The organism is Caballeronia ptereochthonis (genome assembly GCF_001545075.1).
Classification (GTDB): Bacteria; Pseudomonadota; Gammaproteobacteria; order Burkholderiales; family Burkholderiaceae; genus Caballeronia; species Caballeronia ptereochthonis.
This window is the reverse complement of the sequence record NZ_FCOB02000004.1, coordinates 1-115,343: the sequence shown is the minus strand read 5'-3', so window position 1 is coordinate 115,343 and position 115,343 is coordinate 1. Positions and strand designations below refer to the sequence as shown.

Below are 115,343 nucleotides of genomic sequence, written 5' to 3'. Positions count from 1 at the left end.
CGTTCTGGATGGCGATGGACACGCCCAACGTGTATTGCGAATCGGGGTGGTGCTTTCAGTCGCGCATCGTCGAGTTCGCCCGGCAGCTGCCACGCGACAAGATCGTCTTCGGCACCGACACGCCGCCGAACGAACCGGGCATGTGGCTTCGCGAACTGGAGATGCTCTGCGGTCCGGCGCCACAGGGCATGGACCTGGACGAGGACGGCCTCGAAGACTACATGGGCAACAACATAGCGCGTCTGGTCGGCATCGAGCCGTCACCGCCGCCGCGCAATCCGGAGGAAGCCGAACTGCGCCTGAAGGATAGCTACGCAAAGCTCAACGACGTCGTAGCGTAACGGACGTGCGGCGGGTCGGCGCATCGGCGGCCGGCCCGCGATAGCAGCCGAGCGCAATGGCCCCGGGGTACGGGCAATGCCTTCGCCCCGGCGTCCTTGCAAGGCTGATGACAAGGAATGCATCATGACATCGTCTCATTCATCTGCTCTCGCCTGCTCCCGCGCGAATCCGCAAGATTTCCGCCATTTCCTCGCAGGCTATCGCGCTGCCCATCCGGATGACGTGCTGACCATTCGCGAAAGCGTCAGCGCGGATCAGGAACCGACCGCAATGATCTGGCAACTCGCCGCCGAAGGGCGTCACCCTTTGCTGGTCTTCGAGCAGATTGCCGGACTTGGCAGCCCGCTGGTCACCAACGTCTTCGCATCGCGAAGTCGTATCGCATGGATGCTCGACGCGCCGCTCGCGGATATTCACGCGGCATTCCAGCAGCGCAGCCGCCGGATGCTGCCGCCCCGCCTGTTGCCGGATGGGCCGGTGCTGGAGCACGTTCAGACCGACCACATCGATCTGACCGACATTCCGGCCATTACCCATTTTTCGACCGATCGCGGTCCATACATCACGAACGCGATCCTGATTGCCGAGGACCCCGAGACGGGCATCGGCAATGTCAGCTATCACCGCTCGATGCTTCATTCGACCACCGAGATCGCCACCAGCCTGCATTCACGCGGGCATCTGTGGCGCATGCTCCAGCGAGCCCAGGAACGCGGTACTTCGCTTCCGGTGGCGATGGTGATCGGCGCTCATCCGTTGTTCATGCTTGCCGGCGCGGCACGGCTGCCCTACGGGGTCGACGAGCGTCATGTCGCCGGCGGCCTGTTCGGGGCGCCGCTGGACGTCGTGCGCACGCCGAGACACGGCATCGCTGTGCCGGCGTTCGCGGAAATCGTGCTCGAAGGCGTGATCGATCCGCAGGCACGGGTCGACGAGGGTCCATTCGGTGAGTTCACGGGCTACTCGTCGGATCGGTCCACCAACAATCTTTTCCGCGTGCAAGGCATGCTGCGCCGGCGCGACGCGATGCTGATCGACGTGGCCGGCGGAAATTCCGTCGAACACCTCAATCTGGGTCGCATACCGCGTGAATCGGAGATGGTGGAGAAGCTCAAGGAGCGCTTTCCGAGCGTCACCGCCGTCCATTACCCCTCGTCGGGGACGCACTTTCACGCCTACGTGGCGCTCGAACAAATGCGGCCCGGCGAGGCGCGACAGGTCATGCTCGGCCTGCTGGGCTGGGACCCGTACCTCAAAACGGTAATCGCCGTGGATGCGGACGTCGATATCACACGTGACGAAGAGGTGCTGTGGGCCGTGGCCACCCATGTGCAACCGCACCTGGATGTGGTGATCATCGACGGCTTGCCCGGCAGCGCGCTGGACCCGTCTGCATCCGGCGTGGGCACTACGTCGCGCATGGGGCTCGACGCGACGCGCGGTCCCGGCTTCGACGGAGTGCGCGTGCAGATCAGCGCGGAGGCGATGACGCGCGCCGCGCAACTGATCGCCGCGGCGAAATCGCATACGGGGCCGGAAAGCGTATGACGAAGCGCCTGATTGTCGGAATCACGGGCGCGAGCGGCGCGGTCTATGGCGTGCGTCTGCTGCAGAGCCTCGCGCAACGCCCGGAGTGGGAAACGCACCTCGTGTTATCCGCGTCTGGATTGTTGACGGCGGGGCACGAACTCGGACTGCAACGACGTGAGATCGAGGCGATGGCGAATGTCGTCCATAACGTGCGGGATATCGGCGCTGCCGTCGCCAGTGGTTCGTTCCGTTGCGACGGCATGGCCATTGCGCCATGCTCCATGCGTACGCTGGCTGCGATCGCCACGGGTCTCGCCGACAACCTGATCACACGCGCGGCTGACGTGATGCTGAAAGAGCGTCGCAAACTGGTGCTCCTCGCACGCGAGACGCCGCTCAACCTTGTGCATCTGCGAAACATGACCGCCGCGACGGAAGCCGGGGCCATCGTGCTGCCGCCGGTGCCGGCCTTCTACAACCATCCTCGGACCGTCGACGATATCGTCAACCATACGGTCGGGCGCGTGCTCGACCTGTTCGATATCGACCACGACGGCCTCGTTAGTCGCTGGCATGGGCTTCGAGATCCTGCCGCGGCGTGACGAACCCCTTCCAATACCGATACGACTGAAGGAAACACCATGAGCCAGCTCAACTCTCACTACGCGTCCTCGACGCCGCCCGTTCCGGTCACGATCCTGACCGGGTTTCTGGGATCAGGCAAGACGACGCTGCTGAACCATATCCTGACCGAACGGCATGGACACCGAATTGCGGTGATCGAGAACGAATTCGGAGAAGTCGATGTCGACTCCGATCTGGTGATGACATCCGACGAGGAAATCTTCCAGATGACGAACGGCTGCATCTGCTGTGTCGTCGATGTGCGCACCGATCTCGTCCGCATCCTGAAGAAACTTCTGGAACGTCCGGAAAAATTCGATCACATCCTCGTGGAGACCAGCGGTCTCGCCGATCCGACGCCGGTAGCGGCAACGTTCTTCATGGATCACGACGTCGCCCGCCAGGTGACGTTGGACGGCGTCGTGACGCTGGTAGACGCGGTGCATATCGAGAGCCATCTCGATGACCCGGCCCTGCGCGGGCGCGACAACCAGGCAGTCGATCAGATCGTTGCCGCCGACCGGATCATCATCAACAAGACCGACCTGGTGCCGGGCTGGCTTGTCGTTGCGCTTGAGCAAAGACTTCATCGATTGAACGAGGGCGCACAGATCCTGCGCTCCAATTACGCCCATGTCGATCTTACGCACATCCTGGGAATCGGCGGCTTCACGCCGACATCGGCAAATCTGGGCGTGGCTGAACCCGCTGTCGATGAACACGAGCATGAGCACGAACACACCCATGACCACGTGTGCGACGAGGCCTGCGAACATGCCCAAGGCCATGATGGTCACGAACACGATGCCGGGGACAGCGCACCGCGCGGTCATCGCCACGATCCTTCGGTAACGTCCGTGTCGCTCGTGTTTGACCGACCGTTCGATCGCTCGCGGCTGGATGCCGGTTTGCGCGCACTGCTGGCGGCCCAGGGAGACGATGTGTTCCGGATGAAGGGAATCTTCGAGATCGCCGACGATGATCGGCGTTACGTCGTTCAGGCAGTGCACCGCATCTTCGACCTGCATCCGGCCGATTCGTGGACGGCAGGCCCGCGCGAAAGCAAGCTGGTTTTCATTGGACGCAATCTGGATCGCCGGCGGCTTCAGGTCCTGCTCGACCTGTGTTTGGCGCGGCAGCATTCGGGCGTCTCGGCGTGACGCGAACACCACTTCCGAGTCAAGAGATCGAACCCATGAACAAGCGCATTCGGCTAGGCGTGCTGACGCCATCGTCCAATACGGCCCTCGAGCCCATGACGACAGAAATGGTCGCAGGGCTCTCGAACGTAAGTGCCCATTTTTCTCGTTTCACGGTTACCGAGATCTCCTTGGGAGATCGAGCATTGGGGCAATTCCAGGTAGGCAAGATACTGGATGCCGCGAAACTCCTGGCGGATGCGCACGTTGACGTCATCGCGTGGAGCGGTACATCCTCAGGATGGCTCGGCTTCGGGACGGATGAATCGCTATGCCGACAGATTACTGAAGCCACTGGCATTCCCTCGACCACGTCGGTGCTTGCGCTCAACGAAATCCTTGAAAAGACGGGCGTGCGTCGGCTCGGTCTTGCTACGCCTTATCTGGACGACGTGCAGGAGCGGATCGTCGCCAATTACCGCGACATAGGCATAACGTGCGTGGCTGAGCGCCATCTTGGCCTGCACGTCAATTTCGAATTTGCCGATGTGGACGAGCTGACTATCTGCAACTTGGTCCGTGGAATCGCCCGCGCTCAACCTGAAGCTATCACCACGTTCTGCACGAATCTGCATGCGGCACACCTCGTCGAGTTGCTGGAAGCCGAGATCGGGATTCCGGTCTACGACACCATCGCCACGGTGGTCTGGAAGGCGTTGCGAATGACGGGGGTGGACACGCGGGGGCTGCGCGATTGGGGCCGGCTTTTTCGCGAGGTGATTTAGGCGCGGCCACGCGAGCGCCGGATACGTGCGCTTTCAACGTGCGACTTCTAACCGCGATATCCAACGTTTTGCATCCCCGTCTGCGGCCCGACGATTGAGTTGAGCCTTTGTCTTGCGACCGGACCGGGCACGGTCTCTGGAAAGATACTCCGTTTTATATACATAGCATAACTAACGTAGATGTCTTCTCGTGATTTCGATCGGGAAGATCTTTTTTAAGGCGTCTGCTGCCATTGAGCCGGATCGGAGGCGTCTGTCTTGCGGCCGCGCTCACCCACGATCATCAACTGGAGACCATATGAAATCGAGACAACGAACGGGATGCCGCAGACCGAAAACGGTGAGCTTGACCGCACTTGCTATTGCGACGCTGTCCGCAGCGTCGGCTCACGCGCAATCGAGCATACAGCTCTATGGTCAAGTGGACGAATGGATCGGTTCTCAGAAATTCCCTGGCAACCAGCGCGCGTGGGTCGTCTCGGGCGGCGGGATGTCCACTTCGTACTGGGGCATGAAGGGCAGCGAGGATCTCGGCGGTGGATACAAGGCGATCTTTGCGCTGGAAGCGTTTTACCGGGCTCAGAACGGCCAGATCGGGCGTTTCCAGGGAGACACGTTCTTCGCCCGTAATGCCTATACGGGGATACAGTCACCCTACGGCACGCTGATAGCGGGCCGCGTCACGTCGAATCTGTTTGTTTCGACGATCCTCTTTAACCCGTTCGTTGATTCGTACGTGTTTTCACCGATGATCTATCACACGTACCTCGGCACGAGCACCTTTCCTGCCTACCGGACAGACCAGGGCGCCATTGGCGACTCCGGCTGGAGCAACTCGGTTGCATACACTTCGCCGAACTTCTCCGGGCTGAGCGGCTCGGTAATGTATTCGTTCGGTAACGAGGCAGGCGCGGCGGGTCAGCATAAAGACAGTGCGCAATTGCTGTACTTGAACGGCGCGCTCAGTGCTACCGCTGTCTACCAGTACGTGAACTACAGGAACGTTGCCAATGACTTCTCGAATCCGGGGTCGGCAAACGTCGTCGCCGGTCTGCACAGCCAAAGTATCGGCCAGCTTGGCTTGACCTACGATTTCAAGGTGCTCAAGCTATACGGACAATACATGTATACGCACAATTCGGTGGCGTCCGGCAACTACCACGTAAGCACCGGTCAAGCAGGTTTCACGGTCCCGATCGCGGACGGCAAGGTCATGGCGTCGTATGCCTATTCGAGGGATTCCGGCGGTTTCGATCAGACCCGGAAGACGTGGGCGATAGGCTACGACTACCCGCTCTCCAAACGAACCGATGTATATGCTGCGTACCTGGATGACAAGATCTCGGGCGAATCACACGGTGAGACATTCGGTATCGGCATTCGCGCGAAGTTTTAGCCTCGGTAACCAGCCGACGCTCGAGATCCGCCAGACGAGGTATCTGAACAGCGCCATCGAACGGCATTACCGCGCGGTGAAGCGCATCGCGCGACTGATGCGTGGCCGCCGTCGCGGGCCATCGAGGCGTCAACGGCCACCGGGCGGTGCCTGGCGCGATGCGCACACGTGGTTGTCGTCGCCGCTGTCCGCGAGCCGGGTCACCGTCAGCTCTCCAAAGGTTGCGCTGCCGCCTTCTGAAAATACGGCGATGCGGTCCGCGTCGCGCGGCGGGAAGATCAGGTCCGTGAGCGCGACGCGGCCGCCGTTCGCGAAGACTTCTATCGAACCGCGATCGACGATGATCTCGAGCTTCAGCCGTCCATGCTCGAGCGGCAGGTTCACGATGTGCTGCTTGCTGAAGGCACTCGAAAAATTCGCTTCACCCGATTGCGAGCGGTCGAGCATCAGCGTCCTGGTTGCGGTGTCGTACACGATCTTCGTGCCGATTGCGCCGTTAGCCGAACGCCGCACGACGAGCCCCGCGCGGGAGGCGCCCTGCGGCGCGAGCGACAACGTGATGCGCTGCACGATGCCGCGCGTCGCGGCCGGCAGTTCGGTCAGCGTCGACCTGACGCTCAGGTCGTCGAGACGAGTCGCGGGCCTGCCGGCGCTCGCCCACGCGTCGAACGCCGCGGCCGGCGTGACGATGAGCCACGGTTCGTCGCCGATCGTCGTGAGCGCCAGCTCGCGCGGCAATGTCATCGCGCCGCGCCATGGTGTCGTCGGCGCTTTCGCTGCGTAGTCCCAATTGCTCATCCACGCGATCGCGACCGGACGCACACTGGGCGCACCGGAGAATGTGCCGGCCGCATAGAAGTCGGCGCCGTGATCGACCCATCGGAATTGCGCGGGATCGGAACCGGCCGGCGCGACCCGGTCCGGCGTGAACGTGCGGCCGTCGAAATCGCCGACGAAATACATCGATCCGGACCCGCCCGCGATCGACCACGGATTCACATTGACGATCATTACCCATTTGATGCGCCGGGCATCACCGTCGAGCGGCAGCGGCACGAGGTCCGGCATTTCCCACAGCGCGCCGTCGTGCGGGACACCCGGCAGCGTGAAATCGCTCAGGAACGTCCAGTGGATCAGATCGCCGGACCGGTAGAGCTTCACGACATGCGCGTCGGCGACGACGGTCGTCATCAGCCAGTATCCACCGGGCGCGTACCACGATACTTTCGGGTCGCGAAACTGCTTCGATTCGGGATCGAGCGTGAGTACCGGATTGTGCGCGTAGGGCTGCCAGGTCGCGCCGTGATCGAGGCTGTAGGCGAGCGATTGCGCCTGGGTGCCCGGTGCATGGCCGGAGCCATCCTTGTAGGCGCTCGTGTACAGCGCAACGAGCGGTGTCTTGCCGGGCGCGCCGAGCCCCGACGTGTTGCGCGTGTCGGCGACGATCGAGCCGGAGAAGATCTCCTCGGTCGCGCTCGCGTGCATCGCGACCGGCTGCTCACGCCAGTGGACGAGGTCCGTGCTGGTCGCATGGCCCCACGACATGTTGCCCCAGTCGTTGCCGAGCGGATTGTACTGATAGAACAGGTGGTAGCGTCCATTCTCGTAGACGAGGCCGTTCGGATCGTTCATCCAGTTGCGCTGCGGCGTGTAATGGAGCGCCGGCCGCCATTGCGGCGTGCCGTCTTCGGGAGGCGGGGCGCAGGACGCGGCCGCGATGTGTGCGCCTGACAGGCCCGCGATCAGCAGCGGCGCGATACGAAGGGAAAAGCGGTGAGGCATCGATCTCATGCGTGGTTTCGTGCCTCGACGGGCGAAGCGGGAAAAAGGACGCATGCCGCCCGTGACGGCGGCATGCGCGGTTCGGCAACAGGAAGTGAACGGGGGCGCGCACGCGACACGCCCCGGCGATTGCCGTTACCGTTGTTTCAGTCGCCGTTGCCCGGATTGCCGGCGTTGTGACCGGCGCCTTGCGCGGGCAGGCTCGCCGGAATGTCGCCGTAGCCGCCGAGCCCGTCGCGTCCGTAGAAGCGGTCGACCGCCGTCGACGCGCCGTTGATGTTGATCTTCACCGTCGGCGCGAGCGTGCCGCCGCGGCGCGGGCCGATCGCATCGATGAACGATTCGACGAGACCGCCCGGCATCACATAGTGCGAATACGACTGGAATTCGCGCGGGTTCTGGTTCGGATCCTGCGCATACGGCGCGCCGGCGGGCGCCGCAAAGTCCGTCGGATTGCCGAGCACGAGGCCGCTGCCGCCGTTCAGCGGCAGGAAGTCGCTGCGGATGCCGTTGCCGACGAAGCCGTAGACGCCGTCCGGGCCGTCGACGCCCGCCGCCATCGTCGTGCGGTGGCTGATCGTGAACAGGTAGTACTTGCCGTCCTTCAAGTAGATCTGCGGACGCTCCGTCTGATCGTCCACGCAGTTCGCCGACAGGATCGGCGGCAGGAACTTCCACTCGGTCAGCTGCGGGTTCGTTGCAACCGCGAGGCCGACGTTGGCCTTTTGATACACTGCGCCCGAATTCATCACCGCGTCGAGATCTTCCCTGTACGGATCGGTCGGCGCGTAGCCGAGGTCGGCTTCGGTGCAGGTGCGCGAACCTCGCGGGCCGCCCGTGTTGCCCTCGAAGACCATGTAGGTCTTGCCGGGATGCGCCGGGTCGGTGAACACGAACGGATCGCGGAACGAGAAATAGGTGTTCTGCTGGCCCGTCTGATAATAGTTGCCGTCAGGCTGCAGCAGTGCCTTGTGATCGTCGAAGCCGCTGAACCAGACGTGATTGTCGTCGGCATGGATGTGACCGTCGGCGCGCGTGATGATCGCGACGGGCGGCGTGATGTCGGCGCCACCCGGCGCCGATCGGTTGAACGACGTCGCGGTGTAGTAGAGGCTGACGTTGTCGCCGTGCAGGAGGCGCGCCGAGCCCGACCATTCGGCGTTGTTGGTCATCGGCGTGGTGCCGAACACCTTCACGCTCGCGCCGTCCGGGAACAGGTGGCCGCCCCAGGTCCAGCCGCCATTTGCCGGGCGCTGCGACGCGGGAATGCCCGCGCGGCGATAGAAGAAGCCGATCCGCGCATGCACGTGGCGGTCGTCGAACGTGTAGCCGGCATGCGGGTCGGCGGTGAGCGAGAAGATCACCTCCCAGCCCTTGTAGCTGAGCTGGTTCGCGCGCAGGTCAGCGAGCGGCCACGTATCCCAGACCCACACGTTCGGGTTGATCAGCGGAAAATCCTGCGGGATGTCCGGCATCGTCAGCGCCTGCGGCAGCGAGTTCTTGTCGACGCCGTTCGCGGTGTGCGACTGCGCGACGATCTGGCGGATGTCGGCGCGCGTCCAGCGCATCGTGAAGCTGCCTTCCGGGTCATAGGCCTGCTGCGTGTGCGGCGTGGGCGCGGGGGCGCCGGCGGTCTGCGCGTGCGAAGCGGCCGTGAAGGCAGTCAGTGCGCCGCCAGCAAGCAGCAAACGTTTGCCCTGAGTCGAACGGAAAAGGGGAAAGTATGTCATCTCGTCGTTGTTTCCAAAGATCGTGAAAAGGAACGGCTGACGGCCATCAAGATCCAAACCGGTTTGGATGCTAGTCCAAACCGGTTTGGACGTCAAAAGATAAATTTTTGACGGTAGTGATTACCGTGCGGAAATAATTGCCGAAAATCGGCTCGCCGCGCGAAATTCAGAATGCAAGGAACGACGGTGAAGGTGAATCTGAAGGCGCTATCGGATGCGCTCGGGCTCTCGCGCACGACGGTCAGCCGTGCGTTGAACGGTTACGACGACGTCAGCGAGACGACGCGCGAACGCGTGGTGAAGGCCGCGCAGGAAATGGGCTATGTCGCGGATCCGACCGCGCGACGGCTTGCGACGGGGCGGGCGGATATGATCGGGATCGTCTATCCGTTCGATGCGGGCGACCTGGGCGATCCGCGCTTCGGGGAAGTCGTTGCGGGGATCACCGAGCGGCTCGCCGAGCGCAACCTCGATTTCGTGATCGCGTCCGCGCGACCGCACGCCGAACTCGACACGTATCGGCGGCTCGTCGACGGTAAGCTGGTCGACGGGCTAATCGTTGCGCGCACGCTCGTCGACGATCCGCGCGTCGCCTATCTGCAGTCGCGCGGGTTTCCATACGTCGCATATGGCCGCACGCAGGTTGCCGGGCCGTACGCGTGGTTCGACTTCGACAACGAAGCCGGCGCGCGGGATGCCGTGCGCCGCCTGATCGGCTTCGGGCACCGGCGCATCGCGATGATCAGCGCGCCGCTTGCGCTGAGTTTTGCCGCGCAGCGGCGCACGGGCTTTCTCGCCGCGATGCGCGAGGCCGGCGTCGAACCGGATCCGGCGTTGCTCGTCGAGTGTCCGTTTACGCGCGATGGCGGCCTGCAGGCGACGCAGGCGCTGCTCGCGCGCGCCGAACGCCCGACTGCGCTGCTGGTCGACAACAATATCGCGGGCGGCGGCGCGTTTCGCGCGCTGGTCGATAGCGGGCTGCGCCTCGGTCACGACATGTCGTTGATCGTCTATGACGGCGTGCCGCAGGACGTCGCGCATCCTCATCGTGTCACGGCCGTCGTGCAGCCGACCGGGCACGGGACGGGGCGCGCGCTGGCGGAACTGATGCTCCGGCTGGTCGACGATGGCGCGCGCGGGCAACAGCTCGAGATGCCCGGGATCGAGGCGGGGGATACGGATGGGCCCATGCGGGCATAGAGCGTGTCCATCGAAGGACGGGTGCACGCGTTGGACCGGTCCGTTGGACGACGAATGAACAACCGGGACGAGTGACGAATGCCGGTACCGTCGTAGTATGGATGTACTCATCGCCCGATTGCAGATCTTGCCAGCTTGCTTCGCCCGTCACCGTGCCGGGCGCGGCAAGCATGGCGCGGACAGATGGCTGTGGAGACGATCATGAAGTTCGACTACAAGCAGTTTCACATCGACGCCTCGTGTCTCGAGGAGGGTGGCCGTTACTATGCCCGCGCAAAGATCTTCCGGCGGTCCTCGGAGGGTGACGATGACCACGAGGTGAAATGGTCGGGCGACATCGGCGACTATCGAAGCGACGCGGATGCCGTCGAGGCGGCACAGCGATGGGCGATCCAGTGGTGCGACGCGAACGAACACTGATGCCCCGATCCGGATCGGGTCGTATGGCTCATCCAGGTGATCGGGTGTCCGCGCTTTGTACGCCTGGTAGGGAAAGCAAGGATCGCCACCCTCTCTCTGTCGGCGATCGTGACCGCTGTAGGCATTCAGAACGCTCAGAAAAAGGCGGGAACAGGCGCTGGTGCGGGACAGTAAGCTCACCGCAGGAACATGGAGCCAGCGACCGTTTCGACTTGAAGAGCGAACATTAGCGTTCCATCCTGGCCGCCTTGTCGCCGCCCCTATCGTAAAATCCCGCGAGGTCCGACTTCAACGCGTGCAGCGCGGCGTCATCCAGATAGATCATGTGCCCAGTCGGGTAATAGGTGATCTGAACGTTGCCGCGTAACGACTTGTCGAGCCCTAGATGCGACAACGCGAATTCGGTCGCATAGAACGGCGTCGCCAGATCGAAGTAGCCGTTCAGCGACAGCACGCGCATCGCGGGATTCTGCCGCATCGTCGCGGCGAGATCGCCGGCGGCGTACGGCAACGAAAGCTCTTCGCCCCAGTTTTCCCGATGCTTCCAGTCCCACTGCTTCAACGTGTCGTTATTGAAGACGCGATAGCGATCGTCCACCTTGTAGTCGAGGTCCTGAGCGAGATGCTGATGTAGCGCGGCGTCGAACGCGCCGGAAATGCTGCTCGCCGACGGATCGTATTCCGGCCGCTCTCCTGCATCGTCAAAATCGATTCCTTCGAAGCGGGCGTCGAATCGGCCCAGACTGCGCGACTCGCTCCTGAGCAACTGCTTGCGGAAGCGCGTTGGCCACACACGGAGGCGCGTCTCTTTTACATACTGCTGATCGAGTCCGGTGTAACCGGAAATGCGTGCGGCCAGTTGGTCGCGCTCGGTGTCGGAAAGCTGGTCGCCGAGCGCCAGCGCCTGCTCATACGGACCGCGTGCGAAGGCGCGCACCTCCTCCAGAAAGGCGGCCAGATCCGGCGGCTTCGGCGTGATCCTGTCGTGATACCACGCAATCGCGGCGAAGGTCGGCAGGTAACTCACGCTCTCGAAATCCGATCCCGGCGCGAACGCCGCGGAGTCAAGCACGGACGACAACAGGATGACACCGTTCAGAGCGATGTTGTCCTGATTCAGCCGGTACGCCAGCATCGCGGCACGCGCGGTGCCGTACGATTCGCCGAACAGGTACTTCGGTGAATTCCAGCGCCGTGCGACAGTCAGGTACCGCTCGATGAAATGCCCGAATGCTTCGAGATCCTTGTCGACGCCCCAGAAATCCTTGTTGGTGGCGCGGCCAACCGGCCGGGACAACCCCGTTCCCACCGCATCGATAAAGACGAGATCGGAGCGATCGAGCAGGGTGTCCGGGTTGTCCGCCAGAACGTAAGGTGCCGGTGGCGTGACCGCCGGGCTTGCCGTTCGTACCCGCTTGGGCCCGATCGAGCCCATCAGCAGGAACACGCTGGCGGTTCCTGGACCGCCGTTGAACAGAAACGTGATGGGGCGGGCGGCGCTGTCTTTCCCATTGACCGTGTAGCCGACGTAGAAGACGCTAGCCGTAGCGCGACCGGCGTTGTCGCGCAAGAGCAGGTTTCCGGCCGTCGCGGTGTAGTCGATGGTCTTGCCGCCAATCCGGATCGTGTGCCGCGTGACCGAGCTTGCCTCTGGTGGCACAGGAACCGGCGTTTGCGCTTGCGCGCGGTGATGGGTGGTGTCGGAATCGCTGAATGCGTTGTCCGGCTGTGCTTCGGTCCGCTCGGCACGTGGGGTGGTGGCGCTATGGTCGGGAGGGGCCGTGCTGCTTCTCCTCGGCTCGAGGGGCGCTTCACCGGAGGCCGGATCCGTTGCGCTCGCCGCGGCGATGGCCGAAGCGGAGATCACGCTCCACAGGAGTGCAATCGTTCCCTTGAGAATCCACCGGTATCGCGATGTGTTCAGGCGCAAGGTCATGACGACTCCCGTCGGTCGGTACATCATCTGGGCGGTGCAGATTGTCGATGTTTCGGCTTGAATGAGTCAACTGGCAGCCGCCGGTTGCTGGATTCGGTCACCGACGGGGTCGTCTTCCGGGGCGCGGGCATGCTGATCGGAAGTGTGCTCGCCAATCCCGGAAGAGACCTTGCGCGGTCGCAGGCCAAAGGCACGTGAGACTCGCGTCACTTCGTCTGCGACCGGCGCCGATTGCCCCGCGTTGCCCGAAGCGCGGACCGGGACTGGAAGCAGGCATGACGCCCCGTTGCACTTCGTTTCGAGAAAATAGAAGAAAATATCGGATCGTTCGCTCATCGACCTCGTTTGGAGCGACTCCAAGAACGAGAGACAAACTCCCGGAAATTTCCAGGTGGCTACCGACACGACCAACGACCCGACCCCGTATGCGTCCCCGACCGCGCGTCAGCACCACCTTTCGACGCCGAATGCGATCGTGCTGTGCGGCGCCCTCATCGCGCTCGTCATGGTGGGACTCTGCGCGCTCGTCCTTTATCAGGGCAGACTCGATGCCCTCGACCGCGCGCGCGACACTTCGCGCAATCTGGCGCTGCTCGCCGAGCGGGACATCGAACGGAATTTCGAGCTTTACGAGTTGTCTCTGCAGGCCGTTGTCGATGGCGTTGCACGCCCGGACGTCATGGCGTTGCCGCCCAAGCTGCGAAACGATGTTCTGTTCGACCGTGCCGCCAGCGCCCGGTTTCTCGGTTCGATGCTGGTGCTCGATCCGACCGGACGGATCGTCATCGACTCGGGCAGTCTGTCGCCCCGACAGGGCAGCTTCGCGGACCGCCGTTATTTCACGATTCAGCGCGATAACCCGGGTGCCGGGCTCTATATCAGCAGTCCGTACGCATCACGGCTGCGCGAAGGCGCGCCCAGCATCGCACTGAGCCGGCGGCTGTCGAATCCCGACGGCTCGTTTGCGGGTGTCGCGATGATCGCCGTCAATCTTGAATACTTCCACAAACTTTTCGCCGGGCTTTCGCTGGGGCCGCACGGCGCCGTGTCCTTGATCGGCCGGGACGGCGTCATGATCATGCGTCAACCTTTCGATGCCAACGTGATCGGTCGCGACATCAGCCAGGCCGACACCTTCAAGCGGTTTCGCGCGTCCGCGGAGGGAAGCTTCATCGACACTTCCTCGATCGACGGTGCGCGCCGCCTGTACTATTTTCGTAATTTCCCGGAGCTGCCGTTGATCATCATGGTGGCCGAAGGGGAAGAGGACATCTACGCGGCATGGCGGCGGCGCGCGATCATCATCGGCTCGCTGATGGGCGTGCTTGCGCTCGGCTTCGTCACGCTCTCGTTCGTGCTGGCCGCGCAGTTCAGGCGGCGCATGCGCGCGGAATCCGAGCTGCAATTGCTGGCGCGCACCGACGGACTGACGGGGCTGCACAACCGCCGGACGCTCGGCGAGATTCTCGATCAGGAATGGCGCAGGGCACGCCGCACGCGCAGCCTCTTTTCGCTGCTCTTCGTCGATATCGACCGTTTCAAGGCCTACAACGACGCATACGGCCACCAGGCCGGCGACGATGCGCTCGCCGCCGTCGCGCACTGCATCGGCGAGAACATCCGTCGCCCTGCCGATACCGCGGCGCGCTACGGCGGCGAGGAGTTCGTCGTCGTCCTGCCCGATACGTCGGCCGATGGCGCGAGGTGCATCGCCGAGAAGATCCGCAAGGCCATCAGCGATCTCGCCATCGAGCATGCGGGCAGCGAATACGGACGGGTTACCGCGAGCATCGGTCTCGCGAGCTGGCGGCCGGAGCTGGATGTGGATGTCAGCGCGCTCATCCGCGTCGCCGACGAAGCGCTCTACAACGCGAAGGCGTGCGGGCGCAATCGGGTCATGCAGCCCGCTTCCGCGTGAACGCGGCAGCGGGCTGTCATTCGAAGCACGCGCGCAGACCGATCAATTCGACAGCGACAGATACGGCGAGCTGAACGCCTGCGGCGGGAACACCGGCTGCACGCCGCTCAGGCGCGTGAAGCTGTAGCGCACGTACACGGCGGCGAGCCACTCGCGATACTGATACGCGTTGCCGAACGAAGCCGTCGCGCCGAAGGCCAGTTGCGGCGCGAGCTGGTATTCGCCGGTCGCGTTGAGCGAGTACGACACACCCGTCTTGCTCTGGCCGGGATAAACCGCGCCCGCGTCCGGCGCGAGGTTCGTCCGCGCGTAGAGCTTCTGATAGTCGGACCAGGTCGGGAAATAATCCGACGCGTCCTGCCGATAATGCTGCACGCCGATCGAGCCCTTCAGGTCGTACGAGAAGAGCCCCGTGCGTCCCATGTATTCGATCGGGAAGTTGAGAATCACGTACTGCTGCGGGCTGAAGTAGCCGCCTTGCCCGTAGGTGAAGTACGACAGGTTCTTGTCGTAGTGCATCAGCGTGGTGTTGGCGCCGACGGTCAGCGTCTGGTCCGCATCCTTGACGATGCGCGTATAGACGCCGCCGCCGCCCTTCACGGCGTTGTTGGTCGCGACATTGTGGCCGTCGAGGAACTGGTACGTTGCGTTCACGTAGACGCCGCTCGTGCCGTCGTCCCAGCCGAGGTCGGCGCGCGCGCCGCTCGATGTCACGCCGCCCCATTCGAAGTTCACGGTGGCATCGCGCGCGCCGGCGTAGGAGAGCAGGCTGTCGGTGACCGCGCGCCGGGCGACGGCGATCGAGTACGACACCTTGTCGGTGATGGCGTTCTGATACTGCACGCCGCCGACGACGTTCGTTTCGCGGAAGCCGAGCGGCGTCGTGCCGACATCGCCCTTGAAGTTGCGGTTTTCGTAGCCGACCGAAAGCCCGACCCCCGACGCCGTCTGCGAGCCGTAACTCAGCCCGAGCGCCGCCGCCGGCGTGCCCAGGCCGAGGCCGAAGCGCGCCTGCGTGCCCGGCGCGCTGCTGGCGGTGCCGGCGTCGAGCGTGACGGGCGTTGCGCGCACGATCACGTGGCCGTTGCCCGCCTTGATGCGGCCTTCGATGGGCGCTTCGATGTCGGTGAGGTTCGAGAGGCCGTCCTCGCCGTCGCGGCTGCGGAAGAGGATGCCGCCCGAGATGGTGCTGGCCTGCTCGCGGTTGATCTGCGCGAGTTCTTCCGCGACGCCCGCCGTCTGCGAATTCGCGATCGGCGCGGGAATGCCACCGGCGCTCATCGTCGCCGCTGCGGCGGCGCGCTGCGACGGCTGCGCCTGCGACGGGTAGTAGGGCTGCGCGTAACCCGCGGGCGGCTGGGGGATGTAGGGCTGCGGCGCGTATTGTTGCGGCGGGTAGTACGGCTGCGGCTGCTGGACATACGGCGCCTGCACGTACTGCTGCGGCGGCGGCGCGCCGTAGGCATGGGGATCCGCGGGACGCGCGGTGGTGCTCTTGCGCGACGACGTCGAGCGCTTCGCATTCGATGCGCTCGCGCGACCGCCGGCGGCGGGCGGTGATGCATCGGAATAGGCGTTCGATTGCGCTTCACGCGCGCCGGGCGACATCGGCCAGGGCGACACATACGGATCCTGCTGGGCGGCGTAAGGCGCCTGTTGCGGATACGACTGCTGCTGCGGGTAAGGCTGATAAACAGGCGCCTGCTGATACGGCTGCGCTCCCTGTCCCGGATACGGCTGGAGCGGCGCGCCCGATTGTCCCGAGCCGTACATGTCGGGTCCGTAGCCGCTCGCCGAATGCGGCGCGCCCTGGGGCGCGGGGGCCAGCAACGTGGTCGGAGCGGAAGAAGGCGCCACATAGGGCGCCACATAGGGCGTCGTATGGATCGCGGGCTGGGGAGGCGGCAGATAGTTCGGCACGGGCTGCGAATAATTCTGAGGAAGGGCCTGGCGATAGGACGCGCCGGACGCGAGCGCCGGGCTCGACGCCGCGTCGACCGCCGTCTTGCCTTCGAACGGATTGGTGCCGGGCAGCGGATTGGAGCCGATGCGGCTCATCGCGGTTTCCCAGCCGGGCGGAACATTGCCGCGCGCCTGACCGGACGAAGTCACCGCCGGCGTATTCGCCGCCACGAGCGAGCGTTGCAGGAACTGTGCGGCGAGATCCAGCTTGCCCTGCGCGCGATACATCCGGCCGATCGCGGCGAGCACGCCCGGATCGTTCGGCGCGGCGTCATAAGCCTGATTCGCGAGCGATTCGGCCAGCTTGAAATCGCGCGCGCCGCTCGCGGCCGACATCGCCGCCGTCTGGAGGCGGACATCGTCGGGGCGGCGCACGAGCGCGTTCTGATAGCACGAGAGCGCATTGCGGTCATCGCCCGCCGACGTGTACATGCGGCCGAGCACCGCCTGCAGGTCGGCGTTGTCGGGCATCGCGGCGAGCCACGGCGCGATCACGTCGTAGGCGGCCGCGAGATCGCCGCGCTGGCGCACGGCATCGGCGCGCGCCACGACGATGCCCACGTTCAGGTTGTTGAAGTCCGCGCGCTGCTGTGTCGTGAGCGGCAGCGACTGAAGGCGCTGCATCACGGAGCCGAGCTCGGCCTCCTGCTGCGTCGCCGACAGAATGCCCGCGTATTGCAGGAGCAGACCGGTGTCGTTCCGCGCACTGGCGATCGCGCCGCGCACGAGCAAGAGCGCCCGCGACGGATCGCCCGCCTTCAGATACGCCGACGCGAGCGCGCCCGTCAGTTCCGCATTGCCCGCCGCGACCGGCTCGGCGCGGTGGAGGATCGCGAATGCCTGCTGGCGCTGGCCCGCAGCGGCGGCGCGCGTCGCGAGCTCGGCCTGCTGCTGCACCCAAAGACGATGCTGCAGGCCGGTCATCGCGGGCGTGCGCTGCGCGGCGGGGATGCGCTCCAGCTGCGCGAGACCCGTCGACCAGTCCTGCGTTTCGGCGGACAGCAGCGCGCTCGCGTAGAGCCCGTCGGTCATGTCGGGATGCGTCGCGAGCAGGCCGTCCATCATGCTGCGCGCGTTGCCGACCGCACCCTGACGCACGTAGATGCGCGCGAGATCGAGCCGCAGCCACGGATCGTCGGGATCGTTGAGCAGCGCGTCTTCGAAGAGACTGCGCGCCGTGCCCAGATCGCCGCGCGCTTCGGCGGCGCGCGCCTGCGCGGCCTGCGCTTCGCCGCGCAGCTTGTTGATGCCGCCGGCTTTCGCCTGCTGCTCCGCGTTCAAGCGATTGGCGAATTCGAGCGCCTCGTCGCCGCGTCCCTGCGCGGCCAAGGCGCCGACGAGCCCGCGAATCGCATCGGGATTGTCGGCCTGACGGCGCAGCGCCATGCGATACGCTTGTCCCGCGCCGCGCGGATCGCCGTTCGCGAGCAGCATTTCGCCGAGCAGCGTCTGCGCGGTGACATCGGACGGATTGACGGCGATCGCGCGCTCGAACAGCGCCTTCGCTTGCGCGATCTGGCCATTGCTGCGCGCGCCGATCGCATCGCTCGTGTATGTCCAGTAGGTCGCGCTCGTGAGCGCGTCCTTCCAGCGGGCCGGATTGCCGGCGCGCGATGCGCGTTCCAGATACGTGCGGGCCTCCGCGAAGCGCTCCTGCTTGAGCGCCGCGACGCCCATGCCGCCGAGCGCGTCGGCGTCGTTCGGATTGCTGGCCAGAACGGAGGAGAAACGCGCGCGCGCCGTGACGACGTCGCCACGGTCGAGCGCGGTGAAGCCTTCCACGACGGTGCGCCCGCGCGCATCGACGGTGGCGTCGGCCTGCGCGCGTTCGCGGGCGGCCTTGTCCTGCTGCACCATCGAATCGAAGCGCGCCTTCACGGCGGCATCGTCCGGTGCGATCTGCAAATACGCCTGAAAGAGCGGCGCATCGGATGCGCGCGCGCCGAGCCACAGCAGCGCCTGGCGCCAGCTCTTCCTCGCGTCGGCCCCGACCGCGCGGTCGCCCGACAGCTTCGCGAGCCGCGCGATGCCGTCGCGCCGCGTAGAGTCGCGATAGGTCAGATGCTGCGCATAGGCGAGCTGATAGCGCGGATCGTCGGGATTCTGGCGCGCCAGCTGTTCGAGGCCGCGGCGCGCTTCGTCCCAGCCTTGCGCGGTTGCGGCGAGCGCCTGGTAATACTCGAGTTGCAGCGCGGGCGTCGCGGGCTTGCCCTCGATCGCGCGCCGGTATTCCTGCACCGCCGAAGCGCGATGTCCGCTTTGCGCGAGGCGGCGCGCGTCGTTCACGGTCAGATCGCGCGCACTCGTTTCGCCGAGGCGCCGGCCGAGCTCGTCGATGTTCGGATAGGTCGGCGCGACCTGGCGCAACTGCGCGAGATACTGCTGCGCGCCGCTGCCGTCCTTGCGGTCGGCGAGCACCATGCCCATGCCGAAGAGCGCATCGGGCTGCTTGGGATCGATGCGCAGCACCTTCTGCCACGCCTGTTCCGCGAGGTCGCCGCGCTTGTGCGCCTGCCAGTATTTGCCCTGGTCGATGAGCACGGTCAGCGGATCGGCCGTGGCCTGAGCGAAGGCGCACACCGGCGCGGCCGCCGCGATGGCTACCACGACGTGGAAGGCGAGAGTGCGTTTCCTTGTCCGGATCAGCATGCGCTTCTCCAGTTCGGCAAGAGACGGCCGTTTTCATCGAAGCGATATCGCCCCTCGACGAAACCGCCGCCGAAAAGGCCCAGCACGCGGTCGTAGTAGACCGGCTCGCGCCCCGCGCCCGGCGGCGCGATCAGCGCCTCGAGATGCGCGCGCGCGAGTCCCAGGCCGCGTTCGTCGTTCAGCGCCTTGAAGTAGGGCGCCAGCGCGCCCCAGTAGGAAAGCGGACCTTCGCCGCTTGCCGCGCCGGTCGTCACCTGAACCTTCTCCGGCGGCAAGCCCGTCTGCGCGACGCTCTGGCGCATGCCGGAAAGCGCATCGAGCCACGGCCGCGCGAGCGGATCGCTGCTCGCCGTCATGCCGGCCCACAGATAGACGCGAATCGCGTCGTAGCTGCCGGTGTCGCCGTTGTTCGGATCGACGACGAACTGGCCGTTCTCTTTCGTTCGGTAAGCCGCCCAGTCCGGCGCATAGCCGCGCGGCGAGGTGACCCGGATCATCCGCTCGGCGCTCTGCGCGAGCTTCGTCCACGGGCCATCCGGCATTTCATGCGCGAGGCCGCGCAGAAGCGGCAGCGGCAGGTAGCTCGGATTCAGGCGGGTCACGTCACCCGTGCGAAAGCCTTGCGGGCCGGGCAGGAGCATCGGCCCGAGACCCGCCAGATCGACGACTTCCTGCTTCACGATCTGCGTCGCGAGGGCGTAGGCGAGCTTCGTGTACATCGGCTCCTTCCACAGCCTGCCGGCCTGGAACAGGTCGTAGGCGATCCAGAGATCCGCGTCGGATGCCGGGTTCGGATCCATCACGCCGAACGAGCCGTCCTGCTTCCTGCCCCATTGCCACGCGGCAGGCGCACGTTGTTCGAATCGAACTGATTGGCCGACAGATTGGTGCGCGTCCAGTCGAGCAGGCGGTCGAAGCTCGCGCGGTCGTTGGCGACGAGCGCGAAGAACATGCCGTAGGACTGGCCCTCGGAGGTCGTCTGCTGAGCCTCGGTCGAGCGGTCGATCACGTGGCCGTCGGCCTGCACGACGCGCTCGACGAAGATGCGGTACGCGGGCCAGTCGCATTGCTGGGCGGCGTTGGCGCCGGTGGCCGTCGCGGCGCACAGCGCGCCTGCGAAAAGTGTCGAGATGGCGGAACGAACCTTGGCGGATGTTTCCCGCATATCAATTCCCCAGTCGCCGTGCCGCGATCGAGCGCAGCGCACGGTAGAACAGGGCGGCGATGATGAGCGCGGCGAACACGCCGCAGAGCACGAGCAGAAGCGGATGCGAAGACAGCGCCCAGCGCATGTAATGCATCGGCGACAGATGGCCGACATAATAAGCCTCGCCGTTCGACGTGACGGTCACCGTGCGGCCGTGGATCACGGCCATCGCGCCCTGGATGGACGGCAGCAGGTCGTTGTCGAGCAGGGCGGCGGAGAGATCGGCGTCCGACTGGCCCGCCGCGCTGATGAGCGCCACCGCGCTGCGTCCGCTCTTGAGCGGCGATTCGAAGCCGGTGAGGAGCGCATCGCCGTTCGCGCTGACGAGCGACAGGTCCGCGCGCGCCGGCGAGCGTTCCGGGCCCTGCTCGCCATGCCACCAGTCGACGAGCTTGAACGCCACGTCGGACAGCTGGAAGGTGCGCGTGTCGCCGTCGCCGGAAAAGGGCATCTGCTTCGCCCAGCGCTGCAGCAGCGGCTGGCGTCCCGGCGAGCCGAGGATCAGCAGATCCTTGTCGGCGAAGCGGTCGACATCGTTCGGGCTCGTCACGGTGACGCCCGTCACCGGATATCCCGTCGAGGCGCCCATGCGGCCCATTTCCAGCAGATACAGGCTGTAGTCGGCCGGGTTCGGCGCGTTCGGCAGCACGACGGCCGTCTGCGACAGGTCGGCCATGCGCGTGAACGGGAAGCCGCCGTTCGCGAACGCGGCGAGATCGGGCAGCGCCATGTAGTGCGGGAAGCCGGAAAGATCGATGGTCGAATTCGGATCGATCGCGCCGATGACGTTATCCAGCACGCGCCCCTGGCATTCGCCGGTCTTCGGGATGTCGTAGTAGAAGTGCAGGCGCAACTGCGCGCGCGGCGTGATGAGCAGTGGCGGGATGTAGATCTCGTGGCGCGCGGCGACGGTCTTGTCCGGCAGCACGCGGCTGAAGTAGTGGCCGAGATCGAAGGTCGAGGTCGACACTGCCGGAATGCGCAGCGACTGCACGAAGCCGTTGTTCACGCTGATGTTGAGCGACGAGCGGTCCGGCGCGGGACGCACGGTGTAGCGATAGCCGAGGTCGATCGGCACGCCCTTGGTCTGCCACATGAAGAGATCGGGCGGCACGCGCAGGTTCACGCGCACGGCGTCGGCGTCGTAGCCGTGCGCGGTCAGGTCGCGCGCTTCCGCGAGCTCGCCGAAACGCACGGGCCGGTCGGTCGGCAGTCAGTTCGGCGCATCGTACGGGCGGCGCGGCTGCAGGTCGTTGAACTGCGTGATGGTCGCGCTCGTGCCCGAGAGCGTGTTCTGACCGACCCCGAGCGCCTTCGCGGCGATCTTCAGCTCGTTGTCGTCGCGGCCGAGCACGAGGAGGAGCCGGCCGCGCGCGTTGGCGTCGCGTTCGACGAGCGCGATCGTCGGGCCGGAAACCGGCGGAATGTCGACGCCCGCGACCTTCGCATCGCCGACGGCGAACACGACGGCATTGCCCGAGAGCGGCACGTTGTCGGTCTGCGCCGGGAAGATCGCGCCGCGATAGCCCGCGAGCGAGCCGAAGTACGACGCGACCATGCCGGCCGCTTCGAGCTCGCCCAGGCTCGGCTTTCCCGCGAACACGAAGGGCAGCTGGAGGCGGCGCACGTCGCGGCGGTCGAAGAACGGCTGCGGCAGCGCGGCGAGATCGGGCTTGCTCGCGATCGACGCATACGTGAGGTCGAGCGAGCTCGCGTTGCTGACCGTCGCCCACAGCGCCGAGTTCGACGGGTCCTCGCACTGCTGCGTGTAATGGCCGATCAACTGCACGTTCAAGTGGTTGAATTCGGTGATGAAGCGCGGATCTATCGCCACGTCGCGCGCGACCAGCATGCCGGCCTGCTCGCGCGGCACGGGCAGCGTCGCGGCCACTTCGCCGTTGATGAGCAGCTTCAACTGCGAGGTCGACGGCAGCAGCGACGGCGAATAGCTGTAGATCAGATGCAGGATCGCAGCCGTCACCACTTCGTCGCCGCGCACGGAGAACGCGATGCCGTTCTGGCCGTCGGTGCCGCGCAATTGCAGCGGATCGAGCGCGCCGTAATCGAAGAAGCTCAGCGTCTGGCGGCGGCCGCCCGGCACGAGCGTGCCGGGGTCGGCGGTGGTCGGCGTGCGCGAGCCGAGCGGCTTGTCGGGCTTGCCGGAGAACGCGGGCACGGGCATCGCGAGCGCGGGCTGCGCGATCGCGGCGGGGTTGTACACGACGGCCGGACCCGGCGCGGGCACGGCGCCGACGCCCGTGGCTTGCTGCGCGCTTTCCGATGCCGCGCCCGGCGCACCGGTGGCCGCGGCGGCGAGCGTAGCGAACGTCGCGGCGAACGCGATCTGCAGGGCCATGAAAGCAATTCGCGCGCGGCCCAGCGGTCTTTCGTAAAAGCACGGCGCGCGCTTGCCCGCTTCGTTCTCGACGCGAAACTTCGACATACCCATGCCCATTATTGATCTTTGATTTTCAGCTTCTTCACATCGACTGAGCGCTTGTTCATCCAGGTACGAAGGTCGCTGTACAAATGCTCGAACAATCCCGTGATGCCGCGCGAGCCGACCAGCAGCACGTGCGACAGGCCGCGCAGCGGCGTATCCGGGCGGCGTCCCTCGGACCAGTCTGTCCAGGCATCCGCGCGCGCGAAAGTCGTCTTGACGAAGTCGTATTCCTGCTCGCGCGTGAGCTGCGAAAAACGCAGGCCGACACGGCCCGGCTCGGTATAGCCGACGGTCGCCGGGAACGCGTACTCCTCGTCGCCCCGGAAGAGCGAAACGCGGATGCGTTCGTGCATCGGCACTTCGATCCTGTTCGGCAGCGCGACGCCCACGCCGCCTTCCGAGTAGTCGACGGTCTCGCACGCGAGCGTGCGGCCGGTCGAGAACTTGAGCATCACGGGCATCTTCATCGTCACGCGATGCGTCGCGCGCACTTGCCGCCGCTCGCTCGCCGCCGCCACCGATGCGCCGAGAATCAGCATGTTGTAGACGGTCCAGCAGAGGTTGAGGATCGTCGTGTTCACTTCGCTGCGGATGTGCCAGTACATGACGATATGCACGATGCCCGCGACGAAGCCGAGCAGGTTCAGCAGCAGGAGCAGCAGATAAGGTCGCGAGATATACCAGTCGAAGTAATCCTTCGAGATCTGGCCGCCCTTGGCCGTCACGTTGAACTTGCCGAGTTTGGGGTTGATGACGGCGAGCAGGGTCGGCGCGGTGATGTACGACGCCAGCACCGATTCATACACTTCGGCCCGGAACGAATGGCGGAAGCTGCGCTGCATTCGCGAGTTGGTGATGCTCGCATGCATCATGTGCGGCAGCGCGAAGACCGCGATCGTGCTCGCGGCCGCCTCGATCACGTGGGCGCCGAAGAAGAGATACGACAGCGGCGCCGTGAGGAACACGAGGCGCGGCACGCCGTAGAAGAAGTGCAGCATGCCGTTGAGATAACAGAGCCGCTGGCCGATCCTGAGGCCGCGGCCGGTGAGCGGATTGTCGATGTGGAAGATCTGCGTCATGCCGCGCGCCCAGCGGATGCGCTGCCCGATGTGCCCCGAGAGGTTTTCGGTCGCGAGGCCCGCGGCCTGACATGCCTGATTGACACGGATTGACTTTTGAGCGAACTGCACCGCCGGCACCGATGAGATCCATGGCGACGGTGCCGTGGACATGCGAGCGCATGTCGAGAAATCAACGCGTTCGTTGATCTAGCGCATCACCTTGTCAGTCCCAAAAGAAGAGGGCGATTTAATAGGGTCGCGATCCATTGGTTTCACGGGAAACGTAATCGGGCGCATCGAAATGCGATGCAGCTGGCAGTCGGCGTACACTATTTCTGCGGTGTCCTTGCCGCAGAAGGAGGTTGCGATGAGATTCGCCGAAATGTTCAAGCGCCCAAAGCGAGACGCCACCGTCGCTCACGCCACAGAGGCGCAACACGAGGACCATGCAAAGTCGGCACAGAAGCAGGCGAGAAAGCTGTGGGACGTAATCGGCCGCAATCGCCATAAGAGCGCGAAGTGGCAGTAGCGACAACACGACTCATGTCTGGAATGAGGCAGGCCCAGGAAGCGAAAGCCCTGGGCCTTTTTGCAGGAAGAGACGCGCGTAGACGGTGACCATCGGGCGAAGTGCCTGACAATCACAACCTGTGACGCAGGTCAACGCGCACCGCTTGCGCCCTCACGTCGTGAGACAAGCCGTGCTGCGCGCGGGCCCAGAACGCCGCGAGCGACCACAATGGGTCGCTCGCGGAGACAGGCCTCTGACGGCAAGAAGGGGTAACTCAGCGGGGTCACGAGACCCCGCGCAAATTACATCGGATGGCTGGCAACGAAGTTCTTGTACGCCCAATACGCATCCTTCGGCGTCTGGCCGTCCGACTTCATCAGGCCGAAGGCGCCTTCGTTGTCGTCATAGAGTTCGAACGCCTGGATCGACTGAATGTTGTACTTCGACGCGACGCTCTGGAATTGGGCCATCATCTGGTTGCCCGCCATGTAGGACGCGATTTGCTGATCGGTACCGTAGTTCGGACGCACGCCGAATTCATTGATCCATACCGGCTTGCCGAACGAATGGAGCACCGACAGCATGTCGTAGCAACCCGTGCCGCCGCATGCATGCGTCATGTCGCCCTGGTTCGAATACCAGTGCCACGCGGTGATGTCCCAGTTCACGGTGGGATGGCCGTGCGTGCCGTCGGGCTGAGAGCCGTCCATAAGCATCTGGAAGAACGAGTAGTGCAGCCAGGTGCCGTTCACGATGATCTTCGCCGAGCTGTCCACCGACTTCACGCCGGCGATCAGGCCGCGAATCACGCCACGCGCGATCACGAAGGGCTGGTTATTGTAGTGCGTCCAGTTCGTACCGTCGACGTTGCCTTTGAGCGCCTGCGCCTCGAGTTCGTTGGCGACTTCGTAGTACTTGTACTTGTAGGTTCCCGCGACCTGTTGACCAAGCGTATAGCCCGCGTTATAGGCGTTCTGCTCGGTGCTGTAGCCGGTGCCCAGCATGATCACGGGATACACGGTCACGCCGCTGGCCGCCATCGTCTGCGCGATCTTGGCAACGACCTTCGCCGACGCCAGGTTGTACACGTCGTTACGGTAGATACTCGCGCCGAGGTCTTTCAGTTGCGCAAGCTGCGTCGCTACGGCCGTGCTGTCGTACGCGCCACCGTTCGTGTTGCGGCCGTTCATGCCGTAGAAGATGGACGTGCTGGTCGCAGCCTTCGCCGTCGACTCCGGCACGGCGTCCTTGGCGGTCGCGGCGTCCACCGCGCTGTCGCCGCCGCCGCCGCACGCGGCGAGCAACACGCTCGTGAGAACCGTTGCCGCGATTGCCGTGGCTTTACGGGCGGAAAATTCCTTGAAGAGGCGAAGGGAGGTTTGTTTTCGATTCGTCATAACAATTAGCAATACTAATTTATTAGCGTAATGCTCGTGAGCTCCAGCGCGCTGTCGGAACTTTTCGGCGATGCGCGATCCCCCGACCGGGCGTTGGATCACGGTAGTCCGTGTTGCCGTCGGGATGACATTGATTAGTCATCCAAACGATGCCTTAAAGGCAAGCTTGAGTGCTCAACGCCAAGGCGCTGAAGGGCAATCGGAGCAGCACGGATTCACTGATAAGGTCCAGCGCGCAGCGCGCACCACGGCAAGCGCTCTGGATGGCGGAGTCGAGCAAACGAACGCGTTCGCCCGCGTTGGCCTTACGAAATGACAGCGATGCCAATTCGAAGGCGGGCGTTGTCGGAAATAGGTAACGTTTGCGCGGCTGTGGTCAAAATTCCCGAGATTTCAGGATCTCTTCCTCAGCATCGGCAACCGTTGCCGGAAACCGGGTCAACGGCAGCAAGATTATCGTCTTATGAGATGAATGTAAATCCCTGTCACAGTAAAAAAACCTTTCGTTGCATAACTCGCGAAGAAAAATTTACTCTATTAGGGCCAGTTTGAATGGTGATCATCGGCGGCCAAACTCGGTCGTCTTCGATGACAACGAGGGTGTCAGCCGAGACCTCAGGCACAGTCGATTCGCTCACGAAAGGCGGAAAACAGATCGATGACGGTCCGCGCTCTTCACGAGGCGGACGAAGTCGACTTCGCCGTGACGGCTCGCGAGATCCGCAATGCCGACCGGCATTCAGCCGATCACCACGACGTGCAGGTGCCGCAGGATGCGGACAAGACCGTGCATATGAGGGGCTTCGTGGAATGGCCCGTGTCTAACGGCGAGTGGGCATTGCGGTAGCGAATCGACGATCGATTTGTCTGCGTATGATGTTCGTCGATCTTCGCTCGAGACGCGCTTGCGGATTTTCGAAACTACGCTGAACAAGCGACGCCGGAGATGATCGAAACGCCGCGCGGCATCCGGCGACGAATCGAATCAGGAGATGAGCGCGCCGCTCGCAGCCGTCGAGCGACATGATGGCGCCGCGGCGTCCGACGCATCGGTCGCGCACATTTGCCGAGTATCGGAGCGCTACCACCGATGCCTCAAACCCACGACCGCAGACACTTGTGTCTTCGTCGTCGAGGGAGACAACGTGTAGATCTGCGCATACGGCGCATCCTTCGTTGCCCGCTGATAGATGCCCACGAGGAACAGATCCGTTCCCTTGCTCAGAAAGTAGTTGAGTCCCGCGTTCACTTGATGCCATGCGGGCGCCGCATCCTGCGGATGGTATTGACCCGTCGTATAGATGTACGCCGCGCCCAGCAACAGGTCGGGCAATACATAGTCCGTCAGTGAGACTTCGAAGTTTTGCAGCGTCAGTCTCGATTCGTCGAGATAGTCGAACCGCGCGTTCGTGTAAAGGAAGGATGCGCTTACGGTTCCGATCGCATAAGCGCCGCCCGCGCCATACATCATCTGCCTGCGCACGCCCGCGCCCGTCGCAGGATTGGTGACGAACGGCGAAGTGAAGCCGTAGTCGCCCACCACCGCGCCGTTCGTGTTGTTCGGATCGTTCGGCTCATTGACGAGAAGAAACGCGGCGCCCAGCGACAACGGTCCTCTGCGATATTGCACCGCCGCGCTGTACGCGTTGTTGTCGGAGAACCCGCCCGCGCGATTCGAAAAACCATACAGCGCTTCCGCCTGAAAGCCGCCATAGTCGACGGTCTTGTACTGGACCGCGTTATTGATGCGGAAGGTATCGAACACGTTGTCGCTGTCGCCGATATGCGCGCCATATGCCGCGAACTGGCACGCCGACTCGAACATGCAGAGCGTGACCGCCTCGTCGTACTGACGCCCGAAGGTCACCGTGCCGAACGTGTTCGAAGAAAGTCCGACGAACGCTTGCCGCCCGAATTCCCGTCCGCCTTGCGACAAGGTACCGTTGCCGATGTTGTAGCCGTTCTCCAGCGTGAAGATCGCCTTCACGCCGCCGCCGAGATCTTCGGTGCCCTTCAGGCCCCAGCGCGGCGTCTGCATGGGTCCGCTAGAAAACTGCCAGGTCGAATGGCCTTGCTTGTCCGCACCCTTCTGATTGTTCGCGTACACGATCCCTGTCGAAATCAATCCATACAGCGTCACGCTGCTCTGCGCATGAGCAGCCTGAACGCACAGCGCACTTGCAGCGAGAACCAACAAACGTCGTTTCATGGCTTTCCTGGTTTTTGAATTTGAACGGAAGCGTTGCGTGAATAGATAAGGATGACGAATCGATATATGTGCTTCGACGCGGATCGACTTCGTCCCGTATGACCGAAGAAGTCATGGCGACACTGCGAATCGCTTCGGTTGCGACAGATTCTTGCGGAACAAAAAACGCACGGGATAGCACCGAATTTGGCCACCAGCGAGCGAATTTTTAGCGCGCGTTCCAGCAGCGGCCGCGCGCAATGCGGACGCTTTCTGTGAACGGACCACGCTCCGGGTAAATGCCGGGCGCTCTAATTTCGGCATCGCTCATCGCCAAAAATGATGCTATGCGGGGACACTTTTGGCTGCTGACAATGGGATCAACCGGCATCACCCATCACCCGAAACACACGAGTTTGAAAGGGATTCCCATGCAGGAGAGATCGGAGATAAAGATGGCATTGATCGAAAACGCAGGACGGCGGCGCGCGCTGCGGACCCTCGCCGCAGGGGCGATGGCCGCGAGCGGCGGGTTGCTGTCGGTGCGCGCGTTCGCGGGCGGCCTGGCGACCGTCAACATGCAGCTCGGCTGGGTGCCGGGCGGCAATCAGGTCGGCGAGGTAATGGCGAAGCGGCTCGGCTACTACGAGCAGGAAGGCATCGACTTTCGCATCCAGCCGGGGGGCCCGAACATCGACGGCGTCGCGATCGTCGCATCGGGACGCTTCCAGACGGGCGAGATCTCATCGAGCCCGTCCATCATGCTGGCCGTGTCGGAAGGGCTGCCCGTCAAGTGCATCGCAGTCGGCCTCCAGCAGCATCCCTATACCTTCTTCTCGTTGAAGAAGGCGCCGATCCACTCCCCGCAGGACATGATCGGCAAGCGCATCGGCATTCAATCGACCGGCATGGTCCTGCTCAAGGCCCTGCTCGCGAAGCACAAGATTGCCGAAAGCCAGGTGAAGATCGTGCCCGTCGGCGCCGACATGATGCCGCTCGTGGCCGGCCAGGTCGATGCGGTGACGGGCTGGCAAACCAACACGACGGCCTTGAAGCCGCTCGGCGCGGATCGCGTGGACCTGCGCCTGTGGGACACCGGCGTGCGTCTCTACGCGCTGCCGTACTACACGACCACCGCGACGCTCAAGGATCATCCCGAGACGGTGGCGGCCTTCCTGCGGGCGACCGCGCGCGGCTGGGTCCATGCCAACGCGCATCGTGACGAAGCCGTCGATCTGCTCGTGAAGGAGTATCCGAACCTGAACCGGGCGGACGAGCGCGTCGCGATCGATTCGCTCATGAGCTACGCGTTCAACCAGACGACGCAGACCCAGGGATGGGGCGCGATGGACGCGAGCGTCTGGGAAGAGCAGATCGCGATGTACGGCCAGCTCGGCCAGTTCCGCGCGGGGCAGCCGAAAGTCGACGACGTCATGACGATGGACGTCCTCAAAGCCACCCATTCCTCTCGCCTGAAGGTGTAACCCATGTCTGCCGTCACCATGAATCCGCCGCGCGCGGAGCGGTCGAGCTCGCACGTCGGCTTGCCGCCAGGCATCGATTGCGCGATCAGTTGCCGCGACATCAACGTGCGCTTCTTCACCGACCGCCGCAGCGTCACCGCGATCGAGGGCTTGAGCCTCGATGTCGCCGCGGGCGAATTCCTCACGCTGCTCGGGCCGTCGGGCTGCGGCAAGTCCACCTTCTTGCGCGTGGTCGCCGATCTCGTGAAGCCCTCGCGCGGGAGCATCAGCGTGCTCGGCTCGATTCCGCAGGCCGCGCGCGAGCGGCGCGATATCGGTTTCGTGTTCCAGGACGCGGCGCTCCTGCCTTGGCGCACCGCCATTCAGAACGTCGAGTTGCCGCTCGAAGTGGCGCAGGGCAGGGCGCGCGCCGGGCGGGCGAGTCCGCGCGAGCTGCTGGAGCTCGTCGGCCTGAAGGGTCGCGAGGACGCGTATCCGCACGAAATGTCGGGCGGCATGCGTCAGCGCGTCGCGATTGCGCGGGCACTCGTTTCCGATCCGAAGGTGCTGCTGATGGACGAGCCCTTCGGCGCGCTCGACGAGATCACGCGGGACCGTCTCAATGAAGAGCTGCGCCGCGTATGGAAGGAGCTCGGCCTCACGACGCTCTTCGTCACGCACAGCATCTACGAAGCCGCGTTCCTCGGCCAGCGCGTGCTCATGCTCGCCGCCAACCCGGGGCGCGTGAAGGAGATCGTGCCGGTGAACCTGCCCGAAGACCGCACGCTGGATATTCGCGAGACGCGTGAATTCGTCGAACTCGCCGCGCGTCTGCGGCGCGTACTGGAGACTTGCTGATGGCTACATCGGAAATGAAACTGAGCGTGCCGGCCACCGTGCCGGACGAGGAATCGCAAGCGTGGCTCGCGCGTCGCCGCCAGCAGCTCTGGCGCGCGCGCATCTTGCCGGCGCTCGGCGTCGTGGGTCTCATCGCGGCTTGGTGGGCGGTGGTGGCCGGTTTTCACGTGAAGCCGTTCATCGCGCCGTCGCCGGTGCTCGTGTTCGAGACGCTCTTCGCGAAGAGCGACGTGCTGCTGCAGAACCTCGTGCCGACCGCGCTCGAAGCGTCGCTCGGCTTTCTGCTCGGCAATTTCGCGGCGATCGTGCTCGCGACGGTGTTCGTGCACAACAAGACGCTGCAGGACATCTTCTATCCCGTCGCGGTGATGATCAACTCGATTCCGGTGGTCGCGAAGGCGCCGATTCTCGTGCTCATCATGGGCAACGGGCTCGAGCCGAAGATCACGATCGCGGCGATCGTCTGCTTCTTCCCGACGCTCGTGAACATGGTGCGCGGTCTCGAAGCGGTCAACCCGCAAGCGATGGAACTGATGCAGGTGCTCTCCGCGAGCAAGCGCGAGATCTTCTTCAAGCTGAGGCTCTACGCGTCGTTGCCGTACCTCTTTTCCGCGCTGCGCATCGCGGCGTCGATGTCGGTGATCGGCGCGGTGGTGGGTGAGTGGATCGGCGCGACCGAAGGCATCGGCGCAATGATCATCCAGGCCACGTATGCCTTCGACTCGGCGCTGCTCTACACGGCGATCATCATGAGCGCCGTTCTCTCGGGCTTCTTTTTCCTCGTGATCACGGTGCTCGAGCGCTGGCTCGTCAAATGGCAGCCGGAAGGCGCCCGCTGAAGCGCACGCGATACGAACTCTCATAGACAGGAGACGAAATGAACATGATCAGCGACTGGATTCAGGAGCCCGCGCGCGACGTGCGCGTGGCGGCACAGGCGAACGTCGTCGTGGTCGGCGGCGGCCCGGCGGGGCTTTCGGCGGCGATCGGCGCGGCGCGCAACGGCGCTCGGGTGATCCTGCTCGAACGCTACAACCATCTCGGCGGCCTCGCATCGGGCGGCATGGTGCTCGTGCTCGACGACATGTGGGACAACCATCTGCAGGAGATTTCGGTGCGCGGCACCTGCATGACCTTCATCGAGCGGATGGCGGCGCGCAAGCTCGCCACGTTCCCGCGTTCCCACGAGTGGGGCGAGGACCCGGCCTCGTATCGACAGTGGGGACGCTGGGGCACGTTCGATTTCCATAGCCAGAAGAACCCGCACCCGGTCTGCTTCGCCGCGGCGTTCGACCCCGACGCGATGAAGCGCGTCGCGCTCGACATGGTCGAGTCGCTCGGCATCGAGTTGCGGCTGCATTCGTGGTTCTCGCGCACGCTCGTCGAGGACGGCCAAGTGAAGGGCGTGATCTGCGAGACCAAGAGCGGGCGTGAAGCGATCCTTGCCGATGTCGTGATCGACGCGACCGGCGACCTCGATGTCGCGGCGTCGGCGGGCGTGCCGCATGTCGGCGGCAGCTACATCACGACCACCGTGTTTCGCCTGGGCGGCGTCGACACGGAAGCCGCCGAGCGCTTCGAAGCGGAAGAGCCGGAAGCGTTCGCGGCGCTCGATCGCCAGATCAAGCGGATTCTCGGCGGCTCCTGGGGCTACTGGTGGCTCAAGACGCCGCTGCCGGGCGTCGTGTGGTGCAACTGCCCGCACATGGCCGGCCTCGATGGCCTCAAGCCCGAGGACCTGACGCGCGCCGAGATGCAGGGGCGCAAGCACATTCATGCGGTCGTCGAGTTCGCGCGCGAGAAGCTGCCGGGCTTCGAGCAATGCTACGTGATCGATGTCGCGCCGCAGACCGGCGTGCGCCAGACGCGCCTCCTGCAAGGCGAATACGTGATGACGAAGGAAGACCTCGCGCAACGCACGCGCTTCGCCGACAGCATCGCGCGCGGTCGCGACTACTACATGCCGTACCGTGTGCTGCTGCCGAAGGAGATCGACAACCTGCTCGTCGCGGGGCGCCACTACTCGGCCACATCGCAGGCGCAGAAGATGTCGCGCGAGATTCCGCCTTGCATGGCGATGGGCGAAGCCGCGGGCGTGGCGGCGGCTCTCGCGCTGAGCACGGGCGTGACGGTGCGCGACGTCGACATCATCGCGCTGCAAAGGACACTGCGTGCGCAGGGCGCGGACCCGGGCGACCAGACCGGCCGAAACGCGGATATCCCGCCGCTCGCCGTGCATATCGATGCGAGGGAAGCGGCATGAGCAATACGGAAAACACCATGAAGAAACCTGATCTCCCCTTGTCCGGCGTGCGCGTGATCGATCTCACGCAGGTCATGATGGGCCCCGTCTGCACGCAGATGCTGGCCGACTACGGCGCGGACGTCGTGAAGATCGAGCGGCACGGCGCAGGCGATCTGAGCCGCTCGACTTTCGAGCCGGTGGCGGGCGCGGACAACCCGATCTTTTGCAGCCTGAACCGCAACAAGCGCAGCGTCGCGCTCGATCTGCGCGACGCCTCGCAGATGGACGCGCTGAAGGCCCTGATCGCGGACGCCGACGTGGTTGTGAGCAATTTCCGGGCAGGCGTGATGGATCGCCTCGGCATCGGTTACGAGGCCTGCCGCGCGCTGAATCCGCGCATCGTCTATGCGCTCGGCACGGGCTTCGGCGAGACCGGCCCCTATGCGCACAAGGGCGGACAGGACGTGCTCGCCCAGGCGATGAGCGGCGTGATGGCGCGCCGCGCCGATGACTCGCTGCCCATTTCCGTCTACCCGACCGCGCTCGCGGATTACTCGGCGGGCATGCATCTCGTGCAGGGCATCCTGCTCGCGCTCCTGCAACGCGAGAGGACCGGCGAAGGGCAGAAGGTCAACGTCTCGCTCTACAACTCGATGCTCGCGATGCAGATGCAGGAAGCCGCGATGATCATGATGGCCGATTCGGAGGTGAACTGGGCCGCCATGCCGCTTTCGGGCGTGTTCGACACGACGACCGGCCCGCTCGTGCTGGTCGGCGCGTTCAAGCCGAATCCGTTGCGCGACATCTGCGCCGCCTTGCAGATCGACGATCTGTCGGCCGATGCGCGCTATTGCAACCTGAACCAGCAGTTCGCCCACAAGGAGGAATTGCAGCGCACCTTCCGCGAGCGCTTTGCGGGCAACAGCCGCGAGTTCTGGCTCGCGCGCCTCGAGGAGCAGGACCTCCTGTGCGCGCCCGTGCGCGATCTGCGCGAGGCGCTCGTCGATCCTCAAACGCTGCATAACCGGCTCGTGCTCGAAGGCGCCGGGGAAGGGCAGCCCGTGCGCCTGATCGGCAGTCCGATCGAGCTTTCGAGCGCGCCCGTCACGCTGCGCCGCGCGCCGCCGCGCCTCGGCCAGCATACGGCGGAAATTCTCGAGCAACTGCGCGGCGTCGCGACAACGGAGGCCGTATGAGCGTGCGCCTCGTCATCGACCGGCATGTCGCCACCGTCACGCTCGCGCGACCCGAGGCGCTCAATGCCGTCGATCTCGCGACCGAAGCCGAATTGCAGCGCATCTGGACCGAGCTGGAGCAGAACCGCGATGTGCGCGTCGTGGTGTTGACAGGCGAAGGCGAGCGCGCGTTCTGCGTCGGCGCGGACCTCAAGAATCCCGCGATGAGCGGGCTGGAATACTGGGCCGCGCCGCGCCCGGGCGGCTTCGGCGGAATTGCGCTGCGCGAGACCCTGAACGTGCCGGTGATCGCCCGGGTGAACGGCTATGCGCTCGGCGGCGGCTTCGAAATGGTGCTCGGCTGCGATCTCGTGATCGCGTGCGAAGAGGCGGCCTTCGGCCTGCCCGAGGCGCTCGTCGGACGCATGCCGCTCGACGGCGGCATGACGTTGCTGCAACGGCAGATTCCCTATCGCCAGGCGATGGCGATGCTCATGACGGGACGCCGCGTTGGCGCGCGCGAGGCGCTGGAGATGGGGCTCGTCAACGAGGTCGTGCCGCGCGCCGAACTGGACGCCGCCGTCGAACGATGGGTGGAAGCGGTGCTCGCCTGCGCGCCGCTCTCGGTGCAGGCGATCAAGCAGGTGGTGAAACGCACGTCCACGCTCTCGGCGAGCGAGGCGCAGGCGCTCAGGCTGCCCGCGCTGGTGAGCGCGCTGCAATCCGAGGACGCCCACGAGGGCGTGCGCGCGTTCCAGGAAAAGCGCAAGCCGCAATGGAGGGGACGCTGATGGCCTACGTGATCGCTTCGCCCTGCATCGACGTGAAGGACGGCGCCTGCGTGCAGTGCTGCCCGGTGGATTGCATCTACGAAGGCGAGCGCACGCTCTATATCCATCCGGAGGAGTGCATCAACTGCGGCGTTTGCGTGTCGGTGTGCCCGACGGAAGCGATCTTTCACGAAGAGGAATTGCCGCCCGCCGAGGCGGCATTCGCGGCGGCGAACCGCGCCTTTTTCGAGGCGGGCGTGAGCGCGCTCGGTTCGCCGGGTGGCGCTTCGGACGTCGGCAAGGTAGCCTTCGATCATCCGCTGGTCGTTTCGTGGCCGGTGCGGGTGATGGACTGAGGCCAAGCGATGCATGCAAACGTTTTGAGGTATTTCGTCGAGGTCGCGCGGTGCGGGTCGATCCGCAAGGCCGCGCAAAACCTCTATGTCGCTTCGAGCGCGGTGAACCGGCAAATCCTCAAGCTCGAATCGGAAATGGGAACCGAGCTCTTCGACCGGCTGCCCAACGGCATCCGCCTGAACGCGGCCGGCGAACGCGTGCTGCAGCATATTCGCGGAACGCTGAACGACTTCCACCTGATGCGCAGCGAGCTCGACGAGCTGAAGGGCGAGCGCAAGGGGCACGTATCGGTGGTGGCGATGGATTCGCTGTTCGTCGATTTCCTGCCGGCGACGGTCGAGGAATTCTCGGACGCGTATCCCGCCGTCACCTATTCGATCGCGGCCGTGCCGCCGCACGATGTGCCGCCGCGCGTGCTGAGCGGCGAATACGATGTCGGCATCACGTACATCACGAAGCTGCCCGCCGGGCTCGATGTCGTGACCGAAGTGCCGCTGCCGCCGGGCGTCGTGATGGCTTCGTCGCATCCGCTCGCGAAGAAGGAGCGCATCACGTTCGACGAGTGCCGGAATCATGCCTTCCTGCGCCTCGAAGGACGCTCGCCGATTCAGGGCGTCGTGAGCACCGACTTTCCGGAGTATTGGGAATCCCTGCAGCCGAGCGTGACATGCAATTCCACCACGCTGCTCAAGCGCCTCATTGCGTCGGGGCGCGGGATTTCGTTCTTCTCCAAGCTCGCGTTTCTGGATGAGCTTTCACGCGGCGACGTGATGTGGCGCCCGATCGACGACGAGAACGTCAACGAGCTGACCGTCGGGATCATCATCCCCAATCAGCGCGCGTTGCCGAACGTGACGGGAGAGTTCGTCGAGCGGATGGTGCGCAGGCTCAAGCACGTCGAGCTGACGTTGAGAGAGTTTTGAGCGCCGCGCGCGCGTTTTCGGCGGGCCAGGATGCTCCGCGAGAACTAGAATCGATGTAACCGTGGCGTCCGGCGAAGACGATGGATATCCCACAATGGCTGAGCGGGCTGGGACTCGAGCAATATGCACGAGCGTTCGCCGACAACGACATCGACGCGGCGATGCTGCCCGAATTGACGGACGCGGATTTGAAGGAGCTCGGCGTCCGCTCGCTGGGGCATCGAAAGCGGCTGCTGGCCGCGATCGCCGAGCGGACCGCCGGGCCCGCGAATCCCGCGGCTTCCGCTGCAAGCCCGCCAGCCGACGAGCGCAGGCAGGTCACGATTCTCTTTGCCGATCTCTGCGGTTCCACGGCGCTCTCGCAAACACTCGATCCCGAAGCACTGCGCGAACTGATCAGCCGGTTTACGGCGCTCGTCGACGGCATCGTGCTTGCATACGGCGGCACGATCGACAAGCACATCGGCGATGCGGTCATGGCGCTTTTCGGCGCGCCGCGCGCGCATGAAACCGATCCGCTGCGCGCCGCCCGCGCCGCGCTCGATATCCACGCGGCGCTCGCCGATCTCGACGCTCGGTCGAAGGCACATCGCGCGCGGCCGTTGCAGGCGCATATCGGCATCGCTTGCGGCGAGGTGCTGGCGGGTGCGGTCGGCCGCGCCGGCGTGCAGGACTACACGGTACACGGCGATTCGGTGAATCTCGCCGCGCGATTGGTCGCGGCGGCAAGCGCCGGCGAAACGCTGTTGTCGGATGGCGTGCGGCGCGCCCTCGCCGACAGCACGATATGCGAGCCGATGGGCGAACTGCGCTTCAAGGGAATCGAAGCGCCCACGCGCGTTTGGCGTCTGCAAAGCGCGGTGCAGGAACCCGTGCGCGCGAACCGGGGCCATTTCGTCGGACGCCAGGCGGAGCTCGAGCAATTCCGGGTCATCGCTCGCGTATGCGCCGAGCAGCGCGCCGGGCACGTCGTCCATGTGCGCGGCCCGGCGGGCATCGGCAAGACGCGCCTCGTCGAAGAGATGCGTGCGATCGCGCAGACGCGGGGCTTTGCGGTCCATCGCGGTCTCGTGCTCGATTTTGGCGTCGGCAAAGGGCAGGACCCGGTGCGCGCGATCCTCGACAGCCTGCTCGGGCTTCCGGCCTCGACGGAGGTCGACGAAACGCGGGCGGCCGCCGATCGTCTGGTAGCGTCGGGGGTCGTCGCCGCCGAACAGCGCATGTTCCTGCACGATTTGCTCGATCTGCCGCAGGCGGGCGAATGGCGCTCCCTCTATGACGCGATGGATTACGCCGCGCGCAAGCACGGCAAGCAGGCGGTCGTCGCCGCGCTGACTTCGGACGCGTGCCGCCATGCTCCGGTCATGATCGTCATCGAGGACCTGCATTGGGCCGACGCGCAATTGCTCGGCTATCTCGCGGCCTTCGCGGCCGGCATCGCGGGCGGCGCGGGCCTGCTCGTGATGACCTCGCGCGTCGAAGGCGATCCGCTCGATGCCGCCTGGCGCGCCCGTCTGCGCGACAGGCCGCTCGCGACGATCGATCTCGGACCGCTGCGCCGCGATGAATCGCTGACGCTCGCGGGCCATTTCATCGACGCGACGCAGCGCGTCGCGCTCGCGTGCATCGAGCGCGCGGCCGGCAATCCGCTCTTTCTCGAACAGTTGCTGCACAACGCCGAGGAAGGCAGCGGCGAGATGATTCCGCCGTCGATCCAGAGCCTCGTGCTCGCGCGCATGGACCGGCTCGCGCCGCGCGACCGGGCGGCGTTCCGCGCGGCGTCGGTGATCGGGCAGCGCTTCGACGTCGCGCTGCTGCGGCAATTGATCGACGAGCCGGACTATGACTGCGGCGGGCTGATCGCCAATGCGCTGGTCGTGCCGGATGGCGACAATTTTCTCTTCGCCCATGCGCTGATTCAGGAAAGCGCCTACTCGACGCTGCTGCGCGGGCCGCGGCGGGAATTGCACCGCCGTGCGGCCGACTGGTTCGCGCTCAGCGATCCCGTGCTGCGCGCGCAGCATCTGGATCGCGCGGAAGACGAGCGCGCGCCACAAGCCTTTCTCGATGCGGCCGTCGCGGAGCGCGCGGGCCATTTCACGGAATCGGCGCTGCATCTCGTCGAGCGGGGACTCGAGATTGCGCGCACGCCGCGCGATCGCCACGCGCTCATGTGCTTCAAGGGCGAACTGCAGCGCGATCTGAGCGGCATCGAAGCATCGATTGCGACATACCGCGCGGCGATGGCCGCCGCGCCCGACAACGCGAGCCTCTGCGAAGCGCAACTCGGGCTTGCGGAAGGCCTGCGTGTGAATGAAGGTCTTGCCGAGGCGCTCGCGCTGCTCGACGCCGCCGAGCAGACGGCGCAACGCGAGGATCGGGCAAGCGAACTCGCGCGCCTTCATCACCTGCGCGGCAATATCCTCTTTCCGCTTGGCCGTATCGACGATTGCCGGATCGAGCACGAGCGCGGGCTCGCGTATGCGAAGCGGCTGGGCCTGCCCGAAGCCGAGGCGCGCGCGCTGGGTGGCCTGGCCGACGCCGCCTATGCGCAAGGGCGCATGCGCACGGCCTTCGAGCATTTCAGCCGCGCGGTCGCGCTCGCACGCGAGCATGGCCTGGGCCGCATCGAAGTGGCCAATCGCTCGATGATCGGTTTCAGCCGCATGTACCTCAACGAAGCGCGCGAGGCGCGGGCGGATGCCGTCGGCGCCTCGCGCGAGGCGGCGCTCGTTGGCCAGCCGCGCGCGCAGCTGCTATGCGAGACGCTTGGCGTGTATGCGTGCTACGAACTGGGCGACGCGCCCGCGACGCAGGCCTATCTCGACCAGGAGATGCCGCTCATCCGGCAGCTGGGCGCGCGCCGCTTCGAGGCGCAGAACATGGAGATGCAGGGGCGCCTGCTGTTCGATGCCGGCCAGGCGAAGGAGGCGGTGCGCGTGCTGAGCGAGTCGCTGGCGCTATGCCGTGAAGTCGGCATGCAGTTCAGCGCGCCGAAGACGCTCGGCGCGCTCAGCCGCGTCGTGGACGACGACCAGGAGCGTGCCCGTCTGCTGGCCGAGGGCGTCGACCTGCTGCGGCGTGGCGCGGTCGGGCACAACCATCTCTGGTTTTACCGCGACGCCATCGACGCGATGCTGACGGCCGGCGATGCGGCAAGCGCGCTCCATTACGTCGAGGCGCTGGAGGAATACACGCGATGCGAACCGCTGCCCTGGTCGCAACTTTTCGCGGCGCGCGGGCGTGCGCTCGCCGCATGCCTTTCGGGACATGCGGACAAGGCTGTCGGGCAGGAGCTCCAGCGCGTGCGCGACGCGTTGATGCAGGCGGGATTGACTCGGCATCTGACCGCAATCGATGCGGCGATCGCACGCTTGTGATCGATTCGATGCGGCGACGCGCCGTCAATGGCCGGCCGAAGATTTCCGGGCGCGGGTACTGCTCAGTATTGAGGTATTCGCGAGCGGCGGTGAGAGAGAGCCGACGCAACGCGCGGGCTGCCGTCGCATCCCTGACGGTGGACGACCGGCGCCGCGCAGGGAATGCAGCCTTCAGGTCGCGTGCATTTCGCCGATTGCGAGCACGGGTCCGGTCGGGGCACCCGTCGGCGATCCTCCCGGCGGCTCCTCCGACACTGCGAGTACGGCCTGCGCGCCCATCTGCGCCACGATCTCGCGCGGCAGCGTCATCGTGGCGGGTTGATCGGACGGGAAGACGCCGAGCGCGATCGGCTTCTCGTTCGGCGGGATGAGCCACAGTTCCGTCGCGCGATTCGCGGCCATTGTCACGCGCGCGGCAGGCACGACGACCATGCGCGCCCGCCGCACATCGACGGTCGCGGTCCATTGCGCGACGCCGTCCTTGCGTGCGATCGTCGCGACCATGTATTCGTTCGGGACGGCCGCGGTGGTCGGTGCTTGCGGTACCTGTGGTGCTTGCGGCGCCTGCCGCATCCACATGACGTTCAGGCCGAGCAGCACGAGCGCGGCGGCGCTTGCGCCCATCGTGAGCCAGCGCCAGAAGCTCAGGCTGTCCCGCCAGCGCCTGCGCGCGGTCTCGCCCGGCCGCGGGGCGATGAAACCGAGGTCCCCCCGGATGCGCGTCCAGACTCGCCCGGGCGGCTCGATCGCGCCGATATCTTCCGCGAGCGGCGCGAGCCGTTGTTCCCAGACCTCGAGCGTGCGCCGCAGCTCGGGGTCGCGCGACACGGCCGCTTCGAGTTCCGCGCGCTCATGCGCATCCAGCACGCCGAGCGCGTACTCGGCGCAGCGCAGATCGTCATCCTTCGCGGCGGGCGTGTTCATTGTTCGAGGCACGTCTTCAGTTGCATCAGGCTGCGGCGAATCCAGCTCTTCATCGTGCCGAGCGGCACGGACAGTCGCTGCGCCAGTTCGCTATATGTCGCGCCGGTGAAGAACGCCTCGCGGACCGCGCGTCCCTGCTGCGGTTCCAGCCGCTCCAGACAGTGTTCGAGCCGCCGCCGTTCCTCGCTCGATTCGGCCGCCGCGGCGGGCGTGGGAGACTCGTCGGCGATGTAGGAGGCGTCGTCCTCGCCGAGCAGTTCCTCGCGATGCTGCCGCATGCGGTCGATCGTGCGATTGCGCCCGAGCGTGATGAGCCAGGTGATGGCGCCACCGCGCGCCGGATCGAACGTGTCCGCGCGGCGCCACGCCGTGGCGAAGACCTCTTGCAGAATGTCCTCGGCTTCCGCGCGGTCGTGGACCATGCGCACGATTACACCGAACACCCTGGCCGACGTCTCCCGGTAGAGTTCCGCGAACGCCTGCTGGTCGCCTTTCGCGACGTTCACGAGCATCCGGTTTACGCGTTCCCGGCGCAGCCAGTCGGCGTCGCTGGAAGTATTCGCGTCGAAATTCCCGGCGCCGCCTGAGGTCGTGTCGGTCATGGGCAGAGTGAGCCGGACTGCGCTTCTGGCTGGGTATGTCGCGCAATATATCATCGCGCCGTTTTGCTCGTTCCCCGTCGTCATGATGATGCCGTCCTCGCGAGCCTCGTCGCTTCAAACGACGATACGGAAGGCAAGGTCTCAGGGATGCATCACGGTGCGCGAACGCCATGGATTTCGAGCGCTGACCTGCCCGAATGCAGCCGAAGCTGATTCACCGGCGTGCACCGTGGAAAACGCGTGAAACCGTCGAACTGGCCACTCTGGAACGAGTGGCCAGATTCAACCATCATCGGTTGATGGGCTGGGCGGTTCAAGGCTGTCGTGTGAACGGCCGGGAGGGCAGCGCGTCTCGCGAGCGCCCTGTCACTTGGGCATCAGTACCTTATCGACGACCATGATGACGCCGTTGCTCTGCATCACGTCATACGTCGAAATGCTGGCCGTATGTCCCGACTCATCGGCAACCGTGATGTTATGCGGACCATTCTCCGAGAACGTCAACATCTCCCCGTTCACGGATTTTAGTTGTGCCTTTCCTCCGCCTTCCTTGATAGCCGTGTCGAGCCTGCGGAAATCGTAGCGTCCGGGAATGACGTGATACGTCAGGATGCTGGCGAGCGCCGCCTTGTTTTCAGGTTTCGTGAGTGTTTCGACCGTGCCGGGAGGCAATGCCGCAAACGCGCCATTGGTGGGCGCCAGGACAGTAAATGGGCCCTTGCTCTTCAGCGTATCGACAAGGCCCGCTGCCTTGACTGCGGCCACGAGTGTCGTATGGTCCGCGGAATTGACCGCGTTCTCCACAATATCTCTGCTCGGATACATCGCCTGTCCGCCTACCGTCACGGTTTCGCCCGCGGCAACCATGCCGGATGTGGCCATCGCAAGTGCAGCCATCGTAAGAAGCATTTTGCGGTTCATGCTGATCTCCAGAACGTGCAGCACACGATTGCGCCGCTGTGACCATATACGAGGAGGCGCAGCTTCCGGATGCAAACGGAAAAACGCAAAGCATGGCGTCGCGGACGCATGATCGCGGGAATGACCGCCCTGAACTGTCAGGCGGGGCAGCCGGCAGGCATCACGCAACCTTGCCTGGAGCGCGCAATTCGTAAGACGTGCTGCGGCCGCCCGGCCGGTGATCGTTGCAGTATCCCGAGCGCGACAAGTTCATTGATGTCACGCAATGCGGTGTCAGGCGAGCACTTTGCAATCGACGCCCATTTGCTGCTCGTCAGTTTGCCGTCGAACCCGTCTAGCAGACGATTGAGCAGTGTCGTCTGCCGCTCGTTCAGTGCGGTGCCAGCCCACCGCTGCCAGAAGCGCGTCTTCACAAATAGCGCGTCGAGTGTGCGATGCGCATGTTCGACCGCACGCAATACTGCGGCGAGGAACCATATCAGCCACTGGGTCACGTCGAGCGTGCCTTTCTGGGTGTGTTCGAGTATGGCGTAGTACTCTTTCCGTTCACGCTGGATCTGTGCCGACACGCTGTAAAAGCGCTGCGGGCTGTGATCAGCGCGGGCCAGCAGCAAATCGCCCACGGCGCGCGCGATGCGGCCGTTGCCGTCATCGAAGGGATGCAGCGTGACGAACCATAGATGCGCGAGGCCGGATTTCAGGAGCAGAGGCTCACCTGAATCGTCGTTGGCCCACCCGAGGAATCGAGTCATCTCTTCGTCGAGACTCTGCGCTGGAGGTGCCTCGAAATGAACGTTCTGTCTACCGATCGGCCCCGAAACGACCTGCAGGGGACCGTGCGAGTCATCGCGCCAAGCGGCAACGCTGATCCGCGACGTGCCGCTGAAGCCGGCCGGAAACAGCGCCGCGTGCCAGCCGAACATTCGCTCCCTGGTGAGCGAGCTGGTGCATTGGAGCGTCGCGTCGAGGACCATGTCCACTACACCCTCAACGTTTCCGTCCGCCGGCGCGAGTGCGCCAATGTCGACGCCGAGTCGACGGGCAATGGCTGAACGCACTGATGCCGCATCCATGCGCTCGCCTTCGATTTCGCTGGTCTTGACGACGTCTTCCGTGAGCGCCGCCAGACTTGCCTGATTGCGCAGCGCCATGCTCGCGTCGGCCAGACGACCAAGCAGCAGACCTTGCGCACGCGACACGTCCGCAAGCGGTCCCGCCAGACGAGTCATGTCAAGCGCCATGCGGGCCAGTCCGGTGCCTCCCAGATGGATGTCCAATCGCCGCGGTTCATGCGGAGATTATCGGCTGTATTCCGCACGGGCAATATATTCGCCGCGAAATGTGCGGTGAAACTCCGCTCACGAAGCGGACCGGATCGACGTAAATCGCGGCGACCATCATCTGCGACGGCGACCGACGCCAGTGCCCGGGCGAGGCCCGCCGCTTCGCGCTCATGGCCGGAAAGGCGGCGAAATGATTCATCTCGACACACCGGCCTCAAGGGCGGCCGCAATCCGCCGATAACACGATCTGGCGGCGCGGCTTTCACGCGCTGAAATTCATCCTGCGATTGAGACGCCTCGAGATCGAGGCGGGCTCGCGATTGCGCGCGCGGCGCGGCAGCCGTCTTTATCCACTGATAGGGCTCATCGAGTGAAGCAACTGTCCATTCGGCATCGCATTCTGGCCAGCTTCGGCATCATCCTGTCCCTGATGCTCGTCATGGCGGCCCTGTCGTACACGCTGCTCGGCGGAATCGACCGCGAAGCGAAGAGCCTCGAAGACGATTCGATGATCGGCTTCGCGCTCTCCAGCGATCTGCGCGCGGCGTGGTTCGAGAACTACACGATCACGCAGCGGCTCGTCTTCGTCGACAGCGACGCTGAGCAGATTCGCCGCGACACGCAGCGCCTGACCGATACGCGCGCCACACTCGACAAGCTGATGGACACCTACGTGCCCACCATCCTGGAAGACGAAGACCGCCGCCTCTTCAACGATTTCAAGCGCCAGCGCGAGCTCTACGTGCCGATTCAGGAGCAGGCGCTGCGCGAGCTGGCGACCTCGAAGGACGCGGCCGCCGCAACCTTCAACGCGCGCCTGACGCCGGTCTGGGAAGCGGGGCAGACGGCGGCGCGCGCGCTCGTCGATCACAACGCGACGTTCAACGCGAAGTCGGTCGAGAGCATTCGCGGCTCGGTGCAGAAGTCGGAGGCGACGCTCATCGTCATCATGCTCGCCGCGATCGCGGCGGCCGCCGTGCTCGGCTTCCTGCTGATGAAGGCGCTGACCGTGCCGATGCTGCGTCTCGTCGATGTCGTCGACAAGATGCGCACCGGCGATCTCACGCAGCGGCTCGCGCTCGCGCGCCGCGACGAATTCGGCACGCTGGAAGCGGGCTTCAACCGCATGACGGACGAGCTCACAGGCCTCGTCAGTCAGGCCCAGAAATCCGCGGTGCAGGTGACGACATCGGTTTCGGAAATCGCCGCGACCGCGCGCGAGCAGCAGGCGACCGCGAGCGAGACGGCCGCGACGACGACGGAAATCGGCGCGACGTCGCGCGAAATCTTCGCGACCGCGCGCGATCTCGTGCGCACGATGAACGAAGTGTCGGGCGTGGCGGAGCAGTCGGCGACGCTCGCGGGCACGGGCCAGGCGGGCCTCACGCGCATGGAGGAAACCATGCGCCTCGTGATGGAAGCGGCGGGCTCGGTGAACGGCAAGCTCGCGATCCTCAACGAGCGGGCGGGCAACATCAATCAGGTCGTCGCGACCATCACGAAGGTGGCGGATCAAACCAACCTGCTCTCGCTGAACGCGGCGATCGAGGCGGAAAAGGCCGGCGAGTACGGGCGCGGCTTCGCGGTCGTGGCCACCGAGATCCGCCGTCTCGCGGATCAGACGGCCGTCGCCACCTTCGACATCGAGCAGATGGTGAAGGAGATTCAGTCCGCTGTCGCCGCAGGCGTGATGGGCATGGACAAGTTCTCCGAGGAAGTGCGCCGCGGCATGCTCGACGTGCAGCAGGTGGGCGGACAGCTTTCGCAGATCATCCATCAGGTGCAGACGCTCGCGCCGCGCTTCTCGATGATCAACGAAGGCATGCAGACGCAGGCCACCGGTGCGGATCAGATCTCGCAAGCGCTCTCGCAACTGTCGGAAGCCGCGCAGCAGACGGCGGAATCGCTGCGCCAGTCGACGCAGGCGATCGACGATCTCACGCACGTCGCCAACGGTCTGCGCACGGGCGTGTCGCGCTTCAAGGTGGCGGCTTAAGGCTCGAGGCGCGCCGCGATGCTCTTTGTCCAGTTCACGCTCGGGTCCGACCGCTATCTGCTCGACAGCGCGCAGGTCGAGCGCATGCTGCCGCTCGCGCCGCTCAAGGCGCTGCCGGGCGCGCCCGCGTGGGTGGCGGGCGTGCTCGACCATGAAGGCGCAAGCGTGCCCGTGATCGATATCGCGGCGCTCGCGCTCGCGCGGCCCTCGCGGGAAAGACTGTCCACCCGGCTCGCGCTCGCCGTGTATCCGCGGCGTGACGGAGATGGCGTCATCACGCATCATCGGCTCGGCCTGCTGCTCGAGCAGGCGACGCGCACCGTCACGTTCGATGCCGCTTCGTTCAGCGATGCCGGCATCGACACGCCGCACGCGCGCTATCTCGGCCCGCTCACGCGCGACGATGCCGGCTTGCTGCAATGGGTGCGCATCGAGCATCTTCTGCCTGAAGACGTGCAGACGCTGCTCTTCGCGGGGAGCGAGGCATGAGCGCGCTGCCGACTTCGTTCACCGATACCGGCCACGGCGAGCCATTCGGCATCGGCCGCTTCATCGAGCTCCTGCATCGCACGATCGGGCTCGATGCCGAATCGATCGGCGCGAATGCGGTGTCGCGCGCAGTGCGCGAGCGCTACGACCTGTGGTGCGACCAACATGGCGGCACGCTCGACGACTATTACCACGCGATCTTGCAGGATCCCGCGCACATGCAGGAGCTGATCGAAGCGGTCGTCGTGCCGGAGACCTGGTTCTTTCGCGATCCCGAGGCGTTCGCCGCGCTCGCGCGTCTTGCGCGTGTTCGTTTGCATGAACGTCCCGCGAAGCCGGTGCGCATACTCAGCGCGCCATGCTCGACGGGCGAGGAAGCCTATTCGATCGCGATGGCGCTGATCGAAGCGGGCATCCCCATCGAGCGCGTCTCGATCGATGCGATCGACGTGAGCGAGCGCGCCCTTGCGATCGCGCGCGGCGCGCATTACGGACGCAATGCGTTCCGTGGACGCGCACTCGGCTTTCGTGACCGCCACTTCCGCGCGGCCGATGGCGGCTGGCAGCTCGATGCCGCCGTCGCGCGATGCGTGCGGTTTTCGCAAGTGAATCTCCTGCAGCTCGACACACACGCGTTCGAGTGCTTCGATTTCATCCTGTGCCGCAACGTGCTGATCTATTTCGATCGCGACACGCAATGCGCCGTGCTAAGTGTGCTCGATGGATTGCTGGCCGAAGGCGGCACTTTGTTCGTCGGACCGGCGGAGACCGGGCTCTTGATGCGCGAAGGCATGAGCTCCGCGAACATTCCGCTTGCGTTCGCGTTCAAGCGTCCGGAGCGCCAGAGCGCGAATGTCTTCAGCGGCGCGTGGCCGAGCGTGCCCGCGGTCGTCGCGCCGAAGCCTCCGAGCGCGAGCGCGTTCATGCTGCCGGCATGGGCGAGCGCGCCGCTCGTGCGTCCTGCGCCGCCGGTCACGAAGCCGGTTGAAAAAAAGCCCACGCAGCCCGAGCCAACGGACAGCCTCGCACGCGCACGCGTACTGGCCGATGCCGGCCGGCTCGACGCGGCCGCCGACGCAGCACGCGCGTATCTGAACACGCATCCATCGAACGCGGACGCCTACTACCTGCTCGGCGTGATCGCCGATGCGCGCGGCGAGCATCACGAATCGCGCGGGCATTACCGTCGCGCGCTCTATCTCGATCCCGCACATCGCGAGGCGCTCACGCATCTCGCCGCGCGGCTCACCCTCGACGGCGATGAAAGCGCTGCACGCCTGCTCATCGCGCGCGCCGAGCGCGTTGCCCGGAGCACGTGATGAACGCCCGCACGCCCGCTCCATTCGACGCCATTCGCGCAACCGATATCGACGATTGCTGGAACCGCATCGGCGTGCGCGGCGATGCGTCGTGCCCGAAGCTCGAGCACTACGTGCATTGCCGCAATTGCCCGGTGCACGATCAGGCGGCGTCGCGCGTGCTCGACCGCGTGGAAGCGCGCACGTCGATCGAGCGGACGGGCGTCGCATCATCGAACATTGCCCGCAGCGACGATGAAGCCGACACGCTCTCCTGCCTCGTATTCCGCATCGGCGGCGAGTGGCTGGGCTTGCCGACGACATTCTGCGCGCAGGTCGCGCAACTGCGTCCGGTGCACTCCCTGCCGCATCGCCGGCATCGCGCGGTGCTGGGTGTAGTGAACGTGCGCGGCAGGCTGATCGTGTGCGCATCGCTCGCGCGGCTCTTCGGCATCGAAGGCAGTGACGGCGGCGTGAAAGCGGTGTCCGGCAATCAAGCCGTCGATGCGCGCGAACTCGGGCGTCTGCTCGTCGTTCAACGCGCGGAAAGCCGCGATCATCACGGTAACGGCGATCGCGAAGGTCCGATCGCGTTTCCCGTCGATGCCGTCGACGGCGTGCATCGCTTCTCGCGCCCGCGACTTCAGCCCGTGCCCGCGACGCTCGCGCAGCGGCTTGCATCGCACGCGCACGCGGTCAGCGATTTCAAGGGCGCGACCGTCGGCCTGCTCGACGCCGAGCGTCTGATCGACAGCCTGAACCGGAGCCTCACATGACGAGCATCGATCCGGGCCGGCTCTCGCTGATCGAACTCTTCCAGGAGGAAGCGCGCGGGCAGGCGCAGATTCTTTCCGATGGCCTCATCGCGCTCGAGCGCTCGCCGCGCGATCCCGTTACGCTCGAAGCGAGCATGCGCGCCGCGCATTCACTGAAGGGCGCGGCGCGCGTCGTCGGCGTGCCGGTCGGCGTGACGCTCGCGCATGTGATGGAGGACTGCTTCGTCGCGGCGCAGGAAGGGCGCGTCGTGCTCGACGCGGGTTATATCGACATGCTGCTGCGCGGCGTCGACCTGATCTTGCAGATCGGGCAGGCGCGCAACATCGATGCGCAAACGGTGCTCGAGCGCGAAGTGGATGCGTTCGTCGATGGGCTCAATGCGCGTCTCGCGGGAACGGGTGCGGCATTTGAAGTGGCAAAGATCGCGCCGCAGGACGATGCCTTCGCTCTCTCACAGGAACTTATGCTGGCGAAACCGCCGGTCGAGGAGCCGGAGCCGGCGGCACCCGAACCTGCACCCGCGCCGGCGCCTTCGCGCACGAACGACGCCCGCATGCTGCGCGTGCGCGCCGACACGCTCGACCGGCTGCTGAGCCATTCAGGTGAATCGCTGGTCGAATCGCGCTGGCTGAAGCCGTTCTCGCAATCGATGCTACGCGTGAAGCGCATCCAGCACGATGCGAGCCGTGCACTGGAGCGCCTGAACGAAACGCTCGGCGAGACGCAGGCTGCTCAACTCGACACACGCGCCCATGCCGCGCTAGACGAAGTGCGCCGTCTCACGGCGGAGGCGCATCGCCAACTGAGCGAGCGTCTCGCCGACCTGGAAAACTTCGACCGCCGCTCGACGTACCTCGCGCAACAGATCTACGACGAAGCGCTCGCGTGCCGCATGCGTCCCTTCGTCGATGCGACGGGCGGCTTCGCGCGCATGGTGCGTGATGTCGCGCGCGCGCTCGGCAAGGACGTGCGCCTCGTCATCGCGGGCGAGACGACGCAGGTGGACCGCGACATCCTCGATCTGCTCGACGCGCCGCTCGGTCATCTGCTGCGCAACGCGATCGATCACGGCATCGAGGCGTCCGCGCTCAGGCGCGCGCTCGGCAAGCCCGAAGTCGGCACGATCACGCTCGAAGCGCGTCATAGCGCGGGCTCGCTGTTCATCAGCGTGTCCGACGACGGCGCGGGCGTCGATATCGACGCGCTGCGCCGCGCGGTCGTGCGCAAGCATCTGGCGAGCGGCGAGACCGCCGCGCGCCTCACCGAAGCCGAGCTGCTCGAATTCCTCTTCCTGCCCGGCTTCTCGATGCGCGATGCCGTCACCGATGTATCGGGCCGCGGCGTCGGCCTCGATGCCGTGCAGGACGTCGTGCGGCAAGTACGCGGCAGCGCGCGCGTGACGCAGGAAGCGCACGCGGGCACGCGCTTCACCTTGCAACTGCCGCTCACGCTGTCGGTGATTCGCAGTCTGATCGTCGAGGTGGCGGGCGAGCCTTATGGTCTGCCGCTCGCGCATGTCGCGCGGACGCTGGTGCTGCCCGCGAGCGCCATCGACATGCTCGAAGGCCAGCAGCATTTCTCGTTCGACGGCAGGCGCGTCGGTCTCGTCACCGCGCATCAGATCTTGCAGACCGCCCCATTCGAAGCCGCGGGCGATGCGCTCAACGTCGTCGTGATCGGGCAGGGCGCGGGAAGCTACGGCGTCGTCGTGGACCGCTTCCTCGGCGAGCGCATGCTCGTCGTGCAGCCGCTCGACAAGCGACTCGGCAAGGTCCGCAACATCGCGGCGGGCGCGCTCATGGAAAACGGCGACCCGCTGCTCATCGCCGATCTCGACGACTGGCTGCGCTCGGTCGAAAAGCTCGTCAGCAGCGGTGAGCTCGGGCCTGTCGGCGCGGGCGCGTCGCGCGTGAGCGTGGCGAGCCCGAAGCGCGTGCTCGTCGTCGACGATTCGCTCACCGTGCGCGAGCTCGAACGCAAGCTGCTCGCATCGCGCGGCTACGACGTATCGGTTGCGATCGACGGCATGGACGGCTGGAACGCGGTGCGTGGCGCGGACTTCGATCTCGTCATCACCGATATCGATATGCCGCGTCTCGACGGCATCGAGCTCGTCACGTTGATCAAGCGCGACGCGCAGTTGTCCGGCCTGCCTGTGATGATCGTGTCGTACAAGGATCGCGCCGAGGACCGCCAGCGTGGTCTCGATGCGGGCGCGGACTATTACCTCGCGAAAGGCAGTTTCCAGGATCAGGCGCTCATCGACGCGGTACGCGACCTGATCGGCGAGGCAAAGTCATGAAGGGGACGCGATGAAAATCGGCATCGTCAACGATGTGCCGCTTGCAGTCGAGGCGTTGCGGCGCGCGCTCGCGGCGCGGCGCGACTTCGAGATCGCGTGGGTGGCGCACGACGGCCGGCAGGCCATCGACTATTGCGCGGCTCACACGCCGGATATCGTGCTGATGGATCTCGTGATGCCGAACATCGATGGCGTGCAGGCATCGCGGACCATCATGGCGCGTTCGCCGTGCGCGATCCTCGTCGTCACGGTGGATGTCGGCGCGAATGCGTGGCGCGTCTATGAAGCGATGGGCGCGGGCGCGCTCGATGCCGTCGACACGCCCGCGCTCGCCGGCGCCGATGCGCGTCGCGGCGCGGCGGCGCTTATCGCGAAGATCGATCAGATCGGCGCGCGGCTCGCGTCTTCGGGCGTTTCACCTTCCAGCGTTTCGATCGCGCAGAAGAGCAATACACGGCTCGTCGCGATCGGCGCATCGGCGGGTGGACCGGCCGCGCTCGCGACGCTGCTCGGCGCACTGCCGAAGGACTTCGTGGCGGCCACCGTCATCGTTCAGCACGTGGACCGCGCGTTCGCCGAGGGCATGGCGCAATGGCTGAACGCGCAATCGGCGCTGCCCGTGCGCATCGCGCGCCAAGGCGACAGGCCCGCGCCGGGCGAAGTGCTGCTCGCCGCGACCAACGATCATCTGCATTTCGCCGATGCCGCGCACTTGGGCTACACCGCGCATCCCGAACAACTGCCTTACCGGCCTTCCGTCGACGTGTTCTTTCAGAGCCTGACCGAACGCTGGACGGGCCGCGCCGTGGGCGTGCTGCTGACGGGCATGGGCCGCGATGGCGCGATCGGACTGAAGGCAATGCGCGCGAAGGGCTATCACACGATCGCCCAGGACGAAGCGACAAGCGCGGTCTATGGCATGCCGAAGGCTGCCGCGGCGCTCAATGCGGCGGTGTCGATCCTGCCGCTGCCGCGCATCGCGGATGCGCTTGCCAACGCGTTCGACTGACATTGCAACGATCAACCGACAAGAAATCGATACAGGACACACGTTCATGAAACTTCCTCATCCCGATCCGCTGGCCGAGCGTGCGAAACGGGCGGCGGCCGCGAGCAGCGAACGCACGGGCTCGCGCGCGATGGCGGACGAGCGCGCAGTGTCCGACCTGCTCGCGGCCGCGCTGAACGCGCCGCCTGCGGCGGAACTGCCGGTGATGGTGCTGCTCGTGGACGACCAGGCGATCATCGCGGAAGCGCTGCGCCGCGCGCTCGCGGAAGAGTCCAATGTCGATCTGCATTACTGCGCCGATCCGGAAGACGCGCTGCACACCGCGCAGGAAACGCGCCCGACGGTCATTCTGCAGGACCTCGTGATGCCCGGCGTGGATGGTCTTACGCTCGTGCGCCAGTACCGCGAGCATCCGGCGACGCGTGACATCCCGATCATCGTGCTGTCGACGAAGGAAGAGCCGCGGATCAAGAGCGCGGCCTTCGCGGCGGGTGCGAACGACTATCTTGTGAAGCTGCCGGACACGATCGAGCTGGTCGCGCGCGTGCGCTATCACTCGCGTTCGTATCAGAACCTGCTGCAGCGCGACGAGGCGTATCGCGCGCTGCGTCAATCGCAGCAGAAGCTGCTCGAAACGAATCTGGAGTTGCAACGGCTGACGCATTCGGATGGTCTCACGAGCTTGTCGAACCGCCGCCATCTCGACGACTATCTGAATGCGGAATGGCGACGCGCATTGCGCGATCATGCGGTCATCGGTTTTCTGATGATCGATGTCGACAACTTCAAGTCCTATAACGATACGTACGGTCACGTCGCGGGCGACGATGTGCTCAAGCTCGTCGCGCATACCATCGAGACGAGCCTCGGCGGCCCCACGGATCTGGCCGCGCGCTTTGGCGGAGAGGAATTTGCCGTGGTGCTGCCGTCGACGTCCGCGCCCGGGCTGCGGCTGCTCGGCGAGAAAATTCGCATCGCGGTGGAAGCGCTCGACATGCCGCACGCGGGTTCGGCGAGCGGGCGCGTGACGATCAGCGTGGGCGGCACGACGCAAATTCCCGCGCACAATGAGGCGCCCAAGAAAATGGTGGAGGCGGCGGACCTCGCGCTTTATCGCGCTAAACGCGATGGTCGGAATCGCGTGGTCATTGGATGATCGGACACATCACGGGCGTCTTCTTTGGGCCGACGATGGAAGTCGGGCGACGACTCGGTTGCCGACCATGTTTGCGTACACACGCTAAACCATGATGAATCCGTGCCGCATGCCGAGCATCACCGCTTCGGTGCGGTTGGCCGCGCCCAGCTTGCCAAAAATGGACGCGAGGTGGAATTTCACGGTGTTGCCCGAGATGTCGAGTTGACGCGCGATCTCCTTGTTGCCGAGTCCGTCGGCAAGCATCGTCAGTACTTCGATCTCGCGTGACGTCAGGGCTTCCAGTGGCGCGCCGGATACCGCCTGCCGCGACGGTTTCCGTCCGGCCTGCAGCCTGGCGAGGATGTCGGGCGGCAATACGCAAAGGCCCGCGGCCACGGCTTCGATCGACATGACGATTTCGCCCGGCATCGCGTTGCGCGGCAGGATCGCCATCGCATCGCCCGGCAAGGCGTCAAGGGGCCAGTCGCTGTCCGTGTCGTCGATCAGCAGGACGAGCGCAGGCGGCGAGTGCGCGAGGTCGAATGCCGTCTTGGGCGCGTCGCTCGCGTCTGGCTCCATGTCGATCACGACCACATCCGGCACCGAACCGGCGAGGCCATCGGCGAGCATCTCGGCGTCGGCTGCGCTACCCGCGAACCCGAGTGCCGGGCTAGCCTCGACAAGCGCCTGCAGGCTTGCGCGCACATGCGGCGATTCCGCAATCACCGCAACCCGCACCGGCGCCATGTGTGCCTTCTGTCCACCCGACATTTCACCGCTTCCCGGACTTTACCGGCATGAATTCCGCTGGGGGCGTTCGCTGACGGTTACCGAACACTCGTGGCGTTGGCCGCCCCGGATCGACGCGATCTTCAACTGCTGTCCAATGCTTGCGGAAGCGAGCGCCATGTGCACGTCGTCCATGTCGCTGCAAGGCCTGCCGTCCAGTTCGATCAGCACATCGCCGATGAGCACGCCTGCCTGCTCCGCGGGGCCGCCCGGCGCGAGCGAATTGATCAGCAATCCGCGACTGGAAGGCAGGTTCATTTCCTTGATCCACGCATCCAACAAGGTTACCTGCTGCGTGCCGACGCCGAGGTAGCCTCGTGAAACGCGCCCGTTGGCGAGCAGCTCGCCGGTGACGCGCTCCACGGTCATCCCGGGAATCAGCATCCCGGCACCGCGCGCAAGCGCCGATGTGCAGATGCCCATGACCTGTCCGCGCACATCCGCGAGGGCCGCTCCGGAGAAGCCTGGGTGCAGACCGCCGTCCAGTCGCACGAACGCATCGACTTGTCCGCCCCTCCAGGTGCGCCAAGGGCCGCCCGTGCTGCCGATCACGCCAAAATCGGCACCGGCGCCGAACCCGTCCGCCCGTGCGACGGCGAGCACGAGATGACCTGGCTTGAGTGAGCGAGCATCGCCACACTCGACCGGATCCAGGTCCACACCGTCCAGTTTCAGCGCGGCGAGGTCGGTGCCCGTATCCCGGCCCGCGAGGACTGCGGTGACCGTACGGCCTTCAGGCAGCGTGACTTCGATCCCGTCCTCACGTCTGATCGTATGTGCCGCCGTGACGACGACGCCATGTCGCCAGATTACCCCACTTGACGGAATGCGATGCCGGCCGTGCACCGCTACGACGCTCTGTCCGACCCGCTCGACGATTCCTGCCAGATTGTCCGAGAGATCCAGCAAAGGATTTGCGCCCGAGGATGTGATTCCCATATCAAGTCTCCTGCCCAGTTGCGACACGATTTGCTCGTGCCTCGCGCCGTCGATTGCGCACGCACCTTTTACGGGCGGCGCGGCGACGACGGGTTCAGGATGACAGAACGGCAGCGGGTGAACACCACCCGAACGGGTAGCCGGGTGGCTGCATTGCGGCTAGTCGCCGTTGCAATCGGCGACCGGACCGCGCGCGAATCGTGAAACCTTTTGGCGCGCCGGAGATACGCGGTATGCATTGGCGACGACGCGCATATCGCAGTATTCGCGGCCCCGCTCGGACGACTCGGATCGCAACGGATGACGCACGATGCTAGCTGCTCGCCGATGACAGCTCGATGCGCTTGCGCTGCAGGAACCGGCGCACGGCCGGATCACGCTCCAGGCCGATCGCGAGATCGTACGCGCCGAGTGCTTCGCCCGTCGCGCCGGCACGCGCGAGCAGATCGGCGCGCGCGGCCCAGTACGGCTGGTAGTCGGCCAGCCGCGGATCGTCCGCATATAGGGCGAGGGCGTCGAGCGCCGCCTGCGGGCCGTCGCGTTCCGCCAGCGCGAGCGCGCGGTTCACCGCGACCACCGGCGACGCTGCAATCACGAGCAGCGCATCGTAAAGCTGCACGATCTCGTCCCAGTTCGGGAGATGCGTCCGGCAGCGGTGCACGTGCGCCGCCTGCAGCGCGGCCTCGAGCTGAAAGCGTCCGATTGCGTTGAACGTGTTCGCGCGAAGCAGCAGTGCGCTGGCTGCGTCGATCATCGGGGCGTCCCATGTCGCCGGGTCTTGAGCCGACAGCGGCACGTAGTCGCCAGCCGCATCGCGTCGCGCATCGCGCCGCGATTGCGCATACAACATCAGCGCGAGCAGACCCAGCGTCTCCGGCTCCTCGGGCAGCAGCTCGACGAGCAGTTGTGCAAGAAACAGCGCCTCGCCGGCGAGATCGCGCCGCTCGGTATCGCCGCCGACCGGGTCGGTCCACCCTTCGGCATACGCCGCATAGACCGCTTCCAGCACCGCAGCTAGCCGGCCGGGCAACTCCTCGCGCTCGGGCACGCTGAACGGAATGCCCGCTTCGCGGATCTTGTTCTTCGCCCGCACGAGGCGCTTGCTCATCGCGGCGGGCGACATCAGGAACGCGGACGCAATCGTCCTTGCTCCGAGCCCCAGCACCACCTGCAGCATCAGCGGCGTGCGAATCGCGGCCTCGAGCGCAGGGTGCGTGCACGCGAACAGCAGCGCAAGCCGCCGGTCGGGCAACGCGCCTGCTTCACGCTCGTCGATCTCGTCGGCGAGGATCGCGAGCTGATTCGTCACTTCGTCGCCGACACGGCGATGACGCGCGCCATCGATCGCCCGGCGGCGTGCAACCGTCATCAGCCACGCTTCGGGATTCGCGGGGCAGCCGTGCTTCGGCCAGTCCGCGAGCGCGGCCGAAAACGCGTCGGCCAGCGCGTCCTCGGCCGCGGCGACGTCGCGCGTGCGCATCGCCAGCAGCGCGACGAGCTTGCCATAGCTGCGGCGAGCAACCGCCTCGGCAATCGAATGCGCGGCGCCGTCAGCGTCGCGGTCGCCGCCGGACGGACTCATGCAGCGGATGGCGCGTCGTAGGGGGCGGTCCACACCGGGCGCACTTCCATGAGGCCGTGCGCCGCGCCGGGACAGCGCGACGCCCACGCGATCGCCGCGTCGAGATTGGGCACGTCGATCAGGTAGTAGCCGGCGAGCTGCTCCTTCGAATCGGAATACGGTCCGTCAAGCACCTGCGGCTTGCCGTCGACGAGCCGCACCGTAGTGGCCGTGCTCGTGTGCTGCAGCCGGTTGGCGCCAATCAGCGCCTCCGCTTTTTTCAACGATTCGGTGTACGCCTGATATGCGGCAACCCCTTGCTGCCGCTCGCTGTCGGTCATCTGGTTCCAGCGGTTTTCTTCCGAATAGATCATCAATAGATATTGCATATGAGCCTCCGTCATGGGGTTGAGGCGGGTGAATTACATCCGGGCCGCCATCACAATGACGCCCGGGCCGCATGCCGACAGACAGGCGGCGACAAAAAAATCGCCGACGGCGCACCTGCGTTATTTCCTTGCCTCCGACGAGCACCCTGCGCGCAGTACGTCCGCCGGCGAACAGCGGCCTCGCGTCGTCACGGTTTTCCAGAGTATGTACGAAGGTACACCACTATCGACGCTCGCACGGATGTGCGCGTGCCTTGGTCGAGGGAATAGAAGTAGTCGGCGGCGTTGCCCGAAAACTGAACACGCTGACGCGAGCGCGTCACGACCGGTATCAGGCCTCGACATTTGTCGTTTAACGAATCAAAAAAAATACGTAGGATGGCGAAATTAACGAGCTATCGTGAATTTTCAATATCGGGATTGACGCTGGTCCGCGGGGGCCGATGTTAGACTGAGGGCTCAATTTGGTCTCGTCGCCATCGCGATGAAGACAACCCTTCCATGTCGAATCGAGCGGCTGCCAGTCGCTTCGAGCGCATTTTTCAGGTCTGACGTATTCGTTCGCGTCTTCACACCAGGAGGAGATTTTAACGGTGGGCGATCAAACCACTCGTGACCCGATTTTTCCGGCAACCTGCACGCGCTGCGGCGGCAGAGAATCAAGGCCGGTTTCTTTTTGTCCCAATTGCGGCGCGCCTGCGCGTGTTGCATTCGATCCTGGACCGACCAGGAGGCCCGGTATGGCGCCGCCGGGCGCAGCGGGCGGACGTGCCGACGTGCCGCATGACAAGCCGCTGTGGCCATTGCGGCCGGCGCCTTCTTTCGCGTCGAACGACTCCGTTTATCCATATGACGAGATGCGTCCGCCATCGGCCCGCGGTGCCGGTCGTCGGGGCGTGAAAAAAATGCACGCGGTGCTGACGCTGCTGGCGGCCGTCGTGCTTGTCGGCGGAGCGGTACTTTTGCATTGGTATGACGATGCCGACACCCGCGAGCAGCGCGCGACATCGATTGCCGCGCAAGGCACTGTGGCGTCGAATGACATGAGTCAGCCCAACCAGGCCGCGACCACGCCACAGGGTCCGATTGCCCAGGGCACGGAAGCGACGCAAGGATCGACCACTCCGAAAAGCCCTCAGAATGAAGACGCACTGTCACCGTCCTCGACGTCGGGTGACAAGGGATATGGAGACAAGCATCACAGGCTGATAGCGCTTGCGCTTGCGCGAGCGCACGACGGCCTCGAGAGAAACGACTTGCATACGGCTCGGTCAGGAATCTATTGGGCGCTTTCGCTGCAGTCGGACAACCGCGAGGCGCTCCTGCTGAAGCAGGATTTGCTCTCGCGGGAAAGGGCGCGTGATGCGGCATTGAAGGCGGCACGCAGTTGCGTCGGGCAGGAACGCCGGCAGTGCGTTTGGCAAAACGCCAGTCATGCGCTGTCGATCGATTCGAGCAGCGCCGGAGCGAAAGCCCTCGTCGGGCACTCGGTCGTCGATTCCGGCAAGGCTTCGAAGCCGCTGGGCCTCGCGCCTTCGCAGCCGGATGAACCAAGGCTGCAGTAGTTGCGCACGATGCGCAGCACAAGCGGCATCAGATTGACGCTGCGCACGGCCAACGCACGGCCGCCCGGCGCCGCGATTCCTCGCGCGGCGAGCGTAGAATTCCGGGCGCGTGGCGGCGAGCCGGTTCGTCGCCGGACCGGAGGCGTGGCACATGGAAATCAAGTGGATCGAGGACTTCATCGCGCTCGCCCGATATCAGAGCTTCTCGCGCGCGGCTGAATTCCGTAACGTCACGCAGTCCGGCTTCAGCAGGCGAATCCAGTCGCTCGAGCAATGGGTCGGCGCCGACCTCGTCGACCGCAGCGGTTTTCCGCCGACGCTGACGCCAGCGGGACAATTGTTCCGCGATGCGGCCGAGGATATCCTCGACAAGCTGTTCGATACGCGCGCCATCATCCGCACCGAGCAGCGGATCGCGGGCAAGAGCCTGCAGATCGCGGCCGGCCACACCATCGCGCTCAACTTCCTGCCCGCCTGGCTGCGGGCGCTGGCCGATCATGTCGGCGAAGTGCGCGCGCGGGTGATTCCGGCGAACGTGCACGATTCGATTCTCATGCTCGTCAACGGCAACTGCGACCTGATGTTCGCCTATCACCATCCGCAACTGCCGCTCCATCTCGACCCGGCGAAATACGAGTGCGTGACCGTGGGTGTCGACACGTTCATGCCGGTCTGCCGCCCCAACCAGCGGCTCGCGCCGGCATACCGGCTGCCCGGCGCGATCGATCGTCCGATGCCGTTCATCTCGTACACGGAGACGAGCTACTTCGGGCGCTGCTTTGCGCTCCTGATGGAGCAGACGAAGGCATCGCCCGCCTTGCGCCTGCATTACGAATCCGACATGGCGGAGGTCGTGAAGAAGCTCGTTCTGGAAGGCGAGGGCGTGGCATGGGTGCCGAAGAGTTCGATCGTCGCCGAGCTCGATGCTGGCGAACTGGTCCCCGCCGGGCGGTCCGAATGGCAACTGGCCCTCGAGTTGCGCGTGTACCGCGACCTCACGAATCGCAGCGAACTGCTCGATACGCTCTGGCGCCACCTTCGGGCCTCGTCCGGCCCCGCCGAATAGGGTTATCCCGCGCTATGCGAAAATTGCATAGCCATATGCAGCACTGGCATTCACGTTTTTTCTGCCTTCCCTAAGATTCCGTCCTGACACAAATGCGGCGCTTCGATCTTCGGCGCGCCTGCCATTCCCGAGCGCACGCCGGTCATGACCGACCGTTCGTGCGCCATCCCTGGACGGAGACACATGAAGAATCGACTCACCCTCTTTATCCTCGCCGGCATGGTGCTCGGCGTGGTTGTCGGCTACGTTTGTCACCGCACGGCCGCGGATGCCGCGCATGCCAAGGAAATCGCCAGCTACTTCTCCATCGTCACGGATATCTTTCTGCGGCTCGTGAAGATGATCATCGCGCCGCTCGTGTTCGCCACGCTGGTCTCCGGGCTTGCCGGCATGGAAGGCACGAGCGACGTGCGCAGGATCGGACTGCGCTCCATCGCGTGGTTCCTGTGCGCGTCGCTGTTCTCGCTTGCGCTCGGACTTGTCCTCGCGAACCTGCTGCAACCGGGCGCCGGATTGCACATGACGCAGACGAGCGCCGACGTGGCGACGGGTCTCAACACCGCCGGCCTGAACTTCAAGGACTTCGTGACGCACGCGTTCCCGACCAGCCTCCTCGATGCGATGGCGCGCAACGACATCCTCCAGATTCTCGTCTTCTCCGTGCTGTTCGGGATCGTGCTCAGCGTGATCAAGCCGGACCCGCGCGTCGCGCCGCTGATCGCCGGCGTCGAAGGGCTCGTGCCCGCCATGCTGAAGCTGACCGACTATGTGATGCGCCTCGCGCCGCTCGGTGTCTTCGGCGCGCTCGCATCGGCCGTCACGGTGCACGGACTCGACGTGCTCACCACATACGGCAAGCTCGTCGCGAGCTTCTATGCAGGGCTCGCGCTTCTGTGGGCCGCGCTGATCTTCGCGGGGTACGCGGTGCTCGGCAAGCCGATCTGGACCTTGCTCAAGTCGATTCGCGAGCCCGCGATGCTCGCCTTCTCCACCGCCAGCAGCGAGGCGGCATATCCGCGCCTGACCGAGAAGCTGGAGGAATTCGGCGTCGACAAGAAAGTGGTCGGCTTCACGCTGCCGCTCGGTTATGCGTTCAATCTCGACGGCTCGATGATGTATCAGGCGTTCGCGGCGATCTTCATCGCGCAGGCGTTCGGCATCGACATGCCCATCGGCACGCAGATTGTGATGCTGCTCGTGCTGATGGTGAGCAGCAAGGGCATGGCCGGCGTTGCGCGCGGATCGGTGGTGGTGGTAGCGGCCGTGGCGCCGATGTTCCATCTGCCGCCATCGGGTGTCGTGCTGGTGCTCGCGATTGACCAGATTCTCGACATGGGTCGCACGGCGACCAACGTGATCGGCAACAGCATCGCGACGGCGGCCATCGCGAAGTGGGAAGGCAAGCGCGTCGCACGGCAGGAACGCCGCGCGGCAATGGCCACGCCTTCGTTCGGCCAACTGGAAGGCGAGACGAAATGAGCGGCGCCACGGACGGCACGGAGACGATGGGCGCGCGCAAGTTCGGCGTGGTGGGCGGCCTCGGTCCGCTCGCGAGCGCGGATGTGTTCTTCAAGCTGATCAAATCGACGCCCGCCACGCGCGACGCGGAGCACTTCGACGCGATCTTCGAGCAGCAGCCGTTTCGCAGCGCGGATGCGGACAGCGAGACGCTGACCCAGCGCAAGCTGTATATCTTCGACCTCATCAGCAGCTTCGAGAAGCGCGGAGTCACCACGGTCGTGCTGCCTTGCTTTCTCAGCCACACCTTCATCGACGAGCTGAAGGCCAACTCGACGCTGCAGATCGTGGACATGGTCGAAGCGGTCCGCAGCCATGTGCGCAGGAAGTTTCCGTCGGTTCGCCGCGTGGGCGTGCTCGCGTCGGCCTACACGCGGCGCCGGCAGTTGTTCGAGAAGTACTTCGCGGCGCCCGAGTTCGAGGTGATCCACCCGCGCACGAGCGATGGCGTCGATCTCGTCACCGAAGCCGTCTATGGCGCGGATGGCGTGAAGAGCGGCAACCTGCGCGGCCGGCCCGTCGAGCTGCTGCGCGCGGCGTGCGAGGACCTCATCGCGCAGGGTGCCAACATCATCGTGCCGGGGCTCACGGAGATCGCGCTGATCGCCGACGAACTGGGCGCATTGCGCGTGCCGCTCGTGGATTCGAATCTCGCTTACGCGCAGTACGTCGTGTCCGGCCAGTACCGCTCGCCGGAGACCATCTTCAAGGTCGGCGTGGTGGGCGGCGTCGGGCCCGCGGCGACGGTCGATTTCATTCACAAGATCGTGCGCGCCACGCCCGCGACGCGCGACCAGGACCATATCAAGCTGCTCGTCGAGCAGAATCCGCAGATTCCGGATCGCACGGAGAACCTGATCGGCAACGGATCCGATCCGACCATCTCGCTCTATGCGACCTGCAAGAAGCTCGAGGCGGGCGGCGCGGATCTCATCGCGATTCCCTGCAACACGGCCCATGCTTTCGTGGAGCGCATTCAGCCGCATCTCGGTATACCCATCGTGAACATGCTGACAGTCACGGTGCGCCATCTGCGCGAGACGTTTCCGTCGCTGCGCGCGGTGGGCGTGCTCGCGACGTCGGGCACGATCGCGAGCGGCGTCTATGAGCGGGCGCTCGAAGCGCAAGGCTTGCGCCAGGTCGTCCCCGGCCCCGCTTCGCAGGCGCGCGTGATGGACGCGATCTACGGCAGGGCAGGCGTGAAAGCCGGATTCACGACCGGACGATGTCAGGAAGACATCGCCGCCGCGATCGACGGGCTCATCGCCGAGGGCGTCGAGGTCGTCATCCTCGGCTGCACGGAGCTGCCGCTTCTGCTGCGCGAGGCGCATGTCGTCGGCGCGAACGGCGCGCGCGTGAGCGTGGTCGATCCGACCGACGTGCTCGCGAAGCAATGCGTCGCCTATGCGACATCGGCGACATCGGCGACATCGCCGCCCGGACCCGACCGAATCACTTAACCCAACCCGACCCAACCCAACCGACCACGACGACGGACCTGTATACGACGTGTGCAGGGCGGCCCCGTTCGCCTGTCGCATCCGGAACCTGAGAGGAAAACATGCTTGCACCAACCGAACGTATCGAACATGACCTGCTCGGCGATCTCGCCGTGCCCGCGACCGCCTATTACGGCGTGCACACGCTGCGCGCGCTGGAAAACTTCCCCATCACGGGCATTCCCATCTCCTTCTATCCGAATCTCGTGAACGCGCTGGCGAGCGTGAAGGAAGCCGCGGCGCTCGCGAACCATGATCTCGGGCTCCTGAGCGAAGTCAAGATGCAGGCCATCGTGCAGGCGTGCAGGCAGGTGCGCTCGGGCACCGCGCACGAGCACTTCGTCGTCGACGTGATCCAGGGCGGCGCGGGCACGTCGACCAACATGAACGCGAACGAGGTCATCGCCAATCTCGCGCTCGAGCACCTCGGGCATCAGCGCGGCGAATACGGCGTGCTGCATCCGAACGAGGACGTCAATCTCGGCCAGAGCACCAACGACGTCTATCCGACCGCGCTCAAGATCGCCACCTACGCGGGAATCATGCAACTGGTCGAAGCGATGGGCGTGCTGCGCGCTTCGTTCGAACGCAAGGCGCAGGAGTTCGCCGGCGACCTGAAGATGGGCCGCACGCAGCTTCAGGACGCCGTGCCGATGACGCTCGGCCAGGAGTTCAGCACGTTCGCGGTGATGCTCGGCGAAGATCAGGAACGGCTCACGGAAGCGGCCCGGCTGATCTGCGAGATCAATCTCGGCGCGACCGCGATCGGCACGGGCATCAACACGCATCCGGAATACGCGCAGCTCGCGTGCAAGCACTTGAGCGAAGTGACCGGCATCGCGCTCACCACGTCGCCGAATCTCGTCGAGGCGACGCAGGATGTCGGCTCGTTCGTGCAGCTTTCCGGCGTGCTCAAGCGCGTCGCGGTCAAGCTCTCCAAGACCTGTAACGATCTTCGACTGCTTTCGAGCGGTCCGCGCGCGGGCCTCGGCGAAATCAACCTGCCGCCCGTGCAGGCGGGCTCCAGCATCATGCCCGGCAAGGTGAATCCGGTGATTCCGGAGGTCGTCAACCAGATCGCGTTCGAAGTCATCGGCAACGACGTGACGGTGAGCTTCGCCGCCGAGGCGGGGCAGCTTCAGCTCAACGCGTTCGAACCGATCATCGCGCACAGCCTGTTCAAGAGCGTCGCGCACCTGCGGGCGGGGTGCCTCACGCTCGCCTCGAAATGCGTCGACGGCATCACCGCGAATCGCGAGCGGCTGCGAGCGATCGTGGAGAACTCGATCGGCATCGTGACCGCGCTCAATCCGTACATCGGCTACACCCACTCCACGGAAGTCGCGAAGGAAGCGCTCGTGTCCGGCAGGAGCGTGGCGGAGATCGTCGTCGAGAAGGGGCTGTTGAGCCAGACACAGCTCGACGAAATCCTGCAGCCCGCCATGCTGACGCAGCCGCGACGCATTGCATCGGCGGCCTGAAGGTCCTTTTCACGAAGCGCCGCGTTTCCACGCGCGGCGCTCGAATCATTCGAGGAAACTGCAAATGAACACCCATACCATCATTCGAAGCACGATGCGGCTTTCTCTCTCGGCCGCACTGCTCGTCGCGGGACTAGTCGGCGGCGCGAGCGCCTGGGCCGCCGATGCAGCGTCGCAGCAAGCGGGCGCCGCCATCGCATCCACGCCCGCGCCCGGCCTGCCGCGGATTCTCGTGCTGGCAACCGGCGGCACCATCTCCGGAACGGCCGATCCGCGCTCGGCGATCGGCTACAACTCAGGCAACGTGAAGGGTCAGGAGCTGGTGCGCGGCGTGCCCGGCATCGAAAAGCTCGCGAGCATCAGCGCGGAGCAGATCTCGAACGTCGGCTCGCAGGACATGAACGACAAGATCTGGTTCCAGCTCGCGCGGCGCATTCAGGAGGCTTTCGATCGTAACGAGGCGGACGGCGTCGTGATCACGCACGGCACCGATACGATCGAGGAAACGGCCTTCTTCCTGCACAACGTCCTGCGCACGAACAAGCCGGTGGTGCTGGTCGGCTCGATGCGCCCCGGCGGGACGACGAGCGCCGACGGCCCGAACAACCTTTACGAGGCCGTCGAAGTGGCGGCGAGCGCGCAGTCGCGCGACCGTGGCGTGATGGTCGTGATGAACGACCAGATTCACGCGCCGCGCTGGATCACCAAGACGAATACGACGGCGGTTCAGGCGTTCGCGTCGCCGAATGCGGGCGCGATCGGTTACGTCGATCCCGCGAGCGTGCGGTTCGTCACGCCCGCGCTGCAACCGGCGCGCGAGGCGTTGAGCCTGCCTGCGAACGATCAATTGCCGCGTGTCGATATCGTGTACGCCCATAGCAACATGGATGGACGCCAGATCGACCACGCGATCGCCGACGGCGCGAAGGGCATCGTGGTGGCGGGCGAGGGCGATGGCGACGCCTCGAAGGAAGCGCTCGCCGCGCTCGACCGGGCGGTGAAGAAGGGCATCGTCGTGGTTCGCTCGACGCGCGTGGTGTCGGGATTCGTGAACCGGAACGTCGAGGTGGACGATGACAAGCGCGGATTCGTGGTATCGCTCGACCTGAATCCGCAGAAGGCCCGCCTGCTCACGCAGTTGCTCGTCGTGAACGGGGTGACGGATCCGGCGAAGGTGCAGCAGGCTTTCAGCGGCACGTGGTGACGGTCCGAGGCGGCGCGGCCGGCGATGACCGGCCGCGCTCGCGTTGCCGACGCGAGCGAAGGGCGGGCGTCGCGCGGACAACCGGACCGGTTATCCAAGCGTCGGCACGCCAATCACACAACCGGGCATCGAACCGGTATGCATCGCGCTGTCTCCGAAGTCTCTCGTCCGATAGGTGCCGGTCGCGTCGTCATCAGGTCTTCGCCGCGAGGAAACTCTGCGCGAGCTGCTTCCACAAGTGATCCGCGGCCGGCGACAAACGGCGGCCCACGCGCGTCATCATCTGGCTCGCGAATCCCGTCGCGATCGGATGATCGATCGGCACCGCGACCAGCTCGCCCAGGTCGATGCCGCGCCGTGCCGTGATCGACGACATGAACGCCACGCCCAGTCCCGCCGCCGCGAGCGTCTGCGCCGTGTTGAACAGATCGACGCGATACGCCGGAATGACATTCAGCCGGACGTCGTCGAGCAGCGACTGCACGAAATGCTGCACGCCGAACGCTTCCGTCATGAAGATGAGCCGCTCGCTCGCCAGCTCGGCCGGCGGCACCTTGGTCATCGACGCGAAACGATGCGTCGGCGCCACCACCGCGCACAGCGGCCGCGCGGCGAACGGATGGATGCGCATCGCGGGATCATCGGCGGAGCGGGCGCACAGACCGATATCGACGACGTCGTCGCGCACGAGCGAGAGCACCACGGGCGTCGGGCCGGAGCGGATTTCGACGAGGATGTCGGGGTAGGTCATCGAAAAGCGCTGCAGCGCCCGCGCGATCAGGTTGCCGATGAATCCCTCGCCGACGCCGAGCGCCACGCGCCCGCGCCGCAAGTGACGGTACTCCTCCAGACGCGCGGCCAGATCGCGCTGGCGCCGCTGCCCGTCGTGATAGTGGTCGATCAGCAACCGACCGATTTCCGTCACGACCACATGCCGCCCGCGCCGCTCGATCAGCGGAAAGCGCAGCCGCCGCTCCAGCGCAGCCACCTGCCGGCTGATCACCGAGGGATTCACGCCGAGCGTTTCCGCCGCCATGCGCACGCCGCCCCTCGCCGCGATCTCGGCGAGATAGCGGAGCGACCGCTCGCCGATGTCGTCCATCCAGTCGCGCATTCGTGACCTGACTCGTTTGATTGTTGACCAAAAGGCAACATTTTAGATGCGCTCGAGTCATCGGTCGATTTTTTCGTCGGTGCAATACTCCGTGTTATTCAGCGCACCCATAAAAGGAGGAGCCCCACGCCATGAGCGAAACGCACGAAACCCGTTATTGCGAAGTCACCGATCTCACCGACGCAAGACCGCAGCTCGACGAAATCCGTCACCACATTCACCAGCATCCTGAGTTGTCGTACGAGGAAGCGGCGACGTCGCGCTTCGTCGCCGAAAAGCTCGAGGCATGGGGTTACGACGTGACGCGCAATATCGGCGGTCACGGGCTCGTCGCGTCGCTCAAGGCGGGGACGAGCACGCGCTCGGTCGGCGTGCGCGCCGACATGGACGCGCTGCCGATTCAGGAGCAGACCGGTCTCAGCTACGCGAGCGTTCACGACGGCAAGATGCACGCGTGCGGCCACGACGGCCACACGACCGTACTGCTCGGCGCGGCGCAGCAGCTCGCGAAGACGCGCAACTTCGACGGCACCGTGCACCTGATCTTCCAGCCCGCCGAGGAAGCGGGCGCGGACAGCGGCGCGGAGCGCATGATCGCCGATGGCCTCTTCGAGCGTTTTCCGTGTCAGGCGATTTTCGGGCTGCACAATCATCCGGGCGTGCCAGTCGGCACGTTCGGCTTTCGCGCGGGCCCGCTGATGGCCGCATGCGATACGGTCAAGGTGCGCATCGTCGGACGTGGCGGGCATGCGGCGCGTCCTCATCTGGCCGTCGATCCGGTCCTGGTCGGCAGCAGCATCGTGATGGCGCTGCAGTCCGTGGTGTCGCGCAACATCGATCCGAACGAAGCGGCCGTCGTCACCGTCGGCTCGTTCCGCTCGGGCCACGCGGCGAATGTGATTCCGGAAGACGCCTTGCTCGAAATGAGCGTGCGCTCGTTTTCGCCGACGGTGCGCGAGACGCTGGAAAACCGCATCCGCGCGCTGATCGCGTCGCAGGCACAGGCGTATGGCGCGACCGTCGAGATCGACTTCATTCGCGGCTATCCGGTGCTCGTCAACAGCGCCGCCGAAACCGAGTTCGCGCGCCAGATCGCGGAAGAGCTCGTCGGTCCGGAGCACGTGATCGCGCCGTTTCCGCCGATCGCGGGCAGCGAGGATTTCGCGTATTACCTGCAGAAGGTCCCCGGCTGCTTCGTGCGCCTCGGCAATGGCGAAGGCCGCCCGATGCTGCATAACGCCCGCTACGACTTCAACGACGACAACCTGACCATCGGCGCGGCTTTCTGGACGCGTCTTGTCGAACGCTTCCTGACGAAGGAGCGCGCATGAGCGCCACGACGCAAACCCTTTCCCGCCCGGCCGCCGATGCGGCGCAGATGACGCCCGGGCAGCAGCGCAAGATCGTGTTCGCGGCGGTCATCGGCAATCTGCTCGAATTCTTCGACTTCACCGTCTACAGCTATTTCGCGCTGACGATCGGCCGCCAGTTCTTTCCGTCGGACGATCCGATCACGTCGTCGCTGCTCGCGTTCGCGGTGTTCGCGGTCGGCTTCGTGATGCGCCCGCTCGGCGGCTTCGTGCTCGGCCGCTACGCCGACCGCGCCGGCCGCAAGCCCGCGCTCACGCTCACCATTTTGCTGATGGCGGTCGGCTCGGTGGCCATCGGCCTCGCGCCGACCTATGCGCAGATCGGGCTGGCGGCGCCGGTGCTGATCGTCGTGGCGCGGCTCGTGCAGGGCTTCGCGCAGGGCGGTGAATTCGGCGCGGCGACCGCGACCTTGCTGGAAATGGGCGGCGCCAAAAGCCGTGGCTTTCGCGCGAGCTGGCAACTGGCGAGCCAGGGCGCCGCGGCGCTGCTCGGCTCAAGTATCGCGGCGAGCCTCGGGTTCCTGCTGTCGGATGAGACCATGCACAGCTGGGGCTGGCGCATCCCGTTCCTGCTGGGCACGCTCATCGCGCCGGTCGGCATTTATCTGCGCCGGCACATCCGCGAGGAAGCGCCCGCCGCGAAAGCGGTCGCGACCCGCGACGATCCGAAGCGCGGTCTCTACGTGCGCAACTGGTTCCTGACGATCTTCGCGATCATGGGCATGTCGGTGTCGACGTACGTGATGATGTACTACATGCCGACGTACTGCATCCAGTACCTGCATCTGCCGTCGAAGATGTCGATGCTCGCGGGCGTCGCGTCCAGCGTCATCTCGCTCGTGATGTGCCCGATCTACGGCGCGTGGTCCGATCGCATGCGACGCCGCAAGCCGTTGACGGTGATCGGCCGCATCGCGTTGATCGTGCTGCTGTATCCGGCGTTCTGGGTGATGACGCATTTTCCGACGCTGCCAGTCGTGCTGGCCTCGCTCATCGTGCTGATGCTCTGCTACACGATGGGCTCCGCGCCCGCCTATGCGCTGATGCCCGAGAACTTCCCCAAGCATCTGCGCGCGGGCTACATGTCGAGCGCGTATGCGATCGCGGTGTCGGTGTTCGGCGGCACGGCGCAGCTCGTCGCGGGCTGGCTGATCCGCGCGACGGGCAGCAAGATGGCGCCTGCGTGGTACATGATCGGCTGCGTGCTGATCTCGCTGATCGCGGTGTCGATGTTCGAGGAAACGGGCGGCAAGGCGCTCGACGACTGATGCGGTGCCGCGGGCGGCGTGCAGGCCGGTCAACGGCAGGCTGCACGAGATCGTTCGGCCGGGCGACCGCGCGCACGGCGGTGCGGATTGTGTGCGCGCGGTCGACGGCCGAGATGCCGGTCGTAACGCCTTCGGCCTCCGGATGACGAAAGCTTCATGCCTGGTGAATCTCCCGATGACGCCGATTGAGACACGGCTTAATCTTGGCGGCCGGCTGAATCGAACCCTGACCAGGTCGCTCGATTCCTGCTAGTCTCGGACAGGCGCGGTTTGACTACCTTACGCTTTTCATTCGTGCGCAAGGCTAGCGGACAGATGACAACCTCTGGAGGGGACATGAAAAAAATCAACGTACAAGCGGGACCGTTTCACTTTGTCGGACGACTGGAAGAAGAGAAAGCGCCGCTGACCTGTCAGCGCTTTCTCGAGCTGCTGCCATTCAAGAACAAGGTAATTCATTCGCGCTGGAGCGGCGAAGCGGTATGGATTCCGCTCGGCGATTTCGATACGGGGCTGGGTTTCGAGAACCACACGAGCCACGCCTCGCGAGGCGACATTCTGTTATACCCGGGTGGATTCAGCGAGACCGAGTTTCTGTTTGTCTATGGAAGTTCGATCTTCGCAAGCAAGATGGGCCAGCTTGCCGGGAATCATTTCTTTACGCTACTGGAAGGCCACGAGAATCTTGCGGAGTTTGGGAAGCTGGTCCTGTGGTCGGGAGCTCAGGACATCTGCTTCACGTTGGCGGAGGGGTGAGGCTCCTTCCCCGAACCGCACCGTGATTGAATCCGCGTGCCGGCAGTGTGCGGATCGTCGGCAATCGGGTCTTCGATAGTCGTCGATGCGGCACGCGGGTCATTGCAGAGGGATGCCCTGAAGCGTGCGGGTCGATCAGCTCGATCAGTCTCGACCATGGCATCACGCGCCTTATCTCGCCAGGAATCCCGCTTGCGCGTGCGCTTCGTTGACGGGTTCGATCCAGGTTCCAGTTGCGTCGCGGATGCGCCGTCGTTCGTTCGGATCTTTCGAGGATCGTTCAGAGCGACATCCAATCCAGAAACTTTTACAGACCCGCCTTAACCCGTCTGCTGGCTGCTCAACAGCCGTTCAAGCGGTGCGGGCAAGCCCCGGTTCAGCTTGACTGGCGGCCGTGTGAAACTGCCGCGCGTCGCTTTTTCGGACTTAGCCGGAGAAGACCCTCAAGCTGGGCAATGGCGCTCGACACGCCGTCAACGACCGGAACCGGCAATTCGTTGCGAATCTCACGTGCGAGCCCCGCGAGCGGCGCGCCGGCGATGATGATGACGTCGGCGCCATCGTCATCGACCACCTGGTTACACAGGGCCTTCAGTCTTCCTGCGTAATCCTGCTGCACGCTGCCGATATCGAGCAACGGCTCCTCGAGCGCGCGGATGCTGGCGAGCCGGCTCGCCAGATGACTGCGCTCGACGGTCTCGCGGTACCACGCCTTGATTCGCGGTGAGATCGCGATGATCGAAAAGCGCTGCCCGAGCGTCGCCGCAGTCATCAGCGAGGACTCGGTCAACCCGACTGCCGGCACGTCGATCAGTTCCTTGATGCCCTGCAGGCCTGGGTCGCCGAAGGCCGCCACCACGACACCATCGTAGGAGCCATGGCGTTCGGCTGCCACGCTCGCCGTCGCGTACGCGCCGACCAGCGCTTCGAAACGTGTCTCGATGTACGCAACGCCGAACGGCGCGGTCGCGACCTCGATCTCGGTGCCGGGCGAGGCACTGCGCCGCGCCTCCGCCTCAATCAGCGTCGAGACACTTTCAGAGATGTTGGGGTTGATTACCAGGATCTTCATACTGCTCTCCGATATCAGAGGTCGATGTACTGCGGTTTGCCCGCGGCGAGAAAGCGGCCCCGGCCCGCGTCCGGCTCGAGATAGCGGCCGCTCTCGACGAGCAGTTCGCCGCGTGACAGACAGTGCTGCGGCCAGCCCTGGATGGTTCGGCCCTCGTACGGTGTGTAGTCGACGTTGTGGTGTAGCGCGTCATTGGCGATGGTGACGTGCCTGAGGGGATCCCAGAGTACGATGTCGGCGTCGGCGCCCACCGCGATCGTGCCTTTGCGCGGATAAAGGCCGTACAGCTTCGCGGGATTCAAGGATGTCAGCTCGACAAACTTGTGCAGTGACAGCTTGCCGCGGCTCACACCGTCGAACAGCAGCGCGAGGCGGGTTTCGATGCCCGGGATGCCGTTCGGGATATGCTCGAACGACACCTCTTTGCCGCCGGGCTTTTTGCCCTGCGGATCGTCGTATGAGAACGGCGCGTGGTCGGACGAGAATACGCTGAATACGCCACGCTTCAGCGCGCTCCACACGGCCTTCTGGCTGGACGTGTCGCGTGGCGGCGGACTGCAGACGCACTTGGCGCCGTGATAGCCGTCCTCATGGCCCAGGTCTTCGGCAGTCAGGTAAAGGTATTGCGGGCAAGTCTCGGCGTAGATGTTGAGGCCGCGTTGCTGCGCCCATTCGATCTGCTCGATCGCATCCTGGCCCGACACATGGACGATCAGGACCGGCACGTCGACGAGTTCGGAGAAGGCAATCGCACGGTGCGTCGCCTCTCGCTCGACCACCGCGGGGCGCGATAGCGCGTGATACTCCGGCGCGTGCTTGCCGGCTTCGGTGAGCCTCTCAGTCAGCCAGGCGATACAGTCCGAATTCTCGGCATGCACCATGACCAGCGCCTGGTTGCGGCGTGCCACATCCATTACCTCGAGGATCTCGCGGTCGCTGAGCTTGAGGTCGTCGTAGGTCATGTAGATCTTGAACGACGTGTAGCCTGCCTCGATCAGTTGCGGCAGTTCGCGCTCCAGCACCTCGGGCGTCGGATCGGAGACGATCAGGTGGAACGCGTAATCGGTGACCGCGCGGCCTTCGGCCCGGCGATGATAGTCGTCGACGGCCGCCCGGAGCGACTGGCCCTTCGCCTGTGCCGCGAAAGGGATCACGGTCGTGGTGCCGCCGCACACGGCTGCACGCGTACCGCTGTAGAAGTCGTCCGCCATCTTCAGCCCGTCAGGCATGGGTTGATCGAGATGGCAGTGCGCGTCGATACCGCCGGGCAACGCCAGCAGGCCGGCGGCATCGATCTCGCGCGTGCCCGCGCCCAGATCGCGGCCCAGCGCGACGACGATGCCGTCCTTCACGCCGATATCGCAGTTGAAGCGCTCGGACGCGGTTACTACATCGGCGTGACGGATCACGAGGTCATATGCGATTGTCATGGCAAGTCTCTCACGCAACTTCGGAAAACAGGCGGCCCCAGCCCGCGAGCCGGGTCGTATCGTAGCCGGCGAGCTTTAGCGACTTCCACACCACGGTGGAGATCGTGTCGTAGAGCGGGATGCCGTGGTGCTGCTCCACTTCTGAGGCCAGATGTGCGGCGTGCAGGTTCGTGCAGAACGTGACGATCGCCTCCGGGCGGTGCGTCGCGACATCGCGGATCTGTTCGCGCAGCGTCGCTTCGGTTACCTCGGAAAACTGAAAATTCACCTTCAGGCCCAGATGGCTTTCGGAAGAGCAGTCGATGCCGTTGTCGCGGTAATTGGCCACAATCTTCTGCTGTACCTCCGTGAGGTACGGACTGACCAGACCGAATTTCTTGACCCCGGTCTTATCCAGAATCTCGTTCAGCGCGAGCACCGAAGTCGTTGCGGGGATGCCGGTCGCGTCCTCAATTTCGCGACACAGGCGGCGGTCGGTTTCAAAGCCGAGCCAGCCGGATGACGTGCCGTTCCACGCGATCACATCGACCTTGGCGTCCGCCAGCAGCCTGGCGGCCCGGATGATGTTGGTTGTATCGAACTGTCCGAGCGCCCGCTCGGACAGCGAGATTTCGGTGACCGTGAAGCGCGAGAAATGGGCGCTGACACCTGGCAACCGGGCCACCATCGCGCTCGTGATCGGTTCGAGCGCTGTGTTGGACGACGGGGTAAGCATGCCGAGCAGGGCGCGTTTGCTCATGATGAAGTCAGCAATCAGTTGTTAAAAGGTGAAGAAAACCTGCTCAGACGGGCAGTTTGCGTTCGTAGTCGATGAGCGTCGAACAGACGAGGAGTCCGACGCCTGCGGCGGCGAAAAACATCAGGGCCAGAAAATAGGAGCCGGTCGCCTGCACGATCAGGCCGACGATGATCGGAACGAGAACCCCGCCGATATTGCCGCCCAGGTTCATCAGACCGCCGAGAAAGCCGATCTTGTTGCGAGTACCGAGGATGGAAGGCAGACACCAGTACAGACCGCACCAGCGCAGGAAGAACAACGTGGAGGCGAGCAACACCACCACCGTCACCGGATTTCCGACATAGGCGACCGAGAAGATCGACGCGGTGGCGGCCACGGCGGCGATGCCGAACAGGGTGCGCATCACGCGATTGGGCGAACCGCCCGCCGCCTTCCACTTGTCGGCGATCCACCCGCCGGCGAGTTCGCCCACAAAGCCGCTGAAGAAGATCGCGAAACTGGCTCCGCCCATCTGCTGGATATTGAAGCCGTGGACCTTGTTCAGATAGTTCGGCATCCAGGTGAGCAAGCCGTAAAACAGCGAGTTGAAGCACATCCATCCAAAGAACATGCCCCAAACCGAGCGGTACCGGAAAAAATCCAGGCTACGGCCGCTGGCGTCAACCGGCTCGCTGCGATGTTCTTCCTGCAGCGCCGCTTCGAGGTAGTCCGCTTCGGCCTGATTCACGGCCGGATGCTCACGCGGATTGTTGCGTGTAGTACCAGGCGAACAGGCCCGCGAGCATGGTGCCGACGCCCGCGACCACGAAGGAGGTGCGCCACGATCCGAACTCGCTGATCAGGCCGGAGATGATCACCGCACCGAGCGCCGCGCCCAGCGGGGCGCCGCCGTCGAGCAGCGTCGCGCCGCGGCCACGTTCGTGTCGCGTCATCCACATTGCGTTGAGTTTGCCGCCCGCCGGATAGATCGGTGCTTCGGCAGCGCCGAGGCCCAGACGGGTGAGAATCAGCGCGGTGGCCGTCGTGCAGACAGCGGCAATGCCCTGGAAGAAGCCCCAGAACAACGTGGCGCACGCGATCACGATGCGCGGCTTGAATCGGTCAGCCAGCATGCCCCCCGGGATCTGCATGAACGCGTAGGTCCAGAAGAACGAGCTGAGAATCAGTCCCTGCACGGCGGGGGCAATGTGAAACTCCTTCGCGATCAGCGGCATGGCGACGGACAACGACGCCCGGTCCACATAGTTGATCGAAATGAGCATCAGCATGATCAAAAAGACTCGCCAGCGTACGCCGGTCCTGCCCTCGGCCTGTACGGCCGCACCTGCGATTTTCATGTATGTCTCCTCCGTTCGCCGCATCACGGCCTTCGGGTTTCGGGTCTGTGGCCGGGACGGCTCCCGGCGTGCTTCGTATGGTGCGAGGGCAGTATATGATGTCTAATTATGAATTACAAGTAGTATAGATTTATGATTTTATTGGATATTTATTTTTGTAGATAGTCTGACGAGCCTGTACGACAATTAAGCAAAGACGGAAGATGCAAACGGAAACAGGCGACATGGACATGAAGTCACTACCGGCTGATACACGCAAGCGGATCAGCCTGCGCGGCACGGGTATGTATGCGGCGATCGCGGAGCGATTGCGCGAGATGATTCTCGAAGGTGAGTTGCCGCCCGGCGGACATATCGACGAGAAAGCGCTGTGCGAGCAGTTCGACATCTCCAGAACGCCTTTGCGCGAGGCGCTCAAAACGCTGGTGACCGAGGGGCACGTGACCCACCGGCAGCACATGGGCTTTCAGGTTGCACCGATCGACAAGGACGAGATCGCTGCCATCTTCGAAGTGCTGCATGGACTGGAGGAAACCGCCGGGCGGCTTGCCGTGCAGCGTATCGACGACAAGCAGATGAAGGTATTGCTGGAGCACCATCGCGCCATGCAGACCTTTCATCGCGAGGGCAAGCGCACGGCCTACTACCGCGCCAACCAGAAAGTGCATCAGCGAATCGTCGATGTCGCCGGCAATCCGGTGCTATCCGACCTGTACGCTTCGCTGATGAGCAAGATCCATCGTGCGAGGGGGGCGGCCAACGCAGATGTGCTGCGCTGGGCCGAGTCTCTTGGCGAGCACGATGAAATATTGGACGCGCTGTCCAGGCGCGATGGCGCATGCCTCGTCAGACTACTGCGCGAACACTCGGAACACACGGCAGCGGAAGTGATGAAAGTGCTGACGACAACGAGCGAGAAATAGCGAACGTCTGTGAACTCGCCTTGCGGCCGGTGATTTGATCTCCGAATCGTCCCCGATCCGGCTCGACGAGTCGAACCGACGTAAAAGAAGCGCAATCAGTGACCGAGAGGATGCTCGAGGAAAAAGCGCACCATCTCCGCGCTGGCATCGGGTCCGGCGGGATCGGTGAAACTGCCGTTTGAAGAACCGCCTGACCAAGCATGTGACGCGCCGTGAATGGTCCACAATTCCGCGGGTATGCCTTCGGGGGACGTCATCCGCCGGATCGTATGCTTGCGTGCTCCCGTATCGATCGACGATGGATGGCCGGGCGCGGCACCATTCACCGTGAATCCGCGCACCAGTTCGGTCGCGTTGACATGATGCACCGTCCCGTCGGCATCGCCGTGAAAGACGATCAGCGGGAATCGAGGTGTCGACGTGTCTGACACGTTCGCAGGGCGGACCTTGCCGGCTCTCGCCTTGGTCTTGCCCCCGCGCATCGCCGCGAGCGCGGACGGCAGGTCGTGTGCGCATCCGACGGGCAGGCCGGAGTGGACGCCTGCCGCCGCATATAGCTCGGGATACCTTTGCGCCATGATTGCCGCCATCGCGCCCCCGGCGGACAGGCCCGCTACATACACACGCTTCGGGTCCACGTTGTGTTGCGCCATGACCTCGCGAGTGATGCCCGCGATCAGCGACGGTTCGCCCTGATCACGTTGCTGATCGCCCGGCTTGAACCAGTTCCAGCACTTCGACGTATTCGCACCTTGCGGCTGAATCGGATACACGACCATGAAGTCGTGGGCTTCAGCGAGCGCATTCATTCGCGTGCCCGCTGCGAAATCGTCGGCGTCCTGAGTGCAGCCATGCAGCATCACAATGAGCGGCAGCGGATCATCGCGATAGCTGCTCGGCACGTAGAGCTTGTAGCTGCGCTGACCCGCGCTGTTCGCATAACGTCGGGTGCTGAAGTGTCCGCAATCCTGCGCGTCAGCGACCGTTTGCCTGGGCTGCGAGTCACGCCGAGGTTGAAAAACATCGGCGAAGCGCGTTCGCGTCCTGTCGATGTCGTCGTCGTGCCGTGTGGGTGCCGCGTCTGTCTGCTCGCCGCGCATGGCGCGCTTCACAATCTCCGCCGCCGCGGCGGGATCGCTGTTGCGAAAGAGTGCGAACGCCTCTTTCATCGAGTCCAAAAAGCCTTCGTTCAGTTTCATGTTTTTTCCGTTATCGAGCCAGGGGCCAGGACGCTAGCGGATTCGATCCGCCAGCGCAGCCTTGATTGCCGGTGATGCGTGGAGCGCGCCGCGGACCAGAATCGATTCAATCGTCGCCAGCGCGAGTTCGGGCGATACGTCAGCGGCTATGCTGGCTAACCCCAGCACCTGGATCTTGAGTCGCTGATTGGCCGCGCGCGTCGCTTCGAGGTCTTGTTTCGAAAAGTACTGGAGACCCAGAACCAGTTCACGCCGCGTCACGGTGTCCTTGACGACCGGCGCATGAATCGACAGCTGATTGCGGATTGCTGTCCGAATCAGGTCCGTGCGGTTCGAGTAGAAGCCTTCTTCCACGAGCAGATCGATCTGGCCCAGGTCCACGGGGCCAAGGTTGATCGTTATTTTTTCGGTTTCGCTGCCTCGAGACCGCTCCACTATTTCTTTTGCCATAGTTAATTCTAACCTCCCGATACCATCCACATGGATGGTTATAGGATGTTTTTCACGCCCCGTCAACACCCTGAGTCACCGGTCGGCTGCAAATGTGAGCTTCGGGCAGCCGGTAAGTCGTTGCGACCTGACAGCTGGGCAAGCGGCCGAGCGAGGCTCGGCCGGGATGAAGATGCTGTCAATCTTGTCTCGTCGCGGAGCCGCCGAGTGTCTTCGTCGTTGCCTCGCACGGGGTGCCATGGAAACTCGTCGCCGGTGGGTTGAGCGGCGGGAAGACGAACATGAAGTTCATCGAGTTGCTGCTGGTCGCGGCCGTTGCATCCAATGCGCGCTCTCCGCAGTCGCGCTTGCCGCATCATTCGCACGCTGCACCGCGATTACCTCGTCCAGCAACCCATGACGGTAGAGGGCTTCGAGGGTGGGGACCGAGAGGCCGCGCATTCCGAACGGAAGGCGCTTCAAGGGCGAGTGTGGGATTTCGGCTCGCTCCAGCAGCAGGACCGACAGGTCCAACAGCCGAAGCTCGCAGGCGAGAAAGAGGCCGACAGGGCCGGCTCCGGCAATTACGACGTCGTAAATTCCCGGATGATGCTTATGCATGAACGACTCCTTTGTCGATGTCCGACCGGAGCGTTCCCCCAGGTTGAGAACCACACGGACGAACGTTTCGACGCCTGGACAGCGTCAGATGTTCGTCGTGGGGATCTCGTGCGCGAGGCCAAAGACCAGAGCTTTCGTTACCGAAAGGACTTGGGCTTACCAAACCAAGTCTGCCTTTTCCGACACGGCTTTCTAACGCCGTGACGACGAGGCTACAACGGGCAGTGGCGCTGAGACGAGAGCTTGCGGAATATGCCGGGTCACCTCGGTGTGTCTTGCCGAGGACGAGACATTCTCGTCGGTCACCAAGGGCTTGCCGTTCATCTGGGCGAGCTATTCGCGGCGCGACGGCAGCCCGATTCATGTCGACGAAGAAGACGGCTTCGTTCCGGTTGCGAGAGTGCCAACGAGCCCGTGAGCGCGCTCGCATGGCGCGAGACGCGCGGATTGCATCGCCGCGACGACTATCCTTCACCCGATGCCGACGCGTCGCGCGTGCTTGTCAGCGGCATGGACAGCCTCATCGTCGACGAAATCGGCATGACCTGAAGCATGGATAGCGTGTTCGACCCGGATGAGTGGTCAGCCGGGCGGTGGTCAGATCCAGAGTGCTTCGGCAATGCCGAGGAGCGAGCAAAGCGCGACGATGGCCAACGGCGGGATGCGCCAGCGAACAAGAAAAAGAAAGGCAACGGTCGCGATGGCGAAATCGGGTGCCGAGTGCACGGCGCTTGTCCATACCGGCGAGTACAACGCGCTCGCCAGTAAGCCGACGACTGCGGCATTCACGCCTGATAACGCAGCAGCCATGCGGGGGCGTGCGCGCAAGGCCTGCCAAAAGGGCAGGGCCGCGACGACGAGAAGCATTCCAGGCAGAAAGATTCCAAGCGTCGCGAGCGTGGCGCCCGCCCAGTGATTGGGAGCCTCGTTCATCGACCAGCCGAGAAATGCGGCGAAGGTGAACAGCGGACCCGGTACGGCCTGCGCGGCGCCATATCCGACGAGGAAAACGCCCGGCGACACCCATCCTGAGTCTACCGTCCGCTGTTGCAGAAGCGGCAAGACGACATGACCGCCGCCGAACACGAGTGCGCCGGAGCGGTAGAAGCCATCGAATACGGAGAGGATCCTGTTGGCGGACAGATCCATCAACGCCGGTACGCCGAGCAGCAATAGCAGAAAGAGAATCAATGCAATCATGCCGGCGGTGCGTGAAACACGAAACTCGTAAGCTGGGCGAGACGGCACGGACGAGTTGGCGCCTCCGCAGACGACCATACCGAGGGCGGCGCCGCTGGCGATGACGAGGAGTTGCGCATAGACCGTGTTCAGGACACTGAGCAATCCCAGAGAGAGCAGTGCGATCCCGGCTCGTCGATGATCAGGGCAGAGCCGCCGAGCCATGTCCCAGACCGCTTGCGCGACCACCGCGACCGCGACAAGCTTGAGGCCATGAAGCACACCTTCGCCAACTGGCCCGCTCAGATGTGGCGCAATCGCGGCGAACGCGATCAAAAGCAGCACGGATGGAAAGGTGAATCCACACCACGCTGCCGCAGCGCCTCGCCAACCAGCTCGAAGCAGGCCCACGGAAAACCCGACTTGGCTGCTCGCGGGTCCCGGCAGCAGCTGACACAGGCCGACCAGATCTGTAAAACCCTCGTCGGTCAGCCACCGGCGTCTGTCGACGAACTCGCGCCGGAAGTACCCGATATGAGCGATTGGTCCGCCGAAGGACGTGAGACCCAGCTTCAAGAAGACGGCGAGAACTTCCAGCCACGAGTGGGTCTGCTTCGACGACATGGATGCGATGGGGGGCGGCATATGGATGATCGGCGGAGAGGCGGGGCGCAAATGTCGCTCACGGGCGCGTCGAAAGGCCCGCGAACAGTCACTCGAGCGGGGCACGCCGGCCGCTTCGATCGAATGGGACAAGGAGGACCACGTCCGTCCCGATTGCCCTGTCGGGATGTTACAGGATGCCGGCGAGCGTTTGATTTCCAGCGGACCCGGGTAGAGCCAAGGGTGGCGTCCGTCAGCATGCGGGCCTGCCCATGTGTCGATACCTCCCGAGCGGACAGGATTGCTAGAACCTTCCCACCCGGTAAGGCATCGGATCGGTGAAGCCCGCTTCCCCGTTCATCAGCTCGCCGACGAGCCTCCCCGTCACCGGGCCGAGCGTGAGCCCGTGATGCGCGTGCCCGAACGCGAACCAGAGCCCAGGGTGGCGATCCGCCGGCCCGATCACGGGCCGCATGTCCGGCGTGCAGGGCCGCAGCCCGAGCCACGGCGACTCGTCGATCCGCGCCCCGAGGCCGAACACGGGTCGCGCGATCCGCTCCGCGCGTTCGAGCTGCACCGGGCTCGGCGGCCGGCTTCGGCAGGCGAGCTCGACGCCGGTGGTCAGACGCAGGCCGCGCCGCATCGGCGCCACCACATAGCCGTTCTCGATATCGACTACAGGCCTCGATAACGCAGCACGTCCATCGCTTTCGTAATGCATGTGATACCCGCGCTTGGCCATGAGCGGAACGCGATAGCCGAACCTGCGCGCCAGATCGCCGGACCATACGCCGAGCGCCACCACCGCAGTCTGCGCCTCGATCGGGCCGCTTGCCGTCATCACGCGCCAGCCGCTTCCCGACGGTTCGAGCGTCGCGGCGTCGCCGATCAACAAGCGTCCGCCCTCGCGCTCGAAAAGCGCCGCATAGCCCTTCGTCAGCGCGCCCGGATCGATCACGCTGCGCGGGTCCGTCCAGTGGATCGCCCCCGCATATCCACCATCGAGCGATGCCTCCAGCCGATGCAGCGTGCTCGCATCGAGCACCTTCATGCCGAGCCCGTGCTCGCTCGCGATTCGCTCGGCGGCGCTCGCCTCCCGCTCGAACTGCTCGCGCGAGCGATAGGCTTCGAGCCAGCCCGTGGGCCGCACGAGATCGGCGAGACCCGCCCGCGAGATCAGCGCCTCGTGCTCGGCCACGCTTCTCCGAATGAGCGGCAGCATGTCGTGCGCGGCAGCGGCGAGGCGCTTGGGCGCCGACTCCCACCAGAACCGCGCGAGCCACGGCGCGTACGCGGGCAGCGAACGCAGGTCGTAGCGCAGCGCGGTCGAGCGGTTCATCGCGAACTTCAGCACGGTGCCCCAGTCGCGCGGAAACGCATAAGGCACGACCGAGGACGCCTCGATCAGTCCCGCATTGCCGAAGCTCGTCGCCTCGCCGGGCGCGCGGCGGTCGACGAGCGTCACCTGCCATCCGCGCTGCCGCAGATGCAGCGCGACGCTCACTCCAACGATGCCCGCGCCGAGCACGATCACGTCCTGAGTCATGTTCCGATGCCTGATGAAGTGCCTATTTCGCAATGATGTCGCGTTTGAAGTACTTCTGCGACAGTTGGCTCAGTGTGCCGTCCTTTTTCAATGAGTCGAGCGCGGCGACCACCTTCGCCTTCAACGCCGCATCGTCCTTGCGCAAGCCGATGCCGGTGCCCTCGCCGAGCGTGGAAGGGTCGGTGAGCGCGCCGCCCGCGAAATCGAAGTCCTTGCCCTCGGGCTTCGCGAGGAAGCCGTCGATCGCGGTCTGCACTTCCTGCACGGCGCCGTCGAGCCGCCCGGCCGACAGGTCCGCGAAGATCTGGTCCTGGCTTTGATACGTCACGACCTGCACGCCCTCGCTTGCCCAGTGCTTGCGCACGTAATCCTCCTGCGTCGAGCCCTGCAGCACGCCCACCGACTTGCCCTTCAGGCTCGCGGGCGTGGGCTGCAGGTTCGAGCCGCGCTTGGCGACCATCTGGATCGGCATCACATAGACGGGAGGCGTGAAGTCGATCACCTGCCTGCGCTTGCCGGTGATGTTCATCGCCGAATTGATCGCGTCGAACTTGCGCGCCTGCAGCGCGGGGATCAGCCCGTCGAAGCTGTTCTCCACCCACACGCACTTCATCTTGATGCGCTGGCACACGGCGTTGCCGATGTCGATGTCGAAGCCCTCGAGCTGGCCCGTCGGCGTCTTGCTCTCGAACGGCGGATATGACGCCTCGACGCCGAATCGCAAGGTCTGCGACTCGGCATGCGCCAAGCCGAATGCGAACGCGAGGCTCGCCGCGCCCGCAAAGCAAATCATCTTCCAGTTCATTGTCGTCACCAAGGTCGTTTGTGAACCCGTATCGTCCGTCCTGCGCCAGGCGCGCGGGTATCGCGCCACGCGCTCACTCGGAAATATAGACTAAAAATAAAATAAAAGTCTAGAATAGACAAAATTGTCCACGCTGCAACGGCCACGAGCCGGAGGCTTTTCGAATGATCTCCTTATCCGAAGTAACGCGGGATAGCGCCCATGCTGCCCAGACGCCTTTCATCGTTCACGAAGAAGAAGTGCGGCAGGCGCTGCCTTCGCTCGATATCCGCGGCGCGCTCGAAGACATGTTCGCTGCGCTCCACGACGGCGAAGCCGTGCAGCCGCCGCAGACGCTCACTCTTTTTCCGCGCGGCGCGGGCGATTTCATCACTTACCTCGGCGTGCTCGCGAAGCACGAAGTGTTCGGCGCGAAGCTCTCGCCGTATGTCGCGCAGCCTGGCGCGCCGATCGTCACCGCCTGGACCGTGCTCATGTCGATGCGCACCGGCGCGCCGCTGATGTGGTGCGATTCCGCGCTCCTTACCACTGAGCGCACCGCGGGCACGACGGCGCTCGCGGTCGACCGGCTCGCCCGCGCATCGAGCGAGCGTCTTGCGATCATCGGTTCAGGGAGCGTCGCGCTCGCGCATCTGCGGCATGTGGCGCCGCTGCGTGAATGGTCGGAGATCCGCATCCATTCGCCGCGCCTCGCAAGCGAGCGCGAGCGCGCGGGCGCAGTGCAGGCGCTCGATGCGCGCGTGCGCGTCGCGGCCTCGGTTGCCGAGTGCGTGCGCGACGCGGATGTCGTGATGCTGTGCACGTCCTCGGGCACGCCGGTGCTTGCGCTCGATGCGCTCACGAAACCCGCGCTCGTCACTTCGATCAGCACGAACGTTGCGCGCGCGCACGAAATCGACCCGGCCGCGCTGAACTTGCTCGATGTCTACTGCGACTATCGGCAGACGACACCGTCGAGCGCGGGCGAAATGGTGATCGCGCGGGAACGTCACGGCTGGTCCCCCGATGCGATTCGCGGCGACCTTGCTGAACTCGTGCGCGGCGCGTGTTCGGCACCCTCTCATGAGCGTTCCGTGTTTTTCCGCTCGATCGGCCTCGGCCTGGAGGACATTGCGGTCGCGCACGCGCTGCGTGCCCATCTCGTGAAGCGGCGCGCTTCCGCCTAGCGGTATCATCGGCCTTCGCCGGTCCGAACTCATGCTTACTTCCATGTCACGACGCAAGACGCCCAAACCCGATGACGCCGCGCGCGAAGCGCTGCTCGCGCGCTACGCGCACATCGCGGACAGCATCACGACGCTCTTCTTTCCCTATGCGGAAGTGGTGATCCACGATCTCTCGGACCAGACGATCGCGTATCTGTCGAACAATCTCTCCAAGCGCGAGCTCGGCGACGATTCAGCGCTGGAGGATATCGAGGAGACCGCCCGCGAGCGCCTCGTCGGCCCCTATGAGAAGCTCAACTGGGACGGGCGCCGCATGCGCTGCGTGAGCACGGCGCTCTTCGACGACGCGGGCAACGCTGCAGGCGTGATGTGCATCAACTTCAACATCGCGGCCTTCGAGGAGATGCGCTCGACGCTCGATCTCTTCCTGCGCGGCGCGGGTGTCATCGCGCAGCCCGTCGAGCTTTTCAAGGACGACTGGCAGGAGCGCATCAACACCTTCCTGCATGGCTGGCTGCGTGAGCGGCAGATCGCGCTCAACTCGCTCACGCGCGATCACCGGCGGGAGCTCGTCGAGGCGCTGCACGCGCAGGGCGCGTTCAAGGGCAAGAGCTCGGCGAACTATGTCGCCAAGGTGCTCGGCATGGGACGCGCCACGGTCTACAAGCATCTGCGGGAGATGAAGGACGGGGCCTGAGCGGCCGGCTCTGCGCCAGGACACCGCGCGGCGTCCAGCCGGGAGCGCAGGCGGTGCTCACATATGCGGCGACGTTAGTCAGAGCAGACAGCCCTTGGAGGGGCCGGATCGACGAGTTCAGGTCCGTTCCGCGCCGCGCGCAATCAGGAATTCGTCCAGCTGTTCGAACGTCTCGGGCATCGCCTCGTCCATTCCCTGGATGGCGACGTCGAGCGCTTCCTTCGACGGATAGCGCTCGCGCATCACCAGCAACGTCTCGCCATCCTTCTCCTCGAAGGTCACCGTCGTGACGGCACCGTCGTCGCTTTCCTCGTTAGTCCAGACGAGGCGGGCATTCGGCACCACTTCGAGATACCTGCCGAAGAATGCCATGGGCGCCGTGGCCTTGGGGTGAGCGAACTCCAGGCGGTAGCTGCCGCCGACACGGACATCCTGTTCGCAGGAAAGCAGGGTCGCGCCGCTCGACTTCGGCACCCACCACTGCTTGAACAGCTCAGGCGTGGTCCACGCTTCGAACACGAGCCGCGACGGGGCGTCGAAGGTTCGCGTGATGACCATCTCGCGCTCGGACCTCCGTTCCGACGTCGTGCGGTTGCTCGTGGGGGCGCGCTCATTCGCTCTTCTTGCGACCATCACGTTTCTCCTTGCGTTTGAGGTCCTCGATGACCGTGTCCAGCGCGTCGAAGCGCGCGGCCCACATCTGGCGATAGTTCTCGATCCAGGCCGACTCTTCCTCGAGACGGCGCGAGCCGAGCCTGCAGGTCCGCACGCGTCCCAGCTTCTCGGTGGTGACGAGCTCCGCCCGTTCCAGTATGCCGATGTGCTTCCTCATGCCGGTCAGGGTCATGTTGAACCGCTCGGCGAGGTCCGTGACGGACGCGTCGGCGCGCATCAACTGCTCCAGCACGCCGCGTCGGGTGGGGTCCGACAGCGCCGCGAACGAGGCGTCGAATCGAGCTTCTTGAGAATACTGATCCATTTGGTTCAGTATTGCACGCGCATCGACGGCAGGCAAGGGGAGCAGCGCTCGCGCGCGCTGCTCGACCTGTGCAACGCAGGGTCGACGGGGCGGCCAACCCCGGCAGCCTTGCGTGGCAAGACGGCGGCGCCTTATCCACGGCACGCGACTCACCATGGATGCCAGCGGGCGCAACCGGTACGTCGGCACGTGACGCCAGGACATTTCACCAGAACACGATCATTGACCCACGACGAACTGCCAGAGCGCCGCGCATTCGGCATCGGCAATCTGATAGCGGGGCATCGACTTGCGAAGCAGGACACCGGCGGGATCGATACCGTCTTTGACCGCACGGCAGAAGGCCGTCGCGTCATAGTGGCTAATCGGTCCTCCCCGGCGACGTGTCGCGCCGAGCAGGGAGTCGTGTGTCAGCGGCGGCGCAAAGGCTGCCGCCGTCGACGTGCCTACGTGGCAATTCACGCATCGGGTCGTCCAGGAAGGCAAGGGGCGATCGTCGTCGCGCAGATGCGCGGCCATCGGATGCTGGCCGTTGAATATTGCACACCCGAGGTTGGCTGGTTCACACGCATCCTGCGCGTGGGCAAGAGGTGTCATCGCGACAAGGGCAAGGCCGATCGCGGCGGCGCGAGTCCCAGGATGGTGTCGTCGCGCCATTCAATGCACGCGCAGCACGCGCGAAACGCTCGGCACGCCGTTCGCGTTCAGGGCGAACAGCATGTAATAGCCGGGGACCACGACGCCGGGATCGGACGGAATCTTCAACTGATATTCGCCTGCGGTTCCCACGGTGAACGTCAGCGGCACGCGTCGCTGCTCGTTGTTCAGCGAATGCGTGACCGACGAGGAGCGCATCAGCGCGAAGGCGCTTACTCCCCTGCTGGCCGCCACCACGATCGTCGTGCCGAGCTGCGCGTCGGTCGGCACGGACGTGAGGCTCGGCCGGGACGCGGCGGACCCGTCCGCGTTGAGCAGATAGGGCGGTGTCAATATCTCCACGTCGGCGTGATTGGTCGCGCATGCCCCGCACAATCCGCCACCGCCGCTCAGCACGCGTCCGTCGGTCAGGAGCAGCGCGACGCTGTGATAGGTGCGCGGCACGGCCTGAGGGGCGAGCGGGGAAAACGCATTGGTCGCCGGGTCCCACAGCTCTGGGGTGAGGATCGCGTTGTCGTCCGAGAAAGGCGCGGCAAAAGTCTGACCGCCGACCACGACGACCTGTCCATTCGGCAACACGACGCTGTTGTTGAACGCGCGCTGGTAGCTCATCGGCGCGATGGTCCGCGTCACCGCGGTGCCGCTATTGATGTCGATGAGCGTCGCATTGGACGTGGCCGACGATTGGTCGTAGCTCGGAGCGCCTCCGACAGCGAGAATCTTGCCGACGTCGTACATGACCGCGTTGCCGTTCATCGCATCGCTGTCGCTGCCCCGGTTGCCGGCCGCGGTGACGCTACCGTTACCCGCTGTATCGAACCAGTGCATGGCCCGGCTGGGTCCCGCATGAAACACGCGTCCGTTGGCGACCGCGAACAGCCACGCGTGGTTGTCGGCGCGAAATACCCCTGCAGCGTCGTTCGTCAGGATGTAATCGTCGATGATGGCGCCGTTGATTTGCCAGCCCGAACCCGGGGTCCAGGTTTCACCTGTCTTTCCTCCGAGCCCTCCGTTCCAGGAACCGCCCACCAGGAACACATTGCCATTGCTCAGTGTCACGCTTCCCTGATAGCCGCGTGAAATGTTCATCTGATTGCTCGAGGTCCACGCGTTCGTCGAAGGCGAATAGATGCTGGTCTTTTGTGTGCTCGATCCGCCGGTCACCAAGATCCGGCCATCGGGGAGATTGACGATGCCCGGGCAGAACATGTCGTGCCCGGTGTTGCTCACGATCACTTGCTTGCTCTTGCCGGTCGATGGATTGAAGATCGCCGTGTACGTCTTGCCCGGCGTGACTTCTCCGGCGGTAAAGTTGAGCGCGCTGTCAGCCGACCAGACCAGCACGGTTCCATCGGGAAGATTGGCGGCTTGCACCGGAACGAGTGGCAGCGTGATGGGCGCGGACCACTTCGAGGGCAATGGAGGCTTCGGCGCCGGCAAGCCGCTCACCTGCCACGTCTGTGTCGCGCTTCCATTGCACACCTGCTGCGTCAGCTGGACACCCTGGGAGGTCGTGCTCGACGCGCTCACGCACAAGCCGCTATGTCCCGCGATGATTGCGTAGCCCGTGCCTTGCGGCGTCAACGAGAAGGCCTGATTCAAGCCGCCATTGCAGGTCCACTGGATGATGGGGCCACCCGGGTCCGGGCTTTGGCCTGACACGTCCATGCACAGGCCGCTGTTCTGATTGATGAGGTTATATCGGGTGCCGGTCGCAGCCGGGAGCCATTGCTGATTTGCGCCGCCCCAACAGGGCCAGGAAATCACGGGTGCTCCCGGCGTCAGGGATTCGCCGCTGACATCCGCGCACATGCCGGTGCCGCTCAGGGTGATGGGGGCCGCGGTTTGCGCCCGGACGGCGGGCGATATGCCTGCCAAAGCCAGCGGTAACGCGATCAGCAACAGAAAACGCATGCATCCGACGAGCAAGCGAGACGCGCTCCTCGCCGAGCGAACTCCTGGCATGGTCTTGTTCCCCGTGGATGAGTCGAATTATGTGAGTGCAAGCGCGCCGAGCACATCGCAGACGTCGTTTACGCGAGGAAGGTCGGTGCTTCGCCAGCGCAACAGCGCGTTGGCATCGAAGCAATAGACCTGCGTCGAATGGTCCGCGATGTCGCCGAGAGGCGTCTTGCTGCCCGACAACGTCACGCGCATCCGGTCTAGGTCCGTCAGTGTTGGCGTCGCCGCATTCCACGCGGGACCAGCCTGGAAACGCGCGAGCCAGGCGTGCAACGCCGCGGGTGAATCGGAAAGCGGATCGATTCCAATCGACAGCAGTTGCACGGGATGACGAGCACGGATTCCCTGGATCCGTTCCTGAACCGCGCTGAAAAGCGCTCCTTGCAGAGGACATACCGTGCCGCAACCGGTGTAGACCGTCTGCAGCGCGGTCACGCGCTGGCGCAGCAAGTCGTTCAGCAGGCGCTTTCTGCCGGTCTGGTCGACGAGCCAGGTATCGTCGAGGCGAACCGGCGGCGTGACGAGTCCCATCCCGTCATGCTGCGCGAAGGAAGAGGGCGACCATGCGCCAAGGGCGAGCGCGGCCATGTCGCAAAGCAGAGCGCGGCGAGTCAGTGAAGGAGCCAACGCGCGCATGCCGGATTTCATACGATCCGGCATCTTTTCGTGGCTGACGGAAATCGTCCTCGTCGACACTTTTACGATCCCCGTTCCGAGCTGTCAGGGTGACTCGCACTTCGAACATCCAGCCAGGCGCGAGAACGCGTGTCGCAGCCACTTGGATTTTGCGTATTGCAACACCTATGGATCAAAGGTTAGCAGCCCAAATCGGCAATAAACGTCCGGCACACGAAATGAATAGGTAAATATGTGCACTTGGACACATTCGTTTTTAGAGCCCGAACAACGCATCATGAAGACGTAATTTTTTCGTCTGGATTGACTTGCTGGCGTTGCTCTTTGCAGGGACGGATCGCGAACGCTCTCACAAACGGGCGCACCCGCGAGTCAGGCGTCTGGTATCCGGTCGGCGGCCGCCGTGCTTTGAATGTCAGAATCCGGACGAACCGGGTTCCAGCGCCGGACATGCAGCTGGCTAAGTCTGGCCCCATCTGCGGCTACCCAGGCAGTCCGTCGGATCCATGAACACGAGCGCCATTGCCGCCTTGCCTGGTGTGCTGGTGGGGCAGGGAAACTGTCGCTGGTGCGGGATGGCTTTCTGAACGGTGAAGACAAGGCCTCTCACGTTGTGCCCGAACGTTCGGTGGCGAGAAAGTCTTCGTTTTCTGTCACCATCGGGCGATGGCCGCCGAACTGCAAGAGGAGCCGGAGCGGTCTTTGAAAACACAGTTCATCTCGCTCGCCTTCCGTCTCTGAACGTTCAATATCGGCCGGATGGCGCCACAGTGCCTGGATCCTGTTGTGGGAGTGGTGTAAAGGGCGCGCAACGGCTTCCTGGCTTCCCTGATGCGCCGGTCTACGGGTACACGCAGCCACGGGCACCGCGATCGCTCTGTTGCAGCATCGTCGTCGCTCGACACCGCGTCGACCGTTCCGGCCCTCCCGGAGAAGGAGAATGCAAATGAATCCGCGTTTTTCCGCTTATGCCGCCGCACTCGGCGCCGTGCTGATCACGGCAATCATCGGCGCGTGCAGCGGCGGTGACTCCAGCGGCGATTCGACATCGGCCGCCGCAGCCAGAACGCCGTCGAGTGTATCGAATGCATCGACGGCCGCCGGCAACCCGATGGACGTCCTCACCTGGCACAACGACATCGCTCGCACCGGCCAGCAACTGGCGGAAACGATCCTCACGCCCGCGAACGTCCGTTCGAGCACCTTCGGCAAGCTCGCGGTCTTTTCCGTCGATGGTGCGGTCGACGCCGAGCCGCTCTTTCTCGCGGGCGTGCCGATCGCGGGCGGCACGCATAACGTGGTTTACGTCGCTACCGAGAACGCGAGCGTCTACGCCTTCGATGCCGACAGCGGCGCCGTGCTCTGGAGAGTTTCGACCCTCGGGAACGGCGAGAACCCGAGTGACGACCACGGCTGCAATCAGATCACGCCGCAAATCGGCATCACGTCGACGCCGGTCATCGACCGCACGCGCGGGCCGAATGGCGCGATGTATGTAGTCGGCATGTCGAAGGATGGCGCGGGCGGCTATCACCAGCGCATTCACGCGCTCGACATCACGACGGGCGCCGAGCTCTTCAACGGCCCGACGGAGATCCGCGCGACCTATCCGGGCAACGGCGCGGGCAGCCAGAACGGCACGCTCACGTTCGATCCGGGCCAGTATGCCGAGCGCGCGTCGCTGCTTCTGCTGAACGGCGTCATTTATACCGCGTGGACTTCGCATTGCGATTTCATGCCGTACACCGGCTGGGTAATTGGCTACGACGCAAATACGCTGCAGCAGGCGAGCGTGCTGAACGTCACGCCGAACGGCCAGATGGGTGCGATCTGGATGAGCGGTGCGGGCCTCGCGTCGGACGGAGAGGCGATCTATCTGCTCGATGCCAACGGCACCTTTGACCCAACGCAAAACGCGCACGAGATGCCGATCAACGGCAACTTCGGTAATGGCTTTCTGAGGCTCAACCTGTCGCCGCTCCGCGTGCAGGACTACTTCCAGCCGTCGAACACGATGCAGGAATCGAATCAGGACGAAGATCTCGGCTCGGGCGGCGCGATGGTGCTGCCCGATCTCGCCGACGCGAATGGCACGGTGCGTCATCTTGCGGTCGGCGCGGGCAAGAACTCGACCATCTATGTCGTGAATCGCTATTCGATGGGCAAGTTCGATTCGAACGCGGATCACCTCTATCAGGAACTTGTCGGCCAGATACGCGGACCGATGTTCGGGGCGCCCGCGTATTTCAACAACACCGTCTATTTCGGCGCGGTCGGCGACACCATCAAGGCGTTCACGATTTCGAACGCCGCGCTGTCGGGAACGCCGGCGAGTCAGACACCGAACTCGTTCGGCTTCCCGGGTGCGACGCCGGGCATTTCCGCGAACGGCACGACGAACGGCATTCTGTGGGCGGCGGAGAACGGCGCGATCGGCGGGTTGCGCGCATACGATGCGACCAATCTCGGCCGCCAGCTCTACAGCAGCAACGATGCCGGCGCCCGAGATCAGTTCGGCCAGGGCAACAAGTTCATCACGCCGATGATCGCGAACGGCAAGGTGTATGTGGGCACGAAAAGCGGCGTCGTCGTGTTCGGGTTGCTGTCGAAATAGCGAGGTCGCGCTCGCTCGTCGTGCTCGCCGGTTTCGTGATCGCGATGCTCGTTGCGCTCTTTGCGCCGCGCTCGGGTTCTGCGTTGATCTGCGCGGCGTTTCCTTCAGGACAACCCCGCGCAAAATCCAACCGTCGAATACCCGTTCGAGCAATCGGGTCTCGCACGCAGTACGTTCTACAACCACTTCGGCGACATCGAGAGTTGTGTGTTCGAAGTGTTGAACATGTTCTTCGACTACATCGAAGGCAGCCGCGTGAGCAGTTCGCGCAACCTGCCGGCTGACGATGCCATTCTGAAGGCGAACCTGTGGTACTCGCGGGCCTACGCGTCAAATGCGAACCTGTTCACGGCCATTCATCGCAACGCCGAACTGTGCAAGATCCGGGAGCCGCGCAACGACCAATGGGCGATGAAGGTGGTGCATGTCTCCGGGCGACGGCGCGGGCGCAAGTTCACGGGGGCCGAGCGCGTGGAGTACGCCGGGACCATCCGCATCCTGATCACGATGACCATTGAGACACTCAGCGAGCGATACATCAACAACGATGCGCTGATCAGCGAGGCGTTTCCCGGTCCGGACGATATCGCGAAGAAGATCAGCGCCATCTGGCACGAGGTGATGAAGCGGTACGAGGCGGCGCCCGCAACGGGCACTGCCTGACTGGCGCGTGGCGTCGAAATAGACGAAGGTCGAGTCGGTCATCGGGAAGTGCGATTGCATCAGGCCACTGGTGGCATCGTCCACATGGACGCGCAACGTGCGGGGCGAAGCAGGGTCCTCGAACCAGCGATGCTCACAGCCGTCGATCTGATCAACTCGCCAAGGCGCGCGGCGTGCCCGGGGCCTTCGCCAGGATCACCAACGCTCCGAAAGGCAATGTCCGGTCTGGACTTGCAAGCGGTCCTCCAAACCGGGCGATCTAACCATGGTTTTCGTCCATCCGTTCAATGGCGCTACAAGGACGCGTCCCGGCTCTCAGTGACCCAGGGCGCCCATCCCCATCCTTCGTCGTCGTCTCGCCCATGCGACGGCAGCTCAAATTCCGCTGTCAGTCCGGGATTACCCGAGTGACCGAATAAAAACGTTTCGTAGAAACGTTTTTATAGGTATCGTGTCGACCAGGGACATCGATCAAATCTCGATGGAGAACAACATTCGGAGCTGGCGGACCTGTGCTGCCCGCGGAGGAGGTAAGGTGGAAAAATCGTTCGATGGGGCCGCCGGGCTGCAAGCCGGCGACGTGGGACACACCGCACGCGAGGCGAATCTGCTGCCCGCGAACGAGGCGGAGCGCGCCGCGCTGTTGCGCCGCGCCGTGTTCGCGAGTCTGGTCGGCACGGCCGTGGAGTGGTACGACTACTTCATCTTCGCCACGGCATCGACGCTTGTGTTCGGCGAGCTTTTCTTCCCCGGCAACGACCCGATGATCGGCGCCATCAAGGCCTTTGCCGTGTTCGGCGTCGGCTTCCTCGTGCGTCCGCTGGGCGGCATCATCTTCGGCGATGTCGGCGACCGCTACGGCCGCAAGAAAGCGCTCGTCATCACCTTCATGCTGATGGGGCTGTCGACCTTCCTGATCGGCCTGCTGCCGACGACGCACAGCATCGGCCTGTGGGCGCCGATTCTGCTCGTGATCCTGCGTCTGTGCCAGGGCTTCGGCGTGGGTGGCGAGTGGGGCGGCGCATCGCTGGTGGCGGTCGAATATGCGCCGAAGGGCAAGCGCGGCATGTACGGCAGCGTGCCGCAGATCGGCAACGCCATCGGTCTCGTTGCGGCGACCGGCGCCTTCGCGCTCGTCGCGCGCCTGCCGCGCGAAGACATGATGAGCTGGGGTTGGCGCGTGCCGTTCCTGTTCTCCATCATCCTCGTGATGGTCGGCCTGTTCATCCGCTTTCGCCTGACCGAAACGCCAGCCTTCCTCGCCGCGCAGGAAGCCGCGAAGAAGAAGCGTACCGAAGGCATGGCCGACAAGGACGTGACCAAAGAGAAGCTGCCTATCTCGATGGTCCTGCGCCACTTCTACAAGCCGCTGTTGCTCGCCATGGGCATGCGTCTCGGCGAAGCGTTCTTCGGCTATCTGATCCTAACCATCGGTCTGGCCTACGCGAGCCACTACACGACCGTGCCGACGCAGGACATTCTGTGGGCGGGCACCATCGCGGCAGCGGGCGGCGCGTTCACGTACTGGGCGTTCGGCGCGCTGTCGGACAAGATCGGCCGGCGCGGCACGTTCATGATCGGTGCGGCGACGGGCATCGTCATGGCGTTTCCGTTCTTCTGGATTCTGAAGTCGGGCAACGTGCCGCTCGTGTATCTGGCGTACTTCATCGGCTACACCATCGGCGTCGGCGCGACCTATGCCGTCGAGCCGAGCTTCTTCTCCGAGTTGTTCGGCACCAAGGTGCGCTACACCGGCATCTCGCTCGCCGCGCAGCTTCCGAGCATTCTCGTCGGTCTCTGGCCGATGGCCTCCGCCGCGCTGCTCGTCTGGTCGGGGGGCGATCCGTGGCCGCTCGCGGCGGTGACGGCGGGATGCGTATTCGTCGGCGGGCTGTGTGCGTGGCTCGCGCCGGAGACCAATCGCGCGGATCTGACGCAGCTCGATCACGACGCCTGAAACTCGCCACACAGAACCATCAAACAGGATTCCATCAATGAAAGAAGCGACGAACGCAGAACGCCCCTGGCGCGACCTGACCGACCCGCGCCGCGCCATCGGCGTGGACGATCTCGAAGCGGGCCTGAAAGAGCCGGTGTTCGAGAACCTTGAAATTCCCGAGGCGCTCGGCCCGGTCACCATCACCGTCGACGATCACAAGATCAAGCGCTTTTCCTTCACGCAGGACGATTACCTGCCGTGGTACCTGCAGGACGGCGCAAGCCCGTTCGATGGCGCGCGCATCGGTCAGCCATGCCTGCTCGGCAACGATCTCGTGCAGTTGTTCACGACGCGCTACCGCGCCAGCAAGACTGTCGGCTTCCATACCGAAGAACAGATGTGGTTCGACAGCCCCGTGAAACTCGGCGAACGCGTGACCATGAAGGGCACGTACGTCGAAGCCTACGAACGGCGCGGACAAGGCTATGTCGTGATGGAAGCGCAGGCGACGGGCGAGGACGGACGCAGCATCGTGCGGCATCGCGGCGTGGAGATTTTGCGCACGGTGCCGGGCAAGATCGCGGGACGCGGCAGCGAGACGCCCGAGAAGCGCGTCACCGGCGAGGTGAGCGCAAGTGCCCGCCGCATCGAAACGATCACGCGCGACGTGCGCGTGGGCGACGTGCTCGCGCCGGCGGTCAAGACCATCACGGCGGAGCAGGCGGCGGTGTTTTCGCGCATCGGCGAGTACGTGCACAACATTCACAACGATCTGCGCATCGCGCGGGCGGGCGAGTTGCCGACGCTGATCGTGCAGGGGCAGCAGCAAGCCGGTCTCATCGGCGAAAAGATGGTGACCGCGTTCGGCGCTTCCTTCTTTACCGATGGCTGGTTCAGGGTCAAGTTCGTCTCGCCCTTGCAGGTGTTCGATCCGATCGAACTGTCGGGCGTCGTCACGGACGTGACCGATGTGCCCGGCGGCAGGCTCAAGGTCGAACTCGAAGTCTGGGCGCGACGTGCTTCCGATCAACGGCTCACCACGGTGGGCTGGGCGTCGGGCATCGTCGGCTGACGATTCATGTTCGCCGCGCATGAGGCGCGGCGGGCGTCTCTTTTCGCATCAAAATAAAAACGTTTCTATAGAAACGTTTCAACGCAATCTTTGGAGGCTTTCAATGCAGGTCAATCAAGGGGAAGTCGCGGCAGTCGCGCAGCCGCAGACCGTCGCGGATGCGATGGCGGCAGCGCTCAAGCGTCATGGCGTCGAAGTCATCTTCGGTCAGGCGATTCCGGCCGCGCTTTTCCTCGCGACGCGGCACTACGGCATTCGCCAGATCGGCTATCGCGCTGAAAACGCGGGCTCGTATATGGCCGATGCGTATGCGCGCGTGTCCCACAAGGTTTCGGTGGTGACGGCGCAGAATGGCCCCGCCGCGACGCTGCTCGTCGCGGGTCTTGCCGAAGCGCTGAAAGCGTCCGTGCCGATGATCGCCATCGTGCAGGACGTGCATCGCAAGCAGACGGACAAGAATGCGTTCCAGGAACTCGACCATCTGGAGCTGTTCAAGGGCGTGTCGAAGTGGACGCGCCGCGTGACGGAAGCGGATCGTATCGACGACTACGTTGACATGGCTTTTACCGCCGCCGCGTCGGGCCGTCCGGGTCCGGTCGTGCTGATCGTGCCGATCGATCTGTTCAACGAGCCGGCCGCGAATGTGCCGCGCAAGCATGCATCGAATCTCGGCACATACCCGCTGGACCGCTGCGTCGCGGACCCGGCGTCCGTCGAAGCCGCCGCCGATCTGCTGGCGAACGCGAAAGCGCCGCTCATCATCGCGGGCGGCGGCGTGCATGTGTCGGACGCGGCGCAGGAACTCGCGAAGTTGCAGGACACGGCGTCGCTGCCGGTCGCGACCACGGCGATGGGCAAGGGCGCGGTCAGCGAGGAACACGAACTGTCGGTCGGCGTGGTCGGCTACTTCATGGGCACGCGCGGACGCACGCGCCATCTGCGTGACATGGTCGAAGACGCGGACGTCGTCTTCCTGATCGGCAATCGCACCAATCAGAACGGCACGGATAGCTGGAAGCTGTATCCGCAGAACGCGCGGTATATCCATCTCGACATCGACAGTCAGGAAGTGGGCCGCAATTACGATGCGCTGCGTCTCGTCGGCGACGCGAAACTCACGCTCGCCGCCCTCACCGATGCGCTCAAGCAGCGCGACCTGAGCGCACGTCACGATGCCCGCGTCAAGCTCGCGCAGAAGATCGCGGCGGGCCACGAAGCGTGGCAGGCCGACATGAAGCAGGCGGTCGATCTCGACGCCGCGCCCGTGCGCCCCGAACGCCTGATGGCCGATCTCGACACGGTGCTGACGAAGGACACGATCGTCGTCGCGGATGCGAGCTATTCGTCGATCTGGGTCGCGAACTTTCTGAAGGCGCGGGCGGTGGGCGCGCGTTTCGTGACGCCGCGCGGCCTCGCGGGTCTCGGCTGGGGCCTGCCGTATGCGCTGGGCGCGAAGGCGGCGCGTCCCGAATCGACGGTGGTCGCGCTGGCGGGCGACGGGGGTTTCGCGCACGTCTGGTCCGAGCTGGAAACGGCGCGCCGCATGAAGCTCAATGTCGTGCTGATCGTGCTGAACAACCAGATTCTCGGCTACGAAAAGCACGCGGAAAAAGTCATCTTCAACAGCTACACGGACGCCTGCGATTTCGAACCCGTCGATCACGCGGCCATCGCGCGGGCCTGCGGCTGCGAAGGCGTGCGTATCGAAAAGCCGTCGGAATTCCTGCCCGCGCTGAAGGCCGCGTGCGGCTATCAGGGCGTGACCGTGATCGATGTCGTCACCGATCAGCGCGCCTATCCGCCCGTCACGATCTTCGACGGCCAGAACGTGCTCGAGTACTGAGCCGATAAAAATCAGGAAACAGCCGTGAAAAAACTCTTGAATCGACCGGATGCCTATGCCGACGAGGCGCTCGCCGGGCTGTGCGCGGCGCATCCGGACATCTATCGTCAGCTGGGCGAAACCGGCCGCGTGATCGCACGCGCGGGCGGCATGCGCGAAGGCAAGGTGGGCATCGTGTCGGGCGGCGGCTCGGGACATATGCCGACCTTTACGGGCTACGTGGGCGAAGGCCTGCTCGATGCCTGCTCGGTCGGCAACGTGTTCGCGGGGCCGAGCGTGCTCGACTGCATGGAAGCGGTGAAAGCCGCCAACGGCGGGCGCGGCGTGCTGCTGCTGTACGGCAATTACGGCGGCGACAAGATGAACTTCAACATGGCCGCCGAAATGCTGGAGATGGAGGGCATTCCGACGAAAACCGTGCTCGTCGCGGACGATGTCGGCAGCGCGCAGCGTTCGGAGCGCGAGAAGCGCCGCGGCGTCGCGGGCCTGATCTATCCGTACAAGATCGCGGGCGCAAAGGCCGAACAAAACGATGCCAGCCTGAGCGACGTCGCCGCCATCGCACGGAAAGCGGTCGATGCGACGGTGAGCATCGGTGTGGCGCTGACGCCGTGCACGGTGCCGGAAGCGGGCAAGCCGACTTTCAGCATCGACGAGGGCGAGATGGAAATCGGCATGGGCATTCACGGCGAGCCGGGCATCGTGCGCGGCCCGCTCAAGAGCGCCGACGCAGTGGCCGACGACATGCTCGAACGTCTGCTCGCGGATGCGGATATCGGCGCGGGCGAGCGCGTGTCGGTGCTCGTCAATTCGCTGGGCGCGACACCGCTCGAAGAGTTGTACATCCTCTATGCGCGGATCGAAAAGCGGCTGAAGGAGCGCGATATCAGCATCGTCATGCCGCGCGTGGGCCGTTACGCGACGTCGATGGAAATGGCGGGCGCATCGCTGTCGCTGTGCCGTCTGGACAGCGAACTCGAAGCGCTGCTTGCAGCGCCGGCAGTGTGTCCGTTCTGGAGTGCGGTCTGATATGGCGATCACAGTCGATACATTGACGTCGATCCTGCGCCGAAGCGCGACGCAGGTCGATACGTTCGCCGCGGAATTGAACGATCTCGACGGCCGCCTGGGCGACGGCGATCTCGGCGCCACCTTGCAGAAGTGCGCGGCGAACATCCTGGCCGCGCTGGATCAACCGGCATCGAACATCGACGGCGTATTCAAGGCCTGCGCGATGGCCTGCGCCCGCGCCTCCGGTTCGAGCTTCGGCACGCTGCTGGGCGTGGCGTTCGTCGCGAGCGCGAAGTTCACGGCGGGGCAGGCGTCGATCGACGCGGCGCAGATGCCCGAGCTGCTGGAAGCCGTGCTCGATGCGCTGATTGCACGCGGCGGCGCATCGCTTGGCGACAAGACCGTGCTTGATCCGCTCGATGCGGTGCGTATCGCGGTCAGCGGCAAAGACGATGCAGCCGCGCAATACGAAGCCGCGACGCAAGCCGTCGACGCGACGCTCGACGCATTCCGCGCCAGGACGAACAAGATCGGCCGGGCGCGCATGTTCGCGGAGCGCTCCATCGGCATGGATGATCCCGGCATGGTCGCGTTCGCGCACCTGCTGCATGCGGCGGGCGGCGAACGCTTTTCACTCGAAGACAAACAGGAAGAGGAAGGACATGGCAGGCGCGCTTGAGGGCATCAAGGTACTCGATCTCTCGCGTTTCATCGCGGGGCCGTTCTGCGCGATGCAGCTCGCCGATCTCGGCGCGGATGTCGTGAAGGTCGAGCGCAAGGGCAGCGGCGAAGAGACACGCCAGAATCTGCCGCAGCTCAACGGCGAAAGCCTGTACTTCATCACCTTCAACCGCAACAAGCGCAGCATGACGCTCGATTTCCGCGATCCGGAGGATCAGGAAACGCTGCGCAAGCTGATTGCGAAAGCGGACGTGCTGATCGAAAACTTCCGTCCGGGCACGATGGAAAAGATGGGCTGCGGCTGGGACGCGCTGCGCGAACTGAATCCGCGTCTGGTGATGGTCCGCATCTCCGGCTTCGGCCAGACGGGACCGCTCGCGCAACGTCCGTGTTTCGATGCGATCGCCCAGGCGATGAGCGGTCTCATGAGCATCACCGGCCAGCCCGATGGTCCGCCGACCGTGGCGGGCACGTTCATGGTGGATTACGCATCGGGTCTGTACGCGACCATCGGCACGCTGGCGGCGCTCAACGTGCGCAGCCAGACGGGGCGCGGGCAACTCGTCGAATCGACGCTGATCGAAAGCGCCATCAGCATGCTGATTTCGGCGATTCCCGCGCAGGCGCAACTCGGCCAGCCGATGACGCGCGCCGGCAACACCGACCGCTACACCGCGCCCGTGAACAGCTATCCGAGCGCGGACGGCGCGTACGTCTATCTCGCGGCAGGCACGGACGGCTTGTTCCCGCGCCTGGTCGAAGCGATGGATCAGTCTTCGCTGCTCACCGACGAGCGTTTCTCGACGCAGCACGCGCGTCTCAGGAATGCGGACGCGATCAACGCCATCGTCGCCGCGTGGGTCGGGCGGCATACGGCGCACGATGTCGTCGCGGCGATGGATCGCGTCGGCGTGCCGTGCGCGAAGGTCGCGACGCTCGATGAGGTCGTGAGCAACCCGCAGCTCATCGCACGCAAGCAGATCGTCGATATCGAGCATCCCGTCGCGGGACGTTATTCGACGCATGGCGTGACCGTGTCGCTGTCCGAGACGCCTGGCGAGATTCGCCGTCCGCCGCCGCGCGTCGGAGAGCATACGGACGAAGTGCTGCGCGGCTGGGGCATCGAATGAGGCAGTAAGCCTTGCACGCAACAATCGGAGACAAAGCGAACGCCACGCCCGTTCGCTCATCACAACAAGGAGGCGCACATGAACGCGACACAATCCGTCGTTCACGATTCTTCCCACTCGCCGTCCGAAGTGGGACATTGGCGCGAAACCATCGGCGCGTGGCGCACGGAAATCGGTGTCGGGGTCGGGCTGGTCTTTCTAATTGCGCTGTTCAGCGCCATCGCGCCGCACTTCGCGAGCCTCGACAACTTCTCGTCGATTCTCACGCAGACGTCGGTGACGGCCATCGTCGCGGTCGGCATGACGATGGTCATCATCGCGGGCGAGATCGATCTGTCGGTCGGCGCGAGCGTCGGACTTGCAGGCACGCTGTTCGCGCTGTTCGTCGTCAAGGCCGGCATGCCGATGTGGCTCAGCTTCGCCTGCGTGATGGGCGTGGCGGCGCTGATCGGCGTGTTCATCGGCGGGCTGCGCGTGTTGTGGGGGATTCCCTCGTTCATCACGACCATCGGCTTGCTGTCGGCGGTGCGCGGCCTCGCGTTTCTGCTGTCCGACAGCACCAACATCGGGCCGCTGCCGGATTCGCTGGCCTCGCTCTGGTTCGGGCATCTGTTCGGCATGCCGGTGCCGATTCTGCTGACGGTGATCGTCGTCGCGTACGGCTGGTTCGCGCTGTCGAGCACGCGCTTCGGGCGGCATCTGTACGCGCTCGGCGGCAATGCGGTGACGGCGACGCGCTACGGCATTCCGGTGCGTCGCATGCGTATCTACGTGTTCGTGATCGTGCAGGCGCTCGCCGCGCTCGGCGGTGTCATGTACACCGCGCGGCTGAACAGCGGCAGCGCATCCGTCGGCGATCTGCTCGAGCTCGATGTGATCGCGGCGGTGATCGTCGGCGGCACCACGCTCGCGGGCGGCGCGGGGCGCATGGCGGGCACGGTGCTCGGCGTGCTGTTCGTCGCGACGCTGCGCAACGGCATGGTGCTGATGGGCGTGGATCCCATCGTGTTCATGATCGCGCAAGGTCTCGTCATCATCCTGGCCGTGTGGTGGAGCATGTTGCGCCGCGCCGGCTGGCGTCCGGAGTAAGCGAGCATGAGTCATTCCTTTCTGCTGCGGGCCACCGATATCCGCAAATCCTACGGCGCCGTCGAAGCCTTGCGCGGCGTGGACTTCCATCTCTCGCGCGGCGAGACCGTCGCGCTGGTCGGCGACAACGGCGCGGGCAAGAGCACGCTCGTGAAGATTCTCTCGGGCGCGACGCGTCCGACGTCCGGCTCGATCGAATTCGATGGCAAGAACGTCGCGCTCGACAATACGGACATCGCGCGCGATCTGGGCATCGAAACCGTGTATCAGGATCTCGGGCTGTGCAGCAATCTGACGGTCGCGGAGAACATCTATCTCGGGCGCGAGCTCGTGCGCAAGATCGGGCCGCTGACGATGCTGGCCAAGCGCGAGATGCATCGGCGCGCGGCGCACGTACTGAAGGATTTGTCGATCAACGTGCCGCGCACGACGGCGAACGTCGCGGGTCTGAGCGGCGGCCAGCGCCAGGCCGTGGCGCTGGCCCGCGCGCGTCTGTGGGAACGATCGATGATCCTGCTCGACGAACCCACCGCCGCGCTCGGCGTGCAGGAAACCAGACGCGCGATGGACAGCGTGCGGCAGATTCGCGGCGAAGGCACGGCGGTCGTGCTCATCACGCACAGCATGCCGATGGTGATGGAAATGAGCGATCGCGTCGTGGTGATGCGGCGCGGCGAGAAAGTCGGCGACGTGGCGACGGCGAAGCTCAAGAGCGCGGACGCCATCGTTTCGCTGATCACCGGCGCGACGGAACGATGGATCGAAGTGCCGACGCCGTTCGAAGCAGATGCGCGCGTAACCGAGGGCACGACGGCATGAGCAGCAAACTCGTTCCGATGAACGCCGCGCTCGATGCCATTCGCGACGGCATGTCGATCACCGCGGGCGGCTTCGCGCACTCGCATCAGCCGATGGCGCTGCTACGCGCGCTCATTAAACGCGGCATTCGCAATATCACGCTGATGGGCGTCGCCGAATGCTGGGTCGCCGAGTTTCTGGCGGCCGCGAATGCGCTGGATCGCTCATACTTTTCGAACTTCATGTTCGAAGGCTTCGGCCGATGCCGCCGCTTTTCCGAAGGCGTGGAAAGCGGCGCGATCGAAGTCGAGGATCACAGCCATTTCGGCATGGTGAACCGTCTGGGCGCAGCGGCGATGGGCCTCCCATTCATGCCGATGCGCGCCATGTCCGGCACCGACATTCTCGCGAAGCCGGGCTTCGAAGAAGCGCAGGCGAAGTCGCGCCTGATCGAATCGCCGTTCGATGCGCGCGACAGGGTGCTCGCCGTGTCGCCGCTGAAACCGGATGTCGCGATCATCCACGCGGCGCGGGCGGACGAACAGGGCAACGTGCAGTTGTACGGCCCGACCTCGGTGATCGTGGAGCAGGCGCGGGCGGCCTCGCATGTGATCGTATCGGTGGAAGAGATCGTGGACACGAGCGTGATCCGCCGCCATCCCGAGTTCACCGTGCTGCCCGGCCTGCTGGTCGATGCCGTCGTGCATGCGCCGTTCGGCGCGCATCCGCTCGGCAACTTCGGTTACTACCAGCACGATCACGCGCATCTTGAGGACTATTACGATGCCTCCCGCACGCCGCAATCCACGCAGGCGTTTCTCGACGAATGGATTCACGCGCCCGCCGATCATTGGGCGTATCTCGACAAAATCGGTATCGCCCGGCTCATGAAGCTGCGTGTCGATCCCGCGCTGGGCTACATTCCGGCGGAGGGCGTTCATGGCTGATATCAAACCCGGCATCCAGCCGGACGAATACATGGCGGTCGCCGCCGCGCGCGAAATCCGCAATGGCGATGTCGCGTTCATCGGCACCGGCCTGCCGATGGTCGCCGCGTATCTCGCGAAAGCCACGCATGCGCCCGATGTGAAGCTGGTGTTCGAATCCGGCATCGTCGATCCGCAGCCGCGCGAACTCGCGAGCGGCGTCGGCGACTACCGCCTCGTGCACGGCGCGCCGATGATCGCGGGCACGTCGTACGCATTGAGCCTGCTGCAAGGCGGCGTCATCGATCTCGGCTTCCTCGGCACGGCGGAAATCGATGCGTACGGCAATCTCAATTCAACCGTCATCGGCGATTACCGCAAGCCGAAAGTGCGCCTGCCCGGCAGCGGCGGCGCGAACGATATCGCGAGCATGGCGGGACGATTCGTCGTGATCGCGCGACTGGACAAGCGTCGCTTCGTGCAGAAGCTGCAATACACGACGACGCCCGGTTATCTCGATGGCCCCGGCGCGCGTGAGGCAGCAGGCTTGCCGGGTGCAGGACCGGTACGCGTCATCACCGATCTGGCCGTGCTCGGCTTCGATCCTTCGAGTTTGCGCATGCGTATCGATGCGTTGTATCCCGGCGTGAGCGCGGACGATGTGCAGTCGCGCTGCGGCTTCGAACTGGGCGTGCCGGATACGCTTGAAACGTTCACCGCGCCGACCGATGAACAACTGCGCCTGCTGCGGCACGTCATCGATCCGGACGGCGTTTATCTCGGCGCGTGAGGCACAACATGGAACGACAAAACAAGCTGCGCACGCTGAAGGACGCGGTCGCCATGATCGATGACGGTGCAACGCTCGCCATCGGCGGACGCGCGAACCGGCGAGTGCCGATGGCGCTGGTGCGCGAGCTCGCGCGTCAGCAAAAGCGGGACTTGCGCATCGTGCATCTTGATCGTGCGATGAATCTCGACTTGCTCGCCGCTTCATATGTCGATGGCGATAAGCGTTTGCTGCAAGCCCGCCTTCAGGCGGCGTCGATGGGCCTCGCGTTCATGCCGCTCGCATCCTCCGCCGACTTGGTCCGCGACCACACGACCGAAGCCGTCGACGATCCGTTCACTGGCGGCACGGTGCTGGTTGCGTCCGCGTTGCGGCCCGATGTTGCGATCATTCACGCGCACATGGCCGATCGCTTCGGCAATGTCGTGATGGATGCGGACTGCGAAGCGCAACCCGCGTTCGATGCGACGCTTGCGCGTGCGGCGAAACGGGTGATCGTATCTGTGGAACAGATCGTGAGCGAGGAGACCATCGCGCAGTGTGCGCGCCGCATGCTGCTGCGTGCGGATGAAGTGGCGTGCGTGACGGAAGCGCCTTATGGCGCGCATCCCGCATCGTGCGACAAGCGATATGCGCGGGATGCCCAATGGTGCGACGAAACCGCATCGGACCACGATGCCTACCTGCGAGGAATCGGCGCACGCAGACTGTTTTCCCTCACGCGCCGGTTCGCAACGAAGCTGTAAGCGCAAGCCGTTGACGCACTGCAATGAAAACGTTTTTTCCACGCGATTAAAAATGCAATAATGCCGGACACGAGGAACCGGTTTCCATCGGCGCAGAAGCGGCGGACCGGTCGGCCACCATGGAAGATGCAATGGTCAAAAAAGCCGCAACAGTCAAAGCGAAAGTCTCCATTCACGACGTCGCACGAGAGGCGGGCGTCGCACTTTCCACCGTGTCCAATGCGTTGTCGGGCAAGGACAACGTCAAGGAGTCCACGCGCAAGAAGGTGCAGGAAGCGGCGGATCGGCTGGGTTATCGCGTATCGTTCGTGGCGCGTTCGCTGAGAATGCAGCGCACCTTCACGCTGGGCGTGCTGCTCGCGGACGTGTCCAATCCATCGTCGCCGGATTTTCTGCGCGGCGTGGAAGACCTGGCGGATCGTGAATCGTGCAGCCTGCTCGTCTGCAATACCGACGGATTGCTCGACAAGCAGATCGCGCATATGCGCGTGCTGCTGGATCGCCGCGTGGACGGGCTCGTGCTGCTGTCGCAATACTGCGACCCGCCACTGGTGCGCGAACTGCTCAACTCGGGCACGCCGTTCGTGCTGTTGCAGCGGCGTTCGCGTCAGCACGTGGATGATTACGTGGGCGCGGACAATCACGAAGGCATTACGGCGGCCATCGAACATCTGGTGAGCTTCGGCCACAAGCGTATCGGCTTCATTCGCGGGCCGACGGAATCCACCACGGCGGATGAACGTCTCGAAGCGTATCGCCTCGCGGTCGAACGCCTGAAGCTCGACGACGATCCCACGCTCGTCATCCAGGGCAATTATCAAGTCGATGGCGGCTATCGCGCGGGCCGCGAATTCTTGTCGATGGACAAGCGTCCCACCGCCATTCTCGCGGCCAACGACATGAGCGCCATCGGCGTGATGAACGCGGCATCGGAAGCGGGCGTGTCCATTCCCGGCGATCTTTCGCTGATCGGTTTGGACGATATCGAACTGGCTTCATATGCGCCGATCAATTTAACGACCATCGCCTTGCAGCGGCGCGACATGGGCACGGCGGCCGCCACGCTGCTGATGGACCGCATCCGCAAGAAGCGCAAGAAAGCCAAACAAGTACTCTTTCCGATGAAACTCGTCGTGCGTGGTTCGACGGGGCCGGTTCCCGTCAAGAAAAAACTCAAATGATCCGCCTCTGCATCCTCGATTTCGACGGCACGCTATGCGGCACGCACGATGCCATCGCGTTCTGCATCGATGCGACCTTCGATCATTACGGCGTGCCGCGCCCAGGTGTGGAGCGGCGCGAGGCAGTCATCGAAACGGGCGTGGTGATGGCCGAAGCGATGGCCATCCTCAACGCGAACACGCCGTACGAGCGCGATAACGAGCAATGGGCGGCGACATATCGCGCGCTGTATCGGGAACATGGGCTGGCGCACAGCCATCTGTTTCCCGGTGTGCGGAAAGCGTTGGAGCGGCTGAAGGCGAGCGGCAGGACGCTCGTGATCGCGAGCAACAAGGCGCCTGCGTCGGTGGACATGGCGCTGGCGCATTACGGGCTTGCGCCGTTCATCGATCTCGCTGTGTGCGATCCGCAAGGCGTGCCCAAGAAGCCCGATCCCGCGTCTTACACGCGGCTGATTGCGCCCGTGTTTTCGGGCATCGCGCCGACCGATACGGTCATGGTCGGCGATACGGCGGCGGATCGCGGCTTTGCGCGCAACATCGGCGCGTATTTCGCGTGGGCGAGCTACGGTTACGGCGATCCTCACGCGAGCCTTGCGCATGGATCGGATGCGGTGCTCAAAAGCTTTGCCGAACTTCCCGACGTCATCGAAACACTGAGCGCGATGCCGCCGCGCAACTGACGGCGGCATCGCGTCGAAGGCGCATCATTCGCGCAAACCAAGAATATTGCGGGGGTCCACTTGGCTACGCAGGATGCTCAGCTCTTCGTCGCTCGGCGCCTGCGTGCGCGGCACCCCGCCCAGATCGCCGAGATCGAAGCCGGTCGCTTTGCGCAACGCGTCCTCGCTCACGCCCGCGTGAATCGACGCGACCTTCATGCGTCCCGCCTGGCGATCGAAATCGAAGATGCATTTCGGCGTGACGACCATGCACGGACCGCTCGACATCAGGCCGAGTTCGCGCCGTCCCGCCAGCCCACCGGGATAACCCACGCCCGACACGTAGTCCACGTTCTCGACGAAATTGCGCCGGTCGTGGTGCGGCATCATCACATATTCGCGGCCGAAGAGCGTCATGTGCTCGGGCTGCAGGATCGGGCCGACGAGGCGCACCTTCGGCTTGTCATGATCGCCGATGCACACGCTGTTGATATTCCCCACGCGATCCACCTGCACCGCGCTGCTGAAGCCGAAGCGCACGTCGCCGCGTTTCAGCACCCACGGACCGGGATAGTTGGTCATCTGCGCTTCGCAGGGCAGATCGCGCAGCAGGGCGTCGTGTTCGGAATCGGGCAGGCGCTCGAGATCGTCGAGCACGGGATTGTGATAGCAGCCCGCGAGCAGAATGGTGAGATTCGGCGCGTGCGTGCGGCGCGCGAGTTCCATCGCGGCGAGCGGAATCGACGTGCCGTACGCGGCCGCGGCGGCGCCGGTCAGCAAGCCGGTGAAGCCCACTTCGCCATCGACGAAGGTGCGGGCCAGAACGACGGCGAGCGTCTCGTGAAGGGTGGCGGGCGGGTTCATAGCAGGGACTCGAGATCGAAGAGATGCGCAAGGCGGGCCGCGCCGACGCGCTCCAGATAATCGTGCTGATCGCGCGGCTCGAAGACGTAGCGTTGCAGGTAGGCATCGAACGCTTCGGGTGTTGTCGATGCCTCGACGTATTCGCTCATGTGCTGTTCATCGGCGAGATAGCGTGACAGCACCGGTGTGGGATGGGCGCCCCACGGCACCTCGACCACGGCCGTCGTGCGGTACGACGGCACCTCGTTCAACCGCGCATGCTTGCGGATGAACGCCTTCGACACGATCTTCTCCACCGTGACGATGACGGTCTCGCACGAGCGCGCGAGCAGCACGTCACCGTTCTGGGGCAGCAGCCGATGCGCGGGGAAGATCACGTTGCCTTGTTCATCGGCGGCGACGGCGTGGATCACGACGACATCCGGTTCGGCGGCGGGCAGCGCCTGCATCGGCCGGCCGGTGATGGGGCACGCGAACGACTTGATAGCGGGGTTATGCGTCAGCACGTCATTGCCGCCGAGAAAACTGACGGGCCAGAACGCGAGTCCTTCCTGACTCGCGCGGAAGCGGTCCCAGCTTCCCATTTCCGGGTAATCGACCACCTTGAGCGCGCCGCTTTCCGCTTGCCGCCGGAAGTTGCGCGCGAGGCCGAATTTCTCGAGCCCGACATACGACGTCTCGACCGTCTTCAGGCAGCCCGCGCCCGCGAGCAGATCGATGTCGTAGCTATTGGCCGTGCCGACGATGGTCAGGTCTTTGCGCCGCGCGCGGGCGAGCGCGCGCACGAAGGCCATCGGCTTCTGATAGACGGCGAATCCGCCGAGCGCGAGCCGCGCGCCGTCGCGCACGAGCGCGACGGCTTCGTCGAGTGTTTTGAGCTTGCTTGCCGGTGCGTTCATTTCGATGGAAGAAAGGTTACGACAGCGATTTCACGAGTTCGAGATACTGCTTCACGTCCTGCGGGTTTTCCTTCGTATAGAGCTTGGGCGGCACTATCACATAGCGTTGTTCGTTCGAGCCGCGTCTGGCCTTCACCGCCGTTTCCACCGCGAGATAACCCAGGCGATACGGCTGCTGATCCGCGACCGCGGCGAGATTGCTTTTCGGGTCGAGCAGCATGTTGGCGAGTTCCTGACTCATGTCGATGCCATACAGCCGCGCCTCCGCCTTCGAACGCGATGCAGCCACCGCCGCGCCCGCCACGGTGCCGGCGTTAGACGCCCACACGATCTGCGTATGCGGATCGCGCTGAAGAATGTTTTCCAGCCCGTTCGCGCCTTGCTCCGGCGTGCTGCCGGACACTTCGGCGATCAGCTTGAGCTTCACGTCGGAGAGCGCCTTCATCATGCCGTCGCGGCGCGGGGCGCTGTTGGCGTTCATCGGCGGCAGCGAGATCAGGCCGATGGAGGCCGTGCCCTTGAGTTGCTTTTCGATGTACTCATGCATCTCCTTGCCGACCGTCGACGCGAGTTCGAAGCTGTCCACGCCGATGGAATGGCTCGCGATTGACTTGTCCGCGAGTTGCGTGTCGTACTCGACGACCATGATGCCCTTGGCCTTCGCGCGCCTTGCGGCGGCCACGGTGCCTTGCTTGTCCAGCGGCGGGATGATGAGCGCATCGACATTGCGCGTCATGTAGTCGTCGACGAGCTGGCTTTCCACCGGCAACTGGCGGCGGTTCATGCCGACGAGCAGTTCCGCGTTGTTGGCCTTGGCGGCATCGCGCATGCCGCGCTCGATCTGTTGCCAGAACTGCGAATCGCGTGCGTAGATGATCGCGCCGATGGTCAGCTTGTCGCCCGACCCCGCACGTGCCGGTCCCGCTGCGGTGAGCATCAACTGACTGCCGAGCACGCTGGCCGCGCCGAGTTTCAGCACGGTGCGCCGGCTGAGTCGCGGCGTCCTGGTATCGCTGGACATGGTGTCTCCTGTGTGGGTTGAATGACGGTCAGTACCCGCGGCAACACTTAAAACGTTTTAAGAACCGGGGTGTTTTTGGCCGCGTGGAGATCGTTTTCGGATGGGTGGCCTCGATGCAGCGCGAGTACCCACGGTGCATCGAGCGCCGAATGGAGCCTTGGAATGCAGACTCAAAAGCGATTCGATCGAATTCGGACGAACCCTGTTGCGTTCGATACGTCGATGGTTCAGAATTATTGAAACGTTTTTATTCCAGCGCAAGCTCTTTCTTCTTGGGTGTATCCCTGATGTCGAAGCAGATGACCGTCGTGGCCGAAGCGCTCGAACCCGCCGACCGTCCCACCATTCTCGATGTCGCCGCCGCATGCGGCGTGTCGCCTGCGACCGTGTCGAACGTGCTGGCGAACAAGCCTTACGTGAAGGAGCAGACGCGCCAGCTCGTGCTGCAGAAGGTGGCGGAACTCGGTTATCGCGCATCGCGGGCGGCGCAGAGTCTGCGTACCGGGCGAAGCTGGTCCGTGGGGCTGATCATCGGCGACATTTCGAATCCGTATGTCGCGGAGATCGTGCGCGGCGTGGAAGAAGTGCTCTGGGCCAAGCGCAACAATCTCATCCTCTGCAACACCCAGTTCGATGCCGATCGCAAGATGGCGTACGCCAGTTCCCTGCTGGATCAACACGTGGAAGGCCTGATTCTCGTGTCGCAAACGTTCAGCGAGGACGAAGCGCGCCTGCTCAATCTCACCGATGTCCCCGTGGTCACGGTCAATCGCGCATGCGAAGCGCTGAAGGCCGATCAGGTCGGCATCGACGGAGCGGGCGGCATTCGGGCGGCGGTGCAGTATCTCGCGCAACTCGGGCACAGGCGCATCGCGTTTGTCAAAGGCGCGGCGTCGTCGCCATCGGCGGATGAGCGCTACACGGCGTACATGAAGGCCGTGCGCGCGCACAGGCTCGCCATCGATCCGGCGCTCGTCGTGCAAGGCGATTATTCGATGGAGTCGGGCAGCATCGCCGTGCGCGAGCTATGGGCGCGGGATGCCGTGCCAACCGCCATCATCGCGGCCAACGATCTGATGGCATTCGGCGCTTTGGGCGCGCTCAAGGAGATGAACCTCGACGTGCCGCGCGATGTATCGGTCATCGGCTTCGACGATATCTTTCTCTCGAATCATCCGCTCGTGCGGCTCACGACCGTGCAGTACTCGAAACGCGATATCGGCGCGAACGCCGCGCGTCTGCTGATGCGCCGCATTGAAGGCGAGCGCGGCGACGGACCGCGCACCGTGACGCTCGACACCTCGCTCATCGTGCGCGGCACCACGGCGCCGCCGCCTGCATCGACATCCACCACTAAAACCACCCGCGCCGCTGCGAAAACGCGCCCATCCAGGAGGACATCTCAATCATGAAGGACAAGCTGGTCGGTCTCGACACCGCGCTCGCGCCGATCGAATCGGGCTGCACGCTGGCGCTCGGCGGCAGCCTGCTCAGGCGTCAGCCCAACGCGGCCGTGCGTGCGCTGATTCGCCGCGGCATCAGGGATCTGACCTTGCTGACGTGGGCGACGACTACCGCCACCGACATGCTCGCGGCAGCGGGCGCGGTGCGCCGCTGGGAAGGGATCTATGCGGGCATGTTCAGCCACGGCCTCGCGCCGAACTTCCGCCGCGCGGTGGAGGCGGGCGAAATCGAAGTGCGCGACTTCTCGGAAACGGCGATGGTCGCGCGCTTCCGGGCGGCATCGGCGGGCGTGGAGTTTCATCCGATCCGCACGCTGCTCGGCTCCGACGTCGCGCGCCACAACCCGGAGCAGATTCGCGAGTTCACGTGTCCGTTCTCCGGCAAGCCCTTGCATGCGATCGCGGCGGCGAAGTCCGACTTCACGATCATCCACGGCTACGTGGGCGATCGCTACGGCAACGTGCAATGGCCCATCGTGCGCGACAGCGACGACATCGACCAGATGATCGGCAGCTCGGCGAAGCGGCTCATCGTCACGGTGGAAAAGATCGTTTCACACGAGGAAATCAAGCGCCGTCCGACGCTCACGTACATCCCGGGCAACTGGGTCGAGGCGATCGTGGAAACGCCTTACGGCGCGCATCCGGCGGCCTGCGACGGCCATTACGACGAGGACGAAGTGCATCTCGCCGATTACCTCGCGAAGTGCCGCACGCGCGAAGGCGCATCGGCGTATCTGGACGAATTCGCGCGCCATGTGGCATCGCACGAAGCGTATTTGCAGAAAGTGGGCGGTATCGACGCATTACGCGCGTTCGATGTCGCGGCCTGAGGAGACCTCATGACCACAGAGACCATCGAAAACTTCACGGGTAACGAACTGCTGACGAGCGTCGTCGCGCGGCAGGTGCGCGACGGCGACCTCGTGTTCGTTGGCGTCGGCACGAATGGACGCGCGTTCACGCTCGCGGTCGGCATTCCGTTGACGGCGGTGCGCCTCGCGCAGCTCATGCATGCGCCGTCCGCCGCCGTGTACTGGGGCAATCTGCTCGAACCCGATCTCGGCAACGTGCCGACCGATATCCGCCAGGACACCTTCACGAAGTGGCCGGCGGCGGCGTCTCCGTCGGACACCGGCATCAAGTGCGACATGCTCGCGCGGCTTGCCTTCGATGTGTGCTTCGACTCCGCCGCGCAAATCGACATGCATGGCAACCTGAATATCACCGCCATCGGCGATTATCGCGATCCGAAAGTGCGGCTCGTTGGCTGTCTCGCGCAGCCGGAGCACTTCGCGTTCGTGGCGCGGCCTATCGTCGTGGTCGATCTGGATAAGCGCACGTTCGTCGAAGAAGTCGATTTCATCACGAGCGTCGGGCACGTCAGCCGCGGGCGCACGCGCGAGGATCTCGGCTTGCCGGGCGGCGGGCCGCATCGCGTGGTGACGGACAAGGCCGTGTTCGATTTCGATGCCGTGTCGCGGCAGATGCGCATCGCATCGCTGCATCCTGGCGTGACGCTCGAAGAAGTGCTGGACAACATGTCGTTCAAGCCGCTGGTGCCTGCATCGATTCCCGAAACCGGACTGCCGGGCGCCGATGAACTGCGCCTGATTCGCTGGGTGATCGATCCGCATCGCGTCTTGCTGCGTGCCTGAAGGAGACTTGGCTCATGAAGACGGAAAACGAAGGACCGCTCAGCGGCCTGAAGGTGCTGGATCTGTCGCGCTTCATCGCCGGCCCGCATTGCGCGATGCAGCTCGCCGATCTCGGCGCGGACGTGACCAAGGTCGAGCGCGTCAACAGCGGCGACGACACACGCGCGCTCGCGCCGAAAGTGGAGGACGAAAGCCTTTACTTTATGGTGTTCAACCGCAACAAACGCAGCATCACGCTGAACTTTCGCGAGCCGCGCGCGCAGACGCTGTTGCGCGAACTGATCGCGAAAGCGGACGTGGTGATCGAAAATTTTCGCCCCGGCACGATGGAAAAGATGGGCTGTGACTGGGACACGCTGCACGCGCTGAACCCGCGCCTTATCATGGCGCGCATCTCGGGCTACGGCCAGACGGGTTCGATGGCGTCCGAACCGTGTTTCGATGCCATCGCGCAGGCCTCGACCGGCCTGATGGATCTGACGGGCCAGCCCGATGGACCGCCGACGGTGGCCGGCACCTTCGCGGTCGATTACACGACGGCGCTGTACGCGACCATCGGCGTGCTGTCGGCGCTGTCGCATCGCGACAAGACCGGCGAAGGGCAGATGATCGATGTCAGTCTGATGGGCTGCGGCGTGTCGCTGCTGCTCACGGCCGTCTGCGAGCAGGCGATGCTCGGCCGCACGATGACGCGCGTCGGCAGCCGCGACCGCTATTCGTCGCCTGCGCAGACGTTCAAATCGCGCGACGGCCACTGGGTCTATCTGATCGCGGGCAACGACGCGCATTTCCCGCGTCTCGCGCGCGCGATGCAGCGTCCCGAACTGCTGGACGATCCGCGCTATGCCACACATGCATCGCGCATGAGCCATATCGCGGAAGTCGAGGCGGAGGTCGCCGAATGGGTGCTGCAACACGATGCCGATGAAGTCGTCGCGAAGCTGCGCGCGGTCGAAGTGTCGTGCTCGAAGGTCGCGACCGTGGCGGATGTGGTCGCGAGTCCCTATATGCGAGAGGCTGGGCATATCACCACGGTGCGTCATCCGAAAGCCGGCGATGTGACGATGCAAGGCTTGCCCATCCGTCTGTCCGCGACGCCCGCGAGCATCCGCAAATCCGCGCCGCTTTTGGGCGAAGACAGCGCGAGCGTGCTCGATGAATGGCTCGGCATGAGCGACGCCGATATCGCCGCACTGCGTCAAGGCGGTGTGATCTAGGGATGAGCCCGCGGGGGCGCGCACTCCCCGCAAGCACGATCGTCTCCTCGCGGGGCAAAAATAAAAACGTTTCTATAACAAAGTTTTCATGCTAGATCGACCGAAACGATGAGCGAGTGCGCGATCCGCCGGGCAAGCATCGACCGAATCACTGGCAGACCTTCGAATAGCCGGCACGAACGGCGGCGGTGGGTAACGGGCACATGGACCCAAAGGAGCGGACCCAGCGCATCATCCGCCATGCGGCTCATTTCAAGTCGGCGCGAAGGTCACGAACACCGCGACCTAGACGCTCGCGCAACAGTGTCCGCAGTGTTCCGCCGTCGTTGTACCCAACCTCGGCCGCGATAGCTTCGAGGGCCAGGCCGCTACCATGCAGTAGCGATTGCGCGCGCTCGATACGCAGGTCCTGAAAGAACGCCACTGGCGGTTTGCCCAGAACAGCCGTGCGACGACGTTGCAGAGTACGTGCCGCCGCGCAGTCGCCTGCCCAAAGCCATAGCTGAGGTGCGGCGTAGTCATCAGTGTGGGTGGCACGAAAAGCAGCAGGATCACGCGAACAACGTAACGATCGACGCAGCCTCGATAAGCGGCGCGAGAACAGGGATGTTGCCCGGAGTATCGAGCAATCGCAAGAGCTGTAGCGCTGCATCGAAAACTGGCGCCGACCGCGAGCCCAGACAATACCTTCCCCCACGGACACGGCGCCTGGTTCCGATAGAGGCAGTAGCGTCGCTGGTTCGACGATGCGCTGTGGATCAACCCTCAACTTCGCGCACAGATAAGGCGCTTCGGACGACGCCCGGGTAACCTGCGACTTCATCGGAGGATTGACGGACGTCAACGGGCAACGCAGATGAACGTAGTCACAAGCCTGCGCCACGGCCACCACCCGCCTGGGGCCTTGCGCCGCAGACACGAACTTGGGGCTCGTCGCGCCGCAGCCGAGATCGGCTTTGCCGAGTATCGGTAGAACGAGGCCTACTGGATTTGCAGCATTGTTCAAGATATTTGCAGGATCGTGTAAGCGCAACGGCAGGCGCTCGGTCACACTGCCGTCTAAACCCGGCGCACGGTTCGGGCTTTCCCCACGGAGAGAATTCCATGTCTACATCGTTTGTTCTTAACGGAAAGAACGTTACGCTCGATGCCGATCCCACTACGCCGCTCCTGTGGGCGATCCGCGAAAACGCAGGCCTGCACGGGACGAAGTTCGGCTGCGGCATGGCACAATGCGGCGCCTGCACGGTTCACTTGGAAAGTGCAGCCACCCGCTCGTGCGTGCTGCCGCTCGGCGCCGTCGCGGGCAAGCGCGTCACGACCATCGAAGGCATCCAAAGCCGGGCCGCCAAAGCCATTCAGGCCGCATGGGTCAAACTGCAGGTTCCGCAGTGCGGCTACTGTCAGTCCGGACAGATCATGTCCGCGACGGCCTTGCTCGAACAGAATCCCACCCCGACCGACGCCGACATCGACTCCGCGATGAACGGCAATCTCTGCCGCTGTGCGACCTATGTCCGTATTCGCGCAGCCATCCATGAAGCCGCTGCCACCCTGAAGGCCTGACCATGACGACCGATGTCGATCTCGCCAATGCTGTACGCCCGTCCCGCCGCACCTTCCTGAAAGCGGCCGGCGCCCTTGCGGCAGTTAGCCTCACCGTCGGTTTCGAGTGGGCGGGCACGGGGCGTCGCGGGCTCGCTGCCACTATGCCCGAGGCGACGTTCGCGCCCAATGCATTCGTGCGTCTTGCGCCCGACAACAGCGTCACGATCATCGCCAAGCACGTCGAGATGGGCCAAGGTGCGTACACTGGCATCGCGACGATCGTGGCCGAAGAGCTGGATGTGAACTGGCAGGACGTGCGCGTCGAAAGCGCGCCAGCCGACGCGAGGCGCTACGCGAATCTCGCCTTCGGCACGATCCAGGGCACGGGCGGCAGCTCGGCAATGGCCAACTCGTGGATGCAATTGCGCGAAGCCGGAGCGAAAGCACGCGCGATGCTGATCTCCGCCGCGGCGGCGCAGTGGCAGGTGCCTTCCGCGGAGTTGACGACGCGCGACGGCAGCGTCCACCACCTGGCCACGAACCGGACCGCGACCTACGGCTCGCTTGCGTCGGCCGCAGCCCGGCTGCCGGTACCGGACAAGGTCACGCTCAAGTCGCCAAACGATTTTCGTTTGATCGGCCATCAGTTGCCGCGCGTCGACGTGCCACCGAAAACAGACGGCACCGCGCAGTTCACGCTCGACGTGACATTTCCCGGCATGCTGGTCGCGCTACTGCAGCGTCCGCCGCTCTTCGGCGCGACGGTCCGGTCGTTCGATGCGTCGGCCTCGAAAGCGGTGCCTGGCGTCGTGTCGGTCGTGCATGTGCCAGGCGGCGTCGCGGTGGTCGCGAATGGCTTCTGGGCAGCGAAGCGGGGTCGCGACGCGCTGAAGGTCGAATGGGACGATTCCCAGGCCGAAAAACGTAGCTCCGACGCCATCATGGCTGAATACAGGCGGCTTGCCGAGCAGCCCGGCGTATCCGCCCGAGAGGACGGTGACGCAACGGGGGCGCTCTCGGGCGCGGCGAAAAAAATCTCCGCCACCTATGCGTTCCCGTATCTCGCCCACGCGCCGATGGAACCGCTCGACGCGGTTGTCAAGCTCACCGCAGACAGTTGCGAAATCTGGGCAGGCGATCAGTTCCAGACGGTCGACCAGGCCAACGCCGCACGCACCGCGGGGCTCGAACCACAGCAGGTAACGATTCACACGCTGTATGCGGGTGGAAGCTTCGGCAGACGCGCGAATACCCGGTCGGACTATATCGTGGAGGCCGTGTCGATCGCGAAAGCGCTCGGCGCGAACGGCACGCCGGTCAAGCTTCAGTGGACCCGCGAGGATGACATCCATGGCGGCCTCTACCGCCCGATGTACTTACACAAACTCGATGCCGGACTGACGACCGACGGCAAGCTCGTCGGCTGGCGCCATCGGATCGTCGGTCAGTCGATCCTCGCCGGCACGCCGTTCGCGAAGGTCATGGTCAAGAACGGGATCGACTCGACGTCCGTCGAGGGTGCCGCGAACCTTGCCTACGCGATTCCGAACGTTTCGGTCGAGTTGACGACCACGCAGACGGGCGTCCCGGTGCTGTGGTGGCGGGTTGTCGGCAGTTCGCACACGGCGTTTGCGGTCGAGGCATTCATCGACGAAGCCGCGCACGCCGCGGGCAAGGACCCGTTCATCTTCCGCCGCGACCTGCTCGCCCACGAACCGCGCATGCGCGCCGTGCTCGAACTCGCCGCGGAGAAAGCGGGATGGGATCCCGCCAAGCCGCTGCCGAAAGGCCGCGGGCGCGGAATTGCGGTCGCCGAGGCGTTCAAGACCTTCGTGGCCCAAGTCGCGGAAGTTTCCGTCGACAAGGACGGCAACGTGAAAGTGGATCGCGTCGTCTGCGCCGTCGATTGCGGCACGCCGATTAATCCCGACATCATCGCGGCCCAGATGGAAGGCGGAATTGGTTTCGGCCTCGGCGCGGCGTTGCACAGCGCAATCACGCTAAAGGACGGCAAGGTCGAGCAGAACAACTTCGACGTCTATCAGGTGCTAAGGATTGCCGAAATGCCGAAGGTCGACGTACATATCGTACCGTCTGGCGAAGCGCCGACCGGGGTCGGCGAACCGGGTGTCGCGCCGATCGGGCCGGCCGTCGCGAATGCAATTTTCGCGGCCACCGGCAAACGGCTCCACAGCTTGCCGTTTCCGGCCGCTGCGAAAAAGAGCGCCTGACGGTTGCATCTTCAGGATCGTTCGACGAGCGCCACACCCTGACGGGGGACGGCGTTATTTGCCGGACGCGTTCGGACCGCTTTCCTGCACCAACTGTTGCGGCGGAGCTGCCGCGCGCGTCTGACAGAGCGGTGGCACGGCTGCTGCCGCCCGAGAGCGCATCAGTGGAGGAGGGTTGCGCGGGAGATCGGTGTGGGTGTGGAAACGCTTGAGCGCTGGAACAGTGATGCGCTGTCCGTTTCGGGGCGGTCTTGAACACGGCAGCGATGGACGAGACCGCGCGCAATGCATGGTGCCGCGAGCGTGGTGTATCTTCGCAGGCGTTGCCCGAGTCCGAAAAGGCCGTGCAAGTCCACAGCAAACGAGGCAGGATCAGCGCCGCACTAACGACCTCGAACGTGAACTGCGGCGCAATCCGCGTTGCTGGCACTTTAAAGAACGTCTCCGTACGCTCTGCGCGCCGCTGCAAGATCGCGGTCTTTCGTGCGGCATGACGATAGGTCCACGCTGCTTCGATGATGTCCCGCCGGACATGGCTGTTGCTGGTCGTGGTGATGTCACCGCGGCGCTCGCGCTTGCCGCTGGAGTGTTCGCTAGTGTGGTGAGTTATAAGTTCGTTACATTAATTGTTCGTGCGGTCCCGGATAACGAAATGCTGTCTGAATAGG

Annotated in this window: 92 protein-coding genes and 11 pseudogenes (1 of these 103 running past the window's edge); 62 read left to right on the top strand and 41 right to left on the bottom strand. The window is 64.6% G+C overall.

Features of this window, described 5'->3' with window-relative positions; translation table 11 throughout:
- From AWB83_RS05540 to AWB83_RS05515, 6 genes are all read left to right on the top strand, one after another.
- Positions 1-341, top strand: partial view of an amidohydrolase family protein gene (locus AWB83_RS05540; protein WP_087043243.1) — the 3' portion only. The gene continues 586 nt to the left of window position 1, outside the view; only the last 341 of its 927 coding nucleotides appear in the window; its start codon lies beyond the left edge, outside the window; it ends in the stop codon at positions 339-341.
- A 124-nt stretch (positions 342-465) separates the two neighbouring features.
- Positions 466-1,890: a UbiD family decarboxylase gene (locus AWB83_RS05535; protein ID WP_087043242.1), complete on the top strand. Its 1,425-nt coding sequence runs from the start codon at positions 466-468 to the stop codon at positions 1,888-1,890.
- Positions 1,887-2,474, top strand: coding sequence for a UbiX family flavin prenyltransferase (locus tag AWB83_RS05530; RefSeq protein WP_087043241.1), 588 nt, complete (start codon positions 1,887-1,889; stop codon positions 2,472-2,474). The genes AWB83_RS05535 and AWB83_RS05530 overlap by 4 nt, the downstream gene beginning before the upstream one ends.
- A gap of 39 nt (positions 2,475-2,513) precedes the next feature.
- Complete coding sequence (locus AWB83_RS05525; RefSeq protein WP_087043240.1) at positions 2,514-3,656, top strand: CobW family GTP-binding protein; 1,143 nt, start codon at positions 2,514-2,516, stop codon at positions 3,654-3,656.
- A 35-nt stretch (positions 3,657-3,691) separates the two neighbouring features.
- Positions 3,692-4,420 (top strand): maleate cis-trans isomerase family protein, encoded by a 729-nt coding sequence (locus AWB83_RS05520; RefSeq protein WP_087043239.1) that lies wholly within the window; start codon positions 3,692-3,694, stop codon positions 4,418-4,420.
- Between the two features lie 298 nt (positions 4,421-4,718).
- Positions 4,719-5,816, top strand: coding sequence for a porin (locus tag AWB83_RS05515; protein ID WP_087043238.1), 1,098 nt, complete (start codon positions 4,719-4,721; stop codon positions 5,814-5,816).
- A gap of 129 nt (positions 5,817-5,945) precedes the next feature.
- On the opposite strand, the gene AWB83_RS05510 is transcribed toward AWB83_RS05515, so the two are convergent.
- Positions 5,946-7,607 (bottom strand): glycoside hydrolase family 32 protein, encoded by a 1,662-nt coding sequence (locus AWB83_RS05510; RefSeq protein ID WP_087043237.1) that lies wholly within the window; start codon positions 7,605-7,607, stop codon positions 5,946-5,948.
- A gap of 137 nt (positions 7,608-7,744) precedes the next feature.
- Entirely contained in the window at positions 7,745-9,328 is a 1,584-nt protein-coding gene (locus AWB83_RS05505) for a glycoside hydrolase family 68 protein (protein ID WP_087043426.1), read from the bottom strand.
- Between the two features lie 171 nt (positions 9,329-9,499).
- On the opposite strand from AWB83_RS05505, the gene AWB83_RS05500 reads away from it, so the two are divergent.
- Together AWB83_RS05500 and AWB83_RS05495 are read left to right on the top strand one after the other, a co-directional pair.
- A complete protein-coding gene (locus AWB83_RS05500) occupies positions 9,500-10,528 on the top strand; it encodes a substrate-binding domain-containing protein (protein WP_087043236.1) in 1,029 nt (342 codons plus the stop codon).
- Between the two features lie 201 nt (positions 10,529-10,729).
- Positions 10,730-10,948 carry a hypothetical protein gene (locus AWB83_RS05495; RefSeq protein ID WP_087043425.1) on the top strand — a complete coding sequence of 73 codons (219 nt, stop codon included), beginning with the start codon at positions 10,730-10,732 and terminating at the stop codon, positions 10,946-10,948.
- A gap of 226 nt (positions 10,949-11,174) precedes the next feature.
- Here AWB83_RS05495 and AWB83_RS05490 read toward each other — a convergent pair whose 3' ends face one another.
- Complete coding sequence (locus AWB83_RS05490) at positions 11,175-12,884, bottom strand: S10 family peptidase (protein ID WP_087043424.1); 1,710 nt, start codon at positions 12,882-12,884, stop codon at positions 11,175-11,177.
- A 66-nt stretch (positions 12,885-12,950) separates the two neighbouring features.
- Positions 12,951-13,220 carry a hypothetical protein gene (locus tag AWB83_RS35990; protein WP_143750018.1) on the bottom strand — a complete coding sequence of 90 codons (270 nt, stop codon included), beginning with the start codon at positions 13,218-13,220 and terminating at the stop codon, positions 12,951-12,953.
- A gap of 139 nt (positions 13,221-13,359) precedes the next feature.
- Here AWB83_RS35990 and AWB83_RS05485 point away from each other — a divergent pair, with 139 nt between their 5' ends.
- The gene (locus AWB83_RS05485) at positions 13,360-14,802 is read left to right on the top strand and encodes a sensor domain-containing diguanylate cyclase (protein ID WP_374729089.1); all 1,443 of its coding nucleotides are present in this window, start codon (positions 13,360-13,362) and stop codon (positions 14,800-14,802) included.
- Between the two features lie 42 nt (positions 14,803-14,844).
- On the opposite strand, the gene AWB83_RS05480 is transcribed toward AWB83_RS05485, so the two are convergent.
- From AWB83_RS05480 to AWB83_RS05455, 5 genes and pseudogenes are all read right to left on the bottom strand, one after another.
- Positions 14,845-19,413, bottom strand: coding sequence for a cellulose synthase subunit BcsC-related outer membrane protein (locus tag AWB83_RS05480; protein WP_087043235.1), 4,569 nt, complete (start codon positions 19,411-19,413; stop codon positions 14,845-14,847).
- A pseudogene (gene bcsZ, locus AWB83_RS05475) lies at positions 19,407-20,578 on the bottom strand (cellulose synthase complex periplasmic endoglucanase BcsZ). The gene AWB83_RS05480 and the pseudogene bcsZ overlap by 7 nt, the downstream one beginning before the upstream one ends.
- A 1-nt stretch (position 20,579) precedes the next feature.
- Positions 20,580-23,075: pseudogene (gene bcsB / locus AWB83_RS05470) on the bottom strand (cellulose biosynthesis cyclic di-GMP-binding regulatory protein BcsB).
- Positions 23,075-24,211 (bottom strand): annotated as a pseudogene (locus AWB83_RS05465) (PilZ domain-containing protein); the annotation flags it as partial. The pseudogenes bcsB and AWB83_RS05465, both read right to left, overlap by 1 nt.
- Before the next feature lie 726 nt (positions 24,212-24,937).
- Complete coding sequence (locus AWB83_RS05455; RefSeq protein ID WP_087043233.1) at positions 24,938-26,032, bottom strand: glycosyl hydrolase; 1,095 nt, start codon at positions 26,030-26,032, stop codon at positions 24,938-24,940.
- A 658-nt stretch (positions 26,033-26,690) separates the two neighbouring features.
- On the opposite strand from AWB83_RS05455, the gene AWB83_RS36720 reads away from it, so the two are divergent.
- Positions 26,691-26,879: a hypothetical protein gene (locus AWB83_RS36720; RefSeq protein ID WP_087043232.1), complete on the top strand. Its 189-nt coding sequence runs from the start codon at positions 26,691-26,693 to the stop codon at positions 26,877-26,879.
- A 234-nt stretch (positions 26,880-27,113) separates the two neighbouring features.
- Here AWB83_RS36720 and AWB83_RS05445 read toward each other — a convergent pair whose 3' ends face one another.
- Positions 27,114-28,241, bottom strand: a complete 1,128-nt coding sequence (locus AWB83_RS05445) for a porin (protein ID WP_087043231.1) — start codon at positions 28,239-28,241, stop codon at positions 27,114-27,116.
- A gap of 434 nt (positions 28,242-28,675) precedes the next feature.
- On the opposite strand from AWB83_RS05445, the gene AWB83_RS05440 reads away from it, so the two are divergent.
- From AWB83_RS05440 to AWB83_RS05400, 9 genes are all read left to right on the top strand, one after another.
- Positions 28,676-29,704: an ABC transporter substrate-binding protein gene (locus AWB83_RS05440; RefSeq protein WP_087043230.1), complete on the top strand. Its 1,029-nt coding sequence runs from the start codon at positions 28,676-28,678 to the stop codon at positions 29,702-29,704.
- A gap of 3 nt (positions 29,705-29,707) precedes the next feature.
- Complete coding sequence (locus tag AWB83_RS05435; protein ID WP_087043229.1) at positions 29,708-30,541, top strand: ABC transporter ATP-binding protein; 834 nt, start codon at positions 29,708-29,710, stop codon at positions 30,539-30,541.
- Complete coding sequence (locus AWB83_RS05430; protein ID WP_087043228.1) at positions 30,541-31,380, top strand: ABC transporter permease; 840 nt, start codon at positions 30,541-30,543, stop codon at positions 31,378-31,380. Before AWB83_RS05435 ends, AWB83_RS05430 begins: the two co-directional genes overlap by 1 nt.
- 38 nt (positions 31,381-31,418) lie before the next feature.
- Complete coding sequence (locus tag AWB83_RS05425) at positions 31,419-32,804, top strand: FAD-dependent oxidoreductase (protein WP_087043227.1); 1,386 nt, start codon at positions 31,419-31,421, stop codon at positions 32,802-32,804.
- A 17-nt stretch (positions 32,805-32,821) separates the two neighbouring features.
- Positions 32,822-33,982 (top strand): CaiB/BaiF CoA transferase family protein, encoded by a 1,161-nt coding sequence (locus tag AWB83_RS05420; protein ID WP_087043422.1) that lies wholly within the window; start codon positions 32,822-32,824, stop codon positions 33,980-33,982.
- Positions 33,979-34,752 carry an enoyl-CoA hydratase-related protein gene (locus AWB83_RS05415; protein WP_087043226.1) on the top strand — a complete coding sequence of 258 codons (774 nt, stop codon included), beginning with the start codon at positions 33,979-33,981 and terminating at the stop codon, positions 34,750-34,752. Before AWB83_RS05420 ends, AWB83_RS05415 begins: the two co-directional genes overlap by 4 nt.
- Positions 34,752-35,087, top strand: a complete 336-nt coding sequence (fdxA, locus tag AWB83_RS05410) for a ferredoxin (RefSeq protein WP_087043421.1) — start codon at positions 34,752-34,754, stop codon at positions 35,085-35,087. Before AWB83_RS05415 ends, fdxA begins: the two co-directional genes overlap by 1 nt.
- 9 nt (positions 35,088-35,096) lie before the next feature.
- Positions 35,097-36,011 carry a LysR family transcriptional regulator gene (locus tag AWB83_RS05405; RefSeq protein ID WP_087043225.1) on the top strand — a complete coding sequence of 305 codons (915 nt, stop codon included), beginning with the start codon at positions 35,097-35,099 and terminating at the stop codon, positions 36,009-36,011.
- Between the two features lie 80 nt (positions 36,012-36,091).
- Positions 36,092-39,391, top strand: coding sequence for an adenylate/guanylate cyclase domain-containing protein (locus tag AWB83_RS05400; protein WP_087043224.1), 3,300 nt, complete (start codon positions 36,092-36,094; stop codon positions 39,389-39,391).
- Between the two features lie 171 nt (positions 39,392-39,562).
- Here the strand turns inward: AWB83_RS05400 and AWB83_RS05395 are convergent, their stop codons facing one another.
- Together AWB83_RS05395 and AWB83_RS05390 are read right to left on the bottom strand one after the other, a co-directional pair.
- Positions 39,563-40,315, bottom strand: coding sequence for an anti-sigma factor (locus AWB83_RS05395; RefSeq protein WP_087043223.1), 753 nt, complete (start codon positions 40,313-40,315; stop codon positions 39,563-39,565).
- Entirely contained in the window at positions 40,312-40,917 is a 606-nt protein-coding gene (locus AWB83_RS05390) for a sigma-70 family RNA polymerase sigma factor (protein WP_087043222.1), read from the bottom strand. The genes AWB83_RS05395 and AWB83_RS05390 overlap by 4 nt, the downstream gene beginning before the upstream one ends.
- 206 nt (positions 40,918-41,123) lie before the next feature.
- Here AWB83_RS05390 and AWB83_RS37090 point away from each other — a divergent pair.
- Positions 41,124-41,318 (top strand): annotated as a pseudogene (locus AWB83_RS37090) (hypothetical protein); the annotation flags it as partial.
- On the opposite strand, the gene AWB83_RS05380 reads toward AWB83_RS37090, so the two are convergent.
- Both AWB83_RS05380 and AWB83_RS05375 read right to left on the bottom strand, forming a co-directional pair.
- Entirely contained in the window at positions 41,284-41,838 is a 555-nt protein-coding gene (locus AWB83_RS05380) for a fasciclin domain-containing protein (protein WP_087043420.1), read from the bottom strand. The pseudogene AWB83_RS37090 and the gene AWB83_RS05380 overlap by 35 nt on opposite strands.
- 160 nt (positions 41,839-41,998) lie before the next feature.
- Positions 41,999-43,129: pseudogene (locus tag AWB83_RS05375) on the bottom strand (Fic family protein).
- 362 nt (positions 43,130-43,491) lie between these two features.
- Here AWB83_RS05375 and AWB83_RS05370 point away from each other — a divergent pair.
- From AWB83_RS05370 to AWB83_RS05340, 7 genes are read left to right on the top strand one after another with little or no spacing between them, the layout of a single operon-like run.
- Positions 43,492-45,117 carry a methyl-accepting chemotaxis protein gene (locus tag AWB83_RS05370; RefSeq protein WP_087043220.1) on the top strand — a complete coding sequence of 542 codons (1,626 nt, stop codon included), beginning with the start codon at positions 43,492-43,494 and terminating at the stop codon, positions 45,115-45,117.
- Between the two features lie 18 nt (positions 45,118-45,135).
- On the top strand, positions 45,136-45,606 hold the full coding sequence (locus AWB83_RS05365; protein ID WP_087043219.1) for a chemotaxis protein CheW: 471 nt from the start codon (positions 45,136-45,138) through the stop codon (positions 45,604-45,606).
- Entirely contained in the window at positions 45,603-46,925 is a 1,323-nt protein-coding gene (locus AWB83_RS05360) for a CheR family methyltransferase (protein ID WP_087043218.1), read from the top strand. The genes AWB83_RS05365 and AWB83_RS05360 overlap by 4 nt, the downstream gene beginning before the upstream one ends.
- Complete coding sequence (locus AWB83_RS05355) at positions 46,925-47,680, top strand: chemotaxis protein CheW (RefSeq protein WP_087043217.1); 756 nt, start codon at positions 46,925-46,927, stop codon at positions 47,678-47,680. The genes AWB83_RS05360 and AWB83_RS05355 overlap by 1 nt, the downstream gene beginning before the upstream one ends.
- A complete protein-coding gene (locus AWB83_RS05350; RefSeq protein ID WP_087043216.1) occupies positions 47,677-49,983 on the top strand; it encodes a hybrid sensor histidine kinase/response regulator in 2,307 nt (768 codons plus the stop codon). Before AWB83_RS05355 ends, AWB83_RS05350 begins: the two co-directional genes overlap by 4 nt.
- 10 nt (positions 49,984-49,993) lie before the next feature.
- Positions 49,994-50,992, top strand: a complete 999-nt coding sequence (locus tag AWB83_RS05345) for a chemotaxis response regulator protein-glutamate methylesterase (protein WP_087043215.1) — start codon at positions 49,994-49,996, stop codon at positions 50,990-50,992.
- A gap of 46 nt (positions 50,993-51,038) precedes the next feature.
- Entirely contained in the window at positions 51,039-52,148 is a 1,110-nt protein-coding gene (locus tag AWB83_RS05340) for a diguanylate cyclase domain-containing protein (protein ID WP_087043214.1), read from the top strand.
- A gap of 84 nt (positions 52,149-52,232) precedes the next feature.
- Here the strand turns inward: AWB83_RS05340 and AWB83_RS05335 are convergent, their stop codons facing one another.
- The 5 genes from AWB83_RS05335 to AWB83_RS36420 form a co-directional block, all read right to left on the bottom strand.
- Positions 52,233-52,901: a response regulator transcription factor gene (locus AWB83_RS05335; RefSeq protein ID WP_087043213.1), complete on the bottom strand. Its 669-nt coding sequence runs from the start codon at positions 52,899-52,901 to the stop codon at positions 52,233-52,235.
- Between the two features lie 18 nt (positions 52,902-52,919).
- Positions 52,920-53,825, bottom strand: coding sequence for a trypsin-like peptidase domain-containing protein (locus AWB83_RS05330; RefSeq protein WP_087043419.1), 906 nt, complete (start codon positions 53,823-53,825; stop codon positions 52,920-52,922).
- Positions 53,826-54,171: 346 nt separating this feature from the next.
- Entirely contained in the window at positions 54,172-55,440 is a 1,269-nt protein-coding gene (locus AWB83_RS05325) for an RNA polymerase sigma factor (RefSeq protein WP_087043212.1), read from the bottom strand.
- On the bottom strand, positions 55,437-55,808 hold the full coding sequence (locus AWB83_RS05320; RefSeq protein WP_087043211.1) for a YciI family protein: 372 nt from the start codon (positions 55,806-55,808) through the stop codon (positions 55,437-55,439). Before AWB83_RS05320 ends, AWB83_RS05325 begins: the two co-directional genes overlap by 4 nt.
- A gap of 459 nt (positions 55,809-56,267) precedes the next feature.
- Positions 56,268-56,519 carry a hypothetical protein gene (locus AWB83_RS36420; RefSeq protein ID WP_159463015.1) on the bottom strand — a complete coding sequence of 84 codons (252 nt, stop codon included), beginning with the start codon at positions 56,517-56,519 and terminating at the stop codon, positions 56,268-56,270.
- Between the two features lie 29 nt (positions 56,520-56,548).
- Here AWB83_RS36420 and AWB83_RS05315 point away from each other — a divergent pair, with 29 nt between their 5' ends.
- The 6 genes from AWB83_RS05315 (at position 56,549) to AWB83_RS05290 (ending at position 64,141) form a co-directional block, all read left to right on the top strand.
- Positions 56,549-57,373 (top strand): hypothetical protein, encoded by an 825-nt coding sequence (locus AWB83_RS05315; protein ID WP_087043210.1) that lies wholly within the window; start codon positions 56,549-56,551, stop codon positions 57,371-57,373.
- Positions 57,374-57,524: 151 nt separating this feature from the next.
- Complete coding sequence (locus AWB83_RS05310) at positions 57,525-58,439, top strand: LysR substrate-binding domain-containing protein (RefSeq protein WP_087043209.1); 915 nt, start codon at positions 57,525-57,527, stop codon at positions 58,437-58,439.
- Positions 58,440-58,622: 183 nt separating this feature from the next.
- Positions 58,623-59,918: a dicarboxylate/amino acid:cation symporter gene (locus tag AWB83_RS05305; protein WP_087043208.1), complete on the top strand. Its 1,296-nt coding sequence runs from the start codon at positions 58,623-58,625 to the stop codon at positions 59,916-59,918.
- A complete protein-coding gene (gene cuyB / locus AWB83_RS05300; protein ID WP_244197591.1) occupies positions 59,915-61,417 on the top strand; it encodes a cysteate racemase in 1,503 nt (500 codons plus the stop codon). The genes AWB83_RS05305 and cuyB overlap by 4 nt, the downstream gene beginning before the upstream one ends.
- A 101-nt stretch (positions 61,418-61,518) precedes the next feature.
- A complete protein-coding gene (aspA, locus tag AWB83_RS05295) occupies positions 61,519-62,937 on the top strand; it encodes an aspartate ammonia-lyase (protein WP_087043207.1) in 1,419 nt (472 codons plus the stop codon).
- Positions 62,938-63,001: 64 nt separating this feature from the next.
- Positions 63,002-64,141: an asparaginase gene (locus tag AWB83_RS05290; protein WP_087043206.1), complete on the top strand. Its 1,140-nt coding sequence runs from the start codon at positions 63,002-63,004 to the stop codon at positions 64,139-64,141.
- Positions 64,142-64,334: 193 nt separating this feature from the next.
- Here the strand turns inward: AWB83_RS05290 and AWB83_RS05285 are convergent, their stop codons facing one another.
- Positions 64,335-65,255 carry a LysR family transcriptional regulator gene (locus AWB83_RS05285; protein ID WP_087043205.1) on the bottom strand — a complete coding sequence of 307 codons (921 nt, stop codon included), beginning with the start codon at positions 65,253-65,255 and terminating at the stop codon, positions 64,335-64,337.
- Between the two features lie 131 nt (positions 65,256-65,386).
- Between AWB83_RS05285 and AWB83_RS05280 the strand changes: the two genes are divergently transcribed.
- Both AWB83_RS05280 and AWB83_RS05275 read left to right on the top strand, forming a co-directional pair.
- Positions 65,387-66,586: a M20 aminoacylase family protein gene (locus AWB83_RS05280; RefSeq protein ID WP_087043204.1), complete on the top strand. Its 1,200-nt coding sequence runs from the start codon at positions 65,387-65,389 to the stop codon at positions 66,584-66,586.
- Positions 66,583-67,893 (top strand): MFS transporter, encoded by a 1,311-nt coding sequence (locus AWB83_RS05275; protein WP_208636708.1) that lies wholly within the window; start codon positions 66,583-66,585, stop codon positions 67,891-67,893. Before AWB83_RS05280 ends, AWB83_RS05275 begins: the two co-directional genes overlap by 4 nt.
- A gap of 16 nt (positions 67,894-67,909) precedes the next feature.
- Here AWB83_RS05275 and AWB83_RS35985 read toward each other — a convergent pair.
- Positions 67,910-68,029: pseudogene (locus AWB83_RS35985) on the bottom strand (3,4-dihydroxy-2-butanone-4-phosphate synthase); the annotation flags it as partial.
- A 200-nt stretch (positions 68,030-68,229) separates the two neighbouring features.
- On the opposite strand from AWB83_RS35985, the gene AWB83_RS05270 reads away from it, so the two are divergent.
- Positions 68,230-68,649: a DUF3830 family protein gene (locus tag AWB83_RS05270; RefSeq protein ID WP_087043416.1), complete on the top strand. Its 420-nt coding sequence runs from the start codon at positions 68,230-68,232 to the stop codon at positions 68,647-68,649.
- A gap of 320 nt (positions 68,650-68,969) precedes the next feature.
- Here the strand turns inward: AWB83_RS05270 and AWB83_RS05265 are convergent.
- The 4 genes and pseudogenes from AWB83_RS05265 to AWB83_RS05250 all read right to left on the bottom strand — a co-directional run bounded on the left by AWB83_RS05265 (position 68,970) and on the right by AWB83_RS05250 (position 73,227).
- Positions 68,970-69,721 (bottom strand): annotated as a pseudogene (locus AWB83_RS05265) (aspartate/glutamate racemase family protein).
- Positions 69,722-69,735: 14 nt separating this feature from the next.
- Complete coding sequence (gene hydA / locus AWB83_RS05260; protein ID WP_087043203.1) at positions 69,736-71,151, bottom strand: dihydropyrimidinase; 1,416 nt, start codon at positions 71,149-71,151, stop codon at positions 69,736-69,738.
- A gap of 10 nt (positions 71,152-71,161) precedes the next feature.
- Positions 71,162-71,890 carry a maleate cis-trans isomerase family protein gene (locus tag AWB83_RS05255; protein WP_087043202.1) on the bottom strand — a complete coding sequence of 243 codons (729 nt, stop codon included), beginning with the start codon at positions 71,888-71,890 and terminating at the stop codon, positions 71,162-71,164.
- Positions 71,891-71,933: 43 nt separating this feature from the next.
- A pseudogene (locus AWB83_RS05250) lies at positions 71,934-73,227 on the bottom strand (MFS transporter).
- A 224-nt stretch (positions 73,228-73,451) separates the two neighbouring features.
- Between AWB83_RS05250 and AWB83_RS05245 the strand changes: the two are divergent.
- Positions 73,452-74,150 carry a GntR family transcriptional regulator gene (locus AWB83_RS05245; RefSeq protein ID WP_087043415.1) on the top strand — a complete coding sequence of 233 codons (699 nt, stop codon included), beginning with the start codon at positions 73,452-73,454 and terminating at the stop codon, positions 74,148-74,150.
- A 95-nt stretch (positions 74,151-74,245) separates the two neighbouring features.
- Here AWB83_RS05245 and AWB83_RS05240 read toward each other — a convergent pair whose 3' ends face one another.
- The 3 genes and pseudogenes from AWB83_RS05240 to AWB83_RS05230 form a co-directional block, all read right to left on the bottom strand.
- Positions 74,246-75,349 carry an extracellular catalytic domain type 1 short-chain-length polyhydroxyalkanoate depolymerase gene (locus tag AWB83_RS05240; protein ID WP_087043201.1) on the bottom strand — a complete coding sequence of 368 codons (1,104 nt, stop codon included), beginning with the start codon at positions 75,347-75,349 and terminating at the stop codon, positions 74,246-74,248.
- A 33-nt stretch (positions 75,350-75,382) separates the two neighbouring features.
- Positions 75,383-75,799 carry a ribbon-helix-helix domain-containing protein gene (locus tag AWB83_RS05235; RefSeq protein ID WP_087043200.1) on the bottom strand — a complete coding sequence of 139 codons (417 nt, stop codon included), beginning with the start codon at positions 75,797-75,799 and terminating at the stop codon, positions 75,383-75,385.
- A gap of 300 nt (positions 75,800-76,099) precedes the next feature.
- Positions 76,100-76,399 (bottom strand): annotated as a pseudogene (locus AWB83_RS05230) (FAD-dependent monooxygenase); the annotation flags it as partial.
- A gap of 414 nt (positions 76,400-76,813) precedes the next feature.
- On the opposite strand from AWB83_RS05230, the gene AWB83_RS37515 reads away from it, so the two are divergent.
- Positions 76,814-76,948, top strand: coding sequence for a hypothetical protein (locus AWB83_RS37515; RefSeq protein WP_279629075.1), 135 nt, complete (start codon positions 76,814-76,816; stop codon positions 76,946-76,948).
- A 48-nt stretch (positions 76,949-76,996) separates the two neighbouring features.
- On the opposite strand, the gene chrA is transcribed toward AWB83_RS37515, so the two are convergent.
- From chrA to AWB83_RS05215, 3 genes are all read right to left on the bottom strand, one after another.
- A complete protein-coding gene (gene chrA / locus AWB83_RS05225; protein ID WP_087043199.1) occupies positions 76,997-78,223 on the bottom strand; it encodes a chromate efflux transporter in 1,227 nt (408 codons plus the stop codon).
- 262 nt (positions 78,224-78,485) lie between these two features.
- Positions 78,486-79,727, bottom strand: a complete 1,242-nt coding sequence (locus AWB83_RS05220) for an NAD(P)/FAD-dependent oxidoreductase (RefSeq protein WP_087043198.1) — start codon at positions 79,725-79,727, stop codon at positions 78,486-78,488.
- A 22-nt stretch (positions 79,728-79,749) separates the two neighbouring features.
- Positions 79,750-80,532: an ABC transporter substrate-binding protein gene (locus tag AWB83_RS05215; protein ID WP_087043197.1), complete on the bottom strand. Its 783-nt coding sequence runs from the start codon at positions 80,530-80,532 to the stop codon at positions 79,750-79,752.
- A gap of 164 nt (positions 80,533-80,696) precedes the next feature.
- Between AWB83_RS05215 and AWB83_RS05210 the strand changes: the two genes are divergently transcribed.
- Together AWB83_RS05210 and AWB83_RS05205 are read left to right on the top strand one after the other, a co-directional pair.
- A complete protein-coding gene (locus AWB83_RS05210; RefSeq protein WP_087043196.1) occupies positions 80,697-81,698 on the top strand; it encodes an ornithine cyclodeaminase family protein in 1,002 nt (333 codons plus the stop codon).
- A 31-nt stretch (positions 81,699-81,729) separates the two neighbouring features.
- Positions 81,730-82,395: a helix-turn-helix transcriptional regulator gene (locus AWB83_RS05205; protein ID WP_374729088.1), complete on the top strand. Its 666-nt coding sequence runs from the start codon at positions 81,730-81,732 to the stop codon at positions 82,393-82,395.
- A 117-nt stretch (positions 82,396-82,512) separates the two neighbouring features.
- On the opposite strand, the gene AWB83_RS05200 is transcribed toward AWB83_RS05205, so the two are convergent.
- The 5 genes from AWB83_RS05200 to AWB83_RS05180 form a co-directional block, all read right to left on the bottom strand.
- Positions 82,513-82,953 carry an SRPBCC family protein gene (locus AWB83_RS05200; RefSeq protein ID WP_244197590.1) on the bottom strand — a complete coding sequence of 147 codons (441 nt, stop codon included), beginning with the start codon at positions 82,951-82,953 and terminating at the stop codon, positions 82,513-82,515.
- 52 nt (positions 82,954-83,005) lie between these two features.
- Positions 83,006-83,410, bottom strand: a complete 405-nt coding sequence (locus AWB83_RS05195) for an ArsR/SmtB family transcription factor (protein ID WP_244197589.1) — start codon at positions 83,408-83,410, stop codon at positions 83,006-83,008.
- A gap of 183 nt (positions 83,411-83,593) precedes the next feature.
- Positions 83,594-83,893 carry a hypothetical protein gene (locus tag AWB83_RS05190; protein ID WP_244197588.1) on the bottom strand — a complete coding sequence of 100 codons (300 nt, stop codon included), beginning with the start codon at positions 83,891-83,893 and terminating at the stop codon, positions 83,594-83,596.
- A 138-nt stretch (positions 83,894-84,031) separates the two neighbouring features.
- Complete coding sequence (locus AWB83_RS05185) at positions 84,032-85,945, bottom strand: RICIN domain-containing protein (RefSeq protein ID WP_244197587.1); 1,914 nt, start codon at positions 85,943-85,945, stop codon at positions 84,032-84,034.
- Positions 85,946-86,023: 78 nt separating this feature from the next.
- Positions 86,024-86,653 (bottom strand): SCO family protein, encoded by a 630-nt coding sequence (locus AWB83_RS05180; RefSeq protein ID WP_087043414.1) that lies wholly within the window; start codon positions 86,651-86,653, stop codon positions 86,024-86,026.
- Positions 86,654-87,575: 922 nt separating this feature from the next.
- Here AWB83_RS05180 and AWB83_RS05175 point away from each other — a divergent pair.
- From AWB83_RS05175 to AWB83_RS05105, 15 genes are all read left to right on the top strand, one after another.
- Entirely contained in the window at positions 87,576-89,243 is a 1,668-nt protein-coding gene (locus tag AWB83_RS05175) for an outer membrane protein assembly factor BamB family protein (RefSeq protein WP_087043413.1), read from the top strand.
- 255 nt (positions 89,244-89,498) lie between these two features.
- The gene (locus AWB83_RS05170) at positions 89,499-89,906 is read left to right on the top strand and encodes a hypothetical protein (protein ID WP_208636707.1); all 408 of its coding nucleotides are present in this window, start codon (positions 89,499-89,501) and stop codon (positions 89,904-89,906) included.
- Positions 89,907-90,441: 535 nt separating this feature from the next.
- Positions 90,442-91,863, top strand: a complete 1,422-nt coding sequence (locus AWB83_RS05165; protein WP_208636706.1) for an MFS transporter — start codon at positions 90,442-90,444, stop codon at positions 91,861-91,863.
- A gap of 37 nt (positions 91,864-91,900) precedes the next feature.
- Positions 91,901-92,917, top strand: a complete 1,017-nt coding sequence (locus AWB83_RS05160; protein WP_087043189.1) for a MaoC family dehydratase — start codon at positions 91,901-91,903, stop codon at positions 92,915-92,917.
- A gap of 103 nt (positions 92,918-93,020) precedes the next feature.
- Positions 93,021-94,760: an acetolactate synthase catalytic subunit gene (locus AWB83_RS05155; protein ID WP_087043188.1), complete on the top strand. Its 1,740-nt coding sequence runs from the start codon at positions 93,021-93,023 to the stop codon at positions 94,758-94,760.
- 24 nt (positions 94,761-94,784) lie between these two features.
- Positions 94,785-95,789, top strand: coding sequence for a dihydroxyacetone kinase subunit DhaK (locus AWB83_RS05150; RefSeq protein WP_059936243.1), 1,005 nt, complete (start codon positions 94,785-94,787; stop codon positions 95,787-95,789).
- A 1-nt stretch (position 95,790) separates the two neighbouring features.
- Complete coding sequence (locus AWB83_RS05145) at positions 95,791-96,450, top strand: DAK2 domain-containing protein (RefSeq protein WP_087043187.1); 660 nt, start codon at positions 95,791-95,793, stop codon at positions 96,448-96,450.
- Positions 96,434-97,582 carry a CaiB/BaiF CoA transferase family protein gene (locus tag AWB83_RS05140; protein ID WP_159463014.1) on the top strand — a complete coding sequence of 383 codons (1,149 nt, stop codon included), beginning with the start codon at positions 96,434-96,436 and terminating at the stop codon, positions 97,580-97,582. Before AWB83_RS05145 ends, AWB83_RS05140 begins: the two co-directional genes overlap by 17 nt.
- 78 nt (positions 97,583-97,660) lie before the next feature.
- Positions 97,661-98,671 carry an ABC transporter permease gene (locus tag AWB83_RS05135; protein WP_081068781.1) on the top strand — a complete coding sequence of 337 codons (1,011 nt, stop codon included), beginning with the start codon at positions 97,661-97,663 and terminating at the stop codon, positions 98,669-98,671.
- A 6-nt stretch (positions 98,672-98,677) separates the two neighbouring features.
- Positions 98,678-99,490, top strand: a complete 813-nt coding sequence (locus AWB83_RS05130) for an ATP-binding cassette domain-containing protein (protein WP_087043185.1) — start codon at positions 98,678-98,680, stop codon at positions 99,488-99,490.
- Positions 99,487-100,416, top strand: a complete 930-nt coding sequence (locus AWB83_RS05125) for a CoA transferase subunit A (protein ID WP_159463013.1) — start codon at positions 99,487-99,489, stop codon at positions 100,414-100,416. The genes AWB83_RS05130 and AWB83_RS05125 overlap by 4 nt, the downstream gene beginning before the upstream one ends.
- Positions 100,409-101,185, top strand: a complete 777-nt coding sequence (locus AWB83_RS05120; protein WP_059936227.1) for a CoA-transferase subunit beta — start codon at positions 100,409-100,411, stop codon at positions 101,183-101,185. The genes AWB83_RS05125 and AWB83_RS05120 overlap by 8 nt, the downstream gene beginning before the upstream one ends.
- An 8-nt stretch (positions 101,186-101,193) precedes the next feature.
- Positions 101,194-101,931, top strand: a complete 738-nt coding sequence (locus AWB83_RS05115; RefSeq protein WP_059936223.1) for a CoA transferase subunit A — start codon at positions 101,194-101,196, stop codon at positions 101,929-101,931.
- 131 nt (positions 101,932-102,062) lie between these two features.
- Positions 102,063-103,112, top strand: coding sequence for a LacI family DNA-binding transcriptional regulator (locus AWB83_RS05110; RefSeq protein WP_159463012.1), 1,050 nt, complete (start codon positions 102,063-102,065; stop codon positions 103,110-103,112).
- Positions 103,109-103,795 carry an HAD family hydrolase gene (locus tag AWB83_RS05105; RefSeq protein ID WP_059936218.1) on the top strand — a complete coding sequence of 229 codons (687 nt, stop codon included), beginning with the start codon at positions 103,109-103,111 and terminating at the stop codon, positions 103,793-103,795. Before AWB83_RS05110 ends, AWB83_RS05105 begins: the two co-directional genes overlap by 4 nt.
- A gap of 24 nt (positions 103,796-103,819) precedes the next feature.
- On the opposite strand, the gene AWB83_RS05100 is transcribed toward AWB83_RS05105, so the two are convergent.
- The 3 genes from AWB83_RS05100 to AWB83_RS05090 are packed head-to-tail and all read right to left on the bottom strand — an operon-like array spanning position 103,820 to position 106,558.
- The gene (locus tag AWB83_RS05100; protein WP_087043182.1) at positions 103,820-104,638 is read right to left on the bottom strand and encodes a CoA-transferase; all 819 of its coding nucleotides are present in this window, start codon (positions 104,636-104,638) and stop codon (positions 103,820-103,822) included.
- Complete coding sequence (locus tag AWB83_RS05095; protein ID WP_087043181.1) at positions 104,635-105,537, bottom strand: CoA transferase subunit A; 903 nt, start codon at positions 105,535-105,537, stop codon at positions 104,635-104,637. The genes AWB83_RS05100 and AWB83_RS05095 overlap by 4 nt, the downstream gene beginning before the upstream one ends.
- A 16-nt stretch (positions 105,538-105,553) precedes the next feature.
- A complete protein-coding gene (locus AWB83_RS05090; RefSeq protein ID WP_087043180.1) occupies positions 105,554-106,558 on the bottom strand; it encodes a sugar ABC transporter substrate-binding protein in 1,005 nt (334 codons plus the stop codon).
- Between the two features lie 287 nt (positions 106,559-106,845).
- On the opposite strand from AWB83_RS05090, the gene AWB83_RS05085 reads away from it, so the two are divergent.
- The 4 genes from AWB83_RS05085 to AWB83_RS05070 are packed head-to-tail and all read left to right on the top strand — an operon-like array spanning position 106,846 to position 110,896.
- Entirely contained in the window at positions 106,846-107,970 is a 1,125-nt protein-coding gene (locus tag AWB83_RS05085) for a LacI family DNA-binding transcriptional regulator (protein WP_059936204.1), read from the top strand.
- Complete coding sequence (locus tag AWB83_RS05080) at positions 107,967-108,854, top strand: CoA transferase subunit A (protein ID WP_087043178.1); 888 nt, start codon at positions 107,967-107,969, stop codon at positions 108,852-108,854. The genes AWB83_RS05085 and AWB83_RS05080 overlap by 4 nt, the downstream gene beginning before the upstream one ends.
- 9 nt (positions 108,855-108,863) lie before the next feature.
- Positions 108,864-109,679, top strand: coding sequence for a CoA-transferase subunit beta (locus AWB83_RS05075; protein WP_087043177.1), 816 nt, complete (start codon positions 108,864-108,866; stop codon positions 109,677-109,679).
- Positions 109,680-109,693: 14 nt separating this feature from the next.
- The gene (locus AWB83_RS05070) at positions 109,694-110,896 is read left to right on the top strand and encodes a CaiB/BaiF CoA transferase family protein (RefSeq protein ID WP_087043176.1); all 1,203 of its coding nucleotides are present in this window, start codon (positions 109,694-109,696) and stop codon (positions 110,894-110,896) included.
- Positions 110,897-111,143: 247 nt separating this feature from the next.
- On the opposite strand, the gene AWB83_RS37825 is transcribed toward AWB83_RS05070, so the two are convergent.
- A complete protein-coding gene (locus tag AWB83_RS37825; RefSeq protein ID WP_244197586.1) occupies positions 111,144-111,947 on the bottom strand; it encodes a helix-turn-helix domain-containing protein in 804 nt (267 codons plus the stop codon).
- Positions 111,948-112,000: 53 nt separating this feature from the next.
- Between AWB83_RS37825 and AWB83_RS05055 the strand changes: the two genes are divergently transcribed.
- From AWB83_RS05055 to AWB83_RS37075, 3 genes and pseudogenes are all read left to right on the top strand, one after another.
- Entirely contained in the window at positions 112,001-112,462 is a 462-nt protein-coding gene (locus tag AWB83_RS05055) for a (2Fe-2S)-binding protein (RefSeq protein WP_087043175.1), read from the top strand.
- A 2-nt stretch (positions 112,463-112,464) separates the two neighbouring features.
- Positions 112,465-114,675, top strand: a complete 2,211-nt coding sequence (locus tag AWB83_RS05050) for a xanthine dehydrogenase family protein molybdopterin-binding subunit (protein ID WP_087043174.1) — start codon at positions 112,465-112,467, stop codon at positions 114,673-114,675.
- A gap of 107 nt (positions 114,676-114,782) precedes the next feature.
- Positions 114,783-115,096: pseudogene (locus tag AWB83_RS37075) on the top strand (IS3-like element ISAzo10 family transposase); the annotation flags it as partial.
- Positions 115,097-115,120: 24 nt separating this feature from the next.
- On the opposite strand, the pseudogene AWB83_RS37820 reads toward AWB83_RS37075, so the two are convergent.
- Positions 115,121-115,270, bottom strand: a pseudogene (locus AWB83_RS37820) (transposase); the annotation flags it as partial.
- Positions 115,271-115,343 lie beyond the last annotated feature (73 nt).

What these genes read in the sequence shown, in the direction of transcription:
- AWB83_RS05425 (WP_087043227.1), top strand. Translation starts at nt 31,419, where the DNA reads ATGAACATGATCAGCGACTGGATTCAGGAGCCCGCGCGCGACGTGCGC.
- chrA (WP_087043199.1), bottom strand. Translation starts at nt 78,223, where the DNA reads ATGCCGCCCCCCATCGCATCCATGTCGTCGAAGCAGACCCACTCGTGG.
- AWB83_RS05155 (WP_087043188.1), top strand. Translation starts at nt 93,021, where the DNA reads ATGCAGGTCAATCAAGGGGAAGTCGCGGCAGTCGCGCAGCCGCAGACC.
- AWB83_RS05400 (WP_087043224.1), top strand. Translation starts at nt 36,092, where the DNA reads ATGGATATCCCACAATGGCTGAGCGGGCTGGGACTCGAGCAATATGCA.
- AWB83_RS05115 (WP_059936223.1), top strand. Translation starts at nt 101,194, where the DNA reads ATGGAACGACAAAACAAGCTGCGCACGCTGAAGGACGCGGTCGCCATG.
- AWB83_RS05200 (WP_244197590.1), bottom strand. Translation starts at nt 82,953, where the DNA reads ATGGTCATCACGCGAACCTTCGACGCCCCGTCGCGGCTCGTGTTCGAA.
- AWB83_RS05315 (WP_087043210.1), top strand. Translation starts at nt 56,549, where the DNA reads ATGGCGCCGCCGGGCGCAGCGGGCGGACGTGCCGACGTGCCGCATGAC.
- AWB83_RS05510 (WP_087043237.1), bottom strand. Translation starts at nt 7,607, where the DNA reads ATGAGATCGATGCCTCACCGCTTTTCCCTTCGTATCGCGCCGCTGCTG.
- AWB83_RS05505 (WP_087043426.1), bottom strand. Translation starts at nt 9,328, where the DNA reads ATGACATACTTTCCCCTTTTCCGTTCGACTCAGGGCAAACGTTTGCTG.
- AWB83_RS05395 (WP_087043223.1), bottom strand. Translation starts at nt 40,315, where the DNA reads ATGAACACGCCCGCCGCGAAGGATGACGATCTGCGCTGCGCCGAGTAC.
- AWB83_RS05380 (WP_087043420.1), bottom strand. Translation starts at nt 41,838, where the DNA reads ATGAACCGCAAAATGCTTCTTACGATGGCTGCACTTGCGATGGCCACA.
- AWB83_RS05530 (WP_087043241.1), top strand. Translation starts at nt 1,887, where the DNA reads ATGACGAAGCGCCTGATTGTCGGAATCACGGGCGCGAGCGGCGCGGTC.
- AWB83_RS05520 (WP_087043239.1), top strand. Translation starts at nt 3,692, where the DNA reads ATGAACAAGCGCATTCGGCTAGGCGTGCTGACGCCATCGTCCAATACG.
- AWB83_RS05055 (WP_087043175.1), top strand. Translation starts at nt 112,001, where the DNA reads ATGTCTACATCGTTTGTTCTTAACGGAAAGAACGTTACGCTCGATGCC.
- AWB83_RS05365 (WP_087043219.1), top strand. Translation starts at nt 45,136, where the DNA reads ATGCTCTTTGTCCAGTTCACGCTCGGGTCCGACCGCTATCTGCTCGAC.
- AWB83_RS05335 (WP_087043213.1), bottom strand. Translation starts at nt 52,901, where the DNA reads ATGTCGGGTGGACAGAAGGCACACATGGCGCCGGTGCGGGTTGCGGTG.
- AWB83_RS05140 (WP_159463014.1), top strand. Translation starts at nt 96,434, where the DNA reads ATGGCAGGCGCGCTTGAGGGCATCAAGGTACTCGATCTCTCGCGTTTC.
- AWB83_RS05455 (WP_087043233.1), bottom strand. Translation starts at nt 26,032, where the DNA reads ATGACGAATCGAAAACAAACCTCCCTTCGCCTCTTCAAGGAATTTTCC.
- AWB83_RS05080 (WP_087043178.1), top strand. Translation starts at nt 107,967, where the DNA reads ATGAAGGACAAGCTGGTCGGTCTCGACACCGCGCTCGCGCCGATCGAA.
- AWB83_RS05205 (WP_374729088.1), top strand. Translation starts at nt 81,730, where the DNA reads ATGCTTACTTCCATGTCACGACGCAAGACGCCCAAACCCGATGACGCC.
- AWB83_RS05280 (WP_087043204.1), top strand. Translation starts at nt 65,387, where the DNA reads ATGAGCGAAACGCACGAAACCCGTTATTGCGAAGTCACCGATCTCACC.
- AWB83_RS05175 (WP_087043413.1), top strand. Translation starts at nt 87,576, where the DNA reads ATGAATCCGCGTTTTTCCGCTTATGCCGCCGCACTCGGCGCCGTGCTG.
- AWB83_RS05125 (WP_159463013.1), top strand. Translation starts at nt 99,487, where the DNA reads ATGAGCAGCAAACTCGTTCCGATGAACGCCGCGCTCGATGCCATTCGC.
- AWB83_RS05210 (WP_087043196.1), top strand. Translation starts at nt 80,697, where the DNA reads ATGATCTCCTTATCCGAAGTAACGCGGGATAGCGCCCATGCTGCCCAG.
- AWB83_RS05070 (WP_087043176.1), top strand. Translation starts at nt 109,694, where the DNA reads ATGAAGACGGAAAACGAAGGACCGCTCAGCGGCCTGAAGGTGCTGGAT.
- aspA (WP_087043207.1), top strand. Translation starts at nt 61,519, where the DNA reads ATGCTTGCACCAACCGAACGTATCGAACATGACCTGCTCGGCGATCTC.
- AWB83_RS35990 (WP_143750018.1), bottom strand. Translation starts at nt 13,220, where the DNA reads ATGAGCGAACGATCCGATATTTTCTTCTATTTTCTCGAAACGAAGTGC.
- AWB83_RS05440 (WP_087043230.1), top strand. Translation starts at nt 28,676, where the DNA reads ATGGCATTGATCGAAAACGCAGGACGGCGGCGCGCGCTGCGGACCCTC.
- AWB83_RS36420 (WP_159463015.1), bottom strand. Translation starts at nt 56,519, where the DNA reads ATGCAACACGCGCAGGCGCGCCGCAATTGGGACAAAAAGAAACCGGCC.
- AWB83_RS05525 (WP_087043240.1), top strand. Translation starts at nt 2,514, where the DNA reads ATGAGCCAGCTCAACTCTCACTACGCGTCCTCGACGCCGCCCGTTCCG.
- AWB83_RS05310 (WP_087043209.1), top strand. Translation starts at nt 57,525, where the DNA reads ATGGAAATCAAGTGGATCGAGGACTTCATCGCGCTCGCCCGATATCAG.
- AWB83_RS05110 (WP_159463012.1), top strand. Translation starts at nt 102,063, where the DNA reads ATGGTCAAAAAAGCCGCAACAGTCAAAGCGAAAGTCTCCATTCACGAC.
- AWB83_RS05145 (WP_087043187.1), top strand. Translation starts at nt 95,791, where the DNA reads ATGGCGATCACAGTCGATACATTGACGTCGATCCTGCGCCGAAGCGCG.
- AWB83_RS05405 (WP_087043225.1), top strand. Translation starts at nt 35,097, where the DNA reads ATGCATGCAAACGTTTTGAGGTATTTCGTCGAGGTCGCGCGGTGCGGG.
- AWB83_RS05420 (WP_087043422.1), top strand. Translation starts at nt 32,822, where the DNA reads ATGAAGAAACCTGATCTCCCCTTGTCCGGCGTGCGCGTGATCGATCTC.
- AWB83_RS05360 (WP_087043218.1), top strand. Translation starts at nt 45,603, where the DNA reads ATGAGCGCGCTGCCGACTTCGTTCACCGATACCGGCCACGGCGAGCCA.
- AWB83_RS05535 (WP_087043242.1), top strand. Translation starts at nt 466, where the DNA reads ATGACATCGTCTCATTCATCTGCTCTCGCCTGCTCCCGCGCGAATCCG.
- fdxA (WP_087043421.1), top strand. Translation starts at nt 34,752, where the DNA reads ATGGCCTACGTGATCGCTTCGCCCTGCATCGACGTGAAGGACGGCGCC.
- AWB83_RS05270 (WP_087043416.1), top strand. Translation starts at nt 68,230, where the DNA reads ATGAAAAAAATCAACGTACAAGCGGGACCGTTTCACTTTGTCGGACGA.
- AWB83_RS05190 (WP_244197588.1), bottom strand. Translation starts at nt 83,893, where the DNA reads ATGGCCGCGCATCTGCGCGACGACGATCGCCCCTTGCCTTCCTGGACG.
- AWB83_RS05320 (WP_087043211.1), bottom strand. Translation starts at nt 55,808, where the DNA reads ATGCAATATCTATTGATGATCTATTCGGAAGAAAACCGCTGGAACCAG.
- AWB83_RS05160 (WP_087043189.1), top strand. Translation starts at nt 91,901, where the DNA reads ATGAAAGAAGCGACGAACGCAGAACGCCCCTGGCGCGACCTGACCGAC.
- AWB83_RS05390 (WP_087043222.1), bottom strand. Translation starts at nt 40,917, where the DNA reads ATGACCGACACGACCTCAGGCGGCGCCGGGAATTTCGACGCGAATACT.
- AWB83_RS05180 (WP_087043414.1), bottom strand. Translation starts at nt 86,653, where the DNA reads ATGCCGGATCGTATGAAATCCGGCATGCGCGCGTTGGCTCCTTCACTG.
- AWB83_RS05445 (WP_087043231.1), bottom strand. Translation starts at nt 28,241, where the DNA reads ATGAAACGACGTTTGTTGGTTCTCGCTGCAAGTGCGCTGTGCGTTCAG.
- AWB83_RS05480 (WP_087043235.1), bottom strand. Translation starts at nt 19,413, where the DNA reads ATGCTGATCCGGACAAGGAAACGCACTCTCGCCTTCCACGTCGTGGTA.
- AWB83_RS05090 (WP_087043180.1), bottom strand. Translation starts at nt 106,558, where the DNA reads ATGTCCAGCGATACCAGGACGCCGCGACTCAGCCGGCGCACCGTGCTG.
- AWB83_RS05135 (WP_081068781.1), top strand. Translation starts at nt 97,661, where the DNA reads ATGAACGCGACACAATCCGTCGTTCACGATTCTTCCCACTCGCCGTCC.
- AWB83_RS05100 (WP_087043182.1), bottom strand. Translation starts at nt 104,638, where the DNA reads ATGAACCCGCCCGCCACCCTTCACGAGACGCTCGCCGTCGTTCTGGCC.
- AWB83_RS05350 (WP_087043216.1), top strand. Translation starts at nt 47,677, where the DNA reads ATGACGAGCATCGATCCGGGCCGGCTCTCGCTGATCGAACTCTTCCAG.
- AWB83_RS05105 (WP_059936218.1), top strand. Translation starts at nt 103,109, where the DNA reads ATGATCCGCCTCTGCATCCTCGATTTCGACGGCACGCTATGCGGCACG.
- hydA (WP_087043203.1), bottom strand. Translation starts at nt 71,151, where the DNA reads ATGACAATCGCATATGACCTCGTGATCCGTCACGCCGATGTAGTAACC.
- AWB83_RS05220 (WP_087043198.1), bottom strand. Translation starts at nt 79,727, where the DNA reads ATGACTCAGGACGTGATCGTGCTCGGCGCGGGCATCGTTGGAGTGAGC.
- AWB83_RS05285 (WP_087043205.1), bottom strand. Translation starts at nt 65,255, where the DNA reads ATGCGCGACTGGATGGACGACATCGGCGAGCGGTCGCTCCGCTATCTC.
- AWB83_RS05075 (WP_087043177.1), top strand. Translation starts at nt 108,864, where the DNA reads ATGACCACAGAGACCATCGAAAACTTCACGGGTAACGAACTGCTGACG.
- AWB83_RS05120 (WP_059936227.1), top strand. Translation starts at nt 100,409, where the DNA reads ATGGCTGATATCAAACCCGGCATCCAGCCGGACGAATACATGGCGGTC.
- AWB83_RS05235 (WP_087043200.1), bottom strand. Translation starts at nt 75,799, where the DNA reads ATGGCAAAAGAAATAGTGGAGCGGTCTCGAGGCAGCGAAACCGAAAAA.
- AWB83_RS05255 (WP_087043202.1), bottom strand. Translation starts at nt 71,890, where the DNA reads ATGAGCAAACGCGCCCTGCTCGGCATGCTTACCCCGTCGTCCAACACA.
- AWB83_RS05430 (WP_087043228.1), top strand. Translation starts at nt 30,541, where the DNA reads ATGGCTACATCGGAAATGAAACTGAGCGTGCCGGCCACCGTGCCGGAC.
- AWB83_RS36720 (WP_087043232.1), top strand. Translation starts at nt 26,691, where the DNA reads ATGACGGTCCGCGCTCTTCACGAGGCGGACGAAGTCGACTTCGCCGTG.
- AWB83_RS05500 (WP_087043236.1), top strand. Translation starts at nt 9,500, where the DNA reads ATGCAAGGAACGACGGTGAAGGTGAATCTGAAGGCGCTATCGGATGCG.
- AWB83_RS05435 (WP_087043229.1), top strand. Translation starts at nt 29,708, where the DNA reads ATGTCTGCCGTCACCATGAATCCGCCGCGCGCGGAGCGGTCGAGCTCG.
- AWB83_RS05085 (WP_059936204.1), top strand. Translation starts at nt 106,846, where the DNA reads ATGTCGAAGCAGATGACCGTCGTGGCCGAAGCGCTCGAACCCGCCGAC.
- AWB83_RS05345 (WP_087043215.1), top strand. Translation starts at nt 49,994, where the DNA reads ATGAAAATCGGCATCGTCAACGATGTGCCGCTTGCAGTCGAGGCGTTG.
- AWB83_RS05130 (WP_087043185.1), top strand. Translation starts at nt 98,678, where the DNA reads ATGAGTCATTCCTTTCTGCTGCGGGCCACCGATATCCGCAAATCCTAC.
- AWB83_RS05245 (WP_087043415.1), top strand. Translation starts at nt 73,452, where the DNA reads ATGGACATGAAGTCACTACCGGCTGATACACGCAAGCGGATCAGCCTG.
- AWB83_RS05340 (WP_087043214.1), top strand. Translation starts at nt 51,039, where the DNA reads ATGAAACTTCCTCATCCCGATCCGCTGGCCGAGCGTGCGAAACGGGCG.
- AWB83_RS05515 (WP_087043238.1), top strand. Translation starts at nt 4,719, where the DNA reads ATGAAATCGAGACAACGAACGGGATGCCGCAGACCGAAAACGGTGAGC.
- AWB83_RS05050 (WP_087043174.1), top strand. Translation starts at nt 112,465, where the DNA reads ATGACGACCGATGTCGATCTCGCCAATGCTGTACGCCCGTCCCGCCGC.
- AWB83_RS05355 (WP_087043217.1), top strand. Translation starts at nt 46,925, where the DNA reads ATGAACGCCCGCACGCCCGCTCCATTCGACGCCATTCGCGCAACCGAT.
- AWB83_RS05495 (WP_087043425.1), top strand. Translation starts at nt 10,730, where the DNA reads ATGAAGTTCGACTACAAGCAGTTTCACATCGACGCCTCGTGTCTCGAG.
- AWB83_RS05240 (WP_087043201.1), bottom strand. Translation starts at nt 75,349, where the DNA reads ATGAAACTGAACGAAGGCTTTTTGGACTCGATGAAAGAGGCGTTCGCA.
- AWB83_RS05415 (WP_087043226.1), top strand. Translation starts at nt 33,979, where the DNA reads ATGAGCGTGCGCCTCGTCATCGACCGGCATGTCGCCACCGTCACGCTC.
- cuyB (WP_244197591.1), top strand. Translation starts at nt 59,915, where the DNA reads ATGAGCGGCGCCACGGACGGCACGGAGACGATGGGCGCGCGCAAGTTC.
- AWB83_RS05325 (WP_087043212.1), bottom strand. Translation starts at nt 55,440, where the DNA reads ATGAGTCCGTCCGGCGGCGACCGCGACGCTGACGGCGCCGCGCATTCG.
- AWB83_RS05275 (WP_208636708.1), top strand. Translation starts at nt 66,583, where the DNA reads ATGAGCGCCACGACGCAAACCCTTTCCCGCCCGGCCGCCGATGCGGCG.
- AWB83_RS05215 (WP_087043197.1), bottom strand. Translation starts at nt 80,532, where the DNA reads ATGAACTGGAAGATGATTTGCTTTGCGGGCGCGGCGAGCCTCGCGTTC.
- AWB83_RS05185 (WP_244197587.1), bottom strand. Translation starts at nt 85,945, where the DNA reads ATGCGTTTTCTGTTGCTGATCGCGTTACCGCTGGCTTTGGCAGGCATA.
- AWB83_RS05305 (WP_087043208.1), top strand. Translation starts at nt 58,623, where the DNA reads ATGAAGAATCGACTCACCCTCTTTATCCTCGCCGGCATGGTGCTCGGC.
- AWB83_RS05095 (WP_087043181.1), bottom strand. Translation starts at nt 105,537, where the DNA reads ATGAACGCACCGGCAAGCAAGCTCAAAACACTCGACGAAGCCGTCGCG.
- AWB83_RS05490 (WP_087043424.1), bottom strand. Translation starts at nt 12,884, where the DNA reads ATGACCTTGCGCCTGAACACATCGCGATACCGGTGGATTCTCAAGGGA.
- AWB83_RS05290 (WP_087043206.1), top strand. Translation starts at nt 63,002, where the DNA reads ATGAACACCCATACCATCATTCGAAGCACGATGCGGCTTTCTCTCTCG.